This is a genomic window from uncultured Pontibacter sp. (assembly GCF_947502515.1).
Classification (GTDB): domain Bacteria; phylum Bacteroidota; class Bacteroidia; order Cytophagales; family Hymenobacteraceae; genus Pontibacter.
The window spans coordinates 1-115,343 of sequence record NZ_CANNAI010000009.1 but is presented as its reverse complement, the minus strand read 5'-3'; the positions used below and the strand labels follow the sequence as shown (position 1 = coordinate 115,343).

The following is a 115,343-nucleotide window of genomic DNA, read 5'->3' as shown; positions in this document are numbered from 1 at the left end:
TTTGCTGACCGGTTAGGTATAAACATTGGCAAGCTCACTGGCTCCACCAAGACAAAAGATCGCAAAGTGCTACACGAGCAACTGCGTTCAGGTGAAATGAAAATGATCGTAGGCACGCATGCCCTGCTGGAGGACGTAGTACAGTTTCATAACCTGGGTCTCTGTATTGTGGACGAACAGCACCGCTTCGGAGTAGAGCAGCGTTCCAGACTGTGGCGCAAGAACCCGCGCATTATCCCACATGTACTCGTGATGACGGCCACTCCTATACCCCGCACCCTGGCCATGACGCTCTACGGTGACCTCGATGTGTCGGTGATCGACGAAATGCCAGCCGGCCGTAAAGAGATTGTGACCGTGCACCGCTTCGACTCACACCGCCTGAAGGTATTCCAGTTTGTGCGTGACCAGATCAAGCTGGGCCGCCAGGTATACATCGTGTACCCGCTCATTGAGGAGTCGGAAGGGATGGATTACAAGGACCTGATGGACGGCTATGAAAGTATACGCCGTGCTTTCCCGGAGTACCAGGTGAGCATGGTGCATGGCAAACTTAAGGCGCAGGACAAAGACTACGAAATGCAGCGCTTTGTGCGCCACGAGACGCAGATCATGGTAGCTACAACTGTAATTGAAGTAGGCGTGAACGTGCCCAACGCCTCCGTGATGATCATCGAGAGTGCGGAGCGCTTTGGCCTTTCACAGTTGCACCAGTTGCGTGGCAGAGTAGGCCGGGGTGCTGAACAGAGCTACTGCATCCTGATGACAGGGTATAAGCTGAGCAAAGACAGCAAGACCAGACTGGAGACGATGGTGCGCACCAACAATGGATTTGAGATTGCTGACATTGACCTGAAGCTGCGCGGACCGGGCGACCTGATGGGTACGCAGCAAAGCGGTGTGCTCGACCTGCTCATCGCTGACCTGGCCAAAGATGCACCTATCTTGCAGGAGGCTCGTGCGGCTGCTCAACGTGTATTGAATGAAGACCCACAATTGGAGCAAGCACAGAATCAGAATATTATGCGTCACATCAAATCATTGAGTGTGAACACAATCAACTGGAGCCGCATAAGTTAAAGGTTGCCCTGATTATGATAGTGGCCTGAGCACGAATCTGATTATATTTAAAAGTGGGTTCCACGCGAAACGAGTTGCAGTTTACTATATAGGCATTTGCAAAGTATAACCGTATACAGCAAATTTATGTGCTAATTACACTGTCCTTACATTGATTTTCTAAACCGCTATACCTTATACCCTTGAAAGCACTTCACCTCTTCATATTCATTTTGCTGGGCCTATGCTATACTGCCACAACTGCGCAGGCACAAGGTCGCAAAGCCGCTATACCTTTTACCTATCTCCCTGACAACACAGAGGACCAGTATAACCAGAGCATTAGCAGCAAGACGCTCCCACTGGGAGCTGAGGGCTTTATAATCCTCAGCCGCAGCAAGCCAGCCGAGTATGCCATTGAACGCTATAATGCCGCCCTCAAAAAAGCCTGGTCGGCTGCTGTACCACTGGCCGCTGAAGAAACGGTGGAGGCTTTTGCCAGAAACCAGGATGCTGTGCTGCTGGTTACGCACCGCACAAACGAGCAGGGCAACCAAGTGTTGTATGCGCATCGGGTAGACCTGCGTAGCGGTCAGAAAGAGAAGCCCGTGCTATTGCTCGAAGCTCCAGCCAATGCCCGTAAAGCGGGTATAGCCATCTCGCCTGACGGCACCAAACTGCTGGTCTACCGCTATAGCATTTCTGGCAATCAGGTCCTGCAGTCTATCAGCGGCAGCCTGTATGACGGCAAACTTCAGAAAGTAAAAGATACGAAGTACAGCCTGACTGACCTGCGCGGTATTGTATCAGCTGAGGTGATCGTAAATGATGCCGGTGACCAGTTCATCAGCCTGATCTCTGAGAACATGGAACGCCTGACCGTACGCCAGTATACCTTGAAGTCACCGGTTGCCAAAGGCATGTCGGTGCTGGTAGGAGGCATTTTTGAAGGCAAGAAGGTATACATCATGGACAGCAAGTATGCCCTGCAGCCCAATGGCAATCTGTATGGTGTTGTACTCACAGCTGACGAGAAATCCGGTGAGTACTATAGCCTGAAAGCGGTAAAATTTGATTTTGAAAATGAAGATATGGTGTTTGCAGAGGAGTTCAGATTCACACCTGAATATCTCGCTAGTGTGAACAGCCTGGATAAAAGCGGAGGTGCAAAAGCCAGGCGCCTCGAGGACATTTACCTGACCGACCTGATCCTGACACCTGAGGAAAAACTAATCGTAATGGCAGAGAAAAAGTATATGGAGGGTGGTGAGAACTCTCCTTACTATGCCAAAGAGATTCACTTGTTTGCCTATGATCAGTTTATGGGTACTGCCTGGAGCTCCGTGCTGATGAAAAATCAGAAAGCACCTGCTGATGAAGCTTTTACAGGCATCTCGTATCGCTATCATCTGGCAGGTAACACGCTGCACCTGCTCACCCTGGAAGAGCTGAACGGAAAGCATGACCTATACCTGCGCCGCATTGACACCAGCACCGGTAAAGCTGAAGCACCTAAGGCTGCTGGCCTGAATGTAGCCAAAGGCGAAGATACTGCCTACGTAAAAGACTTCACGGCCTGGCTGGGTGAAAAGGACTTGGTAGTGGTGGTGCGGCCATCCAAGAAAGCGAACAGCTTGCAGCTACGTCGTCTACAGATCAAATAACTAGTCTAACCATATACCCGACAAAAAGCGTGGCCACTCTCTTGGCGCGCTTTTCTGTTTTTTAAGCTTGCGGGTAAAAGAACTCAGCTGCACCAGCATGTGTACAAAGCCTACATAGTCCACTATCTCTACATACATCCGGAACTCTCTACGGGACCCTTCCAGCATCCCTAGTTTGTCTACCTTATAGGTATTCATGGCGGACCAAGGCATCCAGCGTACCCGCTTGCCACGTTTGATCATATAGCGGTTGATGGCTACTTCCAACTGATAGCGTGCCACTGGCTGGGCCAACACCTGCTCTAAGTCACTTCGCCGCAAAAGCCGCTCTCCGGACAGCAGTATATCACTTCGGTACCAGCGCACAAACCATGGCGACCGGATTCGCCGCAAGATCAGCATGTCAACATTTGCAGTGTCCTGGAAAGCAGAAATAGCTCTCTCTAGTTCAGTTTTATTTAATTCCTGCAAATCAGCATCCATCAGCAGAACCAACTCATGCTGCACAAACTGAAGGCCATACTGTATAGCGGCGGCTTTTCCCTGATTTTGGCTGAGGCGGATGACTTGCACAGTAGGCCATTGCCGGCTTACCATCGTAGCAGTGCCATCAGCCGATCCGTCATCCACACAGATTACCTGTTGTATGCCCTTCACCTTCGACACGACTTCCAGTACTGTCGCAATCCGCTCCCGTTCGTTATAGCAGGGAATTAAGCATGTTACCCCCATACGCTCCTCTATGTTAATGACAATCTGGTATTCAGGTATATTTACGCATGTGAGGCCATTAGGTCATTCAGGAACAAGCCCTCAATACAAAAAGGCCACCTCCTACGGAGGCAGCCTTTCCAAAACTATAGATTTGTCAGAATCTAGTACACGAATTCATTTGCCTCGATCATGGAAGCCGCGATACGACGACGAGCTTCTTTGGTATTGTAGAGGTCTTTCTTGGTGAAGCGCTTCAGGCCCATGAACAGCAGACGCTGCTCGTCACCTTCCGCCATAGAGGCAATCGCATCTTTACCAGCCAGGAAGGCGGTGTCCACGGCATCGTTCACAGTCACGCGTACGATGTCGATCTGGTTCGCCACAGCATCCTCGCCTTTCATACCTACCAGTTTCTCTACACGCAGCAGCGTTGACTCCGCCACGTACGTCTTGATAGCCATGTCAGCGATGTTCATCAGGATCTCCTGCTCTTTGGCCAGCGAGTTCATGTACTTCTGTACCGCTGTGCCGGCTACCATCAGGATCGCTTTCTTCAGGTTGCGAATCGCCTTGTGCTCTGCTGCGAACAGGCCTTCCTCTTCCGAACCGAAATCAGGTATAGCCATCAGTTCGTTTTGCACGTTTTGTGCAGGGCCCATCAGGTCGAGCTCACCGTTCATGGCTTTCTTAAGGATCATGTCCACCGTAAGCATGCGGTTGATCTCGTTGGTACCCTCGAAGATGCGGTTGATACGGGAGTCGCGGTAAGCGCGGTCCATTGGGTAATCAGCTGAGAAGCCGTAGCCACCGTAGATTTGTACGCCTTCGTCCACTACGTAGTCGAGCACTTCAGAGCCTTCTACTTTCAGCATGGCGCACTCTACAGCAAACTCACGGGCAGCACCCAGCATGGCTTCGTTCTCGCCTTTTCCAGAAGCCAGTAGCTCCTGCTCCTTGCGATAAATGTCCATACCGCAACGGTATAGCGCTGACTCAACTGCATAGATGCGTATAGCCTGCTCTGCCAGTTTATGACGAATGGCACCGAACTTCGAAATCGGCAGTTTAAACTGCTGACGCTCGTTGGCATACTTGATCGACAGGTCAACCACTTTTTTAGAGGCACCCAAGGTAGCAGCGCAAAGTTTGATACGGCCGATGTTCAGGATGTTGAAAGCGATCAGGTGACCTTTGCCGATGTCGCCCAGTACGTTCTCTTTTGGCACTTCGCAATCCGATAGGAAAACCTGGCGTGTAGAAGAACCCTTGATACCCATTTTGTGCTCCTCGTTACCAAGGCTCAGGCCCGGATAACCTTTCTCCACGATAAAGCCTGTGAACTTGTCACCGTCCACCTGCGCAAACACTATGAACACATCGGCAAAACCGGCGTTCGTAATCCACATTTTCTGGCCGTTCAGGATGTAGTGCGTACCGGCTTCGTTCAGTACCGCTTTGGTTTTAGCAGCCAGAGCATCAGAACCAGAGCCTGGCTCAGTGAGGCAGTAAGCCGCTGCCCATTCGCCGGAAGTCAGCTTAGGCAGGTACTTCTGCTTCTGCTCGTCCGTACCGAAGTACAGGATCGGCAGCATGCCTATACCTGTGTGAGCCGCAAAAGCCACCGGGAAGGAATGCCCACCACCTACTGACTCTGTCACCAGGAGCGAGGTGTTGAAGTCCATGTTCAGGCCGCCGTATTGCTCCGGCATCGATACTGCGAACAAGCCGAGTTCACCAGCCTTTTTCATCAGACCTTCCATCAGGCCTTCTTCGTGGTTATCGAGGCGCTCGAGGAGCGGTGTTACTTCTTCGCGCACAAAGTCCAGGCAAGTCTGCGCCATCATGTGCTGCTCTTCGCTAAACTCGGCAGGTATAAATACGTCCTGCGGATCAGTTTCTTTTATCAGGAATTCACCACCGCGAACAGTGGCTTTATTTTTATCTGTTACATTTTCCATGGCAGAATATGATTAGTGTTTTTAGGTTCAGGTTAGTTTTTACTTCAAAAGCTCGTAGATGCCGGCTACACCTTGTCCGCCACCTACGCAGGCGGTGACCATGCCGTATTTCTTGCCGAGGCGGCGCAGCTCATGGAATTGCTGGATGCTGAGTTTAGCGCCTGAGCAACCCAGTGGGTGCCCTAGTGCAATCGCTCCACCGCTCACGTTCAGCTTTTCCGGGTCGAAGTCGAGGTGACGCATTACGGCAATGGACTGAGCAGCAAAGGCCTCATTCATCTCGATCAGGTCGATGTCGTTGAGTGTTAAACCGGCCATTTTCAGTGCTTTCGGAACGGCTGCAATTGGGCCCATACCCATGATGCGCGGATCCACACCGCCGGTGCCGTAGCTCACCATGCGGGCAATCGGCTCCAGGTTAAGCTCCTTCACCATACGCTCGCTCATCACGATCACAAAGGCGGCACCGTCAGAGGTCTGCGAAGAGTTACCGGCTGTTACAGAACCGCCGGCTGCAAACACAGGCTTCAGTCGGGCCAGGGCTTCCAGGGAAGTATCGGCACGTGGACCTTCGTCAGTATCTACTACATAAGTGCGGGTCTTCTTCTTGCCGTTCTCGTCGATGTAGGTCTCCTCTACCGTGATCGGCACGATCTGCTCTTTGAAGTAGCCATTCTTAATGGCGTTGATCGCCTTTTGGTGTGAGTTGTAGGCAAATTCGTCTTGGTCTTCACGTGAAACATTGTAGTCTTTGGCCACTGCTTCAGCCGTCAGACCCATGCTTAGGTACCAGTCCGGATTCTTCTTTGCTATGTTGTAATTAGGTACTGTCTTCCAGCCCACTGTCGGCACCATCGACATAGACTCGGTGCCGCCTGCGACAATGCAGTCGGCCATACCTGCCTGTATGCGGTTGCAGGCCATCGCGATGGTTTCCACACCGGAGCCGCAGTAGCGGTTCACAGTCATACCTGACACAGACATTGGCAACGACAGCAAAGCGATCATACGACCGATCTGCAAGCCCTGCTCCGCTTCCGGCACGGCGTTACCCACGATCAGGTCGTCTACGCGCTCGGGATCTAGTGCAGGCACGGAAGCCAAAAGATGTTTGATGACGTCAGCGGCCAGGTCATCGGGTCTGGTGAACCGGAAGCCTCCGCGCCCGGCTTTGCCTACTGCGCTACGAAATCCGGCTACGATATATGCGTTGTTCATTTTAATGCTCTTTATAGTTTATACTATCAGCTATACTTCATTTTATTTTGTCATCCTGTAAGGATCTTGGTAGTTACGACATAAGGCTGCTATTCAAGGATCTGCTTTCAGAAATCGCAGGTATTGATTCTCACTTTTGATCAGTTCCATTTTCTTTTCACGACTCCAGCTTTTTAGCTCCTTTTCTCTGTCTATAGCATGCTGTACATAGGTATAGCGCTCGTAGTGGAGCAGCTTGTAACAGAAGTAGCGCCCTGCAAAAGTTTCGGGCTTACCTCGATTTTCCCTATGCTGTTCAAGCCGATAAACCAAGTCATTTGTCACTCCCACATAGAGCACTGTTTTGCTCGGATTAGTCGTAATGTAGACGAAATAATTATGGCTTTTCATAGCTAAGGCTTAACCTTACTTTTACCAAGTTTCTTTCAGAATGACAAAGAACAAACAGCGAATGCTGCTTTGATCAACATTAATTTCTCAGTGGCTTGCCTGTAGTTAGGATGCTCTGGATACGCTCGAGTGTCTTGCGCTCACCGGTCAGTGACAGGAAAGCTTCACGCTCCAGATCCAGCAGGTATTGCTCGCTCACATCTGTCGGAGCAGAGAGGTCGCCGCCGCACATCACGTAAGCGAGTTTATGCGATATCTTCTGGTCGTGCTCTGAAATGTAGCCACCTGATACCATCGCGCTGGCTCCTGTCAGGAACATGCCTAAAGCACCTTTACCCTGTACTTTAATCTTGGTTTTCTTAGCTGGCTGCGTATACCCTGCCTCGGCCAGTCGAATCGCCTGTGCTTTGGCATCGGCAATCTGACGGTTGATGTTGAGAGTAATTGCATCACCCTGGCGCATAAAGCCCAGGTCAAATGCCTCTTTGGCAGAAGTAGACACCTTGGCCATACCTATGTTCAGGTAGATGTTCTTGAGCGTGTTGTACTCGATGTCGCCGTCTTCGTACATCTCAGCTGCGCGGAGCGTCATCTCTTTGGTACCGCCACCGCCAGGTATAAGGCCTACGCCAAACTCTACCAGACCCATGTAAGTCTCAGCTGCTGCCTGCACATGGTCGCAATGCAGGTTCAGTTCGCAGCCACCGCCTAGTGTAAGGCCGTGCGGAGCACCTACCACAGGTATAGCCGAGTAGCGCATGCGCATCATCGTATCCTGGAACTGCTTGATCATGAAGTTGATTTCATCATACTCCTGTTCCAGGGCATACATGTAAATCAAGCCCACATTGGCACCGGCCGAGAAGTTCGCTGCCTGACTGCCCACTACCATGCCTCTGAATTCTTTCTCGGCAATCTCTATACCTTTGTTCAGGCCCTGCACCACATCACCACCGATGGTGTTCATCTTCGTGTGGAATTCCACGTTCAGGATGCCGTCACCAAGGTCGATCAGTGTAGCACCAGTGTTTTTCCACACTACTTTGTTACTGCGCAGGTTATCCAGGATGATGAAGTTCTCAACACCTGGTATCGCCTTGTATTCTTTGCTTTGGATGTCGTAGTAGCGGCGGTTGCCGCTCTCTACAATGTAGAAGGACTCTTTGCCTTGGTTGAGCATCTCCTCTACCCAGGCCGCAGGCTGGTAACCGGCTTCGATCATGCGCTGCACACCTTCACGGGCGCCGATCACGTCCCAGTACTCGAACGGACCCAACTCCCAGCCAAAGCCGGCACGCATGGCATCGTCGATGCGGTATAGCTCGTCGGAAATCTCAGGTATGCGGTTGCTCACGTACTGGAACAAGCCATAGAGTGACTCGTTGAAGAACTGGGCTGCCTTATCGTTTTGCTTGGAGAAGGTCTTTACACGCTTCTTCAGATCTTCAATCGGCTTAAGCACTTCCAGGCTCTGGAACTTCGGACGCTGCTTTGGTCCGTACTCCAGTGTATTCAGGTCAAGCGTCAGGATCTCAGTCTTACCCTTGGCGTCTTTCGTTTTCTTATAAAAGCCCTGACCGGTTTTGTCGCCCAGCCATTTGTTCTCTACCATCTTCTGCAGGTAGTCCGGCAGCTTGAACAACTCACGCGATTCGTCTTTCTCCCCTGTCTGGTGCAGACCGTTGGCTACATTGGCCAAGGTATCCAGACCTACCACATCCAGTGTGCGGAACGTAGCAGACTTCGGACGACCAATGATCGGGCCTGTGATACGGTCCACCTCGTCCACGTTCAGTCCGAGTTTGTTCATCACCTGCAGGCCCTGCATGATGGCGTAGATACCTACCCGGTTTGCTATGAAAGCCGGTGTATCTTTGGCCAGTACAGTCGTCTTGCCAAGGTATAGGTCGCCGTAGTGCATCAGGAAGTCTACAACATCCTGATCCGTCTCTGGCGTAGGTATAATTTCTAATAGCTTGAGATAGCGCGGCGGGTTGAAGAAGTGCGTACCGCAGAAATGCTTTTTGAAATCGTCGGAGCGCCCCTCGAGCATCATGTGGATCGGGATACCCGAGGTATTGGAAGTGATCAGTGTGCCCGGCTTGCGGTGTTTCTCTACCTGCTCAAACACTGAATGCTTGATCTTCAGGTTCTCCACCACTACCTCAATGGTCCAGTCGGCGCTGGCGATATCCTTCATGTTGTCTTCGAAGTTACCCGTCTGGATCAGGCGGGCATCGGACTTACGGTAAATAGGCGAAGGATTAGACTTAATGGCGGCTTCCAGCGCACTGTTCACAATGCGGTTGCGGACATGCTTGCTTTCCAGCGTAAGCCCTTTTTTCTCTTCGTCAGGAGTTAGTTCGCGCGGCACGATGTCGAGCAACAGTACCTGCACACCTATGTTGGCAAAGTGGCAGGCAATGCGGGAGCCCATTACACCGGAACCCAGCACGGCTACTTTCTTAATTAATCTCTTCATAGAAAAAGCTTGATGGTCTACTATGGTTAGAAAATCTCTTTGTTTTCGATCATGTTGATGATGCGCTCAGAAACCCGGAAAAAGGTATTCAACTCTTCCTGTGGTATAGCTTCCTGCACTTTATGGTTAAAATGGAGCACCGTTCTGCGCGACACTTCCTTTTTCTCCAGCCCTAGTTCGGTCAGGAAAATCCGCACCAGCCGTTTATCCTTGTCGTCAGACACCTTATAGATAAGGCCTTTCTCCTCCATGCTTTTCAGGATGCGGGTCAGGCTGCGTGCCTCCAGCCCGAGTAAGGGGGCTATTTTGGTGGCGGGGGTACCTGTCTCCTGATTGATGTTTAACAGAACAAATCCTATGGAGGTGGTAATATCATTTTTGGCAGCCTCTGTATTATACATACGCGAGATAGCGTGCCAACAAACCTTCACATTATAATCTACGGTCTCTTCCGGCTTCATGCATCATGTAGTTTATACCAAATATAAAGAAAAATGTTATGCAAGCATACTAATTTAACGAAAAATTTATTCCCCCTCCGACTTCAAAGGTTAAAGCGGATTTCGTGCTATAGTACCTTCCGCTATAGTTTATGTATAATTCATAGAATGGTTACAAACAAAAAACCCTTTCCGGTCCGGAAAGGGTTTTTTGTCACCTGAAAGGCTTTAAACCTTCAATTCACTTCAAATTAATACATACTGTCAATCTCTTTCTGGTAATTGGCTGTAATGTTTTTGCGCTTCACCTTCAGGGTTGGTGTCAGCTCCCCGCTTTCTACCGTCCACATGTTAGGAACCAGCGTGAACTTCTTGATGGTCTCAAATTGCGCCAGCCCTTCGTTGGCTTTGTCCACCTCACGCTTATACTTGTCAATGATTTCCGGTTTAGTGATCATCTCAGCATCAGAGGTATATGGTATACCTTTGTGCGCGCACCAGTCCTGCAGCCCTAGGAACGAAGGCACGATCAAAGCGGCGGCGTACTTCTGCCCGGCACCTACCACCATGGCCTGCTCTATCACCACCGACTCCTTCAGCTTGTTCTCGATCGGTTGCGGTGCCACATACTTGCCACCAGACGTTTTGAACATCTCTTTCTTGCGGTCAGTGATTTTGAGGAACTTGCCCTCTACCAGTTCTCCTATGTCACCGGTATGGAACCAGTTTTCGGCGTCGATCACTTCGGCCGTCAGATCAGGTTTCTTGTAATAGCCTTTCATCACGTGTGGTCCACGGGTCAGTATCTCGCCATCCTCTGCAATTTTGATCTCCACCCCATCAATGGCCATACCTACGGTACCAATCACGTTGTTCTCTGGCTCGTAGCGGTTCACAGCTATCACCGGCGACGTCTCCGTCAGACCATAACCTTCCATCACGCGGATATTGGCTGACCAGAACACACGGGCCAGTCGTGGCTGTAGCGCCGCACCACCCGATACGATGGCAATTACATTGCCGCCTAGGGCCTCACGCCATTTGCTAAAGATAAGTTTATTGGCCAGTTCCAGCTGCTTGTTGTACCACCAGCCTTTGTCCTCGCGGGTATCATATTGCAGACCGAGCTCCAGTGCCCAGAAGAAAAGCTTACGTTTCACGCCGGTCAGCTCCATACCTTTGGCAACGATCTTGTCATATACCTTCTCGAGCAGACGCGGCACCGTGGTAAACACATGCGGCTGCACCTCTTTCAGGTTGTCGGCCACTTTCTCGATGCTCTCAGCGTAGTAGATCGACACACCGATGCGCATGTATAAATAAAGGAGCATGCGCTCGAAAATGTGGCACAGCGGCAGGAAGCTCAGCGCACGGTGATGCTGGTTTACCGGCACATAAGGCAGCGTACCAGTCACGTTACTGATAATGTTGTTGTTTGTCAGCATTACCCCCTTCGGGTTGCCGGTTGTACCAGAGGTATAGATAATGGTGAGGATATCGTCAGGACCAACGCCAGCCTTCAATGGCTCAAGCTGTGCTACGTCTTCTCCTTCTCCCAGTTTGATCACTTCTTTCCAGTGCTTGGCACCGTGAATTTCGTCGAAGGTATAGATCTCTTTGATGCTCTCCATCCCCTCTGTAGCAGCCACCACTTTGTTGTAGAGCTCCGCGTCAGACACAAACACAGCTTTCACCTCCGCATCGTTGAAGATGTAGCGGTAGTCCTCCACCGTGATCGTCGGGTACATGGGTACACTGATAGCACCTATCTGCTGTATACCAAAGTCAGCAAACACCCACTCCGGTCGGTTCAGGGAAATAATAGCCACTTTGTCGCCCTTTCCTATACCTAGTTTCAGCAGACCAAGGCTCACCTGGTTGGCAGTGTCTTGCACATCCTGTGTGCTGTATTTAATCCATTGTCCGTTAACTTTTGTAGCCAGACAGTCCGGCTGAGGCGAGTTCTGCAGCTGAAAAGGCAGCAGATCAAGGGTGCGGGTTACGTTCATTGTGTTTGCTAAGGTTAGTGTCAGTCTATTTTAGGACGTTACGAACGATGGCACAACATGGGCCACACGTTCGTTAGTATGTGCATTTTAATTATTTTTTTCTGAAATTTCTATACCTTCCTGTACAAATATTTGCTATTCATTATATTGATAGCACTTTTTACGTGAAAAAGTTATAGTTAATAAAAGCCGCTCACAAAAGCAGCAGTTTTGCTATATTTGACCTTCCTGATACTGATTTATGAACCTTTCCATCTTTTTCGAACCTCTGAATGAGGACATTTTTGCGCTGCTTGACAAACCGCGCACACTTGGTGCCTACATCGGCCGCTTTACTGGCAAATTCCCCGACTGGCGCTCAGCTGACATCGCCCTGATCGGGATAAACGAGACCCGGGGACAAGGAGAGGAAACAGTAGCAGAGATGATTCCGGCCCGTGCTGTACGCAAAAAACTGTACAGCATGCACAAAGGAGCCGGTCGCTGCAACATAGTCGACCTGGGCAACCTGCGTCCGGGTATAACACTCGACGACACTTACCTGCGGCTGAAAGAAATCGTTGAAATCCTCATCTCCCATAACACCATCCCCATTATCATTGGCGGCACGCATGACCTGGAGTACGGACAGTACATGGGCTATGAGTACTTGGAACGTGCCGTGAATATGGTCACCGTGGACAGCAGTGTGGACATGAGCGAGGACAATGACGTGCCTGCCAATAAAAAGCAGCTCCGCCAGATCCTGATGCACGAACCAAACTACCTCTTCAGCCTGGGCCAGATCGGCTATCAGTCTTACCTGGTGGACCCAGAAGTGATGGCCACGTTCGAAAAGCTGCACTTTGAGGCATACCGTGTAGGCGAAGTGCACCGCAGTGTGCAGGAGATGGAGCCGGTTGTGCGCCTGGCTGATTTGCTCACTTTTGACATTTCGGCTATACGCCATCAGGATGCACCGGGCTATACGCCAGCCAACCCGTTCGGGCTTACAGGCGAAGAAGCCTGCCAACTGTGCTGGTATGCAGGCCTGAGTGACCAGATGACATCACTGGGAATTTACGAGTATGATCCGGCAAAGGACAGCCAGGAACTAACGGCCATGACCATCGCCACCATGATCTGGTACTTCATAGAGGGCTTCTACCACCGCAAGAACGAAACAGAATTCAGCTCCAGCAAGTTTACCAAATACGCCGTGGCCTTCAGTGATAACCCAGAGCGTATGACATTCTATAAAAGCAAAGCAAGTGAAAAGTGGTGGATGGAAGTAGAACCCCTTTCAGACGAAAAGAGTCCCCGCATTGTACCCTGCAGTTATGAAGACTACTTGCAGGCCATCAAAGGCGAAGTACCTAACCGCTGGATCCTGACACAGTCACGCATTGGCTAACACTCTAGGAAGCGAACAAAGAAACAAACCCGATTCTGTTCCGTTTGCCCCAATCACTAGGGCAGTATTATTATATTTGCAATCCGGGCTCTGTGAGGCCTGCAATCAAATGGAAGAAAATCTCCCGGAGTTCACCCTGCAACAGCTTGCCCTGCGCAATGGCCAGGACCGTGACGAAGTATGGGTGGCTTACAAAGGCCTGATTTACGACGTGAAAAAATCACGCCTGTGGCGGAGCGGCAACCACTACGAGCACTGGGCAGGCCAGGACCTGACCGAGGAACTGAAGGATGCACCGCATACCGAATATGTATTTGACAAATTTGAGGTGATCGGACAAGTCAAAAATTCAGTATACCGAAAATAAAACACAGGGAGTATGCTACTGTACAAAAGTGGGCTCCTGATCAACTATAAATTACCAATACTATGATTCTGATAGCTGACAGCGGCTCTACCAAAACAGACTGGCGTGTAATCGATGCCGACAACGAATATGAACAGGTCAACACAACTGGCATCAACCCGCAGTACCTCGACACTGACAAGATTTACAGCATTTTTGAGACCGAGCTGCTGCCTCAGCTGAAAGAAAAAAACATTAGCGCTATTTACTATTACGGTGCTGGCTGTAGCTCTCCGGAGCGCAACAAACGCGTAGAAGATGCCCTTAGCCGCGCCTTCCCGAACGTTCCGAACTATGTGGACCATGACCTGCTGGCCGCGGCCCGTGCCCTGTGTGGTCACAAGCCAGGTATAGCCTGTATTCTGGGCACCGGCTCCAATTCCTGTCTTTATGATGGCAAGAACATTATAGACAACGTAACTTCACTCGGTTTCCTGATGGGTGACGAAGGCAGTGGTGCCTACCTGGGCAAGCTGTTGATCAAAGCCTACATGTACCGCGAGTTGCCTGAAGAACTGGCCACTTCACTTAAGAACAGATACAATCTGACCAAGGACGGCATACTTGACGCTGTATACGGCTCAGACATACCAAGTCAGTACCTGGCCACTTTTGCTAAATTCATGTATGAAAAACGCAAGAGCCCGGTGATCAAAGAGATGATTTACGAGAACTTCGAGGAGTTCTTTGAGCGCCATGTCAGCAAGTACGAGGGTTTTGGAGAGCTTCCTGTAAACTTTGTTGGTTCTATCGCGTTTCATTTCTCGGACACGCTCAAGCTGGTCGCCAAGAAGTATGGCTGCCATATCGGAGTAATCATCTCCAGCCCAAGCGAAGGCCTGATCAAATACCACCAGGAGCTGCTCAAAATGCAGAATGCCTAACTACAAACACGCTTTTTTTACTGAATTCAAATTTGACCGTTTAGCACAGTGTCCACTACCGAATCCGACTCACTTTACGATAGACTAGAGCAAATGCCCGTGCACGAGGTGCTCACCTGCATCAACCAGGAAGACAAAAGTGTGCCACTGGCTGTTGAGCGTGTTATACCTCAGATCGAGACGCTGGTCAATGCTACTGTAGAGCGTCTCCGTGACGGAGGCAGACTCTTTTACATTGGGGCAGGCACCAGCGGGCGACTCGGCATAGTAGACGCATCGGAGTGCCCTCCTACTTATGGGGTGCCCCATGGCCTGGTAGTCGGCATTATAGCAGGTGGTGACGGCGCCATCCGAAAGGCAGTGGAATTTGCCGAAGATGACACCAGGCAAGCCTGGAAAGACCTGCAGGAGCATAACATCACTGCCAAAGACATCGTGGTAGGTATAGCCGCTTCGGGCAGCACGCCATATGTAATAGGCGGACTGGAAGATTGCCGTCGCCAGGGGATAGCCACTGGCTGTATTGTGTGCAATGCCAACAGTGCTATAGCCGCTGCTGCTGACTATCCGGTAGAAGTGGTTACAGGTCCGGAATTTGTAACGGGCAGCACCCGCATGAAAGCCGGTACTGCTCAAAAGCTGGTGCTCAACATGCTCACTACTGCCACCATGATCCAGCTTGGCCACGTGAGGGGCAACAAGATGGTGGACATGCAGCTATCGAACACTAAGCTGGTGGAGCGCGGCACACGCATGCTGATGGAAGAGCTACAGTTGGCAAAACCCGAGGCTGCTGCATTGCTCAAGAAGTATGGTAGCGTTCGTGCTGCCATCGAGGCCTACCGTAATGGCAATGGCATTTCTTAAGAAGGCTTATTTCTGATAAAAACAGCTCGGCCTGCCAGTAGACTTTAATAACTGGCAGGCCGAGCTGTTTTATAGCTTTTTAGATAGAGAGCTGCTAGTCCAGGATGGCCATACTTTCTACAAGCACTTTTGCTGCTTCTTTGCTTGGTACTTTGTAATTGGTCACCGCCCAGTCATAGCCTAGTTTAAAGCGATCATCTTTCATGGCGTAACGCATTTTCTCGCGGTAGTCGGCTACAGGCTCCAGACCAAGCGCCTGCCGAAGCTCGTTCGCCCGCGCCTCTTCTTCCTCGCTCATGCGCTGAATCAGATAGCGGCTCGACAGATCTCCAAACTCATCATCATCCTGGCAGTCTTCCGGTTTGTTGCAGATCACACGTGCCAGCACTTTAGACCGATACAGGTTCTTGCCCTGCTGCTGGTCCATCAGGTAAGCCGCCGCGTGCGGGTCGAGTTTGCCCTCCTGCACTGCCTGGGTAAGCACAGGCGTGAAGTCAAAGCCGTTGCGGGCAGAAGTCTGGCGTTGAATCACAATACTGAAGCGCGGCAGCGCCTCCAAAGTGTCGGGCACCCCAATCAGTTCCTCCCCCGGATAGCCGTGTTTGCTGATCCAGGCCAGCAGCTTTTTCACATTATCAGCTTCTATTTTTCTGATCGTGTCGGCATGCACGCGCAGACCTCCCTTAGCCTGCCGGAAGAACTGGTCACGGGCCCAGAGCTCATCTAGGTCGGCACGCAGGTCTATGTTCATATTCTCACGGAAGGCTTTGCGGCGCTTCGGATATTTTTTTGCGAACTTCTTCCAGCCTTTATGGGCTCGCAGTGGTTCAAACACATCCTGCTGCTCCAGGTACTCCAGGGTCACTCCTTTTTCTACCAGTTTCTCAAGGTAGTCTATACCTTGTTTTTCGTTGCCCGTGAGCGTGGCGCATACCGCGGCATTGTAATAGTCGCGGGCAAAGCCCTTGGGTACAGCCGAGAAGGCCTGCTGGTAAGTTTCCAGCGCCCCTTCGTAGTCCTTTGCCATCACCAGCCTTTCAGCTTTGTTGATTCGAGGATGGTACTCTTTAATATAATCTGCTTTCGCAAACGCCTGATTGCCGTAACTCAGCAGTACAAGCAGGAGAAGCAAAGAGAGGATCTGTCTTAAAAAATTGAAGCTGAATGTGAACTGCATAGAAAATGAGTGATGTTTTCAGTTGGAACGTGCTATGTTATAACGTACTCGGGGCAGCCTTAGCATATCTTGCGGCCATTTTGTACCTACTTATACCTGCATCAGTATGCAGGAGTTGACTAATCAGGCGATTTCTTCCTTAAATATAGCCAACTTTGTCCAAAATCTTAGAGTAGACAGACAAATGCCTGCCAATGGCACAGGCGGCAAAATGAATTGATATATGCACACGATCGAACCCTTTTACAACTGGCTGGAGCTCTATTCAGCTACCGACGACCCTCGCTCTCCACTGTATGGAGCCGAGAACAGCCTGACACACTACACCCATACCATCTACGGCTATTATATACACCCGCAGTGGGATGACATCGACTCTGAAACGCTGTTTCTGAAAATACTTTATGCCGATTACGACCTGAGCTTTGCCGTGATCGAGTTTATCGGGGAGTGGAACGATGCCCTCAACAATGACATCATGAAGCTCAAGCGTAATATCATCGACCCGCTCGTGCAGGAAGGAATCAAACATTTTATCCTGATAGGTGAGAATGTGTTCAACTTCCACGGTTCCGAAGACGATTATTACGAAGAGTGGTTTGAGGATGTGGAGGAAGGCTGGATTGCGGCTATCAGCTTCCGTGACTTTGTGCTTAACGAGATGCGCAGCTACAACATAGACTCGTACATCAACTCAGGTGGCACTCTGGACGAGCTACACTGGCGCACCTATACGCCCAAGCGGCTCTTTGCGCTGGTCAACAGTATGATTCAGAAAAGGCTTGGTCCGTAATCATATACCTGATTGCAGACATAAAAAAAACGGCAGACTCTTAGAAGGGCCTGCCGTTTTTTTATGTGGTGGATATTTTATTGAACAGCTTCTTCTGTTTCGTCTTCTACTTCTTCAGCGGCATCTTCCACGTCGTCGCCTACGTCTTCTGCAGTGTCTTCCATTCTTTCCTGTGTGTTTTCTTCACGCGTTTCGCATGATGTGAAAGAGAAAGTTAGCAAACCTGCAACAAGCATCATTAAAATCGGCTTTTTCATATTAAGTTGGTTAAGGTGAGAAATAAGCTTCTTGCAATACGGGGCCAGTATGTATAGGTTTTGCCATATATAAAAAAAAAGCACTCCAAGGAGTGCTTTTTTCTTTTGCCTGACCACATGGTCAGGTAGTACTGGTACTAGTGTGATTACTGAACAGTAGTTGTGTCTTCCATTACAGATGTAGTGTCCATCTCCATGTCAGTCTCAACGTCAACTGTCTCTACAGTTTCAGTTTCAGTAGTCTCAACATCAGTTGCAGTTTCTTCTGCGTTATTGCATGATGCAAATGTGAAAAGACCTGCAACGAATAGTAAACCGAATACTTTTTTCATAATGTTTTGTGATTGGTTAAAGATGAAGCATCAAATATAACAGTATATCTGAATATATTGATATAGAAGCTCTTATTTTTTCTTAAACAACACTTTGATCGGCACACCCTCAAAGCCGAAATGCTTGCGGATGCTGTTCTCTAGGTAGCGTGTGTAAGGCTCCTTCACATACTGCGGCAGGTTGCAGAAGAACGCAAACGTCGGGTTGTGCGTCGGCAGCTGCGTCACATACTTGATCTTGATGAACTTTCCTTTCACGGATGGTGGCGGGTAACGCTCGATGTCCGGAAGGATTTTGTCGTTCAGCTTCGAAGTAGATATTTTGCGTGTTTTCTGCTCGTATACCTCCATCGCTGTTTCAACGGCCTTGTGCACACGCTGCTTTGTCACAACAGAGGTAAAGATGATCGGCACGTACTTGATCGGTGCGATCGCTTCAAGAATCTTCTCTTCGAACTCCTTGGTCGTATTCGTCTCTTTCTCTACCAAATCCCACTTGTTCACCAGAATCACGATGCCTTTGCGGTTTTTCTCAGCCAGCGAGATGATGTTCACATCCTGTGACTCTATCCCTCTGGTAGCATCCAGCATCACAATACACACATCGGCATCTTCCAAAGCACGCACGGAGCGCATCACCGAGTAGAATTCAATGTCTTCGCTCACTTTGCTCTTGCGGCGCAGACCAGCTGTGTCGACAATGATAAACTCTTTGCCAAAGGCGTTGTAGCGTGAGTCAATGGCGTCGCGGGTAGTGCCGGCAATGTCGGTTACGATGTTACGCTCCACACCCAGCAGCATGTTCACGAAAGAAGACTTACCTACGTTCGGGCGACCCAGCACGGCAAGTCTAGGTATACCTGCATCCGGATCTTCTGTGCCTTCGGTTTTGAAGTGTTTCACCACCTCATCCAGCAGATCACCTGTACCGGAGCCACTCTGCGATGAGATCGGGAAAATGTCTATACCTAAACCCAGCGCATAGAACTCTCCCATTTGGTGGGCACGCGCATTGGTATCGGCTTTATTAGCCACTACATAAATAGGCTTGTCGGTGCGACGCAGTACGTTGGCAAACTCTTCGTCCAATCCGGTCAGGCCAGCCTCCACATCTACCATGAACAGGATCACGTCGGCTTCTTTAATGGCCAGCTCCACCTGCTTGTTGATTTCACCTTCAAAAATATCGTCGGAGCCGTGCACATAACCACCCGTGTCAATCACGGTGAAGTATTTGCCGGTCCAGTCGCCGTGCCCGTAGCTACGGTCGCGAGTTACGCCGCTCTCGTTGTCCATAATGGCTTGGCGGCGCCCTACAAGGCGATTAAAAAGTGTAGACTTGCCCACGTTCGGGCGGCCTACGATTGCAATGATGTTGGTTGACATCTAAATAAAATAAAATAGTTAAAGTGCCCCCGGAGCACCTTGCCCCGAAGCTTTAATGGTGCGCTACTCGCTGTAGCCAAAACGGCGTAACAGCTTCTGGTCGGTTCGCCAGTTCTCGTTCACGCGCACGTATAAATCAAGAAATATCTTTTTCTGGAAAAACTGTTCCATATCCAGACGGGCTTGCATGCCTACTTTTTTCAGCGCTTCGCCTTTGTGGCCGATCACAATACCTTTCTGGCTCTTGCGCTCCACGCTGATTTCGGCACGGATACGGATGATGTCCTCTTCTTCCTTAAACTCCTCCACTACTACTTCGCAGCTGTAGGGAATTTCCTTTTTGTAGTTGAGGAAAATCTTCTCCCGGATGATCTCCGACACAAAGAAACGCTCTGGCTTGTCAGTCAGTTCATCTTTCGGATAAAAAGCCGGATGCTCGGGCAACAAAGCCATCAAACGGTTGAATAGCTGCTCTACGCCAAAGTTGTGCAAAGCCGAAATCGGGTGGATCTCGGTTGGGTTCATCTTCTCCTGCCAGTAAGCTACCTTCTCCTGCACTTCCTCTTCTGTAGCCTGATCAATCTTGTTGATCAGCAACAGGATGGGTACCTCGGCATGCTGCAATCGCTTGATTACATCATCCTCGTCGTGCTTCTCGTAAATGTCCGTTACAAACAGAATGATGTCGGCATCTTCCAGAGAAGTGCGCACAAAACTCATCATTGACTCGTGCAGGGCATACTGCGGCTTGATGATGCCAGGGGTGTCAGAGTACACGATCTGAAAATCATCGCCATTCAGGATACCCATGATGCGGTGACGTGTGGTCTGGGCTTTGGATGTGATAATAGACAGCTTCTCCCCTACCAGGGCGTTCATGAGCGTGGATTTACCCACATTTGGCTTACCTACTATACTTACAAAACCAGCTTTGTGCGGAGCTTGTGACATAATTAAAATTTGAGGATGCAAAATTACTTCTTTTTTACGAAACCCCGTGAAAATGTGTGGATTTAGAAATTTGATTGATTGCGTGAATGAAGTTTTAAACATTTCTCTCTGCTTTAAGCTTTACTCCATACCCCCCTCTATCAGGGTATAGAAACTATCGATCATAACTAACTCGTTATACTTCGTATCTTTGTATAGCAAAAAGCACTATTGATTTAGATGAGCAAGAAAAAAACAGGCAAGATCGGTGTTTTACTGGTGAACCTCGGCACACCGGATACCCCCAACACACCTGATGTAAGAAAATACCTGCGTGAGTTCCTCCTGGACCCACGCGTGATTGACATAAACCCCGTAGGCCGGTTTGCCTTGGTGAATGGCGTGATCGCACCTTTCAGAGCCCCAAAATCAGCCAAGGTATACAAACAGCTATGGACGGAACGAGGCTCCCCCCTGCTATTCCACGGACTGGACTTGCAGAAAAAGCTGCAGGAAGCACTGGGCTCTGACTATCATGTGGCCTTTGGTATGCGCTACCAAAGCCCCAGCATCGCCAGCGCACTGGAAGAGCTTCGTGAAAAAAGTGTAGACCGTATTATCGTGCTCCCACTGTTCCCGCAGTATGCCGCTGCATCTACCGGCTCGGTGCAGGATAAAGTAATGGAAATCGTGCGAGAGTGGTGGGTTATACCTAGCATTAACTTTATCTCTTCGTTTTGCGATGACCCTGGCTTTATCAATGCATTTGCAGAATTGGGCAAGCAACACATGGCACAGGATGATTACGATCATGTGATCTTCAGCTATCACGGTTTGCCAGAGCGACAAGTTTTGAAAGGCAGTGACAAAGGCTACTGCCAATTGGGCGCCTGCTGCAACAGCTACAACAAGCGCAACAAATATTGCTACCGTGCCGCCTGCTTTGCCACTTCAAGGCTGTTAGCCGAGAAACTTGGCCTCAGCGAAGATCAGTATACCGTTACCTTCCAGTCCAGACTCCTGAAAGATCCGTGGCTACAACCCTACACCGACGAAGTGCTGAAAACACTGCCGGAGCGGGGTATTAAGAAGGTTTTGGCGTATAGCCCTGCCTTTGTGGCCGATTGCCTCGAGACGACCATTGAAGTAGGCGAAGAATTCAAAGAGATGTTTGAACATGCCGGTGGCGAAAAATGGCAGCTGGTAGAGAGCCTGAACTCAAACGATACGTGGGTGCAAGCCGTGAAGGAAATGATCCTCCAACATTAGAATTTGAAGATATCTTTACAACAGGTATAAAACAGAAGCGGCGCTACAAATTTGCAGCGCCGCTTCTGTTTTATACCTGTTGATGTCTGAGACTTATGGAGACATCCTCGATTTTAATCTACACTATCAGCTTCGCCATACCTATACACGATTCAGAATGGTTTCGACCTGCCCCTACGAAAAGGACCAATCATCGAACAGCAAATTTTTAGTAGCCAACAAGTAACAATCAGCACCTAATAATCAAATCCTCTTAAAATCGACCCAGTAATCTGATGTAGCATCGGCATAAGCTCTGATTCTCTCCAGTAGCACCACCGCATCACTTTCTATAATCAGGTTTTCGCGCTGGTCACCTTTCACAAAGCCTTCACTTACGGTATGGTCGATCATCTCAAAAAACTTGTCCCAATAGCCGTTAATATTATAGAAGGCTACTGGCTTTTTGATGATGCCGAGCTGGTTCCATGTGATGATCTCGCAGATCTCATCGAATGTACCGAAGCCGCCGGGCATAGCGATAAATGCATCAGAACGAGCCGCCATGATGGCCTTCCGCTCATGCATTGTCTCCACCACAACCAGTTCCTGCAATCCTCTATGAGCTACTTCCCTGTCAACCAAGCTTTGCGGGATCACGCCTATACCTGTGCCTCCTGCTGCCAGCACCGCATCGGCAATCACGCCCATAAGCCCTACATTGCCACCACCATATACCAGCTTTATACCTTGCTCCGCCATTAATTCCCCTAATCGCGCTGCAGACTCACTGTACATTGGGTTTGTACCTGCATTGGCTCCACAAAAAACGCCTATACTTCTCATTGCTATACCTTGTTCTTCTATAAATTTCGTTTCACAAAGAAAGGCTCCAGCACTACTGCTGAAGCCTTTTACTATTTTGAAGGATGCCGGCTATAGCTAGGCCAGCTCCTTTTTATACATTTTGGCAAGCGTTTCAGCTACATAATCAATCTCAGCTTCTGTATTATACTTGCTGAATGAGAAACGAACCGAACCTCTAGCCGGATCTACTCCCAAAGCACGAAGCACATGCGAACCGGCATTGGCACCGCTACTGCAGGCACTTCCACCTGAAGCGGAAATCTTGGCGATGTCCAGGCTGAACAACAGCATTTCGTTTATATCAGAGGCAGGCAGACTCACGTTGAGTACGGTATACAAGCTCTTATCCGCAAACTCCGACATGCCGTTAAAGCTCACATCCTCCATCTGTTCCCGCAGTTTGTAGATCATACGGTCCTTCAATCCCTGTATATGTTTCTGGTGCTCGGCCATATCACGGTAGGCAATTTCCAGCGCCTTAGCCAGACCGATAATACCATACACGTTCTCGGTACCTCCGCGCATGTTGCGCTCCTGCGCACCACCCTGAATCAATGGCTGAATCTTGGTGCTGGCATCACAGTACAGGAAACCCACACCCTTTGGTCCATGAAATTTGTGCGCTGAACCTATCAGAAAGTTGGCACCAATCTGCTGCACATCGTGCTTATAGTGGCCCATGGTCTGCACAGTGTCAGAGTGGAAAATCGCGTCATACTTTCTGCAGATCTCTCCAATCTTTTCAATATCGTTCAAAGTACCAATCTCGTTATTGGCATGCATGATCGAAACGATCGTGCGTGGCTGATTAGCCAACAGCTCCTCCAGGTGCTCCAGGTCCAGGTTGCCGCGTTCGTCGTGACGCAGGTAGCTCAACTGAACCTCTCCGTTCTTTTCCAGCATCTCCATGGTATGCAGCACGGCATGATGCTCGAGTTTAGTAGTGATGGCATGCTTTATACCTAGCGAACGACAGGAGCAGACGATGGCAGCATTATCAGCCTCAGTACCGCCCGAAGTAAAGAATACCTCTGCAGGCGACGTGTTCAACAGCGTAGCTACCGTGCGACGGGCTTTTTCGATAGCAGACCTCACCTCTCGTCCATGTGAATGGATGGAAGAAGGGTTGCCAAAGTGCTCGAGCATAAAAGGTGCCATGGCATCAAAAACCTCTTTGTCCAGAGGGGTGGTAGCTGCATTATCTAAATAAACACGCATGATATTTTGTATTGGATTCTCTTAAACGAACTACTAAAGTATAAAAAAAAGTTGCGCCAATGGAGAAAAAGCTTGATTTCTCCTTTGGCGCAACCTCTGATTGCTAGTTAATTAATATGCTACAGCAACAACACATTACGCTTTTGTCGAAATGATTTCTTTGATGTCAGCAATAATCTTGTTGGCCAGGTGCTCGGCTGTGGCGTTGCTCTCCGATTCAGCATAGATGCGGATGATAGGCTCTGTATTAGACTTGCGCAGGTGCACCCACTCCTTATCAAACTCAATCTTCACACCGTCAATGGTGTTAATCGGCTGCTTGGCGTAGCGCACCTGCATTTGGATTAGCACTTGGTCTACATCCACTTCAGGAGTTAACTCTATTTTATTTTTAGAAATGTAGTAGTTCGGGTAGCTGGCACGCAGGCGCGTCATGCTCATACCTGATTTAGCCAGGTGTGTCAGAAACAAAGCTATACCTACCAGGGCATCACGCCCATAGTGCAGTTCAGGGTAGATAATACCTCCATTACCTTCACCACCTATGATAGCATTCTCCGCCTTCATCATGTTAACCACATTTACCTCACCCACAGCAGCGGCAAAGTAATTGCCTCCAGCCTTCTCAGTCACGTCACGCAATGCTCTTGTTGAGGAGAGGTTAGAAACTGTATTGCCAACCTGGTTCTTCAGTACATAATCAGCTACGGCTACCAAGGTATACTCTTCACCGAACATGCTGCCATCTTCATTGATCAGGGCCAGGCGATCCACATCCGGGTCCACTACTATACCTAAGTCAAACTTGCCTTTTTCGATCACGCGGGAAATCTCACGCAGGTTCTCTGGCAACGGCTCCGGGTTGTGCGGGAAATTGCCGTCCGGCTCGCAAAACAGCTTCTCCACCTTATTTACTCCCAAAGCTTCCAGCAGCATCGGTATGGCTATACCTCCGGAAGAGTTCACACAGTCGATAGCAACACTGAAGTCTTTTTCTTTGATAGCATTTACATCTACAAGCGGCAGCGCCAGAATGGCATCGATATGCTTTTGCAAGGCTTCGTCATCACGCTGGTATTTACCCAGGTCGTTTACCTGCGCAAATTCAAAGGCCTCCTTGTCTGCCAGTTCCAGCAACAACTTACCTTCTGCATCAGAGATGAACTCACCCTTCTGGTTAAGAAGCTTGAGCGCATTCCACTGTTTTGGGTTGTGGCTCGCAGTCAGAATGATGCCACCACCAGCTTTATAGTCAGGCACGGCCATCTCCACAGTAGGCGTCGTTGACAGCCCAAGATCGACCACATTTATACCTAAGCCCTGCAGGGTCGCGCAAACCAGTTTGTTCACCATGTCACCTGAAAGGCGCGCATCGCGCCCCACAATGATGGTATTGTTGCCAGTAGTCTGCAACACCCAGGTACCGAAAGCGGCAGCAAACTTCACCACATCCACTGGGGTAAGCGCTTCACCGGCCTGCCCTCCAATCGTACCTCTGATTCCTGAAATTGATTTTATTAAAGCCACTACGAGAATATTTTTTTCAGCTGCAAAAGTAATAATTTAGTTTTAAGGTTTACCAGTTTGTGGAATTTAGCTGCTTCATGCATCTTATATTTAAAGCACCCTTTACTACTTGCACGACTCTGCTCTGCAGTAAAACTTCGCCACAGAGGTTTTTATTATCTTTGCGATTATGAACGACACGCAAAAATTTGAAGATAGCCCGCGAGGACGTCAGCTAGAGGCATTTAACCGCCTACTGGATGTGATGGATGAACTACGTGAAAAATGCCCCTGGGACAGAAAGCAAACCATTGAAAGCCTGCGCCATTTAACTATAGAAGAAACCTACGAGTTATCCGACGCTATAATCCGGCAGGATATGCAGGAGATTAAAAAGGAGATCGGCGACATCATGCTGCATATGGTCTTCTATGCGAAGATTGCCTCTGAACAAAAGACCTTTGATATCGCTGACGTTTTGAACTCCCTTTGTGAGAAGCTTATCTTCAGACATCCACACATCTACGGGGATGCGACAGCCAGTACGGAAGAAGAAGTAAAGCAGAACTGGGAGCGCCTGAAACTGAAAGAAGGCAACAAATCGGTATTGGGTGGCGTACCAGCCTCATTACCAGCGCTTGTAAAAGCTATGCGCATACAGGAGAAGGCCCGTGGAGCAGGTTTCGATTGGGATGACAAGTCAGAGGTATGGAAAAAGGTACAGGAGGAATTGAATGAATTTGAATCTGAATTTAATACAGCAGATCTTCAGTCCATTGACCACCTAAAAGCAACCAGTGAATTTGGGGATCTGCTTTTTTCACTCATTAACTTTGCCCGTTTTATTGACATTAACCCGGAAGAAGCACTGGAAAAAACCAATCTGAAATTCATAGATCGGTTTCAGTATATGGAAGAGGAAGCCTCTAAAGATGGCAAACGACTACAGGATTTGTCCTTAAATGAAATGGACATTTACTGGAATCAGGCAAAAAAAAGATAGGCATGCATACAGTTTAGTCAAACATGCATTATATTTATGCTTCTATTTGTTCTCAGGCACAACTCAAGCAAACTTAGTTTTACTTAATTTTATTACAACCAAATAGTTTAAACGCTTTGCTCTTCTCTGAATAACGCACACCTGTTTTATTACTATTACAGTAATCTCACTTATTGCTTGCACTAAAGTCACGTTACAGTTCAGGTTTATCACCACTCATTATGGCGAATAAACCTCTGTTTAACAGCCAATAAGGGATATAGCAGGGTGAAAGGGACAAGCTGTATGAAGTTTAAACTTTGGATAAGAATTTAAAATAAAATATATTTGTAAAGCCGCAATATTCGCCTTAAGCTAAAGCAGTGAAAAATTTATTTTAGACAGACTTTACAGTATTAAGTCGGGATTTTTCAAAATTTAAAGCTTGAAATCGTTTGAAAATTGCGGAAAAAGCAGAAATTGCAAAACCAATAAAGAACTAAATCCAAAACAATTACATTCTTATATTACACAATCGATTTAATTACAACACAAACAGCTAAACTTTAAACTTTTAAACAAAATGGAAAAAAAGACTGCAGTAGTGAGCAAAGATGCTAATGTAGAACAAAAGAGCGGTACAACTTCCTCTCTATTTGCCACTATCGTAATTCCGGTTGCATTTATTGCATGTGTACTTATCTATATGTTCGTATTCGGTAATCCTGCCAACTTTGAAGGCGGTGACAATGCGAACCATCCACTTCCGGACAACTACCTGGGTATTGTTTATAAAGGTGGTTGGGTAGTACCTATCCTTTTGACGCTTAACCTACTGGTTTTCATCTTTGCTATCGAGCGTTCACTTACAATCAGCAAAGCAAAAGGAACTAAGAACGTTGCCGGTTTCGTACGTACAATCTCTCAGAAACTGAACCAGCGTGACATCAACGGTGCTATCGCTGCCTGCGACGCACAAAAAGGTTCTGTTGGTAATGTAGTAAAAGCTGGTCTGCTTAAGTACAAAGAAATGCAGAACGAGCCAGAACTGCTTAAAGCTGAAAAAGTAGCCGCTATTCAGAAAGAAATTGAAGAGTCAACTTCACTGGAACTTCCAATGCTGGAGAAAAACCTGGTGATTATCTCTACAATCGCTTCGGTTTCTACACTTACAGGTTTGATCGGTACGGTACTAGGTATGGTGAAGGCGTTCTCGGCTCTTGCAACAGCAGGTTCTCCAGACGCAGTAGCTCTTGCAAACGGTATCTCTGAGGCCCTTATCAACACGGCTCTTGGTGTAACTGGTTCTGCTATCGCGATCATTGCTTATAACTTCTTTACTAGCAAGATTGACGAATTAACTTACAGCATTGACGAAGCTGGTTTCAGCATCATCTCTACGTTCGCTTCGCAGCACGAAACTGCAGCTAACACTGTAAGACCTCATTCAACTATCTAATCGCTATAACCCAATAAAATGCCTAAAGTAAAAGTAAAAAGAACCAAACCGTCGTTGGATATGACGCCGATGGTGGACTTGGCCTTCTTGCTGGTTACTTTCTTTATGTTGACAACAAAGTTTGCTCCTGAAGAGGCAGTGGTTGTAGATACACCATCCTCTGTATCAGAGATCAAACTTCCTGACACCAACATCATCACCATCACGGTAGACAAAGAGGACAGAGTGTTCTTTGGTGTTGATGGGCAGGGAACTAAAGAAGCGTTGCTTGACAAGATGGGCACCAAGTACGGCGTTAGCTTTACAGAAGAAGAGCGTAAGACCTTCTCTCTGCTGACCAACTTCGGTGTACCGGTGAACCAACTTAAGTCGTATCTGGCAATGGAGCCTGCTGATCGCAAAAATGTGAATCAGCCAGGTATACCAGTTGATTCTGCCAGAAACGAATTGGGTGACTGGGTACACCAGACGCGCCTGACAAACCCTAAAGTTGTTATCGCAATTAAAGGGGATGTGGATGTAAGTTATCCTACTGTAAAAAGAGTAATGGATACACTGCAGGACCGTAAGATCAACAGGTTCAACCTGATCACGGACATGGAAAATAGACCTACTAACCTCTAATAAAAGGAGCTAAAAAATGGCAGAAATACAAGAAAAAGCCGACTCCGGTAAAGGTGGTAAGAAAAGGGCCAAAAAAATGTCTGTCCATCTGGACATGACACCCATGGTAGACCTTGCATTCCTTCTGTTGACATTCTTCATGCTTACTACTACCTTCAGCAAGCCACAGACCATGGAAATTAACATGCCTGTGAAGCCAGATACTGAAGACGAGCAGATTGCTCTGAAAGCAAGTAATGCCATGACGATTGTTCTGGGTGAAAATGACAGAGTTTACTACTACTTTGGTCTAGGTGATCCTGCCGAAAATCCGGAAGTTCAAACAACCGACTACTCTGCTAACGGTATCCGTAAAGTATTGATTTCGCCTCAAGTGCGCGGAAATGAGAAAATGACGGTACTCGTTAAACCAATGGAGGGGTCACGCTACAAGAACGTTGTAGATATTTTAGATGAATTGAAAATCACTGACACCAACCGCTTTGCTATTGTTGAAATGAACGACAATGACAAGCAGTTGATTCAGGACATAACTGGACAGTAACACATGGAAACTAGTAAGTTAGAAAAAGCATCGCTTGATGACATCGTCTTTGCCGGACGAAACAGAGCGTATGGCGCCTACCTACTACGTCGACTGTACAATAAGCATGTTACTACCGCAGCCATTATGGCTATCTCAATCTTTGCGCTTCTGATCAGTATTCCACTGATTGCTAAGTTATTCGAAGAAGAGGAAGTCGTGGTACCAGTAGAACGTATTGTAACAGAGGTAGAGTTAGCACCACCACCACCAATTGATGAAGCGACGCCGCCACCGCCGCCACCACCACCAGATCTTCCACCACCGCCGCCACCAGTGCGTGCTCAGGTGAAGTTTACGCCTCCAGTAGTGAAGCGTGACGCTGAAGTAGTGGAAGAAGAGCAGGTGCCAGATCAGAAGGAGCTGGAAGACATCGATATCGGTACTAAAAACGTTGAAGGTGTTAAAGGTGCTCCACTTGATTTGGGAGACATTGATGGTACCAGCGATGTTGTTGCTGAAGTAGTAGAAGAAAAGCCATATACTTACGTGGAGCAGATGCCTGAATTCCCAGGTGGTGAAGGCGAAATGATGAGATATCTTGGCAAGAACATACGCTACCCAGCTGCTGCACAGCGTGCCGGAGTAGAAGGCCTGGTAGTACTTTCGTTCGTAGTAAGCCGCACAGGCGAAATCTCAGAAATTGAGGTTGTGAAGAGCCTTGGTTCTGGTACTGACGAAGAAGCTGTACGTGTTGTGAAAACAATGCCGAAGTGGTCTCCAGGTAAGCAGAACGGACGATCAGTACCTGTTCGCTACACATTGCCAGTACGATTTGCTATCAAGTAAATCTGATTCCATCACATAAAAAAAGGCCCTCCCAGGAGGGCCTTTTTTTATGTAATGTATACTAGTTTACAATCAGAAACCAAGCAGTAAGTCAAAGAATGTATTCTATGAAAAAATAATGAGACGGCTTGTGGAAAAATAGCTAGTGGTGCATCTAATAAGAAAATGCAGGTAATACTGCTTCACTTCTAAAACTTATGCGCCATGAGAGAAAACTATTTATTCGACATGACCTTTAATAATGTAGTGTTTGCGGCACGAAATAAAGCTTATGGAGCTTACATACTCAGAAAGGATTATAGCAAGCACATTTTGACAGCGGCATTATTAGCAACAAGCATCTTTACTACTGGACTTGGCTGGCCACTTATAATCGGTAAACAAGAAATAACACAGACAGCGGAGCAAGATTCTGAAAAGGATAAAAGGGTAATTATAATCGATCAACCGTTATTACCTCCACCGCCAAAAGAGAATCCAGAACCAGTACAGCAAGCAGTAGCGCCTGTACTGGAAAAACAAATCAAGACAGTGAGAAGTCTTACTCCTACTGTTGTACCAGACTCGCACCCTGGTCCGGATGAAATTCCTCCTACACAACAACAGATGGAAGGAGCCATTATCGGAACACAAAATACTGATGGAGAACTATTGAGTAGCATAGACCTGGAAGGTATAGAAACAGACGGTAAAACTGGCACAGCAGGTGCTGCTGGTGGAGAAGGGAATAGTGTATTTGACTTTGCCGAGGAGATGCCTGCATTTGAGGGAGGAGAAGCAGCCCTAATGCGCTACATAGGCAAAAAAATACGTTACCCTCGCCAGGCAATCACAGAGCAAATAGAAGGCATAGTTATTGTAAGCTTTGTAGTAAACCGAAACGGTAAAGTGACCGACGCTACAGTATTGAAAGGATTGGGTTTCGGGACCGATGAAGAGGCACTGCGAGTTATTGAAAGCTTACCTGATTGGACACCAGGCAGACAAAATGGAAAACCTGTCGCGGTACGTTATACTTTACCAATACGATTCAACTTGCAACGATAAATGATAATATAAAGTATAAAGCAGAAGCTAATCTATACATAGCATGGCTTCTGCTTTAGTTTTTAAAGTATAAACCTTAAATTTAGGCCTACATATATAGGCAAACCTGAACATGCTACGACCAAGGCGAGAAGACGAAAAACCGTCTGTTACATTTTTCAACAAATTTGCACGCTATTTTGGCATGCTCATGACATTGGTATATGTAGCGCTGGGACTATTTATCATCTTCATGGATGAGGAGCAGTATAACCTGGACATGTCACAAACGGCACGTACCATCTTTGGTGGCACCCTTATACTGTATGGCCTCATACGATTTGTGAGAGCATATCAGGTTAATTCCAAATCAAGGAGAGACAGATAAGATGATTAAAGCAGCCAAAGTGGTTTTGGGGCTCGGACTAGTTGCGCTTGCAGCTTGCGGCGGTAACCCTGAAACGAAACGCGACACCTCAACGACTGGTACCATCGGCATAAGTGTAGATGAGACCTTCCAACCTATTATAGAAAGCCAGGTAAGCACATTTGAAGGTATCTACAAATACGCCAATATAAATGCGCAGTACAAGGCAGAGGGTAAGGTATTTGATGACCTGATCAATGACAGCACGCGAATCGCAATTGTATCGCGCAAAATGACTGATCAGGAGAAAGAAGTATTTGATCAGCGAAAAATTACCCCCAGGTATACCAGAATCGCCATTGATGCCGTTGCACTTATTGTTAACAACAAAAATCAGGATACCCTCCTGACCATGAGTGAACTGCGAGACATCTTTACAGGAAAGATTACCAGCTGGAAGCAGTTAAACCCAGAAAGCAGTTTGCGGGACATTGCCATTGTGTTTGACAACAACAATTCCAGTACAGCAAGGTACATGCGTGATACCCTGATGGCAGGCCAACCGTTGCCTACTACAGCCTCCGCTAGTAACTCCCACCCTGCACTGATAGACTATGTTGCAAAGAACGAGAATGCAATTGGGGTAATCGGTGTGAACTGGATTAGCGACCGCGATGATACAACTTCGCTTAATTTTCTAAACCAGGTAAAGGTAGTAGGAGTTAGTGCCGAAGATAACCCGGTAACAACAGATAGTTATTTTCAGCCGTACCAGGCTTACATTGCACAGGGGGAATATCCGCTCAGAAGGTTCTGGTATATCATTAGTACTGAGGGCCGTGCGGGTCTTGGCACAGGTTTTGCATCCTATGTAGCAAGTGACCGCGGACAACGTATTATATTAAAGTCAGGCTTGGTGCCTGCCACTATGCCAGTACGTATAGTGGGCTTTAATAATAGAGCGAGTAAATTCAGACAGGATTAACCATTACAAACAATAATAACACAACCTAAATTAAACTAACAATGACAAATAACTGGAAATATGCTTTGCTGGTAGCTGCCATGTTCCCTACAGCAGCGGCATTTGCGCAGTCTGGCGATCAGGGCCGTAAAGCGGTTGACCTGGGGCGCTATCAGGAGGCTAAGTCTATTTATAAATCTCAGTTGAACAACAAGAACGCTGACAATGCTTATTTCGGACTGGGCGATGTATACCTTCGTTCTGAGAACGTAGACTCAGCAGCCTACTACTTTAACCAAGGCTTGGCTAAAAACTCTAAGTCTGCTATCAACATGGTAGGACTTGGCAAAGTAGAAATGGCCAAAGGCAATCGTGCTGGCGCTGAGAAGCATTTTGCTGATGCTATGAAGCGTGGCAAAAAGGACTCTCACGTACTTGCCAGTATCGGTGAAGCTTATCTGATGGCTCCGGAAGCAACTGAGCAGGATTATAATAAAGCAATTGAGTACCTGAAGCAGGCAGTTGAGCGTGACAAGAATAATGCTGAGGCATATCTCCTGATGGGTGATGCTTATCTGAAGCTGGGCAATGGTGGTCAGGCTATGACTAGCTATGACAATGCTATTCGTATTAACGACAAGTCACCAAAAGCTCACTTAAGAAGAGGCCAGCTTTATACTAGCTCGCGAAACTACAATGAAGCGGAAGAAGCGTATAAGAAGGCTATTGAACTAGATCCAAACTATGCACCTGCATATAGCGATCTGGGCGAGCTTTATTACTTTGCCGGTCAGTATGACAGAGCACTGTCTACTTTCAAGCAGTTTGTAGACATGTCTGAAAACACGCCTGCAACTCGTGCTAAGTACGCCTCTTTCCTATTCCTGACAAAAGATTATGAAGGTACGCTGCGTGAAGTACAGGAAGTACTGAAAACAGAGCCTAACAACAAGACAATGAACCGTCTGTTGGCCTACTCATACCTTGAGCTTGGCAAGCCTGAAGAAGCTTTGAAGGCGATGGAAAACTACCTGAGCACGGTAGATCAGAATAGCCTGATTGCAAGCGACTACGAGTACTATGGCAGAATCCTGGCCAGAAACAACCAGCCTGCAAAAGCTGTAGAGAACCTGGAGAAAGCTATTGCATTAGAACCTACTAAACCAGAGCTTTATTACGACTTGGCTAATATGTATGCCCGTGAAAAACAGTTTGACAAAGCTGTAGAGGTTTACAACAGAAAGCAGGAGAAATTAGGAGCTTCTAATACTGACTACTTCCACCTGGGTAATGCTTACATGATGGCAGAGCAGTATGACAAGGCTGACGAGACTTATAAGAAGATCACAGACGCTAACCCTACTTATGCTTATGCACACCTGTGGAGAGCTCGTGCGCAGTCTAACCTGGACCCTGAAACAGAGCAAGGTTTAGCGAAGCCTCACTACGAAGAGTTCATTAAACTTACTAATGGTGAGAAAGAGAAGTATAAGAAGGAGTTAATCGAAGCTAATACTTACCTGGGCTATTATTTCTACCTGAAGGGTGAGCGTGAAAACGCTATCAAACACTGGACAGAGGTAAAAACACTGGACCCAACCAATACACAGGCTGAAACAGCCTTGGCTGAGATCAACAAGACTCCCTCTCAAAAAAAGAGACGTTAATCTTAACTCTTAATTAATATACAAAAAGCCCGCTCCTGTTGGAGCGGGCTTTTTGTATGTCTATACCTAATGAAAAAGGTGATCCTTATACCTTACTGATTTTCGTATAGTGACCACTTTTCGAGTGCGGCCTGAAAATCATCCGGCAGCTCAGAATTGAATTGTATAAACTCCTTTGTAGTCGGATGAATAAAGCCTAGTGACTTGGCATGCAGCGCTTGCCGGGGCATCAACTTAAAAGCGTTCTCAACGAATGTCTTATAAGAGCCGGTTGGCATGCCCTGCAATATCTTATCCCCTCCGTAGGTAGCATCTGAGAACAAAGGGTGGCCCAGGTACTTCATATGCGCTCTTATCTGGTGTGTCCGACCTGTCTCCAGGTTGCACTGCACCAGCGACACATACTTATACTTTTGCAGCACCTTATAATGGGTCACAGCATGCTTTCCAAACTCTCCGTTAGGATATACGGTCATCACTCTTCTATCCTTTACACTACGCCCTACATGACCTATTATGGTGCCTTCATCCTGTTTGGGCACACCCCACACTAATGCGTAGTAGGTGCGTTCAATTGTGTGCTTAAAAAACTGCTTTGCTAGAAAAGCCATGCTATACTCTGTTTTCGCAATCACAAGCAAGCCTGAAGTGTCTTTATCAATACGATGCACAAGACCAGGGCGCCCCTCTCCGTTGCGGGTAGTCGGCAACTGCTGCAGGTGATAGGTAAGCGCATTCACCAGTGTCCCTGACCAGTTATTAAAGCCTGGATGTACCACCATACCTGGCTTCTTATTGATGATGAGCAGCTCCTCATCTTCATACATGATGTTAATTGGAATATCCTCCGGAATGATCTCGGTATCACGAGGAGGTGTAGCCAACGTGATCGTGATCACATCCAGCGGCTTCACCTTATAGCTTACCTTTACAGGCTTTTGGTTCACCTGTACTGATTCGGAGCGTATAGCGCCCTGCAACTTATTACGGGTCACATTAGGCAGCCGATCCATCAGAAACTTATCGATGCGCAGCAGCGCCTGGCCTTTATCTACCACAATGCGGTGGTGCTCATATAATTCGTCCGAATCCTCTATACTGTCCTGCTCTTCTTCTTCAAAGTCAATCACGGTACTGGCTTTAGGTATAAACAAAAAGAAAGCCGAAGTATAGAACATCGGCTTTCCTGAACTCACAAAGGAGTATTACTTATTTTTTCTTCTTGGCTGGCGTTGTAGTAACTGGCTTAGCGGCAGCAGGCTGCTGCTGTGGCTGGGCCTGCTGTGCTGCTGGCTGCTTGTTAGGATCCACGCCCAGCTTCTTGAACACCAGGTTGTTGATGTTGCCGCTGTCAGGACCTTCCAAAATTGCCTGCTCACTCAGGATATAGAGGTAACCGTTTTCCTTCGCTACGTCTTTGATCGCGTTCTCGATCTTTACAAGTACAGGCTGAATCAGTGACTGCTCTTTCTCACGAATAGACATCTGAGCATCGTACTGGAACTTCTGGATTGACTGCTCCAGGTTCACCAGCTCACGCTCTTTGTCTTCGCGTACTACTTTGTCCATAGTGGAGGCGCCTTTCTGATAAGCCTGCAGTTTGTTGTTATACTCAGTCTCTTTAGTTGCAAACTGCTCCTGTAGTTTCTGTCCGTAAGTTTCCAACTCTTTCTGCATGGCTGTTCTTTCCGGCATCTTGCTCAGAATCTCTTCCACGTTAGCATAACCTATCTTAGTTGCCTGCTCGTTCGTCTGCGCAAAAGATGCGAAGCTGATAAAGAAAAACGCTACTACTAAAAATTTGATTTTGTTCATGATTGGATGGTTAATTTGTTATTCTTGTTGTTTAGTTGTTTGACTTCTTTTTTGTTGGAGGTGTCTTTTGCTTAGTCTGCTGCGTCTTATTCTCCTCGTTTTCTATACCTGTTTCAGGTAAACTGTTTGGATCATCTACCAGTGCATCTGTCGGCTGCTTACCCGGCACATTCTGCTTGTCGGTAGCAAGCCCTAGTTCCTCCAGCACATACTCTGTGTAATCATGCACCGGATTGGTATAGATCATGATCAGATCTCCCGACTTATCAAATACCGTCTGCAGGCCTCTTGCCTTTGCGACTTTCTCAACTGCCGTGAAAACTTCGTCCTGAATAGGTCTGATCAAATCCTGACGTCGCTTAAACATCATACCTTCAAAACCGAATACCTTGCGCTGATACTCCCGCACTTCATTCTCTTTGCGAGATATCTCAGCCTGGCGCTTCTTCTTCATTTCTTCTGTCAGAAGCACCTCCTCGGCTTTAAAGTCTTCCTTCATCTTCTCAACTGCCTGGTACATCCCTTCGATCTCCTTCTGCCAGGCCGTACTTTGCTTGTCTAGCTCCACTTGTGCTTTGGCGTATGCCGGCATCTTGCTCAGGATGAAGTTAGAATCAATATAGCCAAACTTCTGCGCCTGTGAAACAGTCGATAGGAAAAACCCGGCTAAAAAGATGAACAAAAACTTTTTCATACTAATTCATTATCGTATCTGCTGCCCGATCATGAAGTGGAACTGACCACGCTTCATCTCCGGACGTCCTGGCACATCGTCAAATCTCCAGCCGTAATCGAACCCTAACAGACCGAAGGCTGCCATGAAGATACGCACACCCACACCACCTGAGCGATAAAGCTTAAATGGATTGTAGCGGTCGTAAGAGCCAAAGCTGTTACCTGCTTCCAGGAATGTCAGGCCATAGATCGTAGCAGCCGGGTTAGGAGAGATAAGATATCTCGCCTCCATCACAAACTTATTATAAGCAACACCTCCTGTGTTGATCAACGCCTGATCCGGGTTATTGATTACTGACTCGTCATCATAACCACGCAGACCAATGTAATCAGTTCCTACAAAGATATTGGCACCACCTAAGCCGTTACCTCCTAATCTAAAACGCTCAAACGGACCAATACTTGTCTTCGAGTTATAGTTGTTCAGGAAGCCAAAGTGGGCTCGTGTGTTCAATACCAAATTCCCTGCCAAATTCATGAAGAACGATGCATCAAGCATCCATTTATTGAATTCAACATACTCAAAGTTGTTGCGCTTCTCAGAAAACAGCGAATAAGGTGGCGTTAGGTTCACACTAAGAGCAATGTTAGAACCTCTGCGTGGGAATGTTGGGTTATCTATACTTACTCGTGCCAGTGTGTTATTCAACGATATACTGTTCGATACACCATTGTTGAAGCCACCAAACAGGTTGAAGTTTTTCAGGGTATAGCGGTTATAGCTCAGAGAGTGACTCAATTGGAAGAAGTTGTCTGGCCAATTCAAAGTACGGCCTAGGCTAAGTGCAGCACCATCTACATTCAGGCGGCTATCCACATCGGCTCTTGGGTCGCGACGGATGGTCTTGAATACACTTGCTGTAAGTGAGTTTCGCTTACGACCACCTAACCACGGCTCTGTAAAGGAGAAGGAGTAGGACTGGTAGAAGCGGCCGTTAGCTTGCACGTTCAGGTTCAGACGCTGACCGTCGCCACTTGGAAGCGGTCTCCACTCCGACAGCTTCAGCAACTTACGTGTAGAGAAGTTGTTCAGGGTAAGACCTACTGTACCTACTGCGCCAATCGGGCCACCCCAACCTCCTGAAAGGCTGATCTGGTCATTCGGACGTTCTGATACAGTATAGTTAATATCTACAGTTCCTTCTTCCGGGTTCGGCATTGGGTTCAATCCGATCGTTTCCGGATCAAAGTAACCTAAGTTTGCCAATTCGTTTCGGGAGCGGATCAAGTCTTCGCGGCTGTACTTCTGACCAGGCAAGGTACGGATCTCACGAAGCACCACATGGTCACTCGTTTTTGTATTACCCGTCACTGTCACTTTGCTGATCGTCGCCTGCGGACCTTCTGACACACGCATCTCAATGTCAATTGAGTCGCCTTCCACAGTTACCTCTACCGGGTCAATGTTAAAGAACAGGTAGCCGTCATTTTGGTATAGCGCAGATACGTCTACACCCGCAGGGTTATAGTTCAGGCGCTTATCAAGCTCCTGCTTGTTGTACACATCTCCCTTGTTTATACCGAGTACACGGGTCAGGTAATCATCCTCGTACAGGTAGTTTCCGTTCCAGGTAATATTGCGGTAGTAGTAGCGGTTACCTTCATCAAGGGTGATCCGGATACCCAAACGGTCTTCACTTGTATTATACACCGTGTCTGATACGATGATGGCATCGCGATAGCCTTCTGAATTGTAGAAGTCTAGCAGGAGCTGCTTATCATTCTCGTATTCTGAGCGCTGGAATTTGGACGAGGTAAATATTTTATAGAAGCGTTTTTCTTTTGTCTTCTTCAGCTGGCGGCGCAATTTTTTGTCGGCAAATGCTTCGTTGCCTTCAAAAATGATCTCAGAGATTTTTACTTTATCACCCCTGTCAATGTTGATGTTCAGCACGACACTGTTTGGCAGCAGAGAGTCAGGTCGCTGCACAATGTTGATCTTGGCGTTAAGAAAACTTTTTTCAGCGTAGTACTTGCGGATAATGTTACGTGTTTGATTGAGCACAGCATCTGTTACCACCTTCCCTCTGATCAGGTTGATCTTCTCCCGAAGGGCATCCTGCTGCGATTTGTTGATACCATTGAACTCAAAGCGGGACAGACGCGGGCGTTCTTTCAGGTCGAAGTTCAGGAAGATCTGGTTGCCTTCGATGCGGGTTACGTATACGTCTACATCACCTAAGAGGCCCTGGTCCCACAATTTTTGAATAGCACGGCTTATGTCTTCACCTGGTACTGTGATCTCATCGCCAATCTTAAGACCCGTAATACCAGTAAGTGCAGTAGGATCCAGGAATTTAATTCCTGTAAACTCAATGCCCCCAATGCGGTACTGTTGGGGCTGACCGTAGTCAATCGTATTGCTCTGTGCTTGATTATTCAGAACTTGTGAAGAAGCTGTGCCTGTCATTAGCAGAAACACAAGCACCCAGATGCATCTTGTCATTAATATGTTCACTTTGTTAGTTGTTCACTTGTCTTGCCAAAGCGGCGTTCTCTTCTCTGGAAGGCACATATAGCTTCGTAGAGGTGCTCTTTGCGGAAATCAGGCCAGAGTAGCTCTGTAATGTAGAGCTCTGTATAGGCCAGTTGCCAAAGCAGAAAATTGCTGATACGCTGCTCCCCACTTGTACGAATCAGTAATTCAGGATCAGGTATACCCGCCGTAGAGAGATACCGCGCAACAGTGGCCTCACTTATATCAGTTGGTGCTATAGTACCATGACCCACTTCAACGGCAATTCGTTGCATGGCTTGTGCAATGTCCCAGCGACCGCTGTAGCTCAGGGCCAGTACCAGGGTCATGCGGCTGTTATCCTTTGTTATCTCGATTGCTTCAAGCAATTCTTTCTGACAGGCTTTGGGCAGGCTTTCTGTATTTCCTATTGTCTGCAGCCGGATATTGTTCTTATTCAGAGTCGCGGTCTCTTTTCTGATAGTAGAGACTAGTAGTTGCATCAATGCGGAAACCTCTGTTGCCGGCCTCGACCAGTTTTCGGTAGAAAAGGCGTACAGGGTTAGATATTCGACTCCCATCTCCGCTGCGGCCTCTACCGTTTCACGAACAGCCGTGATAGCACTCTGATGACCGAAAATTCGCAGGCCGCCACGTTTCTTTGCCCATCGTCCATTCCCGTCCATGATAACGGCAATGTGTCTTGGCAAATTGTCTAAATCTACTTGTTCCCTTAAATTCATTAAACCACAATTTCCTTGCAAGTTACAAAAAGCAAGATAATTTAATGAAATTTTAGCGGGTTAATCTAGTATTCCGGCTTTGCGTTTGTAAACAGGGGGGCAGTTGAGTCGATATAGTGTGTAGGAAAGGCTTATACCGTTATAGAAGTACATATCTTTATCGAAGGGGTTAGCATACGCCTTTGAGCTGCTTGCCCCCAGATCTGTGGCTAACAATCCAGATCCACTCTCTTGCAGATAGTCCAGGTTATCTGTAAACATAAACCGAGGGCCAAACTCCAGACCCAGATTCCAATGCTTGCTTAGCGCATATTTCACCCCTACTCCAAAAGGAATGGTAACAGCAAATTTGTTATCGAAAGGTTCCATCACATCGCCCTGGCGGGTAAGCTGATGGTTGAAATTTAGCAGTGCGGCTCCTACGAAGAAATAAGGCGATACGCGGTGCGGCTTACGAACATCTTCGTAGTAATCGAGAAAATTGTATTCTATACCTAGCGAAAACTCCAGCATACTTAGTTTCAACTCCGTGTCACGCCAATCGTGGTGAGGCAAGTTTTGCGACTCATCTTTGAATGCCTTGTCGCTAAAGATGCGATGACTACCCATAAAGGCGGCCTTAAGCGTGATGGGCGCTGAAATATCATGACGATAGAAGATCGTCATGGCAGGTTGGTTATTCAGAAAGCGGTAATTGGGTGATATCTCACCAACATAATTAGCTCCGCCTATACCGGCACCAATCTCACTGGTAGTCACAGGCTTGATCTGCTGCAGCTGAGCCTTAGCAGTATTGCATAAAAAGACGCTCCCAATTTGCAGTAGTACACAAATAAGGAGCGTCTGTCTGAATGTATTCAAAATCATGTATTTTTTACGGAGTTTAGGAAAACAACGCACTATACTCCGTTATATTATCTGAATTTAGGTCTTCTTACACGTGGATTCAAGATATAGTTCAGGCCTAAGCTTGTTTGGATGTACCAATCATTGTCAGAGCTGTTACCCCGTGTACGGTTATTGCTTGTACCATATGGACGCAGACGGCTGAAACCATTCGGCTCTGTAATCAGGTCATTTGTGAAGCCTGACTCAGCGCTTCTGTCAGAGAAGATTACAGAGGCATTACGGTTGTCTACGCGGTTGCCCTCACTTAGCAGTACGTTTTTATCTACGTGGGCTGTACTAACGTCATCCAGGTAGTCTGTAAAGGTGGCTCTCCAGCCTACCTCGAAGCTAAAGTCCCAGTTGCGGTCCAGCTTGTATCGTACGCCAAGGCCAAACGGAATAGCAACCTGCACACGGCTGTAAGGGCTGCTTACGGTACCCGGATGATCTACGAACTGACCTTCTGTGCCAAGCGGCTGCAAGGCATACCAGCCAGAAGGAATGTCTAGAGACTGTCCTGTCACAGGATCCGTCTTGCCTGCAAGGCCTGGATGTGAACCATTCTCGTAATACGCTTTCGGGTTGTGGTGCATTACTGCCACACCGATAAAACCATAAGGCACGAAGTCCGGACGGCGGCGGTAATAGTTACGGTTTTCGAAAAGGTCAATGATCGCTACAGCACTCAATTCTTTAATATCGTTGCGGAAAGACAGGTTACGTCTGTATCGGCCTAAGTTCTCCCCTTCATCAGGTCCGGCTGCCAGGGCATCATCACCCGCAATGCGGTTCCAGTTGAAAGCCACACGCGAAGAAATACGCGGGAAGTGACGGTGCGTATAATTGATCCCCACACTCGGACGAGTAGACTTAATGCGCATACTCGTAAAGTTTGGCTGAGGCACCAGGTCGCCGAAGTAGTTAGAAGCACCCAGCTGGATACCCACTGTGGAGTACTCCTTTCGCTTAGTAAAGCGCTGTGCTTCAGCCTCTATGGCCACAGTAGTAAGCACAACAGTAAGTAATAAAAACAGCGTAGTAAATCTCTTCATAGCGAACCAATTTCTTTTTAAGCGTATTTCCGCAGGCTTATAATTCATCCAAATTAAACCATTGTGACAAAAATAGAAATAATTTTCTGGTATAAAAATATGTATATTAAATATTGAATATAATTTACCTAAAAATATTTGTTCTTTTATCAAGACCCCAGTTTAACTTGCCACGCAAGGTAGTCAGGAAGTTTACGTGATGCAGTTTGACAAGTCGTGCCACAAAATTCTCTCGTCGCACCGCTATCTGAACTGACATGTCTACTGGAACGGACCTTGAGTCGAGCGAGGCCAGGTATGTGCTGCTGCGCCCTTCTACTTCAAATGAGATCACGCTCCGGTCTGACACGATCATAGGCCGCACATTCAGGTTGTGAGGGCATACGGGTGATATAACGAAATTGTTGGTCTGTGGTAATACCAACGGACCGCCACAGCTAAGCGAATAGCCCGTCGATCCGGTCGGGGTGGCCACTACCAGCCCATCGGCCCAGTAAGTGTTCAGATACTCACCATCTATATACGCATGTACAGCTATCATGGACGAGGAATCACGCTTTAGCAAACTGAATTCATTAAGCCCAAAGTTGATTCCATCAAAGATTTCCAGGTCGGAATCTACCCGGATAAGTGCCCGGTCATCGAAGGTATAGTGTCCTTTAAAAAGGGCATCCAGTGCCAGGTTGATGCTGTCGTGGGCAATGGTGGCCAGAAAGCCGAGTCGCCCCGTGTTGATACCCAGGATTGGAATCTGGAGCGCCCCCACATAGGTAACGGTGTCCAGCAGAGTGCCGTCGCCACCAAGGCTCAGCACAAAGTCTACTCCTTCCAGGCTATCGCCACGGGTGAAAGTAGGTATACCTTCCGGCAAATTGATACGGTTCTGCAGAAACAGACTGAAATGCTCCACCACCAGAATGTCGGCTTTACGGCGCTGCAGTTCGTCAAAAAGATTCTGAATAAACGGACCGTACTCTTCGTCAAAGGGTTTTCCCAGTATAGCTATCTTCATATATCTTCTTTTCGTTAAAAGGGGAAGCGGCCACTAAAGTATAGGCCGCCATTGCCTTCGCGATTCAGGGTATACTCCGCCCGAAACACAAAGTCATAAAAGGTGACCAGGTGCAGTCCCGCCCCCGCTCCTGCCAGCAGCCGGTTGGCCAGCGGGTTGCCTTTATCAAATACATCGTCGGCTACGTAACCGGCGTCAGAGAAGACGTTGGCATACAGGGTCAATGGCACCTTGTTGAACTTAGGACTCCGAATAAACTTCAGGTGCAACCCCTCGTGCTGAAAGAGCTCCCGGGTCAGTCCCTGCTTAAACAAGCCGAAGTGCTGCCCGCCAACCACCTGCAGTTCATATCCCCGCACCAGCGACCGAAAGCCGAGCGCCACATTATCAGCGTAAGCATAGCGGCGTGACAACCGGGTTTGCGCTTCACCACCCACAAAATAATAATATTTACCTGATAAATGGCGATAATCCACATACTTTGCACGCAGAGTTGTGATAGGCGTTCCGTTTCCGTTCAAAAAAAACGTCTGCGCGGCTATAGCTTCAAAATAACTACCGGTGAGCGGGTAAATAAAGGAATTGCGCAGGTTCACCACTTTCGACAGCTCCACTCGCAGATACTGCCGGTCATGACCTCCATCACTGTAGTACACCGGATTAAGCGCTAGTACAGTATCAGCCACTTGCTCCTTCACATATGTTAGTCGTATCCCTTCCTGCCGCTGTACGCTCTGCCGGTGTGTAAGGCCAGTCGTGAGCAGGGTGCGCTGAATTGGCACGCCGCTCTCCTGCACAAAAAACCGCTGCCGGTTATTCAGTGTGCGGTAATCAATGGCACGGCTCCGGTAGTCGGCTACCCCAAAGTCCATACCCAGCTTATGCGCACGGCTGACATAAGGCACCCGGTAGATAAACTCCAGCCGCTTGTTGAAACCTTGCTGCAATCTGACACGCACCTCTTCATTCCGTCCTCTGAAATTGCGCCTGATCAGGTTGATTCCATAGTCGACACGTCCCCAGTCGCGGCGCTCAAGCCAGGCGTTGAAGTTACGATCAGCCAGGTCGAAGATAGGAATCGGGTACAGGTACCAGCGCTCCTGCATGGTATAGGTCACAGACACCCGTCCTTCTAAACAGGTATAGGTATAGCCTACTTCATGAAAAAGACGCAGGTTGAACAGTCTTCTGCGATTCTCCTCAAGCTTGGCTTCTAACTCAGCTGTAGGCAGCGTATCGCCAGTAGCAATATTGAGTTCGAAGAGAAGCATGCGGCTTTTGCTGACCTCGTTGCCCTCAAAGCCAATGCTGTCGATCACTACAGAATCGGTCAGGCAGGACTGCGCTGCCAGGGCATGGCCAAACAAACTAAAACACAGCAGCAGGAAAGTGCGAATGATCACGGACTGGGACAGGGCTATATGTCCAGGTACTTGAACAGCATATCCAGACGGTCACGACCAACGTCATATTTGGATCCGTCCTGGAATTGCGCCGTCACCCGGTATTCGAATCGCTCGAGTGTGGCGATAATGCGCGTGAGATCGGTTGTATTGAGTTTAAGCGTGAGCTTGATATTGTAAGGATCTACTTCGTCTGGCGATACATAGGCGCTCAGTATCTTGACATTCTCCTCCTCTATCAGGCGGCTGATCTGTCCAAGGGAATAGTCTCGCTCCTGCATAGTAAGCACCAGTATACTGCCCTGCCCTTGCAAGGCCGACATCTGTCCGAAAGCGGCCAGGGTATCGTTGATGGTGATAATGCCCATATAGTCCTGCTCTTCGTCAAGCACAGGCACCACCTGAATCTTGTTTTTGATAGCGGCCTCCATCACATCATAGAAATGCTGGTGGTGCATCACAAACACATCCTGGTACTCAAGTTTAATCTGCTCCAGTGTCTGGCTGCGGTCAGGGAGTTCAATCAGGTTGGTTTCGGTGGCAAGCCCCATGTACTTGCGGTTGCGGGATACGGGTAGTTCGTTTACGCGGAACTCATCCATCCATCGCAAGGCCTTGTCGACGGTGTCGTAAAGCTTAAGCGGCGGTATCATTTGGTTGATGAGTTCTTCTGCGATCATGTGGCTGTTTCCCTTGCTTCTGTTTTGGCCAAAAATTTATCTAAGATACTGTTAAACCGCTCCGGATGTTCCATCATGGGAGCATGTCCGCACTTGTCTATGAAGTAAAGCTGCGAGCCCGGCATCAGCCTGTTGAACTCGTGCGCAACAAGCGGCGGGGTAATCGTATCATTCAATCCCCATATCAACAACGTAGGCACCTTTATGTTTGTGATATCCTTCGCCATATTATGCCGCTGTGCCGACTTGGCGATAGCGATTATGCGCAAGCACTTGGCATTGCTGTTAGTAATATCGAATACTTCGTCTACCAACTCTTTCGTAGCAGTTTCAGGGTTGTAGAAGGTATATTCGACACGCTCTTTAACATACTCGTAGTTGCCACGCTTCGGGAACGACCCGCCCATGGAATCCTCAAACAAACCAGAGCTGCCGGTCAGCACCAAGCGCTTCACTTTGTTAGGGTTCTTCAAGGTATAGACCAGTGCCACGTGCCCGCCCAGTGAGTTGCCCAGCAGTGTGAGGTCGCTCAGGTTCTTAAATTTAACAAAATCCTCGATGAAAGAAACCAGCCCGGGCACACCCGCTTTATGAAGCGCCATTTCATAGATAGGCATCAGCGGAATAACCACACGGTAATTTTTGGAAAAATGGTCTACCACGCCGTTCCAGTTGCTGAGGGCTCCGAATAAGCCGTGCAGCAACAGCAGCACTTCACCTTCTCCTTCGTCAATGTACTGAAATTCGCCTTCGTGTTTGATCTGTAGATCCATTCCTGAAATTCGTAAAAGTAATGTGTTGTAAAAAATCCGGCTGCTACCGACCTGCAATATTAGCAATACTAAGCCAATTTCGCAGCATATCGAGCCCATAAGTCGTGAGGGCGGCCTCTGGATGAAACTGCAGCGCATGCAGCGACAGTGTGCTGTGCCTGAAGGCCATCAGCTCCCTTTCGGCTGTATACGCAAGCGGCACAATACTGTCAGGCCAATGTTTCAAAACAAGCGAATGGTAGCGTACAACGGGCATTTTGGAGGGCAGACCGGCGAACAGCGGATCATCCTCGCAGCTGATCTCCGAGATCTTGCCGTGCATCGGTTTTATACCTTTTTCTAGCTGCGCTCCCAAAAACTCACCCAGCGCCTGATGCCCCAGGCAGATTCCCAGCATGGGCACTTTGTCATGGTAATGCCGGATCACGTCCATCATCACACCTGCCTGTTTCGGCTCTCCTGGCCCGGGTGACAACACAATGCCCTCAATCGGGAGCCCCTGTACCTCCTCCAGCTTCACATCATTGCGCAGCACGTGTACCTCCACCCCTAACTGACCAAAGTAGTCAACCAGGTTGTAGGTAAAGGAGTCAAAGTTGTCGAGCAACAGCAGCATACTGCTTAGAAATGCTCTTTCAGCGAAAGCAGCAGTGACTTTACAAAGGGCAGCGCGTAGCTCATAACGCTAAGGGCATAGGGAGTCGTTTTGACCACAAAGGGGTATACCATAGAGCTGGCTGCTGTTTCAGGCGTGATGGCTATACCTGCCATCTCCGATACGTATAGCAACAGACTCAATGCCAAAGTCCATTTTAAAGCGCCTAGCAAGCCGCCCAGTATGTTGTCAAACAAACCAAAGGGAGTAAAGTCGATCACTTTTTTGAGCAGGATACCCAACACCCTCACCCCCAGAATAATAGCCACAAAGATGACCAGGAAAGTAACGAAAGGCAGCAGACCACCTGCGTCGCCAATGTACTCTTTCATGATGGGCAGGCCGGAATCAAGCAGTTTGAGGCCAAGCAGGATGCCCAGTACAAGCGCAAAAAGCGAAATCAGTTCGAGCAAAAGACCTTTGCGGAAGCCCATAAAGGCGCCGAACAGAATAGGTATAGCCAGAAAAATATCGAAGGTACTCACGGGATAAAAAATTAAAGGCAGAAGCGAACACCTGTCGCCCCTGCCTTCAAATATAATGTAATTGCTGCAGTCGCCCTAGTGTGCGGGCCGCAAAAAATCCAGCTGCTAGAAATCTGTGTTGTTAAGCAAATCGCCTACTGCTTTGGAAATTGCGCGACCATCGGCCTGTCCGGCCAATTCGCGGGAAGCGACACCCATCACTTTGCCGAGGTCAGACGGGCCGGTTGCGCCTACTCGCTGTATAATGTCCAGCAAGCGAATGCGCAGGTCACCCTCATCCAGCTGCTTTGGCATATACTCTTCTATTACGGCGAGCTCGGCCAACTCGACCTGCTCCAGGTCGGGACGCTGCTGCTGGGCGTATACCTCAGCTGACTCGCGGCGCTGCTTGGCGGCTTTGGTGAGCAGTTTCAGCTCAGTATCCTCACTTAAACCATCGGTACCGCCCTTTTCGGTTTCAGCCAGCAGGATTTGGGATTTGATGCTGCGAAGCGCCTGTAGGCGGGCTTTGTCTTTGGCCAACATCGCCTGCTTGATATCGGCTTCAATGCGTTGTTTTAAACTCATAGTTTTATCGTTGATTGATTGTTTACAGCAAGTGATGCACCTCCTGCCTATACTTTATACACTACTACGGCCAAAGCCATAGGTTATCATCTTAAGCAAATTTCCACTAATTTAGTCTTTCCGTAAGCATACGTATCACCAGCCTGCGGGCTACAACTCACATACCATGACCAAACTCAGTGTAAATATAAACAAAATAGCCACACTGCGGAACGCCCGCGGCGGCGACAGACCAAACGTAGTGCAGACCGCTAAAGACTGCGAGCGATTCGGAGCCGAAGGCATCACCGTGCACCCACGTCCCGACGAGCGTCACATCCGCTACCGCGACGTGTATGATCTGAAAGAGGTAGTGACCACCGAGTTTAACATTGAAGGCAACCCGACTCCTGATTTTCTGAAACTGGTAAAAGATGTGCGCCCTGCACAGGCGACACTCGTGCCGGATGCACCTGACGCCATCACTTCCAACGCCGGCTGGGACACTCTCACGCACAAAGACTTCCTGACGGATGTGATCGGTGAGTTGAAGGAGCTAGGTATACGCACTTCTATTTTCGTGGACCCGGATGTACGCATGATCGAAGGCGCCTCTTTGGTAGGCACTGATCGGGTTGAGTTATACACGGAAGCCTATGCCAAAGGCTACCCGACTAGCCCTGAAGAAGCGATACGGTCATACCTGGTAGCGGCCCGGAGAGCGCAGGATTTCGGCATCGGCCTCAACGCCGGCCACGACCTTGACCTTGATAATCTGAAGTACCTAAAGGACACTCTGCCTGGCCTGTTAGAAGTAAGCATCGGGCATGCGCTCATCTGTGACGCGCTATACTTCGGGCTGGAGAACACCATCCAACTATACCTGCGTCAACTCAAGTAGCCGTGATCAACAGCATCACCATAGAAGACTTTCTGCAGAAAGCGAAGCAGTTGCCCGTGCTGGATGCCCGCGCCCCCAAAGAGTATGCGATAGGACGCATACCACAGGCATTGAGCTTCCCTATTTTTTCGGATGAAGAGCGGGCCAAGGTAGGTACTGCTTACAAACAACAGGGGCATGACCCGGCTGTGCTGATCGGCCTCGACCTGTTTGGCCCCAAGATGTCAAAGTTTGTAAGGGAGGCTGAAAAGCTGGCGCCAAGCAAAGAGGTACTCGTACATTGCTGGCGCGGCGGTATGCGCAGTGGCGCCATGGCCTGGCTCCTCGACTTTGCCGGGTTCCAGGTATACCTGTTGCAGGGCGGCTACAAGGCTTACCGCCACTACATGCACAAGCAGTTTGAGCGTGAGCGTCTATTGCTTATTATCAGCGGGAATACCGGAAGCGGTAAAACCGACCTGCTCCCCTACCTGCAACAGCAGGGTCAACAGGTCATTGACCTTGAAGGGCTGGCTAGTCACAAAGGCTCTTCTTTTGGGAGCATCGGCATGGCGCCTCAGCCTAGTACCGAGCACTTTGAGAATCTGCTGGGTATGGCCATGCTCGAGCTGTATGAACAGCAACCACTGTGGCTGGAAGATGAGAGCATCAGCATCGGTAAAGTACAGATGCCCAAGCCGCTCTTTGATCGTATGCAGCAGTCGCCTACTATTGTGCTCGAAGTACCCAAGACATTGCGTATACAAAAGCTGGCCGAAGAGTACTGCCGTACTGATCCAGCCCTGTTAGAGTCTGCCATTCTCAGAATAAAAAAACGCCTGGGAGGGATGGCCACGAAAGAGGCGATTGAAGCCATCTCGACTGGCGACATGGAGAAAATGGTCGACATCGCCCTCACCTATTATGACAAAGCCTATACCTACGAACTAGCCAAAAAGCAGGAGGTGCTGCGGCTGCCCCTGGAAACTTTGCACCCGGAAGAGAACGCCCAGCGCCTGATTAAATTTGCAAAACAGCATCAGCTGATCTAATACCATGGAAGAAACTAGCATACAAGACATAAAGCTTACCCAGTACAGCCACGGTGCTGGCTGCGGCTGCAAAATATCCCCTAAAGTGCTCGATAAGATCCTGCACACCAACATCCACTACCCCGAAAACGACAAGCTACTGGTTGGGAACAGCTCCCGCGACGATGCCGCCGTGTACGACATTGGCAATGGCCGCGCCGTCATCAGCACCACCGACTTTTTCATGCCGATCGTGGATGACGCCTATGATTTTGGCCGTATCGCCTCTGCTAACGCTATTTCGGATGTATACGCCATGGGCGGTATACCTACCATGGCTATTGCCGTACTGGGCTGGCCGATTGACAAACTAGCCCCTGAGGTAGCCAAGCGTGTGATCGAAGGTAGCCGCAGCATCTGTCACGAAGCAGGTATACCGTTGGCAGGCGGTCACAGCATCGACAGCCCCGAGCCGATCTTTGGCCTGGCCGTAACCGGTATGCTTGATATCCCGAACCTGAAGCGAAACGATACCGCCACTGCCGGTTGTGAGCTATACCTGACCAAGCCGCTCGGTGTAGGTATACTGACTACTGCTCAAAAGAAAGCCATCCTGAAACCAGAGCACGCGCACCTGGCACCGCAGCAGATGATGCAGCTCAACAAGATCGGCGCCGACCTGGGACAGCTGCCGCTGGTAAAAGCCATGACTGATGTAACCGGGTTTGGTCTGCTGGGCCACCTCTCCGAAATGTGTGAAGGCAGTAACCTAACAGCCGAAGTGTTCTTCGACAAGGTACCTGTTATAGCGGAGGCTTTGGAATACCTGGCGCAGAAGGCTATACCTGGTGGTACGCACCGCAACTTCGACAGCTACGGGCACAAAATAGCCGAACTCACCCCAGACCAAAAGCATTTGCTCTGCGACCCACAGACCAGCGGAGGACTATTAGTTGCTGTAGCCCCGGGCGGACGCGAAGAAGTACTGCAGGTGTTTGAGAAGTATGGCTTGCAACTTAAGCCGCTCGGTATGCTGAAAGAGCGCGGCAGCGAAGAGAAGCTGATTCGGATTGTATCATAATCTATTCCCTCCTTCTACCGTAAGCTAAAAACTGACATTGACTGATAACTGAGAAAAATGAAACTACACTACAAGGAAATGGGCCATGGGCAGCCGCTGTTGATTTTGCACGGACTGTTTGGCACATTGGATAACTGGGCAACCCTTGCCAAGCGACTGGCTGAGCACTACAACGTGTTTATGGTAGACCTGCGCAACCACGGTCGTTCCCCTCACAGTGAACAGCATGACTATGACGCTATGGCCGAAGACGTGCTGCGCCTCGTTGACGACCTCCAAATATCTACTCCGGCCATCATGGGACACTCCATGGGCGGCAAAGTGGCGATGAACTATGCGCTGAAATACCCAACCCGCCTCACCAAGCTGATCGTAGTGGATATCGCTCCGAAGGCTTACCCGCCGCACCACGACGAGATCATCGATGCGCTACAGTCAGTAGATATTAGCAACGTAACCAGCCGTGGCGATGTGGACAAGCAGCTGGCTAAAACGATATCGCAGGAGGAGGTACGGCTGTTCCTGATGAAGAACCTCTACCGCAAAGAAGATAACACCTTTGGCTGGCGCATGAACCTCGACGCGATCGAAAAGAACTACGAGAAGATAGCGGCTCCTATTACATCGGATACACCTTTCAAGAAAAACACGCTTTTCATCAAAGGTGGGCGCTCACGCTACATTCTGCCAGAGGATATTTATGGCAGCATTGAGCATCTGTTTACGCTCGTGGAAGTGGAGACTATCCCGAATGCCGGCCACTGGGTGCACGCTGAAGCACCGGATGAGGTATACGATTTAGTAACAAGATTTCTGGATACGGACTAAGCATCAGGATTTTCAGGATAAAGTATTTCTTTCTGAAGCCCCTCACCTGTGTGACGACATCCAGCTGAAACGAGCAGAATATCGCGCATGCAGTTAATCTTAAGAACAAAGCCGCGGCCTAAAACTGCGGCTTTGTTATAGGGTATAGCCATCGACAGGTATAGCCACCTATCAATGTAACAGCTCAGCCAATTCACAATTAAACCATACCTTTGCCTCATGAAGAAGACCGGTACATTATACCTGATCCCGACCATTCTGGCTGATGACACAGCTGATCAGGTGATATCGCCTCAGGTAAAAGAAACTGTGGGCCGCCTGACTTATTTCATTGTCGAGAACCTGCGCACTGCCCGTCGCTATGTTAAAAGTATTTGCCCGGAGCTGGTGATCGAGCAACTCAACTTTGTACAGGTTGATAAGGATGCTACTCCAGCGCAGGTACAGGCTTCTTTGAAGCCGCTGCTGGAGCAAGGTATGGATGCGGGCATTATTTCAGAAGCAGGCTGCCCAGGTATAGCAGACCCTGGGGCCGAGGTTGCGAAGTATGCGCATCAGAAAGGTATACGGGTAGTGCCTTTTGCCGGACCTTCAGCCATTCTGCTCAGTTTAATGGCCAGTGGATTCAATGGGCAGCGCTTTGCCTTCCACGGCTACTTGCCTATTGATAAAGGGCCACGATTGCAGGCATTGCGCAACCTGGAGAAGGAAATGCTGCAGCGCGACCAGACGCAGATCTTTATGGAGACGCCTTACCGTAACAACAAGTTACTCGAAGACCTGGTACAGACCCTCAGCGGTGGTACCCGCCTCTGCATTGCAGCCAATATCACCTCACCCGAGCACGAGTTTATCCAAACCAAAACCATCGCCGAATGGAAAGGTAAGTTACCGGACATACACAAGCAGCCGGCGGTGTTTCTGATTTATAAGTAAGAGACTTTACCATCCTGCCGGCTGCACATTAGTAGCACCGGGCAGTTCGCGGCAATCGTCAGGATGTATGAAGATGCCAACCGGATAGGGTATATCATCGGCTCTGATGTCTACTTCCTGCATTACTACGCCCGACACATCAAAAAAGCCCAACACCTGCTCTCCCTGATCACTTGTACTGCGCATATTTCCCTTGATCTCTGCAGGGGGCGGGTCAAACACAGTGCCGGTACTTTCTTTCTGCTGCCCCATAATACGGTAAAACTCATAGGCATCGGCAGTGATGGCATGCTGGTATACCTTCATTTTATACCTGGTTTGCAGGTATTTTTCAAAAGGAATGAACAATACTTCTTTGTTGATCACCTGCTGTCCATTGGTCAGGCGGTCGTCCGACACGGTAAAGGTCTCCTCTTTCTCCTGAATCCAGCAGCGGGCGCAGCAGTCTTTTGGCGCTGGGTCGCCCATGTCGTTCAGGAAGTCCCAGGGTTGGGTGAGAATCTCATACTGCCGGGCAAAAGACCAGCGGTAGTAATTTCGCACCTGAACCGGGTCCTGAAAGTCCATTAGTACCTGGTAGCCCATGTGTCTTTTTCTTTCCCTGTCTCCCTGCAAGGCAAAACTCCGCTCGTTTATGGCAAAATGCACCTGGCTTATTGGTACAGGCTCCTTCAATGTAATCGCCTCTGACCGGTAAGACTTATCTCCTACATTTATTTGCAAGGTATAGGTATGGCCAGATATACCGAAGGTGGTCTCAACATCTATCGGATAGTAATAACCGGCCTGGTCATAGCTGAAGTAAAACTGCTCGCCTTCCTGGCTTGTAATTACTACCGAAGCTTTCTCCTCAAATTTATTGTATGGGTAATTGTAAGGTAGCGCATAAGTAAGCCGCACATAATTGATGCCCGCCATGTTCGTAAAGCTGCTTTCTACCACCAGGTGCTCCTGCTGATCATCGTGCCTGAAATCAATGGGATCAATGCACGCTGTTAGCAGTGCAAGTACAATCAGATACCAATACTTCATTCTACTCTCGAAGACTTTATTTGAATTCATACTTACCAGCCCTCAGGTTGTTCCCTGGTTGCCCCGGGAAGGGTTAAACAGTCGTCCCACCATCTAAAAGGTATAACAGGATAATCTATATCTGACCGCAATATGGTTACCTCCTTCATACTAACTCCAGAAACATCGAAAAAGCCGATCACCTGCTCCTCCGCGTTTTCTACATTAAACATATTCCCCTTTACCTTCGCCGGAGGCGGATCGAAAATAGTACCTTTCGCCTCCTTTTGCTGCTCCATGATATGGAAAAAGTTGTAGGCATCCTGTGTAACAGAGTACTGATATACTTTCAGTTTATGCTTAATGCCCAAGTACCTTTCAAAAGGTAAAAAGAGCACTTCTTGGTTAATTACCCGACGCCCGTTCACCAGCCGGTCGTTCACCACCTTGAATCTATCGAGTTTTTCTTCCAGGAAGCAGCGGGCACAACATTCCTTAGGTACATGTGCACCTGAGGGGGTTCTGTATTCTTCAGGCTGGGTATTGACTTCGAAGCGGCTGAAAAATGTCCACCGAAGGAAATTCGCGTCTTCACCCGGATCATGATAGTCTACTAATACCTTATAACCAGGCCACTTCTTCCGCTCCTGGTAACCCTTGAAGGAAAAAACCTGTTCATCCACCTCAAAATGTATGGAGTCTATGGGAAGGGGAGCTTTTACAGTTGCAGGAGTAGACTGGTAGGTTCTGCCATTTGCCACCACATGCAGCGTATAGGTATGCCCTACTACCGCAGCCGCCTCCATCGGAAACTCAGGATAATAGTTGCCCGCAGTGTTAAAGTAGAAGTCACCGCCATCGCCTCCGTACACGAAATTGTAACGCTCACCCTCGCTGCTTGTCACGTACACCTCTGCATCGGTTACAAACTCGTTGTAGGGGTAGTCATAAGGCTGGGCATAGCTCAGTCGCACGTAGTTCAGCTCCGGTATGTTAGTAAAGCTGCCTTCTACCGCCAGGTGCTTCTGCTGCTTCATCTTTCCCATGTTGATCGGGTCGATGCAGCCAACAGCCAGCAGGAGCAACAAAGGGATTATCCGTTTCAGCATACGCTCCTAAAACTTAACATTCAGGTTGATGGAAGGTATAGGAACTCCGATAACAGCCAGTTTATACCCTTGCACAGGGCTGCCGTAATAATGTCTGAAAAAGGCGGAGTAAGCGTTTCGCCGACTATAAAGATTGTATACAGAAATACTGCCGGTATACTCTACTTTCTTACCCTGATTGAAATCATAATTGAGCGCTACATCCAGGCGGTGGTAATCTGGCATCCTGGCCTGATTGCGGCCTGTGTAGTTGGCAAATATCTGCCCGTAGTATCTGTACCAGGAATCGGACGAAGCCATGGGTCTCCCGGAGGTATAGGTGAAGTTAGACGAGAACGTCCACTGCGGCCATAGCTGGTAGTTAGCAAACAGGTTCAGGTTGAGGGGCCTGTCGTAATCGGCCGGATACCAGTCGCCGTCATTGATCGTCTCCTGGGGTGTATCGCTGGCAATTTTCCTGAGCACTCTGGAATAAGTCAGGCTAAGCCAACCATTCAGGCGGCCCTTATTTTTCTTGATCATCCACTCAGAGCCATAGGCTACCCCATCTCCATGCAGCAGGTCTGCCTCCAGCACAGGGTTTAGTACAAGCACGGCTCCGTCTTTGTAATCCAACTGGTTATGAAGCAATTTGTAGTATACCTCCCAGCTAAACTCATAGGAATTGTCCTGCTCCACCCGGAAATACCCTACCGACCACTGGTCGGCTATCTGCGGTCTGAGGTACCTGTTCGAGAGCTTCCACACATCTACTGGCGTGATAGCCGCTGTATTGGAAACCAGCTGTATGTATTGCCTGCTCCGGCTATAACTGGCTTTTATGGAGCTGTGGTCGTTCAGAGAATACTTAATGGCGGCCCGTGGCTCAAAGCCCTGATAGGTCTGTACCTTTTTCCCATCTTCATACACCAGTGTATCTGTGATGGAGGTTTCGCTTCGGGGTCTTCCGTTTTCGTACAGGTATACATCAGTAGGTCCTATTTTAGAGAAGTTTGAATACCTAACACCCAGCGAAACCGACAGCTTAGGACTGAGCCGTATTTCATCGTTCACGTAAGCATGGTACTCCACGCCATTGTCTCGCTGCAGGATTCTGGGGTTTAGGCTGGAAGTACCATAGGGCTCCAGCTTTCCTGGCTCTATGGTGTAGTTGGATACACCGCCTCCAAACTCCATTGTATTGTTAGCAACTCCGGTATACCAGAAATCGACCTTCGCCTGCTCAAAGTCTATACCTGAGTTCAGATTAAACTCTTCGCCTATGGCTATACCTTCTACATTGTTGTCATACACACTTTTGGCTAGCGAGACAGTGCTGCTCAGGTTGGAGCTAAACTGATGGTCCCACTTCAGGCTTCCCAATGCGTTGGTCCAGTTGTAAGTAGTATCATAAGGAAATTTAAAGTTATCGGCGCTGTAGTAAGTGGAGAGGGTCAGGCTGTTATTCTCGTTTACTCTGTACTTTGCCTTTACATTCACATCGTAAAAGTCGGCAGAGCTGTTTTTGATGTTGTCGCTGTTGAACATCTTGAGCAGATAGGTCGGGTAAGCAGCTCGGCCAGCTATCACGATAGAGAGCTTTTGAGTAACAGGTCCTTCCATGCTGAACTTGGCAGACACAGGGGATATACCTGCTTTAAAGCGCATGCGCTCCGTGTTTCCATCTTCCAGCTTGACATCAAGTATAGACGAGATGCGTCCGCCGTATTTGGCGGAGATGCCGCTTCGGTGCAAGGTATAGCTCTTGAGTACATCGGGGTTATAGACCGAAAAGAAGCCGAACAGGTGAGCAGAGTTGAACACCGGCACATCGTCGAGCAGCACCAGGTTTTGGTCGGCACTGCCGCCGCGCACATAAAAGCCACCTGTCCCTTCACCTGCATTTACTACACCGGGCAAGCTGGAAACGGAGCGAATCACATCCACTTCGCCCAGCAGCGCGGGCATTTTAGTGAGCAGCTTCACATCCATGTACGTACTGCCCATATTGGTCGAGTTTACATCCGTCGAAGGTCTGGCAATGATCTCCACCTGCCGCAGCCCGGTTGCCTTCACCTTCATCTGCAAGCGCAGGCTCGTATTGCGCCTTAAGTCCACCTGCTGTACCCCCTGCTCCATACCCAGGTATTGGTACTGCAATGTATATTCACCTGCTGGCAGGCTAATGCTGAACCGCCCTTTATCATCTGCACTAACCGTTCTGTTTCCAGGGCTAATCAAAATATGAGCTCCTGGCAGTGTCTCTCCCGATTGGCTGGTTACTGTACCGGAAAGTTCATATTGCCTTTCCTGGCCTATGGCGGAGCCGGAACTAAGCAGGCAAATTATCAGAAGCAGTGTCAGCGAGATTGCAAACCTGTGCATGGAAGTTTGTTTTGGTGAGTAGAAGGGTCAAAAGCAATTTACAAATTCCATCATAAAATTGTGTGCAAACATGAATTAAAATAAAAACAGAAAAGGCCCCCGGAAACCGAAGGCCTTTTTCAAATGAAGAAGACTACTACCTAGTTAATTAAACTTCTTCAAGATTATAATACTTTTTATTGTCCAGCTGGTCTCACATCCCAGAAGATACGGGTTGTGGCTTCATCACCACCGATCGCAGTTGCAGCAGCATTTACAGCATCTGGGTTCAGCGTACGCTCGGTCGGCGGATAAGGATAACGCACCGGCACTACGTTGTAAGCTGGTCTGTACTGTGGATCTGGCGCCTGCAGTTGTGGATAGTCCAATCTGCGGAACTCTGTCCAGGCATGGAACGGACGCTCATAAAGGGCAATCCATTTCTGTACGCCAAGCGCTCTGCGCTGGGCATCTGTAAGTGTTCCACCACTACCAGGAGCAGCAAGTGCGGCTAAGCCGGCAGCTACATCAGGCTGAGCGAAATAACTTGTTAAGGCAGCTGCGTCAGTTATTCCCCAAATCTCCATAGAGGCTGTGATAGCTCTTCTGAAATGGTCTGCAGGAACAGCTGAAATAAATCCACGGGCAGCAGCCTCAGCTAAGTAAAACTCTACTTCGTCATAACCCAGCACGATAGCAGGACGGTCAGGAGCTGTAATAGTAGGATTTACTTTCGAGAAGTTAGCATAGGTGTTGTTGTTACCATAGATACCTCCTACATAGGCGCCATTAAGCTGTGTGAAGTAAGCGGCACGACGTGGGTCATTCAGCTCATTCATTCTGTTGATCAGTGTAGCAGAAGGCACAAAGTCATTACGACCGCTCTGCACCAGGTTTGTCCACACAGGGTTTACGTTTGGTGTAGTAGCTGTGTATCTGAAAACAGCCTGATCAGCAGTAGACTTGAATACATTTGGAGCAGCTTCGCTGGCAGCTTGCTGGGCACGGCTCGGATTCACATCGGCCACCGTCATACCTAACTTCAGCTTAAGCGAGTTGGCATACATGATCCAACGGGCTACGTTGCCACCGTAGATCAGGTCAGCGCCACCAAAGCTGGCAGCACCTGAATTCTGATTCAGTGTTGCAATGGCAGCATCCAGTCTGGCAAACAGGTCTTCGTAGATAGCGGCATCATCGTCATAGCTTGGGTAGATAATGTCGCGGTTCAATGCCTCAGAATAAGGAATGTCACCGAACGTATTTACCAGCACAGACCAGGTATACACTTCCATTACCTCGATTATAGCCAGTTGATTAGCCTTCACAGCAGCATTCAGCGCCTGATCTTCATTGATCACGATAGAAGCCTCTCTGAAGTCCATCAGCACATCACGGTACAATGTGAACCAGAAGTTCTGAGGAATGTTACGGCTTACTAAGTCATACCGGCTTTCCTCTGGATATGTCGTGTTAGCCCAGTGCTGTGATATCAGCCTGAAGATGCCGGAGTTTACGTTAGGAGTTACCATTTGGTCTACCAGGTTACGCTGCGCATTAGAAAAAAGCATCGGTGCAGGTACCGCAGTAGGGTTTTTCGGGTCTCTCAAATCCTCTTCCCATTCATCCGTACAGCCGACGAACACCAGGGCGAGCATAAGGAATGCAAATATCTTTTTCATATTATTCATTATTAAAATCTTGCTCTTACGTTAAAGCCTACATTACGCATAGTAGGATAGGCACCACTCTGATATCCAAGTGACTGAGTACCAGCACTAAGACCTTCTTCCGGATCAGAGTATGGCGTGTTCTTATGGAAGATGTACAGGTTACGACCATAGATGGACAGGTCTATACCCTGGAACACCTTGAATCTGGACACAAGGGACTCTGGCAGAGCGAAGCCCAAAGTAGCCTCTCTCAGTTTCACATAGCTGGCATCGTACACGTGCATTTCTGGCGGGTTGTTGTAACCCATGGCATAGAATACTTCTACACGTGTGTCGTTAGGCGTACCGTCTTCTTTCACACCTGGCAGAATCATACCACCGCTGTTTTCAGCATAGCTACCATCGGCGTTACGAACAATTGGGTTACGAACCGGGTTGCCCAGGTCGTTAGTGAACGAAGTGTTATCCGGAATACCAGTGTACTGACCATAAGCCTGGTCAAGTGAGAATACGCTGCCACCTTGCTTCACATCAATCAGGAAGCCCAGAGACACGCCCTTGTAGCGGAATGTGTTAGTCACACCACCTACCCAGTCAGGGTTGATGTCACCGATGTTGGTGTTGGCGTTTCTGTTAGACAGATACAAACCGTTGGCACCTACTACACGCTGTCCCTGGTCGTTGTACACAAAACCAGCACCTCTGATGATACCGAATGGCTCACCTTCAGCTGCGTTAAGCGATACACCACCCTGGAAGGTTGCAATCTGGTAGTTCTGGATTGGACCGAGGTCCTCTACCATACTTCTGTTTCTGGTCCAGTTTGCGTTGATAGTCCAGGAGAAGTCATCTGTTTTGATCGGAGAGCCGAAAGCAGACACCTCAAAGCCTTTGTTTACCACCTCACCGGCGTTAATCCACTGGGCGTTATAACCAGTAGCTCTTGAGAGCGGCACGTTTAGGATCTGGTCTACAGAGCTTGCGTTGTAATACGTTACGTCAAAACCAGCACGGGCATCCATGAAGGTGAATTCCGCACCAACTTCCCAGCTTTTCGTACGCTCTGGCTTCAGGTCAGGGTTGTTTCTGGTACTGTTAACAGATGCCAGCGAAGTAGAGCCAAATGGTGCTATCAAGTTATACACATCAAACACACTCAGTGGCTCTGCCATGTTACCTACCTCAGCATAGTTGGCTCTGATCTTACCGTAAGTAAACCAGAAGTTAGGCTCCATAAGTTCAGAGAACACAAAGCTACCAGAGATTGATGGATAGAAATAGTCTCTGTTGGCAGGCGGAAGTGAAGAAGACTGGTCAACACGTGAAGCAACGTCAATGAATGCCAGGTCTCTGTAGCCCAATGTGGCACTAGCAAAGTAACCGTTCACACGCAGACGGGTGTCTTGCTCAACTGGAGGGCCAAGCGGATTGCGTGAGTTGGAAAGCGAGTACAGACGTGGCACCACCAGACCACCGTTTGTGGTAGAGCGGATAAATGATCTCTTCGTATCGCGGATGTTTGTACCGATCGTGGCTTTAAAGTTTAAGTCTTCAGTGAAGTCTCTGTCAATGTTCGCCATCAGGTCGTAGTTAGCTTCGCTGAAACGACCATTGTGTCTGGTATAGCTTGATACACCTACAGAACCTACTGCATAGCGCTCTTCACGGATTTCGTCATAAGTATCCAATGAAGCACGGCCCATGATGCTCAACCAGTCAGTCAGTTTGTAATCCAAACGAACATAACCCAAAGCACGGCGTCTGTTGTCTGAGTTGAAGTTTTCGTAACGAGTCCAGTATGGGTTGTCGAAGAACATTGGACGAGGATCGTTCCAGGCTCTTGGGTTCCAGGTTACGTTTTCACGTGTGTCCAAGTAAGCACGCTCCTGCTCTTTCAGGTCTACGTCAGTTCCCCACCACTGTCTGAAGCCTTGGTTCGGGTTCAGGCCACTGTAACCAGTACCATAACGGCCAATACCATCAGTCTCAGTAAAGTTAATAGAGGTAGTGGCTGTTAGCCTGTCAACAAGGTCGTATGATGTTGAGAAACTGATGAAGTTTTTCGTCACGTTTGAGTTTGGCAGCATACCATCATTGCTGTTGCGGCCATAGTTTACTTTAAAGAAACCTTTGTCGCTGGTGCCATCAATTGCGATGCTGTGCGATGTGCCATAAGTAGTTTCAAAGAAAGTAGTCGGGTCGTTTGCGCCAGCCACCCAAGGTGTAGGACGACCAAAGTTTGGAGATGTGCGGTCAAAAGAATCCCAGTTCCAAACAAGCAGGTTCGGATCGAAGCGAGGACCGGCAGAACCGTCTTCGTTCAATACAACCACTCTCTCAGGAGTTCCGTCACCATCAACGTCATTGGCGTAGAAACCAGGGTACTCATCACTATAAACAGCTCCCGGATAACCTCTGCCATACTCCTTCTGGAAGCGGGTATAAGTGCTCTTATCCAGGAAGCCCCAGTTGGCACCCGAGTTGATCGTCACACCGATACCTTGTCTTTTAGAACCTCTTTTGGTAGTGATCATCACAACACCGTTGGCAGCACGCGAACCGTAAAGTGCAGTTGCAGCGGCACCTCTCAGGATCGTCATCGACTCGATGTCGTCCGGGTTGATGTCGGCTGCGGCGTTACCGTAGTCGTAACCACCAGCTCCTCTAACCTGGTTAGCAGTGTTGTTGGTAGAGTTGTCTAGCGGAACACCGTCTACTACGAAGAGTGCCTGGTTAGCACCGCCGATAGACTTGTTACCGCGGATGATCACGTTAGTAGAACCACCCAGGTTGTTGTTCTGAGTCACCTGCACACCAGCCACACGACCAGAAAGTGCATTGGTAAAGTTCTGCTGACGAGTTTGGGCAACTTCCTCACCTCCTACAGATTGCGCTGCATAAGGAAGTTCGTTTCGGGTACGCTCGATACCGAGGGCTGTTACCACAACCTCACCCAGCTGACGGGTATCGGCTCCCAGGGATACGTTCACGGTAGTTGCGCTGCCGATTGGCCGCTCAATAGTCTGATAGCCTACAAAGCGGAACACAAGTGTGTTGCTGCCTTCTGGCACATTCACAGTATAGGTACCATCTGCCCCTGTGGCAGTACCCACCGTAGTGCCCTTCACCAGGACTGTAACTCCTGGCAGCGGCTGATTGGTAGTAGCGTCTGTCACCGTACCGGTGATCGCCCTGACTTGAGCCATGGCCTCGTGGATCAAGGCCGACACAAGCAGCAGGCATAGCATTAAAATTTTTTTCATTGCGCTGTTTGTTTAGGTAAGAATTAATTCAAAATAGTTAAGGTGTTATTTTCACTATGCTGGCTAGCAGCCACAGTCTGTATGTTCTATATTGAAAATTGAGCACAGGCTTGCTCTGTCTTTTGATCACCTCCTTCTTCTATCAATTCCTTCGCTCCTGACATTTGATACTGAAGATGCTACCATTAACAAGGATTTCTGCGACTCAGGTTACCTATAGTGCTGACACCAGCACATTTAAGGAAACAGTTACATAAACCAAATCAGATAATCATCCTCTACAGATCACTGTATCAGACACCGGGAAAACTGGAGCAGGTTAAATTATTTATCAAAATAAGGACACAGCTATCGTTAGAGCAGACAGTAAAGTCTGAACATAACAGGCTAATAGCCTTAACAGCAGGCTATGCTACTTCAAAAATTGTTTAGGAGGCCGCTAGTTTGGTTGAAATAGGTAAGCGGCAGTGGGGTAAAAATGACTCTGAGAGTAGTAGAGGTCTTTTCATTGTTTTATTTGTTTAAGGTGAGAGATATTCAATTATAAAGAATGTTTTCGGCTTTCACAAATATTTAATGCGTTTTTTGATCTCAAACACTCATCCTGATCATCCTTACAGGGCACTTTAGGTACTTCTTGCATCAGCAGATTTCGAGCAAAACGGTAAAAGCTCCTCTTTATACGATAAAGTGTCAGAAAGGATAAATTTATTCAATATTATAGTAGAAAAATTAAATTTATAAAACATAAGCTGTATATAATCAAGATCTTAGGTTATCGCAAAACAGTACTTAACTACTCCTACAACTTCCAACATATAGTGCCTGCTCTTAATTTGAGGGCACAAAAAAGCCCGCTCCTTTGGGGAGCGGGCTGATCAAATGATTTTATATGGCGCTTAGCTCATCAGTTGAAAAACAGCGAAGGCGGATACATACGCCAGACCTGTCATATACACCAGCTGCGCCAGCGGCCACATCCAGCTTTTAGTCTCGCGACGTACAATGGCCAGGGTGCTGATGCACTGCATGGCAAAGGCGTAAAAAATCAGAAGCGAGAAGGCACGGGCCGGCGTGAAAAACGGATTGCCATCGGCATCTTTCTCTGACATCAGCTTGTCTTTGATCGTGCTCACATTCTCTTCCTCGCCTATGCTATAGATAGTGGAGATCGTGCCCACAAACACCTCACGTGCGGCAAAGGAGGTAAGCAGTGCTATACCTATCTTCCAGTCGTAACCCAGCGGACGGATGGCCGGCTCAATCGCCTGTCCGAACTTGCCGGCATAGCTCGACTCTAGTTGGTAAGACGACACCAGATTATCGGTTTGCTCTTCGCTCAAGCCTTTTGCCTCTGCCTCTACCGTGGCACGCTCTTCGGCACGCTCAAAGCTATCGCCGGGACCGTAAGAGGCCAGCACCCATAGGATAATAGAAACTGCCACGATGATCTTACCTGCCTCCAGCACAAACGTCTTGGACTTTTCGAAAATGGTAAGCCCCACGTTTTTCCAGCGCGGCATTTTATACACCGGAAACTCCATGATGAAGTAGCTGCGCTCGCGGGCCTTCAGCAACACCTTTAATAAAAGCGCTGAGAAGATGGCAGAAAGGAAGCCCAACAGGTATAGCCCCATGAGCACAATGCCCTGCAGGTTCAGGAAGCCGAAGTAATATACCTCCGGCACCACCAAGGCAATCAGCACCGTGTATACCGGTATGCGGGCCGAGCAGCTCATGAGCGGTGTCACGAAGATCGTGATCATGCGGTCTTTCCAGTTTTCGATGGTACGCGCCGACATAACAGCAGGCACTGCACAGGCCACGCCCGATATAAGCGGCACCACACTTTTACCGTTCAGGCCGAATTTGCGCATGATCTTGTCCATCATAAAAGTCACGCGGGCCATATAGCCGGTTTCCTCTAAAATGGCAATGAAAGCAAACAGTATCGCGATCTGAGGTATAAAGATCAGCACACCACCCAAACCGGCGATTACGCCCTCTGTGAGCAGGTTGATCAGCGGTCCGCTGAAGTTCTCCTGGATAAGTGTATTGAGTCCGGCTATACCTTCGTCGATCAGGTCCATCGGGTAACTGGCCCAGGCAAACACCGCCTGAAACACCAGGAACAGCAGCGCCAGGAAGATCAGGTAGCCGAACACGCGGTGCGTCAGCACCTGGTCGATCTTGTTGCTGAACTTCTCCTCTTCTTTGGCCTTCTCTATGCGCACTACATCGAGCAGGAGCTCGTTAATGCGCACGTAGCGGGCTATCGTTTCGCTGGCCTGCACCGAGTTCGACTTAAAGTCGGCCGACTCCAGTAGTTGCGCTATCCAAACTCTATCTTGCTCAGACAGGAAGCGCAGGTTTTTATACTGATGTGCATAGTGCAGCGCCAGGTAATCGTTTCGCAGGTCGAAACGCGCTTTGATCTGGCTAACCACCTCCTTCAGCTCCTCCGGAATTTCAAAGAAAGTAGCTTTGGCAGGGGTCAGCTGCTGCGACATCACAATCTTGAGTGCGGCTATACCGATGCCTTTGCGGGCATTGAGTGGAATAACCGGCACACCCAGTTCGCGTTGCAGCGCATCAACATCGATCTTCACACCCTCTGTCTCTGCCACGTCCATCATATTGAGGGCCAGTACGGCAGGTATGCGCAGGTCTACCAGCTGGGTAAACAGCAGCAGGTTGCGCTTCAGGTTAGAGGCGTCAGCCGTTACAATAACAAGGTCTGGGTAGTGCTTGGAGGCCGGATCGTAGAGCAGGTCGATGATCACGCGCTCGTCCAGCGACTTCGGATACAGGCTGTAGGTGCCGGGCAGGTCAATGATCTGCGCCTTCAGGTTGGGAGTGATGTGGCTGATGCCCGTCTTCTTATCGACAGTAACGCCCGGGAAATTGCCCACCTTCTGGTTAAGGCCTGTGAGTTGGTTGAATAGTGAAGTTTTACCCGAATTCGGGTTGCCAATCAAAGCAATTTTAGCCACCGGCTGATGGAGCGTTGCTTTTTTGGCTTCTGGCGCTTCCGCCTCTATGGTAACAGCCATGTGGTAATAAATCTACTTCAGCAGAATGGTTTCAGCTTCGTCTAAACGCAAAGAAAGTGTATAATCATTCACAATGATCGTGACAGGATCACCAAAGGGGGCCTTGCTGTTCAGTTTTACAGCGGTACCAGGTATGCAACCCATCTCCAGCAGCTTGAGTGCCATCTCAGGGTCATTCAAACAGCATATCTCTCCGCTCTCCCCGATCTTCAGATCGCGCACACTCTTCTGGGCCTGTGTTTCTTCTGTCCTATTACGCACGATTTCTCTTCTTTTATTTAGACTCGTTATAAACAACTGCAAGATACAAGCTGTTCCCCGGTATTGCAAAAGAATAAGACTGATGATTTGGATATGAGGTGATTTGAAGATCTGGAGATAGACCGATTTGCTAATTGTTTAATGCGCTCATGTAGTAAACAGAGAATTACAGCTTGTACAACCTGGCAAAGCAGCCTTCACTTTCTCACATTTCTCATCATCTGAAAATCCCCAAATTCCTAAATCTACTCCGAAAAGAAAATGCGCTTGACGCGGGTACTGACGTTGGTGAGCAGCTCGTAAGGGATGGTGCCGATGCGCTGCGCCAGCTCGACCAGCGTGAGTTGCGAGCCGAATACTGTCACTTCATCGCCTACTTTGGCAGGTATACCGGTCACGTCGACCATGCACATGTCCATGCATACGTTGCCGATGATAGGTGCCCTCCTGCCATGGAGCAGCACCTCGCCGGCACCGTTGCTGAAGCGACGGTCGTAGCCGTCGGCGTAACCGATGGCGATGGTGGCGATGGTCTTATCGGTGTCGGCTATACCTTTGCGGCTGTAACCCACAGTTTCTCCTGCACGGATCTGCTTGATCTGGGAGATAGTCGTTTTGAGTGTGCTGACAGGCTGCAGCGCCTCCTGCTCGGAACCGGTGGACTCGACCCCATACACGCCTATACCTAAGCGTACCATATCCAGCTGATGCTCTGGAAAACGCACGATGCCCGCCGAGTTGAGAATGTGCTTGAGCACGGTATAGCCAAGGCGGGCTTCTACCTCTGCAGCCAAAGTCATAAAGTTATGTAGCTGCATCCGCGAAAAATCATCGTGAAGGGCTTCGTCAGCCCCGGCCAGATGGCTGAAGGTGCTCACCACCCGCACCTGCGGATATTGCTCCAGCAAAGAGAACAGTTCGTCAAAATCTTCTTCCGTAAAACCCAGGCGGTGCATGCCGGTGTCGAGCTTCAGGTGAATTTTGTAGCGGATGTCGGGCTGGGCTGTTGCCAGAAAATCGCGGAGCAGCTCCAGGGAGTAGATCTCGGGCTCTAAGCTGTACTGGTGCAGTTTGGCGAGGCTGTCCGGCGATGGGTTCATGACCATGATGGGCAGCGTGATGCCATGCTCCCGCAGGCTCACCCCTTCGTCCACGTAGGCCACCGCCAGGTAATCGACCCGGTGAAACTGGAGCAGGTTGGCCACCTCAAAGCTGCCGCTACCGTAGGCAAAGGCTTTGACCATGACCATCAGCTTGGTACCAGACGCCAGCTTGGAACGGTAGTAATTGAGGTTGTGCACCAGCGCATCCAGGTTGACCTCCAGCACCGTGCCGTGCACTTTCTGCTGAAAGGCCTGCACGATCTTTTCGAAACCAAACACCCGGGCACCTTTGACCAGTATTAACTCGCTGCGAAACTGCTCGGAACTGAACCGCTGCAAAAATTCGGCAGTGCTGGCGTAAAAGGCCGTATCGCCTCCAAACTTTGCGCCATGCGCTTGTATGGTCGGGCCGATTCCTATCAGGCGCTCTACCTGATGGGCTTTGGTCAGGGCTGCTACTTCGCTGTAAAGTTTCTCCTCGGCCATACCTGACTCCAGCAGATCAGAGAGAATCAGGGTGCGCCGGCCACGCCTCGGCTGACTAGCCAACAGATCAAGCGCGATGGATAAGCCGGCGAGGTCATTGTTGTAAGTATCGTCGATGAGGTAGCAGCCGTTGATGGCTTCTTTCATTTCGAGGCGCATAGCTACGGGCTGCAGCCGGTCCATGCGGTCCTGTATGTCGGTGAGCGACATGCCCCGGTGCAGCAACACCGCTAAGCAGTGCAGGGCATTCTCCACGGAGGCATCGTCTGTGAAAGGTATAGCCAGGCTGTGCTGCTCGAGCTGCCAGGTATAGCTTACGATCGTTTTATGGCCCGAAATCGTACTGCTGCTGATCTGCACATCTGCCTGCTGCTTGCGGGACCAGGTGAAAGCAGGTATAGCATTCGCCAGCACCGCTTCATGCACCAGCTCATGATCGCGACAGTAAAAGAGCAGCTCCACTTGCTTGAATAGCTGAAGCTTCTCTCCCACCTTCTCCTGTCGATCAGCAAAGCCTTCATCGTGGGCACTGCCGATATTGGTAAACAGGCCGAGTGTAGGCTGTATGATATTTTGCAGCTTCTGCATCTCGCCTGGTTTCGATATACCCGCCTCAAAAATACCGAAGGTATGGTTGGTGTCGATTTGCCAAACCGAAAGCGGCACACCAATCTGGGAGTTGTAACTGCGCGGACTCTTCACCACCAGCTCTTCCGGACTCAGCAGTTGCGCCAGCCACTCTTTTATGATGGTCTTACCGTTGCTGCCTGTGATGCCCAGCACAGGTATACGAAACTGCGCCCGGTGCCAGGCCACCACCGCCTGCAAAGCCTCCAAACTGCTTTGCACCTGCAGGATGCTGGCTTCCGGGTATAGCTGCGTCAGTCCTGCCATTTCCTCTACTACAAACTGCCGCACGCCCAGCTTGTACAGCTGACTCAGGTATACATGCCCGTCGTTGTGGCGCCCCTTGATGGCAAAAAACAGCGTACCTGCCGGCTGCGAGAGCTTACGGCTGTCGGTGAGCAGGTGCACCACGGGGCTGTCCTGCAGCGACTGTACAACAGTGCCTCCAGTAATGGCTTGAAGCTGATGAAAGGTGAGCATAAACAAATCAGTTATCAGGCTCAAAGATACTATTTCGGATGAAGGGATGTGAGGAGCGGCGAAGAATTAAAGCGCCAGGCAATTAATGTTAAAACATGATTACAAGAAACTATATAGCAGCATTTTCAAAATCAAAACGATACCTTTGCGCTCTTTTCATTTCTCAGAAAGGCGGTTCTCCTGTTTGAAGGAAATGGACGAAGATCAAATAATGAAAGAATAGAAGCATCCACAGGTAGCCGGACAATGCAGCTCCACACACTGCTGCTAGCTATACCGAATGGCTTAACTTCAACAATATTTTACAATGGAAACAACGAACACCAAACCATACTATGCGGCAGGTATAGCAGCCTTTGTGATCTGGGGCTTTATACCTTTCCCGCTCAAGGCCCTGGCTGACTATCCTAGCGGACAGATCCTGTTCTTCCGGGTGGCTTTGTCGGTCGTCCTGCTGTTGCTGATCACGGTATTTTTCAGGCGCAAGAACCTGATGCAGACACTATCACTGGTAAAGGCATCGAAACCACGGGAGGCCCGCAAATTTCTGCTCTTCACCTTTCTGGGTGGTTCACTGCTGACCATCAACTGGCTGGCATTCATTTATGTTATCAACCACATCAACATCCAGACCGGCTCTTTCTCCTATCTGCTTTGCCCGATACTGACGGCGGTGCTGGGTTTTGCGCTGCTTAAAGAAGAGTTGCGTGCTAACCAGTGGGTGGCTATCGGGCTCAGTGCTCTGAGCTGTGTGCTGATCGGCACCGGCGAACTGACCAGCCTGCTTTTTAGTCTGCTGATTGCGCTGAGCTATGCTTTCTACCTGATCACGCAGCGCATCCTCAAGGTATACGACAAGATCGTGCTGCTCACGCTGCAACTTTTGCTCTCTTTTGTGTTTATAGCACCGTTTTACGGGCAGCTCAAAGGAAGCTCTGAAGTAGCACTAGACGGGCATTTCTTTCTGATGACAGGTATACTGAGTGCCCTTTTCACGGTATTGCCGCTGTTCCTGAACCTCTATGCACTTAAAGAGCTCACGTCGGGAACGATTGGCATCCTGATGTACATCAACCCGATCCTCAACTTCGTGGTGGCTTTCCTTTACTTCAACGAAGAGACTACAGCGGTTAAGGTAGCGGCTTATATACTGATCTTTATTTCGGTGATTATCTACAACATCAACCTGAAAGGGCGCAAGAAGACCGGGGCAGGCATGGTCATTCCGCCAGTGGGCACTACGGCGGTGGTGAAGTAACGCTTACCTGCCAGAAAACAGAGAGGCCATACCTGCTATGCGTACAGATATGGCCTCTTTCTGTTGATAAAGTATCCGGTTACTGGTTAGTCCCGTCGATGCGTCGATTAGGTGGCGTCCTGATTTCAGGGCGCTGGTTAGGATTCTCTTCTGCCTGTCTTAGAATATCCTGCTCCACTTGTCGGCGGGCAGCCGTGTCTACATTAGATGGCAGGTTACCGAAGCGATCGGCCTGCTCACCTGTTTCGGCAGTGTCTCCTACAGGAGCCGGTCGTGGACGAATCAAATTACGGGTTGATTCACTCTTTCCGGAAATGGCTTCTGATGTACTGGTATCATCCGTCGGGTTCGAGGCCGGTCTGTCGCCGCAAGCCACCGTGATGGTAGCCATAAAGGCAGCGGTAAGTCCGGTTTTAAATATATTTTTCAGGTTTTTCATGGTCGTTTCAAAATATTAGTCTTCTCTGATTTCTAACGTCCAACCTGTCTATTTGGTTGTAATACAGCCTTCCTGCCCCTTCGCTGGCATTATGTTGTCTTAGCCCTTCAGCTTAAAACCCGAATCCTACTCTCACGCCTGTATGCACTTTTTGCCTCTCCTGAAACGAGGTGAAAAAATCAACGCGCAGCACTTTGAAGATGTGCTCTATACCTAAGCCCAGCTCCAGATAGTTTTCTGACTTGCGTGTGTTCAGGTAGTGCAGGCTCACCACCTCCTGCCATTTCAGGCGACGGAACAGCGGTATTTTGTTGAACAGGAAACCATTGAAGTGATGCTCATAATGTCCCTCCAGGTAACGGCTGTTGGTGCTATATCTATAGTAGTCGAGGAGTTGGAAGCCGGTGTACACCCCCGCGAAAATGGTACGGTTGCCATTGAAGTGGCGGTAGTCCATCAACCGCATGTTCTCCTTGCCCCAGAAAGTACCGGCCGTAAAGCTGTACTCACTGCTGCCCAGCAAGCCCAAACTGAAGTCGTCGGAGATGCGCAGCGCCACAGTCGTATACTTCACATCACCTCCGAGCGCCCTGATGCCTCCTCGATAGCCCAGCGAAAAGGTAGGCCAGCGCGAACCGATGTTGATCTTGCGGTCGGGTCGGGAAATGTAGTTCATGCCCGGCCGGAAGGCTACGGTAAAGGCCGCCGTCAGTGCTTGGTGCGGATCGAAAGAGGCATCGGCCAGCTCAGCGTTCTCTGGCACATTGGAGGTAAATCCTCCGCTACTGCTTTCCCGGAAGGTATAGTCAGTGGAGTTCTCCATCGGCATCCGGTGGCTGTAGTCCAGTGATGTGAGTATCGTGACGCCATTGAATATCTCAGAGCGGTAATTCACCCGGGCATAGTCGCGCTGGTAGAGCTTTAGGTAGTTGCGCTGCAGCAGCAAGGTATAGATCGTGTTGGCGAAAGGCGAGATCGGGTTGGTAGAGTTGATCTGATCCACAAAGCGACCGCCCTCCACCGAAATCGAACTCCGCTTGATGGGGTCGTAGGTATAGTTCAGGCGCAGTTTGGCGTTGAGCTTCTCGTTTGCCAGTCCGTAGCGGATGGTGGGTTCTATTTCGTAGTGGCGACGGTCTTCAAAACTTTGCCGATACTCCATGCCCACATTCAGCACAGTGCCCTCCACGGTGTTGTATTGCAGCACGCTCGATCCACCTGTCAGACTCAGCAAGGGGTCTATGCGGAAATAGCGGCGCTCGTAGGTGTTGCTGTAGGTATAGCCGCGCATGAAAAAGTTGCCAAAGGTGGGTTTATTCCGGATACGGTCCAGCGAGTCTTTGTATACCCGCGACTCACGGATGACCTCCAGACTGTCTTTGCGTTGGTAATCCGTTTGTTCTTCCTCGGTGAGCGGCACCGGTCTGATTTCAGCCCAATAGGCCGAGTCACGGGTGTTCGCCTCTTTCTCCACCACCAGTACCTCCCGGCTAAATAGCTTTTCGTCGTATATGGCAGGCTGTTCCTCAGGTGCAACTTCCTTAGGCTTGATCACCCGGGCACGCTGCCGTCGTGCTGGTTTCACTTCCACCGCCACGGCATCTTCCACCACTTCCGGCTCCGGTTCTACCACGGTTGGCGGACGACTGTAGGCAGGCTGCACCCTGTAATTGGAGTACACACCCGTGGCATATCCACCGCCCTTGAACCCAAGCCCTGAAGCCTCGAAGGTGAAACGCTGCGAAACGGGCATCCAGACATGATCCTGCACCGGCGCGTACACCTGCCGCACCCGGATGAAGTCTACGAAATCGATTCCGGCATTCTTGGTGAGGGTGAGGTCGGTACTGTGGATGCGCCAGGTGCCGTCTACGATGTAGATGTTGCCTTGAAAAACCGGGTCATTTTTGCGCCTTGGAATGACTTTGATCTTATTGATGGTGCGCCCGTTTTCTTCAAAGGCGCCCTGGTACTCGAAGCGGTAAAAGAAGAGGGCATTGTTGGCCAGCGGCGATACGAAGCCCCGCTCACTCAGGCCTTGTACTTTGAGCAGATTATCATAGAAGCTGATGTTCATCTCCGAAGCCTGATTGAAGCTGAAGCCCTGCTTTTTGCCACTCACTTTCGAGGAGATGATGCGCTCGTTCACCTTATTCGGTTTCTTGAAATGCAACTCCGACACCGACTCCGACAGGTATACGATGCCCGTATCCACATCCACCACCCGCACACCGAGTACTTTGCCAGGCACTTTGTCCATACGGGCCACGCCTTTCATATACACTCGGGCGCTCCAGGCGTTCACTTCGTCGCGGTGGTACTTGCGCAGCCGGATGGCGTTGCGCATGATACCGTAGGCCGGGTCTTCATCAGCGGCTTTCACGACTACTTCTTTCAGGTTGAGCACCTCCGGCATCAGCTGCACGTTCAGTTCCTGTGCTCCGTCACCTATGGTCACTGTCTCGATGCGTGCCCGATACCCGACATATTTAAACTCTAGGGTATAGGTACCCGCCGGCAGCTGCAGCTGGTAATTGCCCTGGTCGTTGGAGGCGGTTCCACTGGCCGTTTCTTTGATATAAATACTGGCAAAAGGCAGGCCTTGGTTGTTCTCGTCTGTGATGCGTCCACGCAAGGTGCCCGCCATGGTGATGGCCGGCAACAGGTATAGCAGGAAGAGTAGAAAAGCAGGGCGCATGTACGGAGGCTCTTATCTGGAATGTTATGCGTTACAATTTAAGAACTAACGACAAAACCAGCCCCTCGTGTTTAGCTTTTTCAGAATTTTAGCTCGCCAAACCCTTTACAGGTATACGCTTTTGCATGGCTATACCTTAGAAAACCCCAATGCACGCTATCCTTGGTCATTTTGTAACAGGTGCGGCAACATCTGGCAAAGCCTCAGCTGCTGCTATACCTTGGGCAGCTTCGTTTCGTGTGCCTCGATCTCACGCTGTGACAGCCGGTTTTTGTAGCGCACGTTTAGCACCACCCCTACCAACACCAGCCCCATACCGATGTAAGTTGCCAGCTCAAAGTGCTCGTCGAACAGGATAAAGCCCAGCGAAAGGGCATAGATAATCCCGATGAAGTTAAGATTCGCCACCTTAGAGATTTCTTCTGCCTGGTACGACATGGTCATGTAGTATTGCCCCAGTTGCGTAAGTACACCCACCAGCAACAGAATGCCCCAGTCCCAGCCATCGGGCTGCACCCAGTTGAAAATAGAATAGATGCCTGATATTGGAAGCGCCACCAGCGGAAAGTAAAACACGATCACCAGCGGATGCTCCCGTGTGTTGAGGCGTCGGATAAAGTTATAAGCCAGTCCCGAGAAGACAGCACTCATCACGCCCAGCCACACATAAAATGAATCAGCACTGGCATCAAACCCCTCAATGACCAGAATCCCTGCAAATGACACCGCAAAGAACACCCACTGCCAGGATCTGACTTTCTCCTTCACAATGAAAATACCCATGATCGTGGTAAAGATGGGCGACAGATACTGCAGCGTAGCCGCTGTGGCTAGCGGTATATTTTGTAATGTGGTAAAGAACAGCATGAGTGCCATGGCTCCGGCCGCACCGCGGGCTATCAGCAGGCCATGGTTGCTGCCCCATACGCTTACCCGCTTAGCACGCAGCACGACGAAGCTCATCACCAGCGACACCACCGAACGGAACAAGATCACCTCTATGGCAGGTATATGCGGCACCATTTTCACGCACACGTTCATGAGCGAGAAAAACAGCGTAGACAGTAGCATGTACCTGACTCCTTTTGAAAACATACTTAATTCTATTTTTGAAACCACAAAGGTGGGGGGAATTAGGTTGATTTGCGTAATTTAATTGTGGTATTGCTAACTTGTTTTTAGTTGGCAATAGCGCAACTCTTGCAAGCCCAAACTTGTTTTAAACAGGAGCAAAACGAACGATTTGGAACGACAGAAAAAACAGAAAACCTATACCCCGAAAGAAGCCCTGATCAAGGCGGCAGCCTACTGTGCCTATCAGGAGCGCACCCAACAGGAAGTACGCACGAAGTTGTATACCTATGGACTCGAACCGGACGATGTAGAAGAGATTATTGTGCGGCTCGGACAGGAAAAGATGCTGGATGAAGAACGCTATGCACAAGCCTATGTGCGCGGTAAGTATGGCCTTAAGAAATGGGGACGCCGTAAGATTGTGCAGGGCCTAAAGTCTAAAGGCATTTCGGACTACTGCATTAAGCAGGGCTTGAAAGAGATTGACTTTGAGGTATACGACCAGAACCTGTTGCAGCTCCTGGAGAAGAAAAATGCCACTGAGAAAGAAAAGAATCCCTTCGCCCGACGCCAGAAGTTGACTTATTACCTGGTCAGCAAAGGCTATGAAAATGATTTAGTGCAGGATGCGCTGAAGCAATTAGAAAAGTAGAAACTTTAGAAGTTAGAAAGTTGGTGTGTATCCCTGCCCTCGCTCGCGTCCCGCGAGTGTGAGCTATCCAGCGGACTCCGGCCGCCTATGTGCATATTTTATTGTCATTTCGACGATAGGAGGAATCTGGATTCAATCAAAGCCTGTGTAATGCCTACTGTCATTCTGTAAATAAAACCGGTCCGAGGGAAGTTAAGCCTATGCTATCTACTACCAAGATCCTTACAGGAGGACATGAAAGTGTAGAATGAAATGACTTTACTATAATGAAGACTTTGTGTAGCTACTAAATTAAAAGTATATGGTCTATAGCAAATGTCTCAAATCCTTTGAAAATGGCGGGACGCCATTGAATAGCTCATACTCGCGGGACGCGAGCGAAGGACGCGGCAAATTTGTATGGGATTAAGCAATTTAACAATTAAACTACCTTCTCTTCGGCATCTCCGGATTCTGAATACGCCGTTGCGGGACCAGCACCACTTTGCGCCCGGTGATTTCCTCCAGCATTGGCTTGAGCACCTTCTCAGCATTTACCTGCGTCTGCCGCAGTATACCTGACTCCAGGGCAGCTTCTTTTACATTGCTTTCTGCATAGCGGTAGCTTTCCTGCACCAGGTCTGCATCCTGGAAATATGTGTTCTCTTTTGAAAAGACTTTGGACTTGTTGTGGTCAATTTTGTAATAGCAGATCTCGGGTTCCGGCAAACTGATCTGCACCAGTGAGTCACCTCTAAAGAAGATATCCTGTTCGGTTAGTTTCGTGAAATCAATACAACCCACGGCCTCTCCTGTGACGATCAGCACCACTTTTGAGTTAGGCACCCAGCGGGAGACGTTTTTCTCATACTCCACCACATCTTTGAAATTATACCGCACCAGCTCCATTTTCCCAAGCTCTTCTACAGTAGTCAGGATGGTGTTGTGGTTGACAATGACTTCGGGTTGTTTTTCGTCGGGTCCGAAAGTGTCTTTCACCTGGCGCCAGACAAACCAGCCTACTAGTAGCAGCAAAACAAAAGGGAGCAGACGAAACAACAGTCGGATAAGGGGCGTGAGCATTTTTATGTCTTTGTGATCGCTATTGTCTACACAGCAATTATGATGCTAAAGTTCAAATTCGCTACAGGGCTATACCTAGCCGTTCTTGAAAACCAGCATTGCCCTGCAGTCCACCAGTATGCACCGCCACAATGCGACTGCCTTTAGGGAAATAGCCTTTCTGTATCAAATCGACCAGACCATAGAACAGCTTACCGGTATAAACAGGCTCTAGCGGCAAATTATGCTCTTGCTGAAAGCTGCGCATGAAGTCTAGTAGCTCAGGCTTTACTTTGGCATAGCCACCAAAGTGGTAATCAGTAATCAGCTGCCAGTTGTCGTAGCGCTGACCGTTATAACTTTGGATCAGCTGCTCGATCTCCTCCTTCAAGAAGTCTCCACCTTTCAAAGCAGGAAATCCCAGCACTTGCTTCTCGCCTTCAAGCCCGGCGATGATGCCGGCCAGGGTACCGCCCGTGCCGCTGGCGCAGCAGATGTAGTCGTAGTCGATGGAGATGTCTGACACAATTTCAGTACAGCCTTTTACGGCGAGGGCATTGGTGCCGCCTTCGGGAATAATATAAGGATTGTCGAACTGCTCAGCCAGTTGCGTCAGGTATAGCGGGTCAGACTTCTGTCGGTACGCTTCGCGGGAGATGTAGTGCAGTTCCATACCTGCTGCCTGGGCAAATGTAAGCGTGGGGTTGAGCGGCAGATGCTCTTCTCCCCGGATGATGCCAATGGTTTTAAAACCGAACTCCTGCCCTGCCGCCGCTACTGCCGCGATGTGGTTGGAATAGGCGCCGCCAAAGGTCAGCAGCGTGTCGTGTTGCAGCCGCTTTGCCTCCTCCAGGTTATACTTGAGTTTGCGCCACTTATTCCCCGATATAGTGGGGTGCAGCAAGTCCTCCCGCTTCACCCAAAGCGCTATACCTTGTTTCTCCCAAACTGGACTGTGCAACTGCTGCAGCGGTGCTTCCATCGGCATCAAAACAAAGGCCCCGCATTTGTATACAGGGCCTTTGGCTTATACGATTACTTCTTTTTCTACTTCTGCAGGTTTGCGACGCATCCCATAAAAAATCGCCCCACCGATTACCACTAACAGTAGAATCGACGAAATCAGCGAGATGGTATTGCCTAAGGTATAAGAACTCGGCTCGAACTTAAACTCGATGGTGTGTTTACCTGCCGGCACTTCCATGGCACGCAAGATGTAGTTCACCCGAATGTGATCCACCGGCTTTCCGTTCAGGTAAGCCTGCCAGCCGTCGGCATAGTATACTTCTGAGAACACTGCCAGACCGGCCTGCGCCGCATTTACCGCGTAGGTCAGGGCATTTGGCTGGTATTCGGTTAGCTCGATGGTAGAGCCTTCAGCATTATAGCTAGTCGCTGCCGTCTTGAATTTCGAAACATCCACCACAGCTGTGGTGCTGGCGTCCAGTCCGTTCAAGGCTTCAATTTCTTCATCCGGAGTATTCACCGTTTTCACTTCGCTCACAAACCAGGCATTGCCCAAGGCACCCGGTAGACGCTGCACCGGCTGCTGCGGATCGCCAGTGATCACGTAGCGGGTGTTGAGCATGCGCAGCACCTCCAGGTTATTCTGGACGATGTGGCGGTCGATCACATCCTGGTAGCGGCGCATTTTAGCACCGTGGTACCCACCCACTGACTTATGGAAGTAAGAGGTACGGGCATCGTTAAACGGATTTGGCAGGTAAAGCACGCGGTAGTGCGGGTCTTTGTCCTGCAGGATCATCTGGTCAGCTTTGGTCGGCTGGAAGTGGTTCTCTACGACACGCTTCTCAAAATCGCCGTCGTTCAGGTAGCGCTTATTCACGCTCCACAGGTCCACGAGTATCAGCAAACCTATACCTGCCATGGCCATAGTAGCCGACACTTTGCCTTTGAGGTAGAAGTAAAGTAGTCCGAATGCCAGCGCGATAAAGACAAATGCACGCAGGGCATCCGAGCGCATCATGCTTTCGCGGTCGGCACGGATAGCGTCTAACGGGAAGTAAGACTGCTGCAATTGCGGATCGACTGCTCCTACAAAGCTGGCTGAGCCCGCAAACACCCACACCAGCAAACAGATACCGGCTGTGATACCACCTGAAATCATCAGTTTCTTGTCCAGGTCTTTGATCAGATTACGATCGCGGATGACTTTGTAAAGCGCCAGTATACCTAACAACGGCATCGTGATCTGTGCAATGATCAGGGCTGATGAAACTGCCCTGAACTTGTTGTAGCCCGGGAAGTAATCGAACATGAAGTAGTTGAAAGCCTCAAAGTTCTTACCCCAAGCCAGCACGATAGACAGGATGGTGGCGCCAAGCAGCCAGATGCGGGTTGGCTTGTGCACGATGAAGAGGCCTAACACAAACAGGAATATCACAATGGCTCCCACGTATACCGGACCGCTTGTCATTGGCTGCGGACCCCAGTAAGTTGGCAAGCCTTGCTCTAGCGCTTGCTCTGCCTGCACCGGTGGCAAGCCAAGCCCTAGTAATGCCTGGTAGCTCTGCGAATCTTTATCGAGTCGGGTGTTGCTACTGCTTCCGCCATAAAAATCAGGTATAAGCAATGTCATGGTTTCGCCCACGCCATAGCTCCAGCTAAAGGCATAGTCGCGGTCAAGGCCGCTGGAAGTTTTGTCGCCGCTGTTGGCTACGCTCAGCTCCGATTTGCCGCGGATACTGTGCTGGCTGTACTCAGCCACGGTATACAGTCTGCCAAAGTTCACGCCTACCGCCAGCACGGCTGCCACTGCCAGCACCAGTCCACGCTTGATCAGGTCGGCTATTCTGCCCTCTTTGATAGCATAGATCAGTTCCACCACTATCCAAACCAGCACCATCAGGAGCATGTAGTAGGTCATCTGGAGGTGGTTGAAGTGCAGGTTGAGTGTGAGTGCCAATGCAAAAATGGCAGCCCCTATCCAGACATTCCGCCGGAGGGCATAAAACATACCGGCGAGTACCAACGGAATGTAAGCAATAGTCAGGGACTTGGTATTGTGCCCCGCCTCCAGTATGATGAAGTTGTAGGAAGTGAAGGCAATGGCAATAGCCCCGATAATGGAGACCCAGGTATTAATCCGTAATGTGACCAGCAGAATATAGGCACAGAGGAGCGTGATAAAGATATTACCCGCCATAGCCGGCAGGTTGAAGGTCAGAATGGTATGGATGTAGCCTGAGAAGTCGCCGGGATAGCGGGTATTGATCAGGTATGAGGGCATACCGCTGAACATGGAGTTTGTCCAGAGGGTCTCATCGCCAGTGGCCTCGCGGTAATCTTGTATTTCTTTAGCGCCGCCCTTGAACTGCAGGATGTCATGCTGCGCCATCCCCTTGCCCTCGAACAGGACAGGGGCGAAGTATACGGCGGTAAGAAGAAGGAAAATCAGGATCGCGATGAGGTGCGGAAGCACATCGCGCTTAAAGTCAATAGAAGCTGTCATATCTTTCAGGAAACCTCAGAATAGAGCTGAAAGATAGGGCTTTTATTTTATTTCTTCATAATCGACGTACTGCCCGCCATTGAAATCCTTGCGGTCCGGCTGCTCTGGCACATAGTCGATCTTGACATCGCCCTGTCTTCGGCCATTGCCATTGGATTGCGGTTCAGGACGTGGCTGGTTCATGTTAGAGTAAAAGAAAGTGCCGTTGCGCAAGCTCTTCTTCACAAAGAAAGCAAGCAACCAGCGAAACAGGATAGGCGCTACCATTCGGATAAAAAAGATAACGAGTAGGGTAACGAATATGAATTTGATCATGATAGTCGGTTAAGGTATAGCCAGCACAAGACGGCTGTCTATTATTTAACAAAAACAGTACCTGTTCAGATACAATTCCCCTGCCAAAAAGTTTTTCCTGTCATTTCGGCGGGGCTTAGGCAAAGATAAGGATTTTGTATACGGCTTAAAAATGACGGTTGTGCCCAAAATGCAAAAAGCCTTCCCCATGACAGAGAAGGCTTTTCGGTTTATCAGAAGCGGTTTGCTACACGCTCAGGTATAGGTTACGCTCGGAGTATACTTTCACAAAGTAGTCATCCTGCAGATTGTCGATGAAGTAGATCGCCTCACCTGTTGACTTCATTTCCGGACCCAACTCCTTGTTCACTTCCGGAAACTTGCTGTGCGAGAACACAGGCACTTTGATGGCGTATCCCTCTTTGTGCGGATTGAAGTTGAAGTCTTTCACCTTCTTCTCTCCTAGCATGATCTTGGTAGCGTAGTTGATGTACGGCTCACGGTAAGCTTTCGCGATAAACGGAATGGTACGCGACGCACGCGGATTCGCTTCAATCACGTATACCTCTTCATTCTTCACGGCAAATTGTATGTTGATGATACCCACCGTGTCCAGTGCCAATGCAATGCGCTTCGTGTAATCTTCAATCTTCTTGATCACGTTTTCGCTCAGGTCGAACGGAGGCAGCACGGCATAGGAGTCGCCTGAGTGGATACCAGCCGGCTCAATGTGCTCCATGATACCGCAGATGTGCACGTCCTCGCCGTCGCAGATCGCGTCAGCCTCTGCCTCAATGGCATGATCAAGGAAGTGGTCAAGCAGCACCTTGTTTCCCGGATGGTCTTTCAGCAAGTCGATTACGTGGGCTTCGAGCTCTTTCTCGTTGATCACAATCTTCATGCTCTGGCCACCAAGTACGTAGCTTGGGCGCACCAGCAGCGGGAACTTCAGCTCTTTGCAAAGCTCCAGTGCCTCTTCAGCTGTTTCAATTACACCAAACGGAGGGTAAGGAATGTCAAGGTCACGCAGTAAAGAAGAGAACGAACCACGGTCTTCGGCGAGGTCAAGTGCTTTGTAGCTTGTACCAATCACTTTGATGCCGTAGCGGTCCAGCTTCTCGGCCAGTTTCAGGGCAGTTTGTCCGCCCAACTGTACGATCACACCCTCTGGTTTTTCATGCAGAATGATGTCGTAGATATGCTCCCAGAACACTGGCTCGAAGTACAGCTTGTCCGAGATATCGAAGTCTGTTGAAACCGTTTCCGGGTTACAGTTGATCATGATGGTTTCGTAGCCGCACTCTTTGGCCGCCAGCACGCCGTGCACGCAGCTGTAGTCGAACTCGATGCCTTGCCCGATGCGGTTAGGGCCAGAACCCAGCACCACGATCTTTTTCTTGTCTGTTACAATACTCTCGTTCTCACCGTCGAAGGTGCTGTAGAAGTAAGGCGTCTTGGCTTCAAACTCGGCAGCGCAGGTATCCACCATTTTGTAAACACGCTGTATACCTAGCTCCATGCGCACAGCATGTACTTCGCTCTCAAGACAGCGCAGGATGTGCGCGATCTGGCGGTCGGCGTAGCCTTTCACTTTGGCTTCACGCAGCAGTTCGCCCGGCAGGGTAGCCAGGGTATACTTCTCCATCTCCTTCTCCAGCATGTCGATCTCTTCGATCTGCGCCAGGAACCAAGGGTCGATCTTGGTCAGGTTCTGGATGGTGCTGGTAGGAATACCAATGCGCATGGCATCTTTGATGCAGAACAAACGGTTCCAGCTAGGATTCTTCAGGTTGTAGATGAGGTCATCGTAATTGGTCATCTCCTTGCCGTCAGCACCCAGACCGTTTCGCTTGATCTCGAGGCTTTGGCAGGCTTTCTGAAGCGCTTCCTGAAAGGTGCGACCTATACCCATTACCTCGCCTACAGACTTCATCTGCAGACCCAATGTACGGTTAGCACCTTTAAATTTATCGAAGTTCCAGCGTGGTATTTTCACGATCACGTAGTCCAGCGCCGGCTCAAAATAAGCCGAGGTGGTCTTAGTGATGGCGTTCTTTAGTTCATCCAAATTATAACCGATGGCCAGCTTAGCGGCAATCTTCGCGATCGGGTAACCGGTGGCTTTAGAGGCCAGTGCCGACGAGCGGGATACGCGCGGATTGATCTCAATACCAATGATCGTATCATCATCCGGGCTCACGGAGAACTGCACGTTACAGCCGCCTGCAAACTGCCCGATGCCATTCATCATCTTGATGGCCAGGTCGCGCATCTGCTGGTATACTGTGTCCGGCAGGGTCATGGCAGGCGCTACTGTGATGGAGTCGCCGGTGTGTACGCCCATTGGGTCAAAGTTCTCGATAGAACAAATGATGATGACGTTGCCGAGGTTATCGCGGAGCAGTTCGAGCTCGTACTCTTTCCAACCCATGATGCTTTGCTCTACCAATACTTCGTGCACTGGCGAGGCGTGCAGGCCGCGGGTCAGGGCTGCGTCGAATTCCTCAGGGGTATTAACAAAACCGCCCCCCGTACCACCAAGGGTAAACGAAGGGCGAATCACGAGTGGAAAACCAATTTCCTGCGCTATCTCTTTTCCTTCCAGGAACGAGGTAGCTGTTTCTCCCTTACAAACATTCACCCCGAGCTCGAGCATCTTCAAACGGAACTTCTCGCGGTCCTCGGTGGTCTCAATCGCGTTGATGTCTACACCGATTATTTTGACGCCATATTTCTCCCAGATACCTGCCTTATCGCATTCGATGCACAGGTTCAGGGCTGTCTGCCCACCCATGGTCGGCAGCACGGCGTCGATCTGATGCTTTTCCAGAATTTCAATAATGTACTTTTTCTCAAGCGGCTTGAGGTACACATTGTCCGCCGTTACGCTATCGGTCATGATAGTGGCGGGATTCGAGTTGATGAGCGTTACCTCGATGCCTTCTTCGCGAAGGGAACGGGAGGCTTGGGAGCCCGCATAATCAAACTCGCAGGCCTGGCCGATTACAATAGGGCCAGAACCAATAATCAGAACGGATTTAATACTGGTGTCTCTAGGCATGTGCTTTGGTAGGTATAAATTGCCCAAAGTTACCGCAAAATGTTGGGGCTCACAAACGAAAAGTGCGCCCCAAGGCTTTCTTTTTTTAACATAGGACACCCGCTATACCTAAAACTAGCGGAAAGGAAGCTTGCTAATCGCCCTCCTCGAGCACGAAAAGCTCGTTTACAGTCAAGCCAAAGAGGTTTGACATTTTGAGCGAAAGCAAGGTTGAAGGCAGGTATTTATTTTTCTCGATGGCGTTGATCGTCTGGCGGCTCACACCCAAAGCATCGGCCAACTGCTCCTGGGTCATGTCTTTTTTGGCCCGCTCCACTTTAATATTATTCCGCATCCGTCTCGAGTGCTTTGCGGACTTGATGGAGCTTATACCTGAACGAAATGTAGGTATAGAAAAGCAGCAACGCCAATGCGCCCAACATACCTCCAATGTCTGGCATGCCAATACTAGCCCATCTCAGTAGCCTAAACACGTTGTAAAACAAAGGGAGCATGAGTATGCCGACAATCAGGTAAAACACGCCTGTCATAAACGCCTGGTATCGCAGGTGCTGCACCATTTCATCTTCTTCTTTTTCCTCAGAAAAATTAAGAATTGCCAAACCGATGATGATAGGGTAATAAACCATGGGGTCATTCCATTCTGCAAAAAAAGTTTTTGTATCCGTTACAGCACCTACCCCAATAAATAAAATGCTCAGCAACATCATAAGAGGTATACCTGCCACCAGCATTAAAACGCCATACCGTTTGTAGTGATGAGGCAATAACTTGATCTGAGGCAGAACTTCTTTCATATATTTTTTAGGTTTATGTACGATTGTATTTACTAAAAGTAAAAAATATTTTACATAAAGCAAATGCTTTTTTACATCATACACATCGAAAAGTATTTATAAACAGCTCAATACTAGCCTCAGCGATTTATTTTATGGACACAGCAAATTGCAGAGACATTTTTTTCCTCCAAAGTCGTCAATATTTAGAATAATCTGAATTTATATCGTGGCGACAAGGTAAAGCAAAGCCGATTCTTAACAGGGGATGTACACAAACCTTGTGACAGGTATACGTACACAAAGTATAACCTAATATAAACAGCCATGGAAACACCACGTGAAGACGATTATATAACCAATTCGGAAGAGAGCGAGCGTCTGCCTGAAGAAAACCCGGAACCGCTGGAGGGTCTCAAAAAAGAGGAGCACGACATTATAGACGCTGAGCCAGAAGGTATAGAGGAGGGCGGCAATGCCGCAGCCAAAAATGAAGAAGACACCCGCAAACTTGACGGTAGCAACGCCAATAACCTGAGAACAAAATAATTTTTTTCAGGTGCGAAAGCTGCAGATCCAGGCACTCAGTGCTGCTATCTGCGGCTTTTTTGTATCCCTACACTACCAGGAAGGGGCCCTAAATGTCTCTGTAGACTTGTTTTAGTTTCAGGTTGCAGCATAAATCAGGAGAACTTCCGCAAAGCATAGCATTACTACAATATTATGATAGCGTCATTTTATAATAAAAAGGTTGACTGTACCATATTTATTCAGTATCATTAAGCTGATATTCACCGGTTTAATGCCATAACTTATGGTTTACTTTCAAACGGATTATCTGCTCTTGGAGTATCATGCAGCTAGCCATGTGCTGCTAAGTCAATGGTATGGCAAGTGCAGCAGCCTGCAATACAGACAGGCACTTATCAGGCTGATCAGGCTTGCCCGGGAGTTGGGTGCGCCTTACACCATAACTGACAGCCGTCTACTTTCTCCCCTCGACCCCGACGACCTGGCCTGGACCCGCGATGTATATGCTCAGGCTTTTAGCCAACTCCCACTCAAGCGCTCTGCTTCTCTCAATCCATTCGACCCTGCCGCCAGTCGCCAGATTCAGCAGGTATTTGCTAGCCGCCCCCATCCGCTTCCTTTTGAAACCCGGGAGTTTGATGACCTTACTTCCGCTTACGATTGGCTTACGTCTGAAGAATAAGCTGATTTTTTTCTTCGCCTATTATCTATCAATAACTTCCCATACCTGCAACTGCGTCTTGTTTGCCCCATTTCCCTATGTCCGGCTATTCAAGATATTGCTTATATTGTCAGGCTAAATGCAGGCATACTACCCGGCAAGTGTATGCTCATACCTGAAAAGCCCACATGCTATACTTTATTTTAAAGCTGATTTTACGCACAGGCCTTTGGGTGTTCTTCCGCAGGTTTGTGGTGCGCAACCGTCACCTTATGCCAGTGCGTGGACCATTACTCGTGGTTGCCAATCACCCCAACACCTTCATGGATCCGATTGTGATCGCCTCCTTGCTTCCGCAGCAGGTGTACTTTATCGCCAAGAGTACGGTGTTCAGTTCGCCGCTTCACAACTGGCTGCTACACCGCATGAACCTGATTCCGATTCATCGGCAGGCGGATACGCCGGGCGTTCCAGTAGACAATGAGGCGACGTTCAGAGCCAGCTACCAGGCACTGAAGGAGCACAAAACACTGCTTATTTTTCCGGAGGGGACCAGCTTTAACGAAAGGCGCCTGCGCAAGATCAAGACAGGCACGGCCCGGATGGCCTTGGGCGCTGTGGCACATATGCCGGCGGTAGCTGACTTGCAAATACTCCCTGTCGGCCTTAACTACTCTGACCCTACACGCTTCCGAAGTGATGTGTTCGTAAATGTGGGCAGACCCATTGCTGTCGCCCCTTACCTGACTCAATACCAGCAGGACGAGAAGGGCACTGTCAACGAACTGACGGACCAGATACGGCAGCAGCTCGAGAAGCTGATTGTGGTAACCCCTTCTGATGATGAGGATGCACTTGTGCGTCAGATTGAGCAGGTATACAAAGAGAAACTGGCGGCACAAACACCCATCGAAGCCCCACGCCACGTGCGTGACTTCCTGCTGACAAGAGCTATTGTAAAAGGGCTGGCGCACTTTATGGAAACCCAACCGGAGCGGGTGGAGCGCTTCCGAAACAAAATGCGATCGTATACGCAGCAGCTTCAGGAACTGGACTTGCAGCACCTTCCCACTATGGAGGAAAACAATGTGCTACTGCGCCAGAGTCTTGCCCGTACCTTGCTACTAACGCTTACTATGCCGCTATACCTCTACGGGCTTATAAATAACTACCTGGCTTATATTATACCCTCTAAAGTAGCTGATGCACTTACAGAGGAGCAGGAATTCAGAGCACCGATCATGCTGTCGGTGGGTATTTTTTCGTTTCCGGTATTATATGCCCTGCAGGGCGCTATACTTTGGCACTTCTGGCCAAACGCCGTATACCTGCTGCTATACCTGATCAGCCTACCCTTGTCAGGCTTTTTTGCACTGCGCTACTGGAACACACTGCTGCGCGTACGTGAACACTGGCTGCTGCTACGCCTCTTTCTGAGCAAGAGTCCGGTAGCAGAAAGCCTGAAACGCCAACGGCAGGAACTTATCGATGAACTTGAAGGAGCCCGCAAGGAGTTTCTTTACGAGCAGACAACTAACAAGAACCCAGATTGAAAAGCCTTAAACTGATAGGTATTACTACGTATCAATCCGAATTCCTGTCCTGAGTATTTAGCATCAAAACAGGATTTGGCTAGTGTATTTCCACAAAAAAACTATCCAAATAGCCATAGTTCCGTAAACAGGATACTGAAATCTAATTTTTACAGTATTACAAACAATAAGGACTATGAAAAAGACATTTGTAAACATTCTCGCTCTTTCATTTGTAGCAGCGACGGTAATGACAGGGTGTGCAGACACAACGACTACCGGTACTGATTCAACAGATACCGATGTGTATGGTACAACAACTGGTTCGACTACGGGAACCACAACTGGTACTACTACGGGAACCACAACTGGTACTACTACGGGAACCACAACCGGTACTACTACGGGAACTACCACAGGTACAACTACCGGAACGACCACTGGAACCACGACCGGTACTACTACGGGTACAACAACTGGCACTACAACAGGTACAACCACTGGAACTACGACTGGTACCACAACCGGAACAACAACAGGCACTACGACCGGAACAACTACAGGTACTACTACAGGTACCACAACAGGTACAACTACCGGAACTACTACAGGCACGACCACTGGTACTACTACGGGAACTACAACCGGCACCACAACTGGCACTACAACTGGTACGACTACCGGCACAACGACTGGTACCACGACCGGAACAACAACCGGTACTACAACTGGAACAACTACTATGGGTACTTCTCCTAGATAGGAATTATACTCAGGTATCTATAAGCAAAAAGGCAAGCACCAGACCGGGTTTTGCCTTTTTGTTTTTAAACTACACCCCTTATTAAAACATGCATCAGCTGCAGCAATACCTGCGACGTGTTTTTACAGTTGACCTTCGGGCCCTGGCAGTCATGCGCATATGGGTAGCCGGTATTATCTTAACCGACCTCGCTATACGTGCAACAGACCTCGAAGCGCACTATTCCAACATGGGCGTACTGCCCTTGCATGTACTGCATCAATTTGGCTGGCATCCGTACCACTTTTCCTTCCATACCCTAAGCGGACTTTGGCAAGTGCAGGTCGTGCTTTTCCTGATCGCAGCCGTGTTCGCTATTTTCCTTCTGCTCGGCTACAAGACCCGCACCGCTACTATTGTCAGCTGGATTCTGCTTGTATCGCTCCAAAACCGGAATACCTTCATTGCACAGGGAGGCGATGACCTGCTGCGTATGCTGCTCTTTTGGGGGATGTTTCTGCCATGGGGAAAATTCTACAGCTACGATGCAGCCAAAGCCCAAAAACCGGAACCACTCCAAACTACTTACTTTAGCGCGGCTACAGCTGCTTATATCCTACAGATCTTCCTGGTATACTTCTGCACCGCATTGCTCAAAAGTTCACCGGAATGGAACCTGGATGGCACCGCACTTTACTATGCCCTGAGTCTCGACCAGATCCTGATGCCAGTAGGCAGACTCATCTACCCATACCCTGATCTGCTCCGGTTCCTGACGCTCACGACCTGGTATACCGAGTTGCTGCTGCCCTTCCTCCTGCTGATTCCTTTTTATAATCACGTATGGCGGCTCATTGTGGTGGGGGTGTTGTTTATGTTTCATATCGGCATCAGCCTGACATTGTTTGTAGGCTTGTTCTACCTCATTAACATTGCCTCAATTTCTGGTCTCCTTCCTCCTCAGGCCATGAATTGGGCGGAGAGAAAACTACTCACATCTTTCAGGAGACCATTATCAGGCCAGTTTCAGCGCATATTCAAAGGTTTTAGAAGCCCGGCTCAGCTAAGGCTACAGATCAGCCTGCAAAAGCCGCTGCTTACTAAAAACCAGCTGCGGCACGCCCGGGAAGGCTTCGTGACTTTTGTGCTGATCTACTGCATCTGGTGGAATCTGTCAGGAGCTACTGCGCGGGTACCCGCTATGCCCGACTCAACAACCTGGTTTGGCAACTTACTACGTGTAGACCAACGCTGGGGCATGTTTGCACCCGCTGTTTTCAAGGACGACGGCTGGTATGTATTGGAGGGTCATACAGAGCGTGGTCAGTTAATCGACCTGAACCGTGAAGGGAAAGAAGCAGACTATGCCAAGCCGGCCTCTGTTGTGAGCATGTTTAAAAATGATCGCTGGCGCAAGTACTCCGAAAACTACTTGTTTGTGCATTATGCGTTTCTGAGGCCCTACTACTGCAACTACCTGGTGCGCCGCTGGAACGAGGCGCACCCAGGCAACCCTATAAAAGAACTGCAGGTGGTGTATATGAAAGAGTATACCTTACCCGACTATCAGCACGTAACTCCTCAAAGAGAAGTGCTCTGTACCTGCGCCAATTTACTTGAGTAAACCAGTCACAATTACAGAGCACAACATAAAATCCGAATAGTAGCTATCAGCAATCATCATCGCAGGCGAGTGCGCTGCCCACGGCGGCGGCTACCAGGCCTCCCATCAGGTATAGCCCCACAGTCATCACACGGGTGCTGTTGGTGCGATTGCTCGGGTCAGTGCCTAATCCCATGGGCCCGGGCAGCAGTACGGCGCCCGCTCCGGCTCCGGCTCCTAGCAGACCGCCACGCAGCCAGGCATCTTTACCAACGCCGGCAAAGCTGTAGTAGATAGAATTGGAGACGATATCACCTAACATGGCCCAGGCCCGCAGGGAACTGCTTTCAGGTGGTTGCGCCCCTGCTTTCTTCATTGTTTTGGAAATGGCCCGCATACCGAGTACGTCCATACGGGGTGCTTCAGGTACGAGCCGGCGCAGGGTTTCATGTGCGATTGTTATGGCAACGGCCCCTGCCAGTCCGCTTACCAGTGCTTTACTTACTTCCATAGTATTCGCTTCTTCATAGAGTTATTAAGGTCAGTTTTGTTGCTATACGCAAGATTTGCGTGTCTGCTATACCTATACGAAACAAAAAGCCGGGCTGATTACCCGGCTTTTTGCCATATAGTTTTGTAGCTGGAACAATTATCTATTGCTTCCCAGATTCTTGTTCAGGTTTTTCTTCAGCTTCTCCTGGGCGCTCGCTATTTTAGAGCCCATTTTACCTGATTTATTTTTGTTCATCGAGTTCATGGCCACCCAGCCTGCACCCAGTGCCAGCAAAGAGCCGCCTACTACCTTTTGAGTAGTGCTCAGCCCGTTCACTTTGTTCATGGTGCTGTTGCCAAACTCCTGCAGCTTGCCTGTCAGGTTGTCCAGGTTCTCTTTCTTGAATGTATCTTTCCAATTCGACTTGCCTGAAGAAGCCGACTGGCTATTTCCAGATGAGTTTCTGGCAGAAGACTGGTTGCCACTGATAGCGTTTGAAGCTGATGACTGGCTTGAGCCCATATTCGAAGTATTTGATTGTGAGCTGCTCTGAGCTGTTGGATTCTGATTCGATTGCGAATTCTTATTCGTTTTGTTTTCCATAGGTAAGTTTCTTTTAATTAAACACATATATACCCTGGCATACAACTGCACGTAGACTGTTCAGACAGGGTATCAGACTTATATGTATCGGTTTTTGGGGTGCAGGGTTGCAATTGCCTCTCATATTCTCTAATGCGCACAAGTCCGGCCCGCTATAATCATATATGCTCGTCGGCGTCCAGGCGAGTGACCAAGGGCAGCAGATTTCTGAGCTCGTTGCGTCATGGGCTATAGCTACACGCCTGGAGCTGCTTATGCTCTATAACTGATGCGCTCTTAGTTTCAGGAGGGCTTCTTTTAATTCAGGACGCTCGTCCTCCTCTACTTCCTGCATCGCTTTTCGGGGTTGGTAAAACTGGAGGATATCCTGTCGCAGGGCAGGACTTGTTTGCTTGAATTCAGTCTTAGCAAGTTTTTGCAATAGCTCAGCATACGTGTCGTCCGTGAGCTTGTAGCCGCCAGGCTTTGTTGGCTCTCCTGTATCGAGCTGCATATTGTCGAGTTTAAGCTGGCCCTGCTGCCTGAGTTGCTTTATAAGCTTTGTGTAATTTTCGACAGTGGTGTTAAAGCTGTGGTAGAAAATTTCCTCGGCCTCAGGTGTAGGCGGTTTAAAGGCGAGTGTACGGAAAGGTCCTACTTTGGGAAGCACTTTGATGACCCAGGCAATGAAACGGGCGAAAATGTTGGGCCGTTCGTAATCTGTACCCCAGGCCTGGTTGAAATCAGACCGCTTCATATGGTAATGAAACTTGCGGCGGGTTATGCCCGGTCTGGCTTCCTGTATGTCACCTTTCTTGGCCTGCCAGGCTGCTTTGGTCAAATCGGGTATCAGGCCACGGATGGTATAGCGGTAAGTCCCGATCGCCAGTGGCACGTTCATAAAAACATCGTTCAGCTCAAGCCCATACGTTTCCAGGAAGGCACGCTCCAGCAGTTCTTTTGAAACTTTAAATCCAATGAATGACTGGTATTCGTCGGGTGCATAGTTGCCCCGGGCTACCTGCAACACATCAAACCCAAACTCAGTTTTGATATGCGATGCAGGATCTTCGGCGTAGGTCACCTCCTGCCCATGCTCAGCTTTTACCTTCGGATATACCAGTGCCACTGCCTTGTTCGTGCCCAGCGGATGCCCGTGTATGTCAGCATTGTAATGCGACAGCGCTCCCAGCGCGAAACCGTACTCTTCTATAGTAGTAGCCGACTTTATAAGATTCTCGACAAAAGCGCCACTGCGCACGTAGTGGGTCAGGTCTGTGAAGAATGTGTTCCCAAAGGGGAAATAGCCCATATCCTGCACAATGGAGCCTCCATAGGCATGCGCGTGGGCTTTCTGCAGGTCTTCGTCGGTGGCATTGGGAAAACGCTTGCGCAGCAGAGGCTTAATAGAGTCCTTCCAGGCGGCATCAATAATGGCCTGGTGCGTGAGCACGCCATAGGCGCGGGCAGTAGTTGCTGTCAGCAACAGGTAAAGCAAAAGGGCCAGAGAGCTCAGCCTCGTCAGGGTGCTGTAGTTCATAACAGTGGGTATGCGTCAGGTGTTGTACGCAGAAGACGGCACAAGAGATAGCACGCAGACTATATTTAGGTGGAGGTCCGAAGCTTTTTGCGGGTCCTGAGGTAACTCATCACCTCCACGATGCTTATCCCTAAGAGCACCCACATGGCCCCTAGCAGAAAGCCCGCCAACACATCCGACAGGAAGTGCACCCCTAAGTAAATCCTGCTGAACCCTACTAGTAAGATCAAAGCTCCTGCTCCGGACAGCACTGCGTTGCGCAAGCGCCGCTGGTGCAGGTGGCGGTAGCCAAAGTAGGCTAGTATGCCCCACAGCGCCATACTTGTGGTGGCATGTCCGCTCGGGAAAGAAAAGTTATGCTCCGGATAGAAAGCCACCTCAGTAGGGCGATCGCGGCTGATAAACTTCTTGCCATACTGCACCGATAGCCCCACCCCGGCCATGGTAAGCCAGAAAGCCAATACCGCTGTGTAGCGCCGGTTGTATAGGAATACAATCGTAGCCAGACCCCCGACGGCAAAGACTGCCTCCCGTGTACCTAGTTGGGTAAATGCATAAAAGGTATGGCTCAGCCACTCGCTGCGCATGCTGTAAAGAAACGCTGTAAAGGCTTTGTCAAGGTGCACCACTCCCTCCGACTCCACCACATCTTCGGTTAGTTGTGAGAGCAACGCCGCATTGACCGCTATAACCAGCAACAGGATGGTCAGGGGTAAGCCAATGAAAGTGGTAGTGTCGAAGCGGCGGAGCAGAAAGCGGGAAAGTCCGGGAAACCGATGAAACAGCTGCTGCACCAGCGGCTGCCTGGCAAGCCAGCCGCGTGTAGATTGAAAAAGATGTGTCAGAAAATGGTTCATACAGGAAAAATCCAACTCTTATACGCAATCTTCTCAATTTTATATGTCCCGCAAGCCATTTACCCTTAAAAAAGAGCTGTTTACATGGCAAAATGATTTATTAACAACTTATTAGCTCTATATAAAGTACATATTTAATATGAGAGGGTTTGAAAATATGTACGACAAACTCCTGCTCGGTGTAGGGGTTATTTTGCTGGTATTACTGTGGGTGCAGTTTCCGGCTATGCCCGAGATGAATGCGGAAGACCATGTACGCTACACCTCGGACGAAGCCAGGACGGTCATGAACTCAAAAGCCCGCTTTCTGAAGCCCTCTAAGACACTTTCTCCTCGTCAGGTTATCAAAATACAGCTACACGCCCTGCAGCGAAACGATATCACCGACAGCGGCATTATCACAGTTTTTAATTTCTCATCGCCAACCAGTCGGGTAAGTTTAGGACCACTCAATCATTTCCGGATGATGGTGCGTGACCCTGCCTATAGCCCCATGCTCAACTTTGTTTCATACAAAACCGGCAAAATGGTGATAACCGATGACACGGCTTACCAGCTTGTCGTTATCAAGGGCGCAAGTGGAGAGCAAGTTCCCTACCTGTTCATATTGGCAAAGCAGCGAAAAGGTATGTACAAAGGCTGCTGGATGACAGTGGGCGTCGCCAGGCAGGACTCAAACCGCCAAACAAGCCTGATTTAAAGCAGCTATACCTGCCGCAGGCTTATACCTAAGCTACTCCTACAGATTTTTAAAGAGGCAATTCCATTTTGATGTCCGCACGCTCGTAGATGCTGGGCGGCATCGGCACTTCCACGAATCCAAGCCGGCGGTACAGGTTCAGCGCTGTCTCAAGTCTCCTGTTTGACACCAGGTATACCATGCGGGCTCCAACTTCGCGGGCCTTCCGTATAGCCGCCTCTCCTAAGAGTTTTCCGATCTTCAGTCCCTGCGCCTTGGGTGTCACCGCCATTTTAGCCAGTTCGTATACACCATCGCCATCGTTGATCAGCGCACAAGTCCCTACAATCTCGCCCTGGTGGCTCGCCATCAAAATAAAGCCTCCCTTGTCTATAATGTAGCTTTGCGGATTGCCAAGAGACTTATGGTCGGCATCCTCCATCACAAAATAGCGAGTGATCCACTCTTCGTTGAGGGCCCGGAACGTACCAGCGTATTGGGGTTCAAAATCAAGTATCTTAACGGTAGCTTCAGTAGTAGCCAAGTGCATAGGGTATTCTAATTTGCCACAAAGGTACACCTATACCTGCCTTATTGTCAAACAGGCTGACCATAATCCTCACCGGCAATACTGCCTGCTAGTTTTCACCGCGTAGTAGCTGTCCTCGCAGTTCTCCGTCCGGATAGGTGCTACTGTGGATGTTCAGGTACCACCTGCCGTCAAGCAACTGCTCTTCCTCTGTTTGGGTAAGCTCCCTGGTGGTACCTGTTACGGAGCCAGTATAGCTGCTCGTGTGGTTTTCAATCGGTATCACAACGGGAGCATTCTCGGTGGCAAGGGCAGGACCGTGGAAATGAATGCCTACTGTATTGTCGCCGGCATCACCGAGTGTCCAGCTGAAATTGTATGTCAGAATTCGGGTGCTCCGATCGTAGGTAGCCGTAAGTGAACCTGATCCGCTTGTGGCAACAGCCGGCACTTCATTTTCACCGGACAACTCTACGTTTGTGAATTCTATTTCACTCTCGAGCATGTCATCTATATCATCTTCGTCATCGCAGGCATAGGCAAAGCCACTCAGCAGCACTAAACAATAGAACATTACTCTCCTGATATTTATATCCTGGTATTCCATAAATCTTAAAATCAAATCGTTATAAATCAAATCCTTATATTATTTTACTTGTCTTGTCGCCAATTGTTAACTGTTGCGTGATATTTAGTGGAGTACAAGGCGGCCCATTGAATAAGCCTGATGGGTGAATGTGCTATACCTGATCCTTTCCAGTCTTTTGAGGTATAAATGTGAAACCGAACCTTACATCATGACTCCTGAGACCATTCCACTCTGGTTACCGATCGCCTATACCTTGTTTCTGCTGGTATTGGTACCAGTTTATTGGAAGCACTATGGCCCGGGCAACTTTCTTTGGTTCTCGGATGTGGCGCTGTTCTCAGTGGGCATCGTGCTCTGGACAGAGAACCACCTTTTGCTGAGTATGATGGCCGTGGGCGTATTGGGGTTGGAGCTTGTCTGGAATGTGGATTATTTTGGTCGCCTGCTCACAGGCAGGGAATTGTTAGGCCTGAGTGATTACATGTTTCATCCGGACAAAAGCCTGTTTCTGAGAGGTCTGTCGCTGTTTCACGTCTTTCTACCAGCTATTGTGATCTGGTTGCTGATCGAGTGGGGTTATGATACCCGCGCCATCTGGTACCAGACGGCACTGGCCTGGATCGTGCTGCCGCTCAGCTATTTCCTCACCGATCCCAAAGAGAATGTGAACTGGGTGTTCGGACCGGGCAATGAACCGCAGCAAGCTATACCCAGCGGCCTGTACTTTGCGCTGGCCATGCTGTTCTTCCCGCTCTGCATCTTTCTACCTTCACACTTCATCTTGCAGTGGCTGTTTAATTAGAGCGCATAAAAAAAGCGGGTATAACCCGCTTTTTTTACTCACCTTAAACAAACAATTAAATATTCTGTGTAGCGTTCGCATCCGGCACTTTTACCTTCTCCGAAGTCTTCAGGCCGGACACCACTTCAATGTTGATCCCGTCTGACAAACCGGTTTTCACTTCACGTTTCTCAAACACCTGCGGAGCAGTTTCCACTTCCACAAACGACTTATCTTTCTCGAACTTCAGCAGGCTTTCCTTCACCGCCATTACGTTTTCACGCTTGTCGAGCACGATGTCGGCGTTGGCGCTATACCCTGCCCGGATGAAGTCTTTCTCGTCGAGCAGCACCTTCGCACGGATCGGGAATTTGATAGAGCCTTCTTCCAGCACGCCTTTCGGAGCGATGTACTCGAGCTCGGCATTGAACACGCGGCCTTCAATAGCACCAATGGTCAGCATCAGGTCCATACCTTCTTTCAGTTTGCCTACCTCCGACTCGTCAATTTTGCCCTCAAAGATCAGGCTGCGCATGTCGGCTACCGAAGCGATGGTTGTGCCCTCGTTGAAGTTGTTGCGCTCAATGATGGAAGTACCCACTTTCACCGGCACGTCCAGCAGCATGCCGTCGATGGTGGAGTATACCAGGTTAGAGGCCTGGCCGCTGCGCTTTGATGCACCTTCACGCACCAGCTGCAGATTGCTCTCCGCTGACTGCAGGGCTTCGCGCTTCAGGTCGTAGTCTGATTTAAAGCGGCGGAACTCCTGTTCGGCAATCACCTTTTGCTCGTAGAGCTGCTCATGGCGGGCCAGTTCGCGCTTGGCCTCCTCGAAGTTGATGCGGGCGGTCTCCAGCGTGTTCTGGGCATTGTTCACGTTCACGATGTTCGGCACAATCTTGATCTTGGCCAGCAGCTGCCCCTGCTTGACGATCTGCCCGGCCTCCACGTACAGCTCTTCCACAATACCCGATACCTGCGACTTCACTTCCACCTCTTTGCGTGGCACAATGGAGCCCGTGGCCACCGTCTTTTTCACGATGTCTGCCTCAAATGGCTCTTCCGTTTTATACACGATCGGGTCGGTGTTGGCCTTGTTGTAGAAGTACCGTCCCAGCCAAACAGACAAGGCCAGCATGACAATCACGAACAGTCCGATAAAAACCTTTTTCATAGTGCTATACTCAATTATGTTCTTTGTTATTCGATGCTTAAAATTACTCTTCCTGCAGGGCCACGACCGGATTCACTCGGGCCGCTTTGGTGGCAGGTATAAGTCCGGCCAATGCACCGGCTACCACCAGTAGTATTGTCGCGGTCACAGCCACGGTCGGGTTCACCTCCGGCGGACCGAAGAAGCCAGCCTGTACGTTATTGTCCACCATAAAGCCTTCGATGGTCGCGATGAGCCCCGTCCCAGCCAGCAAACCTATATAACCGGCAAAGCCCGTGATCACGATGGATTCCTGTATGATCAGGCTTACGATAGACAGCGGCGTAGCACCGAGGGCCTTGCGTATACCTATCTCCTTGGTTCGTTCCTTCACCACGATCAGCATGATGTTGCCCACCCCGATGATACCCGCGATGATGGTACCGATACTCACCAGCCAGCTAAAGCCCGCTATACCTGCAAACAGCCCCTGCACATCCTGAAACTCTTTCTCCACATTGGCTGAGCCAAAAGCTTTCAGATCCGTCGGGGCCACCTTGTGACGCTTCATTAACAAGGCTTTTACTTTTTCCTCCACCACCGCGGCCGGTACGCCGGGCTTAGGTGTCATGGCAAAGAAATTCACCTGATTAGGCTGGTTAAAGGCCTGTTGCAACGTGGTGTTCGGTATAAAAATGGTCTGCGCATCCTGCACCACATCTTCGTCTTTACCGAGCGGCTTGAAAGTACCCACCACTTGAAAGTAAATGCCTTTGATGCTGATGTACTTGCCAATCGGGTCTTCGCCCTCCCCAAACAAAAGCTCCAGGGTACGCGGGCCCACCACTGCCACTTTGCGGCGCTCATTTACGTCTTTTTGATTAATAAAGCGACCACTCATGACATTTGTCGGCTTCACCTGCAGTACCTCCGGCGTTTCGCCATTCACAGTAAAAGAAGAGCTCTTGGTGCCGTATACCACCGAGAAGCTGCCGCGCACCTGGTTACTCGGTGCGATTACATCCACCTCTGGCACAAATGTCCGAATGGCGTCTATATCATCGTTAGTCATCTGGATAAAGCGGCCTGCCTTCAGGCCCATGTAAGGCACACTCGTACGCTGCGTCCACACAAACACGGCATTCTTGGCCACATTAAACTCAGAGGTAATCCCTTTCTCCAGGCCCTTGCCCGCACCCAGCAACAGCACCAACATAAAAATGCCCCAGAACACCCCAAAAGCCGTCAGCGCCGTACGCAGCTTGTGCTTCTTTACGGTGTTATAAATCTCGGTCCATTTATCAATGTCGATCATATTTTTATTGAGTGAATGAGTGATTTAGTGAATGTGTGATTGTCTGTTTTCTTATTGATTGAATTAGTGAGTTTTCTATGAAAAGCTGTTCTGTTGATTATTGATTTATTGATTCTGAAAGCCTTTCAAGCAGTGATTATTAATGATCCATTAAATGAATAAATAACCGATTCTATAGTCTTATCTCCATTTAACCACTTAGTAAGTCAAATATGAAAATCACTCATTCGCTGACTCACCGATCTAATCCGCCCTTAGCGCCTCAATCGGTTTGATTCTGGCTGCTTTCAAGGCTGGCATTAAACCGGCTAAAGCTCCAGAGATTACCAATACCAAGGTGGCCGCCAGCGCTACACCTGGATCTACTTCGGGATTGGCAAAGAAAGGCGCTTCTGCCCCCGATGACTCCATCAAATATTCCAGACCTGCGAGCACACCTGTGCCTGCCAGCAAACCCAAATAACCCGAAAAGGCCGTTATCACCACAGACTCCTGCAGGATCAGACTGACTATGGAGAAGGGTGTTGCGCCTAGCGCCTTGCGCACGCCGATCTCGCGGGTGCGCTCCTTGACGATGATCAGCATGATGTTGCTCACGCCCACGATGCCGGCAATCAGGGTACCTATTCCCACTATCCAGACAAATATTTTGATGCCGTTAAAGAGCCCCATCACTTTCAGGAATTCAGCCTCGGTATTCTCTACCCCAATGGCCATTTTGTCCTCGCTGGAGAACTTGTGGCGCTCGGCCAGCAAATTGCGCAAGCGGCCTTCCATGTCTTTGGCACTCACGCCGGGCTCGGCTACCAGCGCCATCATATGTACTTGGTTAGGCTGGTTAAAAGCGGCCTGCAGCGTCGAGAAAGGCACGTAGGCCCGTTCTTCGCGACGACTACTGTTATTGCCGCGCATCTTAAAAGTGCCGACTACCTTAAAGTGTATACCCTTAATGTTGACGTACTCCCCCACCGGATCGCCCTCCCCAAACAGCACCTTGCTCACCTGGTCGCCGATCACAACGACTTTGCGCTTCTCGCGCTCGTCAATCTCATTGAGCAAGCGACCTCTGAAGGGTATCTCGCCGTTTATTTTCAGAAAGCCCGGCTCAGCACCAAATACCTGATAAGAGCCGTTCTTGGTTTTGTAGTTGATGGTGAACTCGCCCAGCACCCGATTGCGGGGCGATAGAATCTGCACATTGTCCACGTCACGGTGCACCGAGGTTATATCCTGATTGGTCAGTTTTATCTCGCGCCCCGGAGACATGCCTTTGTGCGCCAACGCCGTCTTGCCAGTCCACAAGTAGATGCTGTTCTTGGCTCCAGCCCCAAAACGGTTGTACACGCCATTCTCCAGCCCCTTGCCAGCGCCTAGCAAAAGCACCAGCATAAAGATGCCCCAGAACACGCCAAAGGCGGTCAGGAACGTGCGCAGCTTGTTTTTCTGCATCGTCCCGAGTATCTCCTGCCATTTGTCTAGGTCAAACATATTTTGGATTGCTGGTTGTTAATTATTGAATGCTGGTGGTCAGGCTTAGCTTTTAGCGGCTACCGCCTCTGCTGCGAGTATGGCTTCTTCTGAGCTATGGTCATTGTGCACGATCAGGCCGTCTTTGAGCCGAATCACACGATGCGTCTGGGCAGCAATGTCGTTTTCGTGCGTTACGATCACCACCGTCATCCCTTTGCTGTTTACATCTTTGAAAATGTCCATCACGTCGTAGGAAGTCTGTGTATCGAGGGCGCCTGTCGGTTCGTCGGCCAGGATCAGTTTGGGCTGCGAAATAAGCGCTCTGGCAATAGCCACACGTTGTTTCTGACCACCCGACATCTCATTGGGGGAGTGCTCTGCCCAGTCTTTCAGGCCTACCATGTCGAGGTACTCCAGTGCCAGTTTGTTGCGCTGTTTGCGGCCTACGTTCTGGTAATAAAGTGGCAAGGCCACGTTCTCCATCGCGTTTTTGAAAGAAAGCAGATTGAATGACTGAAACACAAAGCCCAGAAACTTATTGCGGTAGTAAGCCGCCTTCGCAGCCGACAGGTTTCGGATAGGCGTGCCGGCCAAGGTATAGCTGCCGCTGTCATAGTCATCGAGAATGCCGAGTATGTTGAGCAAAGTGGATTTGCCGGAGCCGGAAGAACCCATGATCGAGACCAGTTCCCCCTCTTCTATGTGCATGTCGATTCCTTTGAGCACATGCAGTTTGTTGTGCCCCACCGCATAGTATTTGTGTATATTTTCCAACTGTATCATAGGCGGCAGACGAAAATGGTGGCAAATAAATTACAAGTAATTGCTTTGCAAAGTGCTCTATATAGTGTTAAGTTTTCCAAAACTTATACCTACAGCGACATTATATCGATTGACAGGTATAGTTTATCTATCAACTAATTACAGTTCAGCAGGCAAACTTTGGCGACCTTTGCTCTTATTTAAGTTAAAACGAAACTCAATACACGACTATTTTGCCGTACTCATCATAAAGATTAAAAAGACGGTTGATAGGTTGCCTGAGCTATGGTAAATATTTTGCCGACTAAGTTCTCTTTGCGTAGAAGAGCTATGCGATACACGGATATACCTGCACCTATCCTCTTCCATCCACTCAAACATCACTTGGCTTATATTCGGGAGTTTATAAAGGAGCAGGCAACCGCAGAGGAGACAACACTTGTCGCTCAGCTCAAAACGATAGGTAGCTCACAGCTCGACCTATACCTGGGTGAGTTATCGACGCTGCAAATCGCGACAGAGACCATTGCATACCTACAGTTGCAACAGGCAATTTCGCCAGATGCCTACCGGCTATACCTGTCAGGCAGCACCTCCGAATATCAGTTGGTTTCTTTGTCTGATGGAAGCCAGTGGGTATTTCGATGGGGAATTGTAGAAGGAAGGCATGTGCACCTGCATCCGGCAAGGTATAGCCAGCACACGATCCGGGTTAAGGCCAACACACTCAAAACTGCTGTGGCTACTTTGATAGCGGTGCAGCGCCTGCATGTTACTGTGCCAGATCTATCGCTGATCAATCAAGTGCGCTTGCAATGGCTGGAGCTAGCGCCTATACCTGCCTATGTGCCTAAAGAAGGCCTGGACAGGATGCTCCAGCTGCTCCAACAGTGACCGGACCTTCTCTATACTCTTTTGTTGGCATTTTCAATCAGCTCCATAAAACTCTCTTTAAAGGTGTCGCCAACAGGGATAACAGCATCGCCAATAAAGATCCGGTTCCGCTCAATAGAGTCGATTTTATCTAGTGAGATGATGTACGACTTGTGAACCCGCACAAACTGCTGCGTAGGCAATTGTTCTTGCATCTTTTTGATGTTCCGGAGCGATAAGATACGCTCCTGGCGGGTATAGATGGACACGTAGTTTTGCAGTCCTTCCACATACAGAATGTCATCCAGCCTCACCTTCATGATCTTGTATTCCGTCTTCACAAAAATAAAATTCCGGTTATTCGGATCCAGAGCTCTTTCTCCCGAATGAATCGGAAGCTGAGTAGCAACAGATGGGAGACTTGCCTTCAGCTGCTGATGTGCCTTCTGTGCCGCTTTGTAAAACCTATCGAAAGCGATCGGTTTGAGCAGATAGTCCACCACGTTGTGTTCATAGCCTTCCAGCGCGTATTCAGTGTAGGCTGTTGTGAGAATAACCCGGCACTTGTCGCCAATGATTTTCATAACCTGTATACCTGTCAGCTCAGGCATCTGGATGTCCAAAAAGATCAAGTCTATTTGCTCCCGCTCTATAAGCTTCAGCGCCTCCAAAGCACTGGTGGTGCTGGCCACAAGCTCTAAAAAGTCGATCTTCCGAATATAATCCGTCAGGATGTCCAGCGCCAGAGGCTTGTCATCTACCACAAGGCAGCGTATTGTTTTCATTTGATTGCTCATGTCAGGCTTACTAAGTTAGGGCAGGTATAGCTTGGTGTTCATTATGTTTAACTGGCATCAGGGCATCTAGCTGCAATGCCAGTTCCACTTCAAAGGTATGGAGCTCGTCTGTAATCTCCAGGGTATAGCTAGCAGGGTATAGCAGCTCCAACCGACGCCGGACATTAACCAGTCCTATACCTCCTGTTCTGTCTTTCTGATCCCTGTTTTTCCGGTTCAGCACCCTAAACAGCAGGGTATCACCTTCTACAGCTAGGTTGATACGTATCGGATGGTTTGGGTCATCGCATACACCGTGCTTAAAGGCGTTCTCCACAAAGGCAATCAGCACCAGCGGCGATATCAGCTTTTGGTTAAGATGACCCTTTTTCTCAAACTCGATGAAAGCATGCCCTTTCAATCCGATGCGTTGCAGGTCGATCACATCTTCCAGGTATTCTACTTCCTTTGAGAGGAGTACCTTGTCTGCCTCGCTCTCGCGGAGCATGTAACGTAGCAGCGCCGACAGTTTGAGCAGTGCCTCTGGCGCCTGATCAGATTTTTGGTAGGTAAGTGAGTAGATGTCGTTGATGGTATTAAAGAGGAAATGCGGGTTGATCTGTGATTTCAGAAAAGCCAGCTCTGTTGTCAGTTTTGCTTTCTCCAGCTCCTTTTTCTCCTCCTGTGTTTTGAAATAATCAACTACGTAGCCATAGGCTATACCTAATAGGATGTACATCAAACTACCTCTCAGCACACTCTGGAAGATCCATACCATGGTGATTTCCCGCCCATAGGTAGCCCAGTTAAAGTATTTAAGAAGGATAAGCTCCAGCAAATAATGCACTGGTGTAAACGCTATCAGCAAGGCCAGTACACTGAACGCATAAATGCCATACCTGCTTTTGCCAAAAAAACGAGGCACCAGCACCAAGGCATTCAGGTAAAACAGCGCTGCTGTCAGCAGGGTGCGCACAAAGTCAATAGCCGTGGTTTTGTACAGCGAGGCCAAGGTATACTGGGCATCATAAAAGTAGTAATACTGGAAGCCGTAAATCGTGTCTTTGAAGAAATCGAAAAACCAGAACAGGCAGTGGAACAGGATGATCTTCTTCTTATGCATCCCTAAAAATAAATGAATTGATCAGAATATCGCGGGTAAAATACAGCAACTGCCCAATTTACTTTACCAACCGCTATACCTCGTGTAGCAAGCTGTTCGTGTAACCCAAAACCGGTTCGTCAATTGATATGGGCAGTTGCTGTATTGCTGTCGTTGCCTTCGCTCAGGAGCCAGTATGTTTGCATCAGTTAAACGAAACAAGCAAACTGATATAAAACGAACCTCAAGCTCCATGAAAAAGCCGTTCCTCCTCCTTCTTGCCTTCCTTGCTTCAGCTCAACTTTCTTTTGCACAGGCATTGCCCGACTCCATCCAGACCTACGTGGTGCAGGCGCTGGATATCATGAAGAATAATTCGCTTAAGAAGCACAACACGGACTGGGAAACGCTTTATGCCAAGACACTGGAAGACGCAAAGAGTGCTACAACAATAAGAGCTACTTACCCGGTGATTGAAAAAGCACTCCATCGCTTAGGCGATGGGCACAGTGGCTTGTATGGTGCCGAGATTATTGAGGTGCTGTCGAAGTACAGCTACGAGGAGGCCACTTCTCAGAAACTGCCCATGCCATCCGGACGCATGGTGGAAGGCAAATACGCCATGATCGTTATTCCGGGCTTCGCTGCTTTCCTAAATGAAGAACAACTTGCCTTCACAGATTCCCTTCATAGCATTATCAGGGCACTGGATACGCAGAAACCAAAAGGATGGATCATAGATTTGCGTAGGAACCAGGGTGGTAATTTTGAGCCTACTATGGCAGGCTTACTCCCGATTTTAGGCGATGGCAACTGGATAGGCTATACCGATGCGGATGGTAGCCTTAGACACGAAACTTACAAAAACGGCACTATCACAGGTTTAACAGATAGCCTGGAGCACATGATTGCTAAGCCTTATAGGGTGAAGAAGCGTAACCTCCCTGTTGCAGTACTGGTGAGCAAATCCACCAGCTCTTCAGGGGAATTTGCGGCTATCACATTTGTCGGCAGACAACGCACCAAGCTTATCGGGGTCAGTACACTAGGCCTGACAACAAGCAATCAGCCCTTTGTCTTGTCTGACGGCGCTTGGCTAAACCTGACCACGACAAAAGCCACTGACAGAAACGGCAAGGTATACGGTAGGAGTATCACGCCTGATATTAAGCTTAGCCTGACTGACAACGAAAAGGAAAACAACGCGCTATACCTGGAGGCAGCAATCAAACATCTGAAGAGTTCTAAGAAATAAAAAGAAAGGCCACCTCCAGGGGTGGCCTTTCTTTTTAGCGACTAGTTGTTCACCAGGTCAGCTCTCGAGACCTTGCGGTTGTTGACTTGTGTGTACTTAAAGTCTTCATCTCCATTAAACTCGGTTCTTTGAAAGTCCAGGTTGTTGCCTACCTTGGTGTACTTAAAGTTAGCCAAGCCTCTGAAGTTCGCTTGTCTGAAATTGGCGTCCTGACTGAACTTCGTATACTTGAAGTTTGCTTCTCTCCTGAAAGTAGCACGGTCAAAGCTGGCAGTCTGCGGGAAGTTGGTGTATTTAAAGTTGGCCTCTTCTTCAAACTTTACATTGCTGTAATCGGCAGATTTAGAAAACTTACTATACTTGAAGTTTCCCTCGTGGCGGAAGCGACTGCCTGCAAATGACACGTCTTCTTTGAACTTTGAGTACTTGAATGCACTGTACCCTTCAAATACACAGTTCTCAAAGCGCACGGCCTTATCGAAATTCGTATTGAACACCTCGTTCTTTCTGTTGAAGAGCTTGATGTCCTGATTATCCGGGTTGTAGTAAGCCAGCACATCATCTTTAAAAGTACAGTCAACAAAGGTTAGTGGCACTTTCACGGTGCTCAGATACTCCTTCGTACTATACTTGTCGTCAGATTTTTTCTCAATGTGCATGTTGTCCAGAGTCGTCAGATCCAGTACACCTACAATCACAGCATTCTTGTAAGTGACGGCTTCACCACGGTTTATCTTGTCAATGATTTCGGAAGCATTCACTCGGGTTTGTGCCCACGTTAGAAAAGGAATTGCTAACAGGAAGAGGAGTAAAAATGATTTTTTCATGGTTTTAAGGTATAAGTATTGAGTAGAACATCAGCTTATACCCCTTAGATGAAGCATATCCGGGAAAGGTTGCCTGGCTATTATTTTTTATTCATCCAGAAACTGCACAACAGTGCGAACCACAATCCAAAAAATCAGGAAAACAAACAGGAAGACCGCAGAAAAGGTAAGTGCTTTTTCCACAAGATTGGTACAGAGCAACTGACAGGTATAGCTCGCCACCAGGAAAGGCAGCAGAACACCGAGACCTATCATGATTCTTAATGCTTTGTCGAAGGATTGCTGCGGCTCATTCATAATTATAATTTTTTCAATTTTTCATGTTTAAATATAACGAAAAATATTTAAATATAGTTATTCCAACTATATAGTAATAAAAAAGCAGCACCACCCTTCTCGGATGATGCTGCTTCTACAATTGATACGTAACTCTTCTTAAATGTGCAGGGCGCGGTTTTCAGTCGCTGCCAGACAAGCCTCTTTAATGGCCTCCGTATAGGTTGGGTGCGCATGGCTCATGCGGGAGATATCCTCAGCCGAAGCACGGAACTCCATCGCTACAACTGCCTCTGCAATCAGGTCAGCGATACGCGGGCCGATCATATGCATACCCAAAATTTCGTCTGTTTCTTTGTCAGCCAGCACCTTCACGAAACCGTCAGTATCCATCGATGCCTTGGCACGACCAGACGCTTTGAACGGGAACGAACCGGTTTTATATGCACGGCCCTGCTCTTTCAATTGCTCTTCAGTGTAGCCTACGCCTGCCACTTCCGGCCAGGTATACACCACACCCGGTATCAGGTTGTAGTTGATGTGCGGCTTCTGTCCTACAATGGTCTCTGCCACAAACACGCCTTCTTCTTCAGCTTTGTGAGCCAGCATAGCGCCACGCACCACGTCACCGATCGCGTAGATGCCCGGCACGTTGGTTTCCAGGTGATCGTTCACGGCAATCATACCGCGCTCACCCATCTGCACACCAGCATTCTCCAGACCAAGTCCTTCGGTATATGGCTTGCGACCCACTGATACCAGCACGTAGTCACCATCAAACGTAACAGTTTCGCCTTTCGGGTTCTCAGCTGTCACAGTCACTGTTTCGCCTTCGTTGGTAGCGCCGGTTACTTTGTGGTTGAAGAAGAACTCGAAGCCGAGTGTTTTCTTCAGCACACGCTGCAGCTCTTTGCCCAGCGCACGGTCCATCGTCGGGATGATGGCGTCCATGTACTCAATCACCTGAACTTTCGTACCCAGGCGCGCATACACAGAGCCCAGCTCCAGTCCGATCACACCGCCACCGATCACAATCATTTTCTTCGGAACCTCCGTCAGCGACAAAGCTTCTGTAGACGTGATGATACGCTTTTTGTCGATTGGCAGGAATGGCAGCGCTGTCGGCTTAGAACCCGTCGCGATGATGGTTTTATCCGTCTCGATCTGCTGCTCCTGACCGTCTATACCTGCGATCTTGATGGTGTTCTTGTTCACGAATGAACCCAGACCATAGTACGTGTCGATCTTGTTCTTCTTCATCAGGAAGGCGATGCCGTCGTTATTCGACTTCACTACTTCGCCCTTCCGCTTGATCATCTGCTGGATGTTCACCTGCAGGTCATTCAGCTCGATGCCGTGCTCCTTAAAGGTATGCGCCGCATTGTGGTAATGCTCCGATGAATCAAGAAGTGCTTTAGAAGGTATACAGCCTACGTTGAGGCAAGTACCGCCCAGCACGTTATACTTCTCTATAATAGCGGTTTTAAGGCCCAACTGCGCGCAGCGTATAGCTGCCACATACCCGCCAGGACCAGAACCGATTACTGTAACGTCGTATTTCATCTTTCTATACTTTGAAGAGAGGTATACTCTCGTTTCTGTTTTTGATTTCTTTTAATATGCCGCGAGCGTCCTCGCTCGTGTCTATTATTGTTGGACCTCTGGTCCAGCAAGCTTATAACTTAGATACAGCCATATGGGCCAGAGGCCCCACTATATAAGTCACGAGCGAGGACGCTCGCGCCATACTGCAACTAAGTAACATAAAAAGGAGGAGCAAACTTGTTCGCTTACCCCTCCTTCCTTATCTCAATAAATTAAACGCCTAACAGGAGTCTCATCGGATCCTCTAACAGTTCTTTCACGCGTACCAGGAAGCTAACTGACTCACGACCGTCAATGATACGGTGGTCATAAGAGAGGGCCAGGTACATCATCGGGCGAATCTCAACTTGTCCGTTCACGGCAACCGGGCGCTGCACGATGTTGTGCATACCTAAGATAGCCGACTGCGGTGCGTTGATGATTGGTGTAGACATCATAGAACCAAACACACCACCATTGGTGATCGTGAAGGTACCGCCTGTCATCTCCTCAATTGAAAGTTTCCCATCACGAGCCTTCTTAGCCAGACGAATCACTTCTTTCTCAATGCCATCCAACGTCAGCTGCTCTGCGTTACGGATAACCGGAACCACCAAGCCTTTCGGAGAAGAAACCGCAATGGAGATGTCGCAGAAATCGTTGAACACCATGTCATTGCCATCGATCATGGCGTTAACAGCTGGCCACTCTTGCAGGGCTACAGTACAAGCCTTCGTGAAGAAGGACATGAAACCTAAGCCTACCTCGTGCTTCTCCTTGAACTTGTCTTTGTATTTGGCGCGGATGTCCATGATCGGCTTCATGTCTACCTCGTTGAAAGTAGTCAGCATAGCCGTTTCGTTTTTCACCTGTACCAGACGACGGGCAACTGTTTTGCGCAGCGAGCTCATTTTCTCGCGACGCTGGTTGCGATCGCCGGTAGCAGCCGGAGCTGAAGTTTCTTGCTTAGCAGCCGGAGCTGGGGCAGCAGCAGGTTGTGCAGCTGATTTCTGAGCGCCCATTGCGTCTTCTTTCGTAATGCGACCGTCACGGCCTGTACCTTGCACATCGGCAGGGTTGATGCCTTTCTCAGAAAGGATCTTGCCTGCAGCTGGTGATGGTGTGCCAGAAGCGTAAGTCTGTGCGCCAGATGGAGCAGCGGCAGCTGGCTGCGAAGCCTGCTGTGCAGCCGGAGCGCTTGGCTGGGCGGCTGGTTTAGATGCGCCTGCTCCAGCACCTGCCACAATGCGGCAAAGCAGTCCACCGATCTCTACCGTGTCGCCCTGCTGCGCTACAATCTGTAGTGTACCGGCAGCCTCAGCTGGCAGCTCAAACGTTGCCTTATCAGACTCCAGTTCGGCGATTACCTCGTCCATTTCTACGTGGTCACCTTCGTTTTTCAACCAGTTGGCGATCGTTACTTCTGTGATAGACTCGCCTACTGTTGGTACGCGCATTTCTACTGTTTCGCCAGTGCCTTGTGCAGCGGCAGGAGCTGACTCCTGTGCAGCCGGGGCAGCGGTTTCTTCTTTGGCGGCAGGGGCAGCTGGTGCACTACCGGCCTCGCCGTTTTGCTCGATGCGGCAGATGGTGGCGCCCACATCAATGGTATCGCCTTCCTGCGCAACGATGCGTAAAATGCCTGCGGCTTCTGCGGGCAGTTCAAAGGTGGCTTTGTCAGATTCCAGCTCAGCAATCACCTCATCCATCTCCACACGGTCGCCGTCTTTCTTTAGCCACTGGGCTATGGTTACCTCGGTGATCGACTCACCTACAGCAGGCACTTTAACTTCTAAGCTCATATTTTTTTGATCAATTATGAATTACGAATTAAGAATTACGAGTGAATAATGATTAATGACGAATTATTAATGTTTAGTTATGCAGGAATAACAAGTAGTGAATAATGACGAAATAGTGTTGGGTGATGACGAAGAAATAATTCTTGTTAGTCAATACCGAATCAAACATCATTTACTGTCCATTAGCGATTACTCCTCATCCCCTATCATTAATTATTCGTCATTATTCAATACTCATTATTAATTAGATCGCGAACGCGCGTTCAACCAGTTCCTGCTGCTCTTTACCGTGGATCTTGTTGTAACCGGTTGCAGGCGATGCACTTGGCTTACGTGCCACTACATCCTCAATGCCATTGCGCATAATGCGTAGGATATACATCCAGCCACCCATGTTCTCCGGCTCTTCCTGTACCCAGTATACTTTCGCGTTCTTATACTTTTTCAGTTCAGCTTCCAACTGCACTTTCGGGAACGGCGCCAGCTGCTCCATACGGATCAGGGCCACATCCTTGCGCTTATTCTTCTGCTGCTCTTCCAACAGGTCGAAGTATACCTTGCCAGTGCACAGCAATACTTTCTTCACTGACTTGGCGGAAGCGTAGTTGTCACCGATCACTTCTCTGAAACCACCTTTGGTGAATTCCTCTATAGGAGAAACCACGTTCGGGTGACGCAGCAGCGACTTCGGTGCCATATTGATGGCCGGCTTGCGGAATGGCAGGGCCAACTGGCGACGCAGGAAGTGGAAGAAGTTAGCAGGTGTTGTGATGTTGGTCACAAACATGTTGTTCTCAGCTGCCAGCTGCAGGAAGCGCTCAGGACGGGCATTGGAGTGCTCCGGTCCCTGACCTTCGTAGCCATGCGGCAACAGCATTACCACACCGTTCATACGCTGCCACTTAGACTCTGTAGCCGCAATAAACTGGTCGATCATCACCTGGGCTCCGTTGGCGAAGTCACCAAACTGTGCTTCCCAGATCACAAGCGCATTCGGGTTTGCCATCGCATAGCCAAACTCAAAACCCAGTACGCCATACTCTGACAGCAGGGAGTTGTATATCTCCAGTTTAACCTGGTCTTCCTGGATGTAGTTCAGGTTAGAGTAAGGAGCGCTTGTATTGGCGTCGCGCAACACAGCATGACGGTGTGAGAACGTTCCGCGCTGCACATCCTGCCCGCTTAAGCGCACTACTCTACCCTCAGCCAGGATAGAACCATAAGCCAGCAACTCGGCTGCTGCCCAGTTCAGCTGACGGGTCTCGAAGAACATTTCCTTACGCTCTTTCAACAGCTTCTCAATCTGCTTGAGCGGCTTAAAGCCCTGCGGCACGTTTGAAAGTGCTGTACCCACTTTCTGGATCACTTCCTCTGATATACCTGTTTCAGGCGATTGATTGAAATCTTCCGGCTTGGAACGGCGCAGTTCTTTCCACTCTTTTTCCAGTGTCTGGTAATTATATGGAAGCGGCTTCTGCTTCACCATGTCCAGACGGTCCTGCAGCATCTGACGGAACTCCTTGTCCATTGTCTTTGCCAGTTCTGCATTTATATCTCCTTTGCTGATTAACTCTTTGTTGTATACCTCACGTGGGTTCGGGTGCTTAGAGATCAGGTTATAGAGGTGCGGCTGTGTGAACTTCGGTTCGTCTGCTTCGTTGTGGCCATGACGACGGTAGCACACCATGTCAATGAAGATGTCGTTACCGAACTTCTGACGGTACTCTGTAGCCAGACGCACAGCGAAAACCACTGCCTCCGGATCGTCGCCGTTCACGTGCAGCACTGGTGCGTCGATGATCTTGGCCACATCCGTGCAGTAGATAGAAGAACGGGCATCTTCGAAGTCAGTCGTAAATCCAACCTGGTTGTTGATCACAAAGTGGATCGTACCGCCAGTCTGATACCCTGACAGCTTTGCCATCTGCGTTACTTCGTACACGATGCCCTGTCCGGCTACGGCTGCGTCACCGTGGATCAGGATCGGCACGATCTGCTTCGGATCGCGGTCATACATGCAGTCAATCTTGGCACGCACAAAGCCCTCTACTACCGGATTTACCGCCTCCAGATGCGAAGGGTTTGGTGCCAGTTTCAGGTTCACTTTGTTGCCAGATGGGGTATCCACTTCAGAAGAGAAGCCCATGTGGTATTTCACGTCACCGTCACCCATGGTCAGGTCTGGCGTAGCCGTACCCTCAAACTCAGAGAAAATCTGCTCGTAAGTTTTGCCCATGATATTGGCCAGCACGTTCAGGCGGCCACGGTGCGCCATACCGATCACCACTTCCTTCGCGCCTAGCTCAGAAGCTTTGTCGATGATGGCATCCAGTGCAGGTATTGTCGTTTCGCCACCTTCCAGTGAGAAACGCTTCTGACCCAAGAATTTGGTATGCAGGAAGTTTTCAAATACAACTGCTTCGTTCAGTTTAGAAAGAATGCGTTTCTTGTATTCTATACCTGGATTGAAGTTCAGGGACTCGTTCTCAATCTTGTTCTGCAACCAGGACAGTACCTCCGGATCACGGATATACATGTACTCGTAGCCGATCGGGCCTTCATAGATTTTCTGAACTGCTGCTACTATATTGCGCAGCTTGGCAGGTCCGATACCAACAATTTCACCTACCTGAAAAACTGTATCCAGGTCAGCCTCTGATAAACCAAAGTCTTTCAGGTCCAGCAGAGCTTTGCGGTCTTTTCGCTCGCGTACCGGGTTGGTCTTAGAACGCAAGTGCCCGCGGCTGCGATAGGCGTATATAAAGTTGCGAACTGCTACTTCTTTGTCGGATTCACCTGCTGCGGTGGCTTTGGCAGGGGCGGCAGCCGGAGCTTCCGCTGTTTCGTGGCCATTCTCAGTATAAGTAGTTGAGAACTCATAGCCTTCGAAGAATTTGCGCCATCCAAAATCAACTGATTCAGGATCCTGCTGATAAGCCTTGTACAGCTCATCAATGTAGGCTCCGTGCGCATTGGCGATATAGGTATATTTATCCATAACTAATGTTTACGGCTGTGTGTAAAGGCAAAGTTAAGAGTATTTATAAGAATTCAAACTTTATACATTCGCATAAGCAAATACGTCTCTTTATCAACATTATACCATCATATATACTATTTATATATAGTGTTGAATAATAAAGAGACTCGTCATGTAACCATTCAAATTTCCGTGTCCTATGTATGCTACTTTTTGTTTTTACTGAATCCTGGCTTTATCCGGCACTTTCAACAGCAGCTGTTTGTTAAAAACTATCATAATAGCCTTTCGAAATTGGCCGCCAGAAAAAAAGCTAAAAAGTATAGCCAGAAACCTGTCCCGCTCACTGCCCGTGAGAAAGTGAGCAAATACATGCGCGGAAACAAAAGCCGTGATACGCAACCAGAGCTTCTGTTGCGTCGTGCCCTGTGGCATAACGGCCTCCGTGGTTACCGGGTCCATTGGCGCAAAGCCCCAGGCAAGCCTGACATCTGCTACCCATCACGCCGGTTAGCAATTTTTGTACATGGCTGCTTCTGGCATCGCTGCTCTTACTGCCAACCAGCATTTCCAAAGTCAAACCTACGGTTTTGGGAAGAAAAGTTTATCAATAATCAGATGCGTGACGAACGCTACAAAACGCTGTACCGGGAAGCCGGCTGGCAACGGGTGGTGGTATGGGAGTGTCAACTGTATCAGGACCTCGCATCCTGCCTCAGCCTGATCAAGGTACTGCACCGCGGCGTTCCTGCCAGTTGGGAAATAGCCGCCTGATCAAAATCCGGCCATTCGCAACCAACGGTATGAATAAAAGTATTATCTTCAGTACTTTAACATACCTACAAAACCCTATGAAAAAAGATATGATCGGCCTGGCTTTGCTTAGCCTGGTAGCTTTTGGTTGCAGCGAAAATGCCAGAGAAGTAGCAGACAGCGATGGCGATCGCACTGCTGTTGCCGGTGATACGACCGGTTTGCTTGCCGCCCAACAGAGCATTAACGCAAATGACCTCCTGCAGCACATCCGCGTGCTCGCTTCTGATGAGTTTGAGGGCCGCAGCCCCGGCACTCCCGGCGAAGACTCTACTGTCAACTACCTTACCCGTGAGTTTCAGAAGCTTGGCTTGCAGCCCGGCAATCCGGACGGCACTTTCGTGCAGAATGTTCCCATGTTTGGCTTCACCGCACAGCCTCAGGCAAACTTTACAGCAGGTGGCAAAACCATCAACCTTTCCTTTCCGGATGATTACGTAGCTGTGTCGCGCCGCTTTGTTCGGGATGTGAATGTGAACAACTCTGATTTAGTATTTGTGGGCTACGGCATTGTGGCGCCTGAGTATGGCTGGGATGATTATAAAGGTGTGGACGTAAAAGGCAAGACCATTGTCATGCTCATCAACGATCCGCCAATACCAAATCCTGATAACCCTGAGCAGTTGGATAGCACCATTTTTGGCGGCAAGGGCATGACCTACTATGGTCGCTGGACCTATAAATATGAGATAGCTGCTGAGAAGGGTGCTGCCGCTGCTATCATCATCCACGAGACCGGCCCTGCAGGCTACCCTTACGAAGTGGTATCAGGAAGCTGGAGTCGCGAGAACTTTGATATCAGCAACGCAGGCAAGAATATGGACCGCCTTTCTGTCGAATCCTGGATAACAGAAGAAAAGGCCCGTGAGCTCTTTACAGCATCTGGCAATAGCTTTGAAAAACTAAAGAACGCTGCCGCCCAAAAAGGCTTCAAGCCTGTTCCACTGAATGCCAAAGCAAACTTCAGCCTCAAGAACCAGCTGCGGGAAGTAGAGTCACGCAATGTGATTGCCAAGCTGGAAGGATCTGATCCGAACCTTAAGGATGAGTACGTGGTTTATACGGCACATTGGGACCACCTGGGCAAGGACGAGAAGCTGCAAGGTGATCAGATCTACAATGGCGCCATGGACAATGCCAGCGGTACAGCGGGCCTGATCGAGCTGGCCAAGGCATTCACCCAATTACCCGAAAAGCCTAAACGCTCTATCCTGTTTCTGGCTGTGACTGCTGAAGAGAAAGGTTTGCTGGGTTCTAAATACTATGCGTCTAATCCGCTCTACCCACTAAACAAAACACTGGCCAACATTAACATGGATGTGCTCAACCCTTATCACCCCACGGAGGATGTGATCGTAATCGGGTATGGCAACTCTGACTTGGAAGATGTACTGGCTGAAGAGGCCCGTACGCAAAACCGTCGTATCGTGCCAGAGGCGTCCCCTGAGAAGGGCTCTTTTTATCGTTCTGATCACTTCGAGTTCGCCAAGCAGGGCGTACCCGCTTTATATGCCAAATCAGGTATAGTCGCCCGCGATCAGCCTGCTGACTTCATAACCAAAAAACAGGAGCAGTATACAGCTGAGCACTATCATAAGGTGGGCGACGAGGTATATGACGACTGGAACCTAGACGGTGCTGTAGAAGATCTGCAACTTTACTTCCGGGTAGGCTATCGTGTGGCAAATGGTACTTCCTATCCAGCATGGCGCGAAAAGTCTGAGTTCAGAGCAAAGCGAGAGAAGTCTTTAGCTGAAGTGCAATAACTGAATTCCACTAGTCTGAAGGAGCCTTGCTGTAAATTCAGCAGGGCTCCTTTTTTAATGGTCTATATTAAGGGCTAAGTACTCTTTTCTTCATCAGCCCAGCCATACCTTTACATAAATAAAATCTTATTTTATAAAGAACTCACTATAATAGACCTGAAGCTATGCTTCTTCAAACACCCTCCATTCACCCTTTTAAAATGTTGTTTTGCAGCTAAATACAATGCACTCACAGGGATTACTACAAAAAAAAATAATCTTCGGGGTTACCTTTCCGTATAAACCGAATAAATAAGTACAAATTTACTTGTTTAACAAAATTTGAAAATCATGAAAAAGACAATAAAATTTGCATTTGCTGCATTCGCTTTCTTTGCTTTCACAGCTTGTGGTTCCGAGAACAACACAGCTACTGAAACTGACCGTATTGATGAGGTAGAAACCTCTGACATGGATATCGATGCAGACATGGACATGGAAGCCGATACTACTACAGTTATGGATACTACTGTAAATGACGGCGTAGCAGACGAAATTCCAGAAGAAAGACCTATTCAATAATCTACATAAATTTACGAAATGAAAAGCCCCCTTTCAGCGTGCTGAAAGGGGGCTTTTTTATACCTCACTCACTGAAGAAAAATAGCATTAGACGTATGGATATGGCTTAATACTTGTTTAAATTTAGCCAATGGAAAAATTATCTTTAGAAGAAGACGGTGTGGCAATTGAGTTGGTAGCCTCTGATGCGGACCTGCATCAGGCTATACACCAATTAGAGCAGTGTAGCGAACTAGCCGTTGACCTTGAGTTTGATCAGAACCGCTTTACCTATGGCTTTAACCTTTGCCTGATCCAGATCGCTGACGGCAAAGGAAATTGCTTTATAATAGACCCTTTTTACATTGATGATCTGACGCCATTTTTCCAGCTAATGGAAAATCAGGCCATTACGAAAATCATCCATCACTCTAACAACGACATCCTACTACTTGACAAAATGGGATGCTCCGTTAAAGGTATAGTTGACACCGATGTTGCTGCCAAGATCCTAAACTATGAGCGCTCTTCATTGGCTACCGTGCTTAAGGAGGAGTTTGGTAAAGAGATCGATAAGTCACAGCAGTCCAGTAACTGGAATAAGCGACCTCTTACTGAAGACCAGCTTCGCTATGCGGCTATTGATGTGATATACCTGCATAAAATAAAAGCCAAACTACTTCAGGAAATTGAGAAACTGGACCGCATGCACTGGCTTGAAGAAGAGAACCATCTCTTGGAGCAGCTTAAGTATACTGAGTCAGAAAATCCACACTTGCGTCTGAAACACTCATACCGCCTTAACTATTACCAACAGTATCTCTTGAAGGGCCTCTATACCTTTCGGGAGAACATGGCCCGACAGTTTAACAAACCTGCCCATTTCGTTATCCCAAATGATGCACTTGTCGAATTAGCCAACAACCCGAACGCTGACCTACACGAATGGCTTAACCATACGAGAGGTATACACGGCAACCTGAAAAAGCCAAAGAATGAGCGCATGTTACAGGACGCATTGCAGGATGCTAAGGACGCAGCCAAGGCCAACCATATCAGCCATGATTATCCTGAACATCGCTTTCAAAGGCCGCTGCGTACTCCTGAAACAGAACGTCGCAAAGAATTAATGACTGCGGTGCAGAAAGAAATTATTGCCAGGTATGGGGAGTATTCATCCAAACTGATCATTAACCAAAGCCTGATTACGGACTATAGCCAGAATGGAAAGTTGCGTTGCACGAAGAAATATGCAAGCAACATTGTAATGGAGGTGGCACAGGATCTAGGTATAGAAATACATATCTCCACTGCTCCTCAGCAGACAGGGAGTAAATAAATTCGCTTTAAAGAACACATCATATAGCATGGACAAAGTAAGGATAGAACACGACTTTCTGGGAGAAAAAGAAATCCCGCATGAGGTCTACTATGGAATTCAAACAACACGCGCACTCGAGAACTTTCATATTACAGGGACACCCATCTCAAAAGAGCCGCTCTTTATAAAGGCCTTTGCTTATGTAAAAAAAGCAGCCGCTCTGGCCAACCATAAGTGTGGCGTGTTGAGCAAAGAGGTAACCGATGCTATTGTTTATGCCAGTGATAAACTGATTGCAGGTGAGTACCTGGATCAATTTGTAACTGACATGATTCAAGGGGGTGCTGGTACTTCCGTGAACATGAATGTAAATGAAGTGATCGCCAACATTGGCTTGGAGCACATGGGACATACAAAGGGCATGTATAACTATCTACATCCTAATAACCATGTGAATTGTTCGCAATCTACCAACGATGCCTATCCTACTGCTTTCAGACTGGCCCTTTATTGGAAGATACAGGCCTTTATAGAGAGCCTCGAGGCTTTACAACAATCATTTGGACGCAAGGCTGATGAGTTTAAAGAAGTTCTGAAAATGGGGCGCACCCAATTACAGGATGCTGTGCCAATGACTTTGGGAGCCGAATTCCATGGTTTCTCTACCACGATTCGGGAAGACATCCAGCGCCTTCATGAAGTAAAGATGCTGATCTGTGAAATAAACATGGGGGCTACGGCAATCGGCACCTCTATCAACGCACCACAGGGCTATCCACAAATGGTAACAGATATACTGCAGGAGATTTCGGGTGTACCTGTTGTACTTGCCGAGGACCTGATCGAAGCCACTTGTGATACAGGAGCCTATGTGCAGGTATCCGGTGTCATGAAACGCTGCGCCATCAAAGTGTCTAAGATCTGCAACGACTTGCGCTTGTTATCATCCGGCCCACGGGCAGGTTTAAATGAGATTAATCTTCCGCGCATGCAACCGGGATCCTCTATCATGCCTGGTAAAGTAAACCCTGTAATACCAGAAGTAGTCAATCAAACGGCTTATTACGTCATAGGGGCAGACATGACGGTGACTATGGCTGCAGAGGCTGGTCAATTACAGCTCAATGTAATGGAACCTGTTATAGCGTACAGTTTATTTAATTCCCTGACTTTCCTGGAGAATGCATGCTATACCTTACAAAGCAAATGCGTTGATGGCATTACTGCTAACGAAGAGATATGCCGCAACATGGTTATGAACAGCATCGGTATCGTCACATCGCTCAACCCGATACTGGGATACGAGGAGTCTGCCTCAATCGCTAAGGAAGCATTAGCAACCGGCAAGTCTATTCATGAGATTACAGTAGTAGAGCGTAAACTGATCACCCAAGCTAAATGGGATGAGATTTTCTCTATGGAGAACCTGATCAACCCGAAGTTCATCAACATATAGTTTTAAAGGTAATCAATAAAAAAGGGGCTGCATTTAATTAAATGCAGCCCCTTTTTTATTTGCTAGTATTGTAGTAACGAAAATAATAAGAGATAAAGCTTCTAATAGCTTTTAACATCACATAACTAAGCACTGCAATCAGTTTAAGTCATACCTATATAGTATGTGGGTAAACATTACAACAATGTTTATTACCTACCATCGCTTCATTCATCTCTTATTGATTAGCGCTAGTCCTTTTTATAATCCCCCCGAGGGGATGCAGAACCTAGCAGCCTGCTCCCCCTTTCTTGTGAGGGGCTTCAAACGGGGACAGCCCCTG

Annotated in this window: 102 protein-coding genes (1 of these 102 running past the window's edge); 39 read left to right on the top strand and 63 right to left on the bottom strand. The window is 48.9% G+C overall.

What is annotated here, in order from left to right; all coding sequences use genetic code 11:
- Together recG and Q1A54_RS18860 are read left to right on the top strand one after the other, a co-directional pair.
- Positions 1-1,080: the 3' portion of an ATP-dependent DNA helicase RecG gene (gene recG / locus Q1A54_RS18865; protein ID WP_299991223.1), read on the top strand. 1,017 nt of this gene lie to the left of the window's left edge; the window shows 1,080 of its 2,097 coding nt (coding positions 1,018-2,097); the start codon falls outside the window, past its left edge; it ends in the stop codon at positions 1,078-1,080.
- 182 nt (positions 1,081-1,262) lie between these two features.
- Positions 1,263-2,723, top strand: coding sequence for a hypothetical protein (locus Q1A54_RS18860; protein ID WP_299991221.1), 1,461 nt, complete (start codon positions 1,263-1,265; stop codon positions 2,721-2,723).
- On the opposite strand, the gene Q1A54_RS18855 is transcribed toward Q1A54_RS18860, so the two are convergent.
- The 7 genes from Q1A54_RS18855 to Q1A54_RS18825 all read right to left on the bottom strand — a co-directional run bounded on the left by Q1A54_RS18855 (position 2,724) and on the right by Q1A54_RS18825 (position 11,934).
- Positions 2,724-3,455, bottom strand: a complete 732-nt coding sequence (locus Q1A54_RS18855; RefSeq protein WP_299991219.1) for a glycosyltransferase family 2 protein — start codon at positions 3,453-3,455, stop codon at positions 2,724-2,726. It lies immediately after the preceding gene.
- Positions 3,456-3,598: 143 nt separating this feature from the next.
- Positions 3,599-5,395, bottom strand: coding sequence for an acyl-CoA dehydrogenase family protein (locus tag Q1A54_RS18850; RefSeq protein ID WP_299991217.1), 1,797 nt, complete (start codon positions 5,393-5,395; stop codon positions 3,599-3,601).
- 39 nt (positions 5,396-5,434) lie between these two features.
- Entirely contained in the window at positions 5,435-6,613 is a 1,179-nt protein-coding gene (locus tag Q1A54_RS18845) for an acetyl-CoA C-acyltransferase (RefSeq protein WP_299991215.1), read from the bottom strand.
- 93 nt (positions 6,614-6,706) lie between these two features.
- Complete coding sequence (locus tag Q1A54_RS18840; protein ID WP_299991212.1) at positions 6,707-7,003, bottom strand: GIY-YIG nuclease family protein; 297 nt, start codon at positions 7,001-7,003, stop codon at positions 6,707-6,709.
- A 79-nt stretch (positions 7,004-7,082) separates the two neighbouring features.
- Positions 7,083-9,485: a 3-hydroxyacyl-CoA dehydrogenase/enoyl-CoA hydratase family protein gene (locus Q1A54_RS18835; RefSeq protein ID WP_299991209.1), complete on the bottom strand. Its 2,403-nt coding sequence runs from the start codon at positions 9,483-9,485 to the stop codon at positions 7,083-7,085.
- A gap of 26 nt (positions 9,486-9,511) precedes the next feature.
- Positions 9,512-9,946 (bottom strand): MarR family transcriptional regulator, encoded by a 435-nt coding sequence (locus Q1A54_RS18830; RefSeq protein WP_007660386.1) that lies wholly within the window; start codon positions 9,944-9,946, stop codon positions 9,512-9,514.
- A gap of 230 nt (positions 9,947-10,176) precedes the next feature.
- A complete protein-coding gene (locus Q1A54_RS18825; protein WP_196120735.1) occupies positions 10,177-11,934 on the bottom strand; it encodes a long-chain fatty acid--CoA ligase in 1,758 nt (585 codons plus the stop codon).
- Between the two features lie 241 nt (positions 11,935-12,175).
- Here Q1A54_RS18825 and Q1A54_RS18820 point away from each other — a divergent pair, with 241 nt between their 5' ends.
- The 4 genes from Q1A54_RS18820 (at position 12,176) to murQ (ending at position 15,484) form a co-directional block, all read left to right on the top strand.
- Positions 12,176-13,327 carry a formimidoylglutamase gene (locus Q1A54_RS18820; protein WP_299991204.1) on the top strand — a complete coding sequence of 384 codons (1,152 nt, stop codon included), beginning with the start codon at positions 12,176-12,178 and terminating at the stop codon, positions 13,325-13,327.
- Between the two features lie 109 nt (positions 13,328-13,436).
- On the top strand, positions 13,437-13,694 hold the full coding sequence (locus Q1A54_RS18815; protein ID WP_007660383.1) for a cytochrome b5 domain-containing protein: 258 nt from the start codon (positions 13,437-13,439) through the stop codon (positions 13,692-13,694).
- 62 nt (positions 13,695-13,756) lie between these two features.
- Positions 13,757-14,617 (top strand): hypothetical protein, encoded by an 861-nt coding sequence (locus Q1A54_RS18810; RefSeq protein WP_076423283.1) that lies wholly within the window; start codon positions 13,757-13,759, stop codon positions 14,615-14,617.
- Positions 14,618-14,665: 48 nt separating this feature from the next.
- On the top strand, positions 14,666-15,484 hold the full coding sequence (murQ, locus tag Q1A54_RS18805) for an N-acetylmuramic acid 6-phosphate etherase (RefSeq protein ID WP_299991200.1): 819 nt from the start codon (positions 14,666-14,668) through the stop codon (positions 15,482-15,484).
- Positions 15,485-15,578: 94 nt separating this feature from the next.
- Here murQ and Q1A54_RS18800 read toward each other — a convergent pair whose 3' ends face one another.
- Positions 15,579-16,661 carry a hypothetical protein gene (locus Q1A54_RS18800; RefSeq protein WP_299991198.1) on the bottom strand — a complete coding sequence of 361 codons (1,083 nt, stop codon included), beginning with the start codon at positions 16,659-16,661 and terminating at the stop codon, positions 15,579-15,581.
- Positions 16,662-16,884: 223 nt separating this feature from the next.
- Here Q1A54_RS18800 and Q1A54_RS18795 point away from each other — a divergent pair, with 223 nt between their 5' ends.
- Complete coding sequence (locus Q1A54_RS18795) at positions 16,885-17,454, top strand: hypothetical protein (RefSeq protein ID WP_299991195.1); 570 nt, start codon at positions 16,885-16,887, stop codon at positions 17,452-17,454.
- Between the two features lie 77 nt (positions 17,455-17,531).
- On the opposite strand, the gene Q1A54_RS18790 is transcribed toward Q1A54_RS18795, so the two are convergent.
- The 4 genes from Q1A54_RS18790 to era form a co-directional block, all read right to left on the bottom strand.
- Positions 17,532-17,711 (bottom strand): hypothetical protein, encoded by a 180-nt coding sequence (locus Q1A54_RS18790; protein WP_196120739.1) that lies wholly within the window; start codon positions 17,709-17,711, stop codon positions 17,532-17,534.
- Between the two features lie 146 nt (positions 17,712-17,857).
- The gene (locus Q1A54_RS18785) at positions 17,858-18,043 is read right to left on the bottom strand and encodes a hypothetical protein (RefSeq protein ID WP_076423280.1); all 186 of its coding nucleotides are present in this window, start codon (positions 18,041-18,043) and stop codon (positions 17,858-17,860) included.
- Positions 18,044-18,115: 72 nt separating this feature from the next.
- Entirely contained in the window at positions 18,116-19,429 is a 1,314-nt protein-coding gene (gene der, locus Q1A54_RS18780; protein WP_196120740.1) for a ribosome biogenesis GTPase Der, read from the bottom strand.
- Positions 19,430-19,492: 63 nt separating this feature from the next.
- Positions 19,493-20,380, bottom strand: coding sequence for a GTPase Era (gene era / locus Q1A54_RS18775; RefSeq protein WP_196120741.1), 888 nt, complete (start codon positions 20,378-20,380; stop codon positions 19,493-19,495).
- 219 nt (positions 20,381-20,599) lie between these two features.
- Between era and hemH the strand changes: the two genes are divergently transcribed.
- Positions 20,600-21,628: a ferrochelatase gene (gene hemH, locus Q1A54_RS18770; RefSeq protein ID WP_196120742.1), complete on the top strand. Its 1,029-nt coding sequence runs from the start codon at positions 20,600-20,602 to the stop codon at positions 21,626-21,628.
- Positions 21,629-21,871: 243 nt separating this feature from the next.
- On the opposite strand, the gene Q1A54_RS18765 is transcribed toward hemH, so the two are convergent.
- The 3 genes from Q1A54_RS18765 to glmM all read right to left on the bottom strand — a co-directional run bounded on the left by Q1A54_RS18765 (position 21,872) and on the right by glmM (position 25,219).
- The gene (locus Q1A54_RS18765) at positions 21,872-22,453 is read right to left on the bottom strand and encodes a TIGR00730 family Rossman fold protein (RefSeq protein WP_299991187.1); all 582 of its coding nucleotides are present in this window, start codon (positions 22,451-22,453) and stop codon (positions 21,872-21,874) included.
- Between the two features lie 96 nt (positions 22,454-22,549).
- On the bottom strand, positions 22,550-23,692 hold the full coding sequence (locus tag Q1A54_RS18760; protein WP_299991185.1) for a cysteine desulfurase family protein: 1,143 nt from the start codon (positions 23,690-23,692) through the stop codon (positions 22,550-22,552).
- A gap of 135 nt (positions 23,693-23,827) precedes the next feature.
- Positions 23,828-25,219 carry a phosphoglucosamine mutase gene (gene glmM / locus Q1A54_RS18755; RefSeq protein WP_299991183.1) on the bottom strand — a complete coding sequence of 464 codons (1,392 nt, stop codon included), beginning with the start codon at positions 25,217-25,219 and terminating at the stop codon, positions 23,828-23,830.
- A gap of 169 nt (positions 25,220-25,388) precedes the next feature.
- Between glmM and mazG the strand changes: the two genes are divergently transcribed.
- The 9 genes from mazG (at position 25,389) to Q1A54_RS18710 (ending at position 33,659) form a co-directional block, all read left to right on the top strand.
- Positions 25,389-26,201 carry a nucleoside triphosphate pyrophosphohydrolase gene (gene mazG / locus Q1A54_RS18750; protein WP_299991181.1) on the top strand — a complete coding sequence of 271 codons (813 nt, stop codon included), beginning with the start codon at positions 25,389-25,391 and terminating at the stop codon, positions 26,199-26,201.
- A 562-nt stretch (positions 26,202-26,763) separates the two neighbouring features.
- Positions 26,764-27,639: a MotA/TolQ/ExbB proton channel family protein gene (locus tag Q1A54_RS18745; protein WP_076423275.1), complete on the top strand. Its 876-nt coding sequence runs from the start codon at positions 26,764-26,766 to the stop codon at positions 27,637-27,639.
- Between the two features lie 18 nt (positions 27,640-27,657).
- Positions 27,658-28,263, top strand: coding sequence for a biopolymer transporter ExbD (locus Q1A54_RS18740; protein ID WP_196120747.1), 606 nt, complete (start codon positions 27,658-27,660; stop codon positions 28,261-28,263).
- A gap of 16 nt (positions 28,264-28,279) precedes the next feature.
- Positions 28,280-28,807 carry a biopolymer transporter ExbD gene (locus Q1A54_RS18735; protein ID WP_196120748.1) on the top strand — a complete coding sequence of 176 codons (528 nt, stop codon included), beginning with the start codon at positions 28,280-28,282 and terminating at the stop codon, positions 28,805-28,807.
- A gap of 3 nt (positions 28,808-28,810) precedes the next feature.
- Positions 28,811-29,635 carry an energy transducer TonB gene (locus tag Q1A54_RS18730; protein ID WP_040574103.1) on the top strand — a complete coding sequence of 275 codons (825 nt, stop codon included), beginning with the start codon at positions 28,811-28,813 and terminating at the stop codon, positions 29,633-29,635.
- A gap of 204 nt (positions 29,636-29,839) precedes the next feature.
- The gene (locus tag Q1A54_RS18725; protein ID WP_299991176.1) at positions 29,840-30,682 is read left to right on the top strand and encodes an energy transducer TonB; all 843 of its coding nucleotides are present in this window, start codon (positions 29,840-29,842) and stop codon (positions 30,680-30,682) included.
- A gap of 112 nt (positions 30,683-30,794) precedes the next feature.
- Positions 30,795-31,049 (top strand): hypothetical protein, encoded by a 255-nt coding sequence (locus tag Q1A54_RS18720; RefSeq protein ID WP_299991173.1) that lies wholly within the window; start codon positions 30,795-30,797, stop codon positions 31,047-31,049.
- A gap of 1 nt (position 31,050) precedes the next feature.
- Positions 31,051-32,013 carry a PstS family phosphate ABC transporter substrate-binding protein gene (locus tag Q1A54_RS18715; protein ID WP_299991170.1) on the top strand — a complete coding sequence of 321 codons (963 nt, stop codon included), beginning with the start codon at positions 31,051-31,053 and terminating at the stop codon, positions 32,011-32,013.
- A gap of 41 nt (positions 32,014-32,054) precedes the next feature.
- Positions 32,055-33,659: a tetratricopeptide repeat protein gene (locus Q1A54_RS18710; protein WP_299991166.1), complete on the top strand. Its 1,605-nt coding sequence runs from the start codon at positions 32,055-32,057 to the stop codon at positions 33,657-33,659.
- A 92-nt stretch (positions 33,660-33,751) separates the two neighbouring features.
- On the opposite strand, the gene Q1A54_RS18705 is transcribed toward Q1A54_RS18710, so the two are convergent.
- The 14 genes from Q1A54_RS18705 to Q1A54_RS18640 all read right to left on the bottom strand — a co-directional run bounded on the left by Q1A54_RS18705 (position 33,752) and on the right by Q1A54_RS18640 (position 46,922).
- Positions 33,752-34,837 carry an RluA family pseudouridine synthase gene (locus tag Q1A54_RS18705; RefSeq protein ID WP_299991381.1) on the bottom strand — a complete coding sequence of 362 codons (1,086 nt, stop codon included), beginning with the start codon at positions 34,835-34,837 and terminating at the stop codon, positions 33,752-33,754.
- Between the two features lie 31 nt (positions 34,838-34,868).
- The gene (locus Q1A54_RS18700) at positions 34,869-35,474 is read right to left on the bottom strand and encodes an OmpH family outer membrane protein (RefSeq protein ID WP_299991163.1); all 606 of its coding nucleotides are present in this window, start codon (positions 35,472-35,474) and stop codon (positions 34,869-34,871) included.
- A 31-nt stretch (positions 35,475-35,505) separates the two neighbouring features.
- Positions 35,506-36,168: an OmpH family outer membrane protein gene (locus Q1A54_RS18695; RefSeq protein WP_299991160.1), complete on the bottom strand. Its 663-nt coding sequence runs from the start codon at positions 36,166-36,168 to the stop codon at positions 35,506-35,508.
- A gap of 9 nt (positions 36,169-36,177) precedes the next feature.
- Positions 36,178-38,655, bottom strand: a complete 2,478-nt coding sequence (gene bamA, locus Q1A54_RS18690) for an outer membrane protein assembly factor BamA (protein WP_299991157.1) — start codon at positions 38,653-38,655, stop codon at positions 36,178-36,180.
- A gap of 8 nt (positions 38,656-38,663) precedes the next feature.
- Positions 38,664-39,407: an isoprenyl transferase gene (locus Q1A54_RS18685; RefSeq protein WP_007657239.1), complete on the bottom strand. Its 744-nt coding sequence runs from the start codon at positions 39,405-39,407 to the stop codon at positions 38,664-38,666.
- A gap of 60 nt (positions 39,408-39,467) precedes the next feature.
- Positions 39,468-40,166: a DUF6089 family protein gene (locus Q1A54_RS18680; protein WP_299991152.1), complete on the bottom strand. Its 699-nt coding sequence runs from the start codon at positions 40,164-40,166 to the stop codon at positions 39,468-39,470.
- Between the two features lie 155 nt (positions 40,167-40,321).
- Positions 40,322-41,347 carry a DUF6089 family protein gene (locus Q1A54_RS18675; protein WP_299991149.1) on the bottom strand — a complete coding sequence of 342 codons (1,026 nt, stop codon included), beginning with the start codon at positions 41,345-41,347 and terminating at the stop codon, positions 40,322-40,324.
- Between the two features lie 124 nt (positions 41,348-41,471).
- The gene (locus Q1A54_RS18670; RefSeq protein WP_076423271.1) at positions 41,472-42,359 is read right to left on the bottom strand and encodes an NAD kinase; all 888 of its coding nucleotides are present in this window, start codon (positions 42,357-42,359) and stop codon (positions 41,472-41,474) included.
- Positions 42,360-42,373: 14 nt separating this feature from the next.
- The gene (locus Q1A54_RS18665) at positions 42,374-43,762 is read right to left on the bottom strand and encodes a POTRA domain-containing protein (protein WP_299991145.1); all 1,389 of its coding nucleotides are present in this window, start codon (positions 43,760-43,762) and stop codon (positions 42,374-42,376) included.
- A 14-nt stretch (positions 43,763-43,776) separates the two neighbouring features.
- Complete coding sequence (locus Q1A54_RS18660; RefSeq protein ID WP_076423270.1) at positions 43,777-44,442, bottom strand: CBS domain-containing protein; 666 nt, start codon at positions 44,440-44,442, stop codon at positions 43,777-43,779.
- A complete protein-coding gene (locus tag Q1A54_RS18655; RefSeq protein WP_299991140.1) occupies positions 44,439-45,215 on the bottom strand; it encodes an alpha/beta hydrolase in 777 nt (258 codons plus the stop codon). The genes Q1A54_RS18660 and Q1A54_RS18655 overlap by 4 nt, the downstream gene beginning before the upstream one ends.
- A gap of 43 nt (positions 45,216-45,258) precedes the next feature.
- Complete coding sequence (locus Q1A54_RS18650) at positions 45,259-45,831, bottom strand: aminodeoxychorismate/anthranilate synthase component II (RefSeq protein ID WP_299991137.1); 573 nt, start codon at positions 45,829-45,831, stop codon at positions 45,259-45,261.
- A gap of 5 nt (positions 45,832-45,836) precedes the next feature.
- Positions 45,837-46,355, bottom strand: coding sequence for a CvpA family protein (locus tag Q1A54_RS18645; RefSeq protein ID WP_299991134.1), 519 nt, complete (start codon positions 46,353-46,355; stop codon positions 45,837-45,839).
- A gap of 105 nt (positions 46,356-46,460) precedes the next feature.
- Positions 46,461-46,922, bottom strand: coding sequence for a GatB/YqeY domain-containing protein (locus Q1A54_RS18640; RefSeq protein WP_007657258.1), 462 nt, complete (start codon positions 46,920-46,922; stop codon positions 46,461-46,463).
- A gap of 166 nt (positions 46,923-47,088) precedes the next feature.
- Here Q1A54_RS18640 and Q1A54_RS18635 point away from each other — a divergent pair, with 166 nt between their 5' ends.
- The 5 genes from Q1A54_RS18635 to Q1A54_RS18615 all read left to right on the top strand — a co-directional run bounded on the left by Q1A54_RS18635 (position 47,089) and on the right by Q1A54_RS18615 (position 51,657).
- Positions 47,089-47,802: a pyridoxine 5'-phosphate synthase gene (locus Q1A54_RS18635; RefSeq protein WP_299991131.1), complete on the top strand. Its 714-nt coding sequence runs from the start codon at positions 47,089-47,091 to the stop codon at positions 47,800-47,802.
- Between the two features lie 2 nt (positions 47,803-47,804).
- A complete protein-coding gene (gene mnmH, locus Q1A54_RS18630; RefSeq protein WP_299991128.1) occupies positions 47,805-48,833 on the top strand; it encodes a tRNA 2-selenouridine(34) synthase MnmH in 1,029 nt (342 codons plus the stop codon).
- A gap of 4 nt (positions 48,834-48,837) precedes the next feature.
- The gene (gene selD, locus Q1A54_RS18625; protein ID WP_299991125.1) at positions 48,838-49,893 is read left to right on the top strand and encodes a selenide, water dikinase SelD; all 1,056 of its coding nucleotides are present in this window, start codon (positions 48,838-48,840) and stop codon (positions 49,891-49,893) included.
- Positions 49,894-49,950: 57 nt separating this feature from the next.
- Positions 49,951-50,721 carry an alpha/beta fold hydrolase gene (locus Q1A54_RS18620; RefSeq protein ID WP_299991123.1) on the top strand — a complete coding sequence of 257 codons (771 nt, stop codon included), beginning with the start codon at positions 49,951-49,953 and terminating at the stop codon, positions 50,719-50,721.
- 219 nt (positions 50,722-50,940) lie between these two features.
- Positions 50,941-51,657 (top strand): SAM-dependent methyltransferase, encoded by a 717-nt coding sequence (locus tag Q1A54_RS18615; RefSeq protein WP_299991120.1) that lies wholly within the window; start codon positions 50,941-50,943, stop codon positions 51,655-51,657.
- Between the two features lie 6 nt (positions 51,658-51,663).
- On the opposite strand, the gene Q1A54_RS18610 is transcribed toward Q1A54_RS18615, so the two are convergent.
- From Q1A54_RS18610 to Q1A54_RS18575, 8 genes are all read right to left on the bottom strand, one after another.
- On the bottom strand, positions 51,664-52,689 hold the full coding sequence (locus Q1A54_RS18610; protein ID WP_299991118.1) for a DUF4249 domain-containing protein: 1,026 nt from the start codon (positions 52,687-52,689) through the stop codon (positions 51,664-51,666).
- Positions 52,690-52,721: 32 nt separating this feature from the next.
- A complete protein-coding gene (locus tag Q1A54_RS18605) occupies positions 52,722-53,777 on the bottom strand; it encodes a DUF4249 domain-containing protein (RefSeq protein ID WP_299991116.1) in 1,056 nt (351 codons plus the stop codon).
- A 6-nt stretch (positions 53,778-53,783) separates the two neighbouring features.
- Complete coding sequence (locus Q1A54_RS18600; protein WP_299991114.1) at positions 53,784-56,141, bottom strand: TonB-dependent receptor; 2,358 nt, start codon at positions 56,139-56,141, stop codon at positions 53,784-53,786.
- A 176-nt stretch (positions 56,142-56,317) separates the two neighbouring features.
- Positions 56,318-57,802, bottom strand: coding sequence for a SusD/RagB family nutrient-binding outer membrane lipoprotein (locus Q1A54_RS18595; protein WP_299991112.1), 1,485 nt, complete (start codon positions 57,800-57,802; stop codon positions 56,318-56,320).
- An 11-nt stretch (positions 57,803-57,813) separates the two neighbouring features.
- The gene (locus tag Q1A54_RS18590; protein WP_299991109.1) at positions 57,814-61,056 is read right to left on the bottom strand and encodes a SusC/RagA family TonB-linked outer membrane protein; all 3,243 of its coding nucleotides are present in this window, start codon (positions 61,054-61,056) and stop codon (positions 57,814-57,816) included.
- An 899-nt stretch (positions 61,057-61,955) separates the two neighbouring features.
- Positions 61,956-64,109 (bottom strand): ferrous iron transport protein B, encoded by a 2,154-nt coding sequence (gene feoB, locus Q1A54_RS18585; protein WP_299991107.1) that lies wholly within the window; start codon positions 64,107-64,109, stop codon positions 61,956-61,958.
- Positions 64,110-64,121: 12 nt separating this feature from the next.
- Positions 64,122-64,370: a FeoA family protein gene (locus tag Q1A54_RS18580; RefSeq protein ID WP_007657272.1), complete on the bottom strand. Its 249-nt coding sequence runs from the start codon at positions 64,368-64,370 to the stop codon at positions 64,122-64,124.
- 245 nt (positions 64,371-64,615) lie between these two features.
- Positions 64,616-67,066 (bottom strand): bifunctional UDP-N-acetylmuramoyl-tripeptide:D-alanyl-D-alanine ligase/alanine racemase, encoded by a 2,451-nt coding sequence (locus Q1A54_RS18575; RefSeq protein ID WP_299991105.1) that lies wholly within the window; start codon positions 67,064-67,066, stop codon positions 64,616-64,618.
- A 307-nt stretch (positions 67,067-67,373) separates the two neighbouring features.
- Here Q1A54_RS18575 and Q1A54_RS18570 point away from each other — a divergent pair, with 307 nt between their 5' ends.
- Positions 67,374-68,324 (top strand): EamA family transporter, encoded by a 951-nt coding sequence (locus Q1A54_RS18570; RefSeq protein WP_299991103.1) that lies wholly within the window; start codon positions 67,374-67,376, stop codon positions 68,322-68,324.
- Positions 68,325-68,403: 79 nt separating this feature from the next.
- Here Q1A54_RS18570 and Q1A54_RS18565 read toward each other — a convergent pair whose 3' ends face one another.
- The 3 genes from Q1A54_RS18565 to Q1A54_RS18555 all read right to left on the bottom strand — a co-directional run bounded on the left by Q1A54_RS18565 (position 68,404) and on the right by Q1A54_RS18555 (position 72,556).
- Positions 68,404-68,763, bottom strand: coding sequence for a hypothetical protein (locus Q1A54_RS18565; protein WP_299991100.1), 360 nt, complete (start codon positions 68,761-68,763; stop codon positions 68,404-68,406).
- A gap of 112 nt (positions 68,764-68,875) precedes the next feature.
- The gene (locus Q1A54_RS18560; protein ID WP_299991098.1) at positions 68,876-71,461 is read right to left on the bottom strand and encodes a DUF5686 and carboxypeptidase regulatory-like domain-containing protein; all 2,586 of its coding nucleotides are present in this window, start codon (positions 71,459-71,461) and stop codon (positions 68,876-68,878) included.
- A gap of 213 nt (positions 71,462-71,674) precedes the next feature.
- Entirely contained in the window at positions 71,675-72,556 is an 882-nt protein-coding gene (locus Q1A54_RS18555; RefSeq protein WP_196120777.1) for a DMT family transporter, read from the bottom strand.
- Between the two features lie 148 nt (positions 72,557-72,704).
- Here Q1A54_RS18555 and Q1A54_RS18550 point away from each other — a divergent pair, with 148 nt between their 5' ends.
- A complete protein-coding gene (locus Q1A54_RS18550) occupies positions 72,705-73,187 on the top strand; it encodes a regulatory protein RecX (RefSeq protein WP_299991095.1) in 483 nt (160 codons plus the stop codon).
- A gap of 426 nt (positions 73,188-73,613) precedes the next feature.
- Here Q1A54_RS18550 and Q1A54_RS18545 read toward each other — a convergent pair whose 3' ends face one another.
- From Q1A54_RS18545 to Q1A54_RS18515, 7 genes are all read right to left on the bottom strand, one after another.
- Positions 73,614-74,249: a DUF4230 domain-containing protein gene (locus tag Q1A54_RS18545; protein WP_299991091.1), complete on the bottom strand. Its 636-nt coding sequence runs from the start codon at positions 74,247-74,249 to the stop codon at positions 73,614-73,616.
- 61 nt (positions 74,250-74,310) lie between these two features.
- Positions 74,311-75,216 carry a pyridoxal-phosphate dependent enzyme gene (locus Q1A54_RS18540; RefSeq protein ID WP_299991377.1) on the bottom strand — a complete coding sequence of 302 codons (906 nt, stop codon included), beginning with the start codon at positions 75,214-75,216 and terminating at the stop codon, positions 74,311-74,313.
- Positions 75,217-75,255: 39 nt separating this feature from the next.
- Positions 75,256-77,700, bottom strand: coding sequence for a YfhO family protein (locus Q1A54_RS18535; RefSeq protein WP_299991088.1), 2,445 nt, complete (start codon positions 77,698-77,700; stop codon positions 75,256-75,258).
- Between the two features lie 42 nt (positions 77,701-77,742).
- Positions 77,743-78,015 (bottom strand): DUF4834 family protein, encoded by a 273-nt coding sequence (locus Q1A54_RS18530; RefSeq protein WP_299991085.1) that lies wholly within the window; start codon positions 78,013-78,015, stop codon positions 77,743-77,745.
- A gap of 226 nt (positions 78,016-78,241) precedes the next feature.
- Complete coding sequence (gene carB, locus Q1A54_RS18525) at positions 78,242-81,055, bottom strand: carbamoyl-phosphate synthase large subunit (protein WP_299991082.1); 2,814 nt, start codon at positions 81,053-81,055, stop codon at positions 78,242-78,244.
- A 133-nt stretch (positions 81,056-81,188) separates the two neighbouring features.
- On the bottom strand, positions 81,189-81,389 hold the full coding sequence (locus Q1A54_RS18520; protein ID WP_299991080.1) for a helix-turn-helix transcriptional regulator: 201 nt from the start codon (positions 81,387-81,389) through the stop codon (positions 81,189-81,191).
- Positions 81,379-81,852: a hypothetical protein gene (locus tag Q1A54_RS18515; RefSeq protein ID WP_299991078.1), complete on the bottom strand. Its 474-nt coding sequence runs from the start codon at positions 81,850-81,852 to the stop codon at positions 81,379-81,381. The genes Q1A54_RS18520 and Q1A54_RS18515 overlap by 11 nt, the downstream gene beginning before the upstream one ends.
- 306 nt (positions 81,853-82,158) lie before the next feature.
- On the opposite strand from Q1A54_RS18515, the gene Q1A54_RS18510 reads away from it, so the two are divergent.
- The 5 genes from Q1A54_RS18510 (at position 82,159) to Q1A54_RS18490 (ending at position 86,921) form a co-directional block, all read left to right on the top strand.
- Positions 82,159-82,380 carry a hypothetical protein gene (locus tag Q1A54_RS18510; protein WP_040574204.1) on the top strand — a complete coding sequence of 74 codons (222 nt, stop codon included), beginning with the start codon at positions 82,159-82,161 and terminating at the stop codon, positions 82,378-82,380.
- A gap of 265 nt (positions 82,381-82,645) precedes the next feature.
- Positions 82,646-83,044 (top strand): hypothetical protein, encoded by a 399-nt coding sequence (locus tag Q1A54_RS18505; RefSeq protein ID WP_196120784.1) that lies wholly within the window; start codon positions 82,646-82,648, stop codon positions 83,042-83,044.
- 167 nt (positions 83,045-83,211) lie between these two features.
- A complete protein-coding gene (locus Q1A54_RS18500; protein WP_299991074.1) occupies positions 83,212-84,576 on the top strand; it encodes a lysophospholipid acyltransferase family protein in 1,365 nt (454 codons plus the stop codon).
- 175 nt (positions 84,577-84,751) lie between these two features.
- Entirely contained in the window at positions 84,752-85,318 is a 567-nt protein-coding gene (locus Q1A54_RS18495) for a hypothetical protein (RefSeq protein WP_299991072.1), read from the top strand.
- A gap of 88 nt (positions 85,319-85,406) precedes the next feature.
- Positions 85,407-86,921, top strand: a complete 1,515-nt coding sequence (locus Q1A54_RS18490) for an HTTM domain-containing protein (protein ID WP_299991069.1) — start codon at positions 85,407-85,409, stop codon at positions 86,919-86,921.
- A gap of 46 nt (positions 86,922-86,967) precedes the next feature.
- On the opposite strand, the gene Q1A54_RS18485 is transcribed toward Q1A54_RS18490, so the two are convergent.
- The 4 genes from Q1A54_RS18485 to Q1A54_RS18470 all read right to left on the bottom strand — a co-directional run bounded on the left by Q1A54_RS18485 (position 86,968) and on the right by Q1A54_RS18470 (position 90,372).
- Positions 86,968-87,411: a hypothetical protein gene (locus Q1A54_RS18485; RefSeq protein ID WP_299991066.1), complete on the bottom strand. Its 444-nt coding sequence runs from the start codon at positions 87,409-87,411 to the stop codon at positions 86,968-86,970.
- Between the two features lie 138 nt (positions 87,412-87,549).
- Entirely contained in the window at positions 87,550-87,996 is a 447-nt protein-coding gene (locus Q1A54_RS18480) for a hypothetical protein (protein WP_143732152.1), read from the bottom strand.
- A 259-nt stretch (positions 87,997-88,255) separates the two neighbouring features.
- Complete coding sequence (locus Q1A54_RS18475; RefSeq protein WP_299991060.1) at positions 88,256-89,515, bottom strand: zinc dependent phospholipase C family protein; 1,260 nt, start codon at positions 89,513-89,515, stop codon at positions 88,256-88,258.
- A 65-nt stretch (positions 89,516-89,580) separates the two neighbouring features.
- A complete protein-coding gene (locus Q1A54_RS18470; protein ID WP_299991057.1) occupies positions 89,581-90,372 on the bottom strand; it encodes a phosphatase PAP2 family protein in 792 nt (263 codons plus the stop codon).
- Positions 90,373-90,529: 157 nt separating this feature from the next.
- Between Q1A54_RS18470 and Q1A54_RS18465 the strand changes: the two genes are divergently transcribed.
- Complete coding sequence (locus Q1A54_RS18465; RefSeq protein WP_299991055.1) at positions 90,530-91,072, top strand: DUF4864 domain-containing protein; 543 nt, start codon at positions 90,530-90,532, stop codon at positions 91,070-91,072.
- 49 nt (positions 91,073-91,121) lie between these two features.
- Here the strand turns inward: Q1A54_RS18465 and Q1A54_RS18460 are convergent, their stop codons facing one another.
- Together Q1A54_RS18460 and Q1A54_RS18455 are read right to left on the bottom strand one after the other, a co-directional pair.
- Positions 91,122-91,601, bottom strand: a complete 480-nt coding sequence (locus tag Q1A54_RS18460; protein ID WP_299991053.1) for a GNAT family N-acetyltransferase — start codon at positions 91,599-91,601, stop codon at positions 91,122-91,124.
- Between the two features lie 88 nt (positions 91,602-91,689).
- A complete protein-coding gene (locus Q1A54_RS18455; RefSeq protein WP_299991051.1) occupies positions 91,690-92,187 on the bottom strand; it encodes a CHRD domain-containing protein in 498 nt (165 codons plus the stop codon).
- 190 nt (positions 92,188-92,377) lie between these two features.
- Here Q1A54_RS18455 and Q1A54_RS18450 point away from each other — a divergent pair, with 190 nt between their 5' ends.
- A complete protein-coding gene (locus Q1A54_RS18450) occupies positions 92,378-92,971 on the top strand; it encodes a membrane-associated protein (RefSeq protein ID WP_299991049.1) in 594 nt (197 codons plus the stop codon).
- A 55-nt stretch (positions 92,972-93,026) separates the two neighbouring features.
- On the opposite strand, the gene Q1A54_RS18445 is transcribed toward Q1A54_RS18450, so the two are convergent.
- From Q1A54_RS18445 to Q1A54_RS18430, 4 genes are all read right to left on the bottom strand, one after another.
- Positions 93,027-94,124, bottom strand: a complete 1,098-nt coding sequence (locus Q1A54_RS18445) for an efflux RND transporter periplasmic adaptor subunit (RefSeq protein ID WP_196120794.1) — start codon at positions 94,122-94,124, stop codon at positions 93,027-93,029.
- A gap of 43 nt (positions 94,125-94,167) precedes the next feature.
- A complete protein-coding gene (locus tag Q1A54_RS18440; protein WP_196120795.1) occupies positions 94,168-95,418 on the bottom strand; it encodes an ABC transporter permease in 1,251 nt (416 codons plus the stop codon).
- A 243-nt stretch (positions 95,419-95,661) separates the two neighbouring features.
- A complete protein-coding gene (locus Q1A54_RS18435; protein ID WP_299991045.1) occupies positions 95,662-96,906 on the bottom strand; it encodes an ABC transporter permease in 1,245 nt (414 codons plus the stop codon).
- A 45-nt stretch (positions 96,907-96,951) separates the two neighbouring features.
- Positions 96,952-97,671 carry an ABC transporter ATP-binding protein gene (locus tag Q1A54_RS18430; RefSeq protein WP_299991043.1) on the bottom strand — a complete coding sequence of 240 codons (720 nt, stop codon included), beginning with the start codon at positions 97,669-97,671 and terminating at the stop codon, positions 96,952-96,954.
- A 309-nt stretch (positions 97,672-97,980) separates the two neighbouring features.
- On the opposite strand from Q1A54_RS18430, the gene Q1A54_RS18425 reads away from it, so the two are divergent.
- Entirely contained in the window at positions 97,981-98,544 is a 564-nt protein-coding gene (locus Q1A54_RS18425) for a hypothetical protein (RefSeq protein WP_299991041.1), read from the top strand.
- Positions 98,545-98,555: 11 nt separating this feature from the next.
- On the opposite strand, the gene Q1A54_RS18420 is transcribed toward Q1A54_RS18425, so the two are convergent.
- Together Q1A54_RS18420 and Q1A54_RS18415 are read right to left on the bottom strand one after the other, a co-directional pair.
- Positions 98,556-99,308 carry a LytTR family DNA-binding domain-containing protein gene (locus Q1A54_RS18420; protein WP_299991039.1) on the bottom strand — a complete coding sequence of 251 codons (753 nt, stop codon included), beginning with the start codon at positions 99,306-99,308 and terminating at the stop codon, positions 98,556-98,558.
- Positions 99,309-99,330: 22 nt separating this feature from the next.
- On the bottom strand, positions 99,331-100,422 hold the full coding sequence (locus Q1A54_RS18415) for a histidine kinase (RefSeq protein ID WP_299991037.1): 1,092 nt from the start codon (positions 100,420-100,422) through the stop codon (positions 99,331-99,333).
- 232 nt (positions 100,423-100,654) lie between these two features.
- Here Q1A54_RS18415 and Q1A54_RS18410 point away from each other — a divergent pair, with 232 nt between their 5' ends.
- Entirely contained in the window at positions 100,655-101,656 is a 1,002-nt protein-coding gene (locus tag Q1A54_RS18410; protein ID WP_299991035.1) for a S41 family peptidase, read from the top strand.
- Between the two features lie 41 nt (positions 101,657-101,697).
- On the opposite strand, the gene Q1A54_RS18405 is transcribed toward Q1A54_RS18410, so the two are convergent.
- Positions 101,698-102,483, bottom strand: coding sequence for a pentapeptide repeat-containing protein (locus Q1A54_RS18405; protein WP_299991033.1), 786 nt, complete (start codon positions 102,481-102,483; stop codon positions 101,698-101,700).
- 48 nt (positions 102,484-102,531) lie between these two features.
- On the opposite strand from Q1A54_RS18405, the gene Q1A54_RS18400 reads away from it, so the two are divergent.
- Positions 102,532-102,747, top strand: coding sequence for a hypothetical protein (locus Q1A54_RS18400; protein WP_196120800.1), 216 nt, complete (start codon positions 102,532-102,534; stop codon positions 102,745-102,747).
- A gap of 171 nt (positions 102,748-102,918) precedes the next feature.
- Here the strand turns inward: Q1A54_RS18400 and lpdA are convergent, their stop codons facing one another.
- From lpdA to Q1A54_RS18385, 3 genes are all read right to left on the bottom strand, one after another.
- Positions 102,919-104,322 (bottom strand): dihydrolipoyl dehydrogenase, encoded by a 1,404-nt coding sequence (gene lpdA, locus Q1A54_RS18395; RefSeq protein WP_299991030.1) that lies wholly within the window; start codon positions 104,320-104,322, stop codon positions 102,919-102,921.
- Between the two features lie 254 nt (positions 104,323-104,576).
- Positions 104,577-106,145: a 2-oxoglutarate dehydrogenase complex dihydrolipoyllysine-residue succinyltransferase gene (odhB, locus tag Q1A54_RS18390; protein WP_299991028.1), complete on the bottom strand. Its 1,569-nt coding sequence runs from the start codon at positions 106,143-106,145 to the stop codon at positions 104,577-104,579.
- 244 nt (positions 106,146-106,389) lie between these two features.
- Positions 106,390-109,143 carry a 2-oxoglutarate dehydrogenase E1 component gene (locus Q1A54_RS18385; RefSeq protein WP_299991026.1) on the bottom strand — a complete coding sequence of 918 codons (2,754 nt, stop codon included), beginning with the start codon at positions 109,141-109,143 and terminating at the stop codon, positions 106,390-106,392.
- 276 nt (positions 109,144-109,419) lie between these two features.
- Between Q1A54_RS18385 and Q1A54_RS18380 the strand changes: the two genes are divergently transcribed.
- From Q1A54_RS18380 to aspA, 5 genes are all read left to right on the top strand, one after another.
- Positions 109,420-109,899, top strand: a complete 480-nt coding sequence (locus tag Q1A54_RS18380) for a very short patch repair endonuclease (protein ID WP_299991024.1) — start codon at positions 109,420-109,422, stop codon at positions 109,897-109,899.
- A gap of 77 nt (positions 109,900-109,976) precedes the next feature.
- Complete coding sequence (locus Q1A54_RS18375; RefSeq protein ID WP_299991022.1) at positions 109,977-111,704, top strand: M28 family metallopeptidase; 1,728 nt, start codon at positions 109,977-109,979, stop codon at positions 111,702-111,704.
- Between the two features lie 330 nt (positions 111,705-112,034).
- Positions 112,035-112,265 (top strand): hypothetical protein, encoded by a 231-nt coding sequence (locus tag Q1A54_RS18370; protein WP_007655526.1) that lies wholly within the window; start codon positions 112,035-112,037, stop codon positions 112,263-112,265.
- 130 nt (positions 112,266-112,395) lie between these two features.
- Positions 112,396-113,583: an HRDC domain-containing protein gene (locus Q1A54_RS18365; protein ID WP_299991019.1), complete on the top strand. Its 1,188-nt coding sequence runs from the start codon at positions 112,396-112,398 to the stop codon at positions 113,581-113,583.
- A gap of 28 nt (positions 113,584-113,611) precedes the next feature.
- Entirely contained in the window at positions 113,612-115,021 is a 1,410-nt protein-coding gene (gene aspA / locus Q1A54_RS18360) for an aspartate ammonia-lyase (RefSeq protein WP_299991017.1), read from the top strand.
- Positions 115,022-115,343: the final 322 nt, after the last annotated feature.

Excerpts from the sequence above, each read along its gene's own strand:
- Q1A54_RS18855 (WP_299991219.1), bottom strand. The coding sequence starts at position 3,455 with ATGGGGGTAACATGCTTAATTCCCTGCTATAACGAACGGGAGCGGATT.
- Q1A54_RS18850 (WP_299991217.1), bottom strand. The coding sequence starts at position 5,395 with ATGGAAAATGTAACAGATAAAAATAAAGCCACTGTTCGCGGTGGTGAA.
- Q1A54_RS18845 (WP_299991215.1), bottom strand. The coding sequence starts at position 6,613 with ATGAACAACGCATATATCGTAGCCGGATTTCGTAGCGCAGTAGGCAAA.
- Q1A54_RS18840 (WP_299991212.1), bottom strand. The coding sequence starts at position 7,003 with ATGAAAAGCCATAATTATTTCGTCTACATTACGACTAATCCGAGCAAA.
- Q1A54_RS18835 (WP_299991209.1), bottom strand. The coding sequence starts at position 9,485 with ATGAAGAGATTAATTAAGAAAGTAGCCGTGCTGGGTTCCGGTGTAATG.
- Q1A54_RS18830 (WP_007660386.1), bottom strand. The coding sequence starts at position 9,946 with ATGAAGCCGGAAGAGACCGTAGATTATAATGTGAAGGTTTGTTGGCAC.
- Q1A54_RS18825 (WP_196120735.1), bottom strand. The coding sequence starts at position 11,934 with ATGAACGTAACCCGCACCCTTGATCTGCTGCCTTTTCAGCTGCAGAAC.
- Q1A54_RS18820 (WP_299991204.1), top strand. The coding sequence starts at position 12,176 with ATGAACCTTTCCATCTTTTTCGAACCTCTGAATGAGGACATTTTTGCG.
- Q1A54_RS18815 (WP_007660383.1), top strand. The coding sequence starts at position 13,437 with ATGGAAGAAAATCTCCCGGAGTTCACCCTGCAACAGCTTGCCCTGCGC.
- Q1A54_RS18810 (WP_076423283.1), top strand. The coding sequence starts at position 13,757 with ATGATTCTGATAGCTGACAGCGGCTCTACCAAAACAGACTGGCGTGTA.
- Q1A54_RS18800 (WP_299991198.1), bottom strand. The coding sequence starts at position 16,661 with ATGCAGTTCACATTCAGCTTCAATTTTTTAAGACAGATCCTCTCTTTG.
- Q1A54_RS18795 (WP_299991195.1), top strand. The coding sequence starts at position 16,885 with ATGCACACGATCGAACCCTTTTACAACTGGCTGGAGCTCTATTCAGCT.
- Q1A54_RS18790 (WP_196120739.1), bottom strand. The coding sequence starts at position 17,711 with ATGAAAAAGCCGATTTTAATGATGCTTGTTGCAGGTTTGCTAACTTTC.
- Q1A54_RS18785 (WP_076423280.1), bottom strand. The coding sequence starts at position 18,043 with ATGAAAAAAGTATTCGGTTTACTATTCGTTGCAGGTCTTTTCACATTT.
- der (WP_196120740.1), bottom strand. The coding sequence starts at position 19,429 with ATGTCAACCAACATCATTGCAATCGTAGGCCGCCCGAACGTGGGCAAG.
- era (WP_196120741.1), bottom strand. The coding sequence starts at position 20,380 with ATGTCACAAGCTCCGCACAAAGCTGGTTTTGTAAGTATAGTAGGTAAG.
- hemH (WP_196120742.1), top strand. The coding sequence starts at position 20,600 with ATGAGCAAGAAAAAAACAGGCAAGATCGGTGTTTTACTGGTGAACCTC.
- Q1A54_RS18765 (WP_299991187.1), bottom strand. The coding sequence starts at position 22,453 with ATGAGAAGTATAGGCGTTTTTTGTGGAGCCAATGCAGGTACAAACCCA.
- Q1A54_RS18760 (WP_299991185.1), bottom strand. The coding sequence starts at position 23,692 with ATGCGTGTTTATTTAGATAATGCAGCTACCACCCCTCTGGACAAAGAG.
- mazG (WP_299991181.1), top strand. The coding sequence starts at position 25,389 with ATGAACGACACGCAAAAATTTGAAGATAGCCCGCGAGGACGTCAGCTA.
- Q1A54_RS18745 (WP_076423275.1), top strand. The coding sequence starts at position 26,764 with ATGGAAAAAAAGACTGCAGTAGTGAGCAAAGATGCTAATGTAGAACAA.
- Q1A54_RS18740 (WP_196120747.1), top strand. The coding sequence starts at position 27,658 with ATGCCTAAAGTAAAAGTAAAAAGAACCAAACCGTCGTTGGATATGACG.
- Q1A54_RS18735 (WP_196120748.1), top strand. The coding sequence starts at position 28,280 with ATGGCAGAAATACAAGAAAAAGCCGACTCCGGTAAAGGTGGTAAGAAA.
- Q1A54_RS18730 (WP_040574103.1), top strand. The coding sequence starts at position 28,811 with ATGGAAACTAGTAAGTTAGAAAAAGCATCGCTTGATGACATCGTCTTT.
- Q1A54_RS18725 (WP_299991176.1), top strand. The coding sequence starts at position 29,840 with ATGAGAGAAAACTATTTATTCGACATGACCTTTAATAATGTAGTGTTT.
- Q1A54_RS18720 (WP_299991173.1), top strand. The coding sequence starts at position 30,795 with ATGCTACGACCAAGGCGAGAAGACGAAAAACCGTCTGTTACATTTTTC.
- Q1A54_RS18715 (WP_299991170.1), top strand. The coding sequence starts at position 31,051 with ATGATTAAAGCAGCCAAAGTGGTTTTGGGGCTCGGACTAGTTGCGCTT.
- Q1A54_RS18710 (WP_299991166.1), top strand. The coding sequence starts at position 32,055 with ATGACAAATAACTGGAAATATGCTTTGCTGGTAGCTGCCATGTTCCCT.
- Q1A54_RS18705 (WP_299991381.1), bottom strand. The coding sequence starts at position 34,837 with ATGTTCTATACTTCGGCTTTCTTTTTGTTTATACCTAAAGCCAGTACC.
- Q1A54_RS18700 (WP_299991163.1), bottom strand. The coding sequence starts at position 35,474 with ATGAACAAAATCAAATTTTTAGTAGTAGCGTTTTTCTTTATCAGCTTC.
- Q1A54_RS18695 (WP_299991160.1), bottom strand. The coding sequence starts at position 36,168 with ATGAAAAAGTTTTTGTTCATCTTTTTAGCCGGGTTTTTCCTATCGACT.
- bamA (WP_299991157.1), bottom strand. The coding sequence starts at position 38,655 with ATGACAAGATGCATCTGGGTGCTTGTGTTTCTGCTAATGACAGGCACA.
- Q1A54_RS18685 (WP_007657239.1), bottom strand. The coding sequence starts at position 39,407 with ATGAATTTAAGGGAACAAGTAGATTTAGACAATTTGCCAAGACACATT.
- Q1A54_RS18675 (WP_299991149.1), bottom strand. The coding sequence starts at position 41,347 with ATGAAGAGATTTACTACGCTGTTTTTATTACTTACTGTTGTGCTTACT.
- Q1A54_RS18670 (WP_076423271.1), bottom strand. The coding sequence starts at position 42,359 with ATGAAGATAGCTATACTGGGAAAACCCTTTGACGAAGAGTACGGTCCG.
- Q1A54_RS18660 (WP_076423270.1), bottom strand. The coding sequence starts at position 44,442 with ATGATCGCAGAAGAACTCATCAACCAAATGATACCGCCGCTTAAGCTT.
- Q1A54_RS18655 (WP_299991140.1), bottom strand. The coding sequence starts at position 45,215 with ATGGATCTACAGATCAAACACGAAGGCGAATTTCAGTACATTGACGAA.
- Q1A54_RS18650 (WP_299991137.1), bottom strand. The coding sequence starts at position 45,831 with ATGCTGCTGTTGCTCGACAACTTTGACTCCTTTACCTACAACCTGGTT.
- Q1A54_RS18640 (WP_007657258.1), bottom strand. The coding sequence starts at position 46,922 with ATGAGTTTAAAACAACGCATTGAAGCCGATATCAAGCAGGCGATGTTG.
- Q1A54_RS18635 (WP_299991131.1), top strand. The coding sequence starts at position 47,089 with ATGACCAAACTCAGTGTAAATATAAACAAAATAGCCACACTGCGGAAC.
- selD (WP_299991125.1), top strand. The coding sequence starts at position 48,838 with ATGGAAGAAACTAGCATACAAGACATAAAGCTTACCCAGTACAGCCAC.
- Q1A54_RS18620 (WP_299991123.1), top strand. The coding sequence starts at position 49,951 with ATGAAACTACACTACAAGGAAATGGGCCATGGGCAGCCGCTGTTGATT.
- Q1A54_RS18615 (WP_299991120.1), top strand. The coding sequence starts at position 50,941 with ATGAAGAAGACCGGTACATTATACCTGATCCCGACCATTCTGGCTGAT.
- Q1A54_RS18610 (WP_299991118.1), bottom strand. The coding sequence starts at position 52,689 with ATGAAGTATTGGTATCTGATTGTACTTGCACTGCTAACAGCGTGCATT.
- Q1A54_RS18605 (WP_299991116.1), bottom strand. The coding sequence starts at position 53,777 with ATGCTGAAACGGATAATCCCTTTGTTGCTCCTGCTGGCTGTTGGCTGC.
- Q1A54_RS18600 (WP_299991114.1), bottom strand. The coding sequence starts at position 56,141 with ATGCACAGGTTTGCAATCTCGCTGACACTGCTTCTGATAATTTGCCTG.
- Q1A54_RS18595 (WP_299991112.1), bottom strand. The coding sequence starts at position 57,802 with ATGAAAAAGATATTTGCATTCCTTATGCTCGCCCTGGTGTTCGTCGGC.
- Q1A54_RS18590 (WP_299991109.1), bottom strand. The coding sequence starts at position 61,056 with ATGAAAAAAATTTTAATGCTATGCCTGCTGCTTGTGTCGGCCTTGATC.
- feoB (WP_299991107.1), bottom strand. The coding sequence starts at position 64,109 with ATGGCTGTTACCATAGAGGCGGAAGCGCCAGAAGCCAAAAAAGCAACG.
- Q1A54_RS18575 (WP_299991105.1), bottom strand. The coding sequence starts at position 67,066 with ATGCTCACCTTTCATCAGCTTCAAGCCATTACTGGAGGCACTGTTGTA.
- Q1A54_RS18570 (WP_299991103.1), top strand. The coding sequence starts at position 67,374 with ATGGAAACAACGAACACCAAACCATACTATGCGGCAGGTATAGCAGCC.
- Q1A54_RS18565 (WP_299991100.1), bottom strand. The coding sequence starts at position 68,763 with ATGAAAAACCTGAAAAATATATTTAAAACCGGACTTACCGCTGCCTTT.
- Q1A54_RS18560 (WP_299991098.1), bottom strand. The coding sequence starts at position 71,461 with ATGCGCCCTGCTTTTCTACTCTTCCTGCTATACCTGTTGCCGGCCATC.
- Q1A54_RS18555 (WP_196120777.1), bottom strand. The coding sequence starts at position 72,556 with ATGTTTTCAAAAGGAGTCAGGTACATGCTACTGTCTACGCTGTTTTTC.
- Q1A54_RS18545 (WP_299991091.1), bottom strand. The coding sequence starts at position 74,249 with ATGCTCACGCCCCTTATCCGACTGTTGTTTCGTCTGCTCCCTTTTGTT.
- Q1A54_RS18540 (WP_299991377.1), bottom strand. The coding sequence starts at position 75,216 with ATGCCGATGGAAGCACCGCTGCAGCAGTTGCACAGTCCAGTTTGGGAG.
- Q1A54_RS18535 (WP_299991088.1), bottom strand. The coding sequence starts at position 77,700 with ATGACAGCTTCTATTGACTTTAAGCGCGATGTGCTTCCGCACCTCATC.
- Q1A54_RS18530 (WP_299991085.1), bottom strand. The coding sequence starts at position 78,015 with ATGATCAAATTCATATTCGTTACCCTACTCGTTATCTTTTTTATCCGA.
- carB (WP_299991082.1), bottom strand. The coding sequence starts at position 81,055 with ATGCCTAGAGACACCAGTATTAAATCCGTTCTGATTATTGGTTCTGGC.
- Q1A54_RS18520 (WP_299991080.1), bottom strand. The coding sequence starts at position 81,389 with ATGCGGAATAATATTAAAGTGGAGCGGGCCAAAAAAGACATGACCCAG.
- Q1A54_RS18515 (WP_299991078.1), bottom strand. The coding sequence starts at position 81,852 with ATGAAAGAAGTTCTGCCTCAGATCAAGTTATTGCCTCATCACTACAAA.
- Q1A54_RS18510 (WP_040574204.1), top strand. The coding sequence starts at position 82,159 with ATGGAAACACCACGTGAAGACGATTATATAACCAATTCGGAAGAGAGC.
- Q1A54_RS18505 (WP_196120784.1), top strand. The coding sequence starts at position 82,646 with ATGGTTTACTTTCAAACGGATTATCTGCTCTTGGAGTATCATGCAGCT.
- Q1A54_RS18500 (WP_299991074.1), top strand. The coding sequence starts at position 83,212 with ATGCTATACTTTATTTTAAAGCTGATTTTACGCACAGGCCTTTGGGTG.
- Q1A54_RS18495 (WP_299991072.1), top strand. The coding sequence starts at position 84,752 with ATGAAAAAGACATTTGTAAACATTCTCGCTCTTTCATTTGTAGCAGCG.
- Q1A54_RS18490 (WP_299991069.1), top strand. The coding sequence starts at position 85,407 with ATGCATCAGCTGCAGCAATACCTGCGACGTGTTTTTACAGTTGACCTT.
- Q1A54_RS18485 (WP_299991066.1), bottom strand. The coding sequence starts at position 87,411 with ATGGAAGTAAGTAAAGCACTGGTAAGCGGACTGGCAGGGGCCGTTGCC.
- Q1A54_RS18480 (WP_143732152.1), bottom strand. The coding sequence starts at position 87,996 with ATGGAAAACAAAACGAATAAGAATTCGCAATCGAATCAGAATCCAACA.
- Q1A54_RS18475 (WP_299991060.1), bottom strand. The coding sequence starts at position 89,515 with ATGAACTACAGCACCCTGACGAGGCTGAGCTCTCTGGCCCTTTTGCTT.
- Q1A54_RS18470 (WP_299991057.1), bottom strand. The coding sequence starts at position 90,372 with ATGAACCATTTTCTGACACATCTTTTTCAATCTACACGCGGCTGGCTT.
- Q1A54_RS18465 (WP_299991055.1), top strand. The coding sequence starts at position 90,530 with ATGTACGACAAACTCCTGCTCGGTGTAGGGGTTATTTTGCTGGTATTA.
- Q1A54_RS18460 (WP_299991053.1), bottom strand. The coding sequence starts at position 91,601 with ATGCACTTGGCTACTACTGAAGCTACCGTTAAGATACTTGATTTTGAA.
- Q1A54_RS18455 (WP_299991051.1), bottom strand. The coding sequence starts at position 92,187 with ATGGAATACCAGGATATAAATATCAGGAGAGTAATGTTCTATTGTTTA.
- Q1A54_RS18450 (WP_299991049.1), top strand. The coding sequence starts at position 92,378 with ATGACTCCTGAGACCATTCCACTCTGGTTACCGATCGCCTATACCTTG.
- Q1A54_RS18445 (WP_196120794.1), bottom strand. The coding sequence starts at position 94,124 with ATGAAAAAGGTTTTTATCGGACTGTTCGTGATTGTCATGCTGGCCTTG.
- Q1A54_RS18440 (WP_196120795.1), bottom strand. The coding sequence starts at position 95,418 with ATGATCGACATTGATAAATGGACCGAGATTTATAACACCGTAAAGAAG.
- Q1A54_RS18435 (WP_299991045.1), bottom strand. The coding sequence starts at position 96,906 with ATGTTTGACCTAGACAAATGGCAGGAGATACTCGGGACGATGCAGAAA.
- Q1A54_RS18430 (WP_299991043.1), bottom strand. The coding sequence starts at position 97,671 with ATGATACAGTTGGAAAATATACACAAATACTATGCGGTGGGGCACAAC.
- Q1A54_RS18425 (WP_299991041.1), top strand. The coding sequence starts at position 97,981 with ATGCGATACACGGATATACCTGCACCTATCCTCTTCCATCCACTCAAA.
- Q1A54_RS18420 (WP_299991039.1), bottom strand. The coding sequence starts at position 99,308 with ATGAAAACAATACGCTGCCTTGTGGTAGATGACAAGCCTCTGGCGCTG.
- Q1A54_RS18415 (WP_299991037.1), bottom strand. The coding sequence starts at position 100,422 with ATGCATAAGAAGAAGATCATCCTGTTCCACTGCCTGTTCTGGTTTTTC.
- Q1A54_RS18410 (WP_299991035.1), top strand. The coding sequence starts at position 100,655 with ATGAAAAAGCCGTTCCTCCTCCTTCTTGCCTTCCTTGCTTCAGCTCAA.
- Q1A54_RS18405 (WP_299991033.1), bottom strand. The coding sequence starts at position 102,483 with ATGAAAAAATCATTTTTACTCCTCTTCCTGTTAGCAATTCCTTTTCTA.
- Q1A54_RS18400 (WP_196120800.1), top strand. The coding sequence starts at position 102,532 with ATGAAGCATATCCGGGAAAGGTTGCCTGGCTATTATTTTTTATTCATC.
- lpdA (WP_299991030.1), bottom strand. The coding sequence starts at position 104,322 with ATGAAATACGACGTTACAGTAATCGGTTCTGGTCCTGGCGGGTATGTG.
- odhB (WP_299991028.1), bottom strand. The coding sequence starts at position 106,145 with ATGAGCTTAGAAGTTAAAGTGCCTGCTGTAGGTGAGTCGATCACCGAG.
- Q1A54_RS18385 (WP_299991026.1), bottom strand. The coding sequence starts at position 109,143 with ATGGATAAATATACCTATATCGCCAATGCGCACGGAGCCTACATTGAT.
- Q1A54_RS18375 (WP_299991022.1), top strand. The coding sequence starts at position 109,977 with ATGAAAAAAGATATGATCGGCCTGGCTTTGCTTAGCCTGGTAGCTTTT.
- Q1A54_RS18370 (WP_007655526.1), top strand. The coding sequence starts at position 112,035 with ATGAAAAAGACAATAAAATTTGCATTTGCTGCATTCGCTTTCTTTGCT.
- Q1A54_RS18365 (WP_299991019.1), top strand. The coding sequence starts at position 112,396 with ATGGAAAAATTATCTTTAGAAGAAGACGGTGTGGCAATTGAGTTGGTA.
- aspA (WP_299991017.1), top strand. The coding sequence starts at position 113,612 with ATGGACAAAGTAAGGATAGAACACGACTTTCTGGGAGAAAAAGAAATC.